At 72.7% G+C, this 112722-nt stretch carries 102 protein-coding genes, 3 pseudogenes and 1 riboswitch (2 of these 106 running past the window's edge); of the genes and pseudogenes, 56 read left to right on the forward strand and 49 right to left on the reverse strand.

The window, feature by feature from the left end:
- The 4 genes from STRBO_RS0126265 to STRBO_RS0126280 all read right to left on the reverse strand — a co-directional run.
- Window positions 1-235 carry the 5' end (the start) of an MDR family MFS transporter gene (locus STRBO_RS0126265; protein ID WP_005484014.1) on the reverse strand. Its footprint begins 1106 nt before the window's first position, so the window shows 235 of its 1341 coding nt (coding positions 1-235); the start codon lies at window positions 233-235; its stop codon lies beyond the left edge, outside the window.
- Window positions 232-1701, reverse strand: coding sequence for an ABC transporter permease subunit (locus STRBO_RS0126270; protein WP_005484015.1), 1470 nt, complete (start codon window positions 1699-1701; stop codon window positions 232-234). Before STRBO_RS0126270 ends, STRBO_RS0126265 begins: the two co-directional genes overlap by 4 nt.
- Window positions 1702-2000: 299 nt before the next feature.
- Window positions 2001-3494 (reverse strand): ABC transporter substrate-binding protein, encoded by a 1494-nt coding sequence (locus tag STRBO_RS0126275; protein ID WP_005484016.1) that lies wholly within the window; start codon window positions 3492-3494, stop codon window positions 2001-2003.
- Between the two features lie 70 nt (window positions 3495-3564).
- Window positions 3565-4119 (reverse strand): GNAT family N-acetyltransferase, encoded by a 555-nt coding sequence (locus STRBO_RS0126280; protein WP_020115097.1) that lies wholly within the window; start codon window positions 4117-4119, stop codon window positions 3565-3567.
- A gap of 214 nt (window positions 4120-4333) precedes the next feature.
- On the opposite strand from STRBO_RS0126280, the gene STRBO_RS0126285 reads away from it, so the two are divergent.
- The 4 genes from STRBO_RS0126285 (at window position 4334) to STRBO_RS0126300 (ending at window position 6554) form a co-directional block, all read left to right on the forward strand.
- On the forward strand, window positions 4334-5356 hold the full coding sequence (locus STRBO_RS0126285; RefSeq protein WP_020115098.1) for a Ppx/GppA family phosphatase: 1023 nt from the start codon (window positions 4334-4336) through the stop codon (window positions 5354-5356).
- Between the two features lie 27 nt (window positions 5357-5383).
- Complete coding sequence (locus STRBO_RS0126290) at window positions 5384-5563, forward strand: hypothetical protein (RefSeq protein ID WP_005484021.1); 180 nt, start codon at window positions 5384-5386, stop codon at window positions 5561-5563.
- 209 nt (window positions 5564-5772) lie between these two features.
- A complete protein-coding gene (locus STRBO_RS0126295; RefSeq protein WP_005484022.1) occupies window positions 5773-6252 on the forward strand; it encodes an anti-sigma factor antagonist in 480 nt (159 codons plus the stop codon).
- A 110-nt stretch (window positions 6253-6362) separates the two neighbouring features.
- Window positions 6363-6554 (forward strand): hypothetical protein, encoded by a 192-nt coding sequence (locus STRBO_RS0126300; RefSeq protein WP_005484023.1) that lies wholly within the window; start codon window positions 6363-6365, stop codon window positions 6552-6554.
- 199 nt (window positions 6555-6753) lie between these two features.
- Here the strand turns inward: STRBO_RS0126300 and STRBO_RS0126305 are convergent, their stop codons facing one another.
- Entirely contained in the window at window positions 6754-7188 is a 435-nt protein-coding gene (locus STRBO_RS0126305; protein ID WP_020115099.1) for a protease inhibitor, read from the reverse strand.
- Between the two features lie 504 nt (window positions 7189-7692).
- Here STRBO_RS0126305 and STRBO_RS0126310 point away from each other — a divergent pair.
- Window positions 7693-8862, forward strand: a complete 1170-nt coding sequence (locus STRBO_RS0126310) for a lactate 2-monooxygenase (RefSeq protein WP_020115100.1) — start codon at window positions 7693-7695, stop codon at window positions 8860-8862.
- 46 nt (window positions 8863-8908) lie between these two features.
- Here the strand turns inward: STRBO_RS0126310 and STRBO_RS0126315 are convergent, their stop codons facing one another.
- The 4 genes from STRBO_RS0126315 to STRBO_RS0126330 form a co-directional block, all read right to left on the reverse strand.
- Window positions 8909-10801, reverse strand: coding sequence for a ricin-type beta-trefoil lectin domain protein (locus STRBO_RS0126315; RefSeq protein ID WP_020115101.1), 1893 nt, complete (start codon window positions 10799-10801; stop codon window positions 8909-8911).
- Between the two features lie 544 nt (window positions 10802-11345).
- Entirely contained in the window at window positions 11346-11723 is a 378-nt protein-coding gene (locus tag STRBO_RS0126320; RefSeq protein ID WP_005484030.1) for a hypothetical protein, read from the reverse strand.
- Window positions 11724-11726: 3 nt separating this feature from the next.
- Window positions 11727-11972 (reverse strand): hypothetical protein, encoded by a 246-nt coding sequence (locus STRBO_RS0126325; protein ID WP_028796856.1) that lies wholly within the window; start codon window positions 11970-11972, stop codon window positions 11727-11729.
- 125 nt (window positions 11973-12097) lie between these two features.
- Window positions 12098-14341 carry a glycoside hydrolase family 9 protein gene (locus STRBO_RS0126330; RefSeq protein ID WP_005484033.1) on the reverse strand — a complete coding sequence of 748 codons (2244 nt, stop codon included), beginning with the start codon at window positions 14339-14341 and terminating at the stop codon, window positions 12098-12100.
- 867 nt (window positions 14342-15208) lie between these two features.
- Between STRBO_RS0126330 and STRBO_RS0126335 the strand changes: the two genes are divergently transcribed.
- Together STRBO_RS0126335 and STRBO_RS0126340 are read left to right on the forward strand one after the other, a co-directional pair.
- Entirely contained in the window at window positions 15209-17623 is a 2415-nt protein-coding gene (locus STRBO_RS0126335; RefSeq protein WP_078531608.1) for a SpoIIE family protein phosphatase, read from the forward strand.
- Between the two features lie 119 nt (window positions 17624-17742).
- Window positions 17743-19002: an SLC13 family permease gene (locus STRBO_RS0126340; protein WP_005484036.1), complete on the forward strand. Its 1260-nt coding sequence runs from the start codon at window positions 17743-17745 to the stop codon at window positions 19000-19002.
- A gap of 28 nt (window positions 19003-19030) precedes the next feature.
- Here the strand turns inward: STRBO_RS0126340 and STRBO_RS0126345 are convergent, their stop codons facing one another.
- A complete protein-coding gene (locus STRBO_RS0126345) occupies window positions 19031-19951 on the reverse strand; it encodes a helix-turn-helix domain-containing protein (protein ID WP_005484037.1) in 921 nt (306 codons plus the stop codon).
- A 63-nt stretch (window positions 19952-20014) separates the two neighbouring features.
- Here STRBO_RS0126345 and STRBO_RS0126350 point away from each other — a divergent pair, with 63 nt between their 5' ends.
- The gene (locus tag STRBO_RS0126350) at window positions 20015-20809 is read left to right on the forward strand and encodes a phytanoyl-CoA dioxygenase family protein (RefSeq protein ID WP_005484040.1); all 795 of its coding nucleotides are present in this window, start codon (window positions 20015-20017) and stop codon (window positions 20807-20809) included.
- A gap of 13 nt (window positions 20810-20822) precedes the next feature.
- Here STRBO_RS0126350 and STRBO_RS0126355 read toward each other — a convergent pair whose 3' ends face one another.
- The 3 genes and pseudogenes from STRBO_RS0126355 to STRBO_RS42250 form a co-directional block, all read right to left on the reverse strand.
- Window positions 20823-21488 (reverse strand): response regulator, encoded by a 666-nt coding sequence (locus tag STRBO_RS0126355; RefSeq protein WP_005484043.1) that lies wholly within the window; start codon window positions 21486-21488, stop codon window positions 20823-20825.
- Entirely contained in the window at window positions 21485-22690 is a 1206-nt protein-coding gene (locus STRBO_RS0126360) for a sensor histidine kinase (protein ID WP_020115104.1), read from the reverse strand. The genes STRBO_RS0126355 and STRBO_RS0126360 overlap by 4 nt, the downstream gene beginning before the upstream one ends.
- 145 nt (window positions 22691-22835) lie before the next feature.
- Window positions 22836-23993, reverse strand: a pseudogene (locus STRBO_RS42250) (ABC transporter substrate-binding protein); the annotation flags it as partial.
- A 360-nt stretch (window positions 23994-24353) separates the two neighbouring features.
- Between STRBO_RS42250 and STRBO_RS0126380 the strand changes: the two are divergent.
- Window positions 24354-25145, forward strand: coding sequence for an MBL fold metallo-hydrolase (locus STRBO_RS0126380; RefSeq protein WP_020115107.1), 792 nt, complete (start codon window positions 24354-24356; stop codon window positions 25143-25145).
- Here STRBO_RS0126380 and STRBO_RS0126385 read toward each other — a convergent pair.
- Window positions 25135-25722, reverse strand: a complete 588-nt coding sequence (locus STRBO_RS0126385) for a flavoprotein (protein ID WP_005484051.1) — start codon at window positions 25720-25722, stop codon at window positions 25135-25137. The two genes, STRBO_RS0126380 and STRBO_RS0126385, sit on opposite strands and share 11 nt — an antisense overlap.
- Before the next feature lie 23 nt (window positions 25723-25745).
- Window positions 25746-25994 carry a helix-turn-helix domain-containing protein gene (locus STRBO_RS0126390; protein WP_005484052.1) on the reverse strand — a complete coding sequence of 83 codons (249 nt, stop codon included), beginning with the start codon at window positions 25992-25994 and terminating at the stop codon, window positions 25746-25748.
- 11 nt (window positions 25995-26005) lie between these two features.
- On the opposite strand from STRBO_RS0126390, the gene STRBO_RS0126395 reads away from it, so the two are divergent.
- A complete protein-coding gene (locus tag STRBO_RS0126395) occupies window positions 26006-26326 on the forward strand; it encodes an amidohydrolase family protein (RefSeq protein WP_005484055.1) in 321 nt (106 codons plus the stop codon).
- 59 nt (window positions 26327-26385) lie between these two features.
- Here STRBO_RS0126395 and STRBO_RS0126400 read toward each other — a convergent pair whose 3' ends face one another.
- Window positions 26386-27327 (reverse strand): LLM class flavin-dependent oxidoreductase, encoded by a 942-nt coding sequence (locus tag STRBO_RS0126400; protein ID WP_020115108.1) that lies wholly within the window; start codon window positions 27325-27327, stop codon window positions 26386-26388.
- Between the two features lie 83 nt (window positions 27328-27410).
- Between STRBO_RS0126400 and STRBO_RS0126405 the strand changes: the two genes are divergently transcribed.
- The 3 genes from STRBO_RS0126405 to STRBO_RS0126415 all read left to right on the forward strand — a co-directional run bounded on the left by STRBO_RS0126405 (window position 27411) and on the right by STRBO_RS0126415 (window position 29448).
- Window positions 27411-27983, forward strand: coding sequence for a MarR family winged helix-turn-helix transcriptional regulator (locus tag STRBO_RS0126405; protein ID WP_020115109.1), 573 nt, complete (start codon window positions 27411-27413; stop codon window positions 27981-27983).
- Between the two features lie 263 nt (window positions 27984-28246).
- On the forward strand, window positions 28247-28885 hold the full coding sequence (locus STRBO_RS0126410) for a LysE family transporter (RefSeq protein ID WP_028796858.1): 639 nt from the start codon (window positions 28247-28249) through the stop codon (window positions 28883-28885).
- Window positions 28886-29001: 116 nt separating this feature from the next.
- A complete protein-coding gene (locus STRBO_RS0126415; RefSeq protein ID WP_005484060.1) occupies window positions 29002-29448 on the forward strand; it encodes a nitroreductase family deazaflavin-dependent oxidoreductase in 447 nt (148 codons plus the stop codon).
- 118 nt (window positions 29449-29566) lie between these two features.
- On the opposite strand, the gene STRBO_RS0126420 is transcribed toward STRBO_RS0126415, so the two are convergent.
- Window positions 29567-30607, reverse strand: a complete 1041-nt coding sequence (locus STRBO_RS0126420; RefSeq protein WP_005484061.1) for a cation diffusion facilitator family transporter — start codon at window positions 30605-30607, stop codon at window positions 29567-29569.
- Window positions 30608-30713: 106 nt separating this feature from the next.
- On the opposite strand from STRBO_RS0126420, the gene STRBO_RS0126425 reads away from it, so the two are divergent.
- On the forward strand, window positions 30714-31730 hold the full coding sequence (locus STRBO_RS0126425; protein ID WP_005484062.1) for a glutathione S-transferase family protein: 1017 nt from the start codon (window positions 30714-30716) through the stop codon (window positions 31728-31730).
- A 34-nt stretch (window positions 31731-31764) separates the two neighbouring features.
- Window positions 31765-32061: a DUF4235 domain-containing protein gene (locus tag STRBO_RS0126430; RefSeq protein ID WP_005484063.1), complete on the forward strand. Its 297-nt coding sequence runs from the start codon at window positions 31765-31767 to the stop codon at window positions 32059-32061.
- A 105-nt stretch (window positions 32062-32166) separates the two neighbouring features.
- On the opposite strand, the gene STRBO_RS0126435 is transcribed toward STRBO_RS0126430, so the two are convergent.
- Window positions 32167-32559, reverse strand: a complete 393-nt coding sequence (locus STRBO_RS0126435; RefSeq protein ID WP_020115111.1) for a VOC family protein — start codon at window positions 32557-32559, stop codon at window positions 32167-32169.
- Window positions 32560-33059: 500 nt separating this feature from the next.
- On the opposite strand from STRBO_RS0126435, the gene STRBO_RS0126445 reads away from it, so the two are divergent.
- A complete protein-coding gene (locus STRBO_RS0126445) occupies window positions 33060-33422 on the forward strand; it encodes a DUF1304 domain-containing protein (protein ID WP_005484066.1) in 363 nt (120 codons plus the stop codon).
- Window positions 33419-33991 carry a TetR/AcrR family transcriptional regulator gene (locus STRBO_RS0126450; protein WP_005484067.1) on the forward strand — a complete coding sequence of 191 codons (573 nt, stop codon included), beginning with the start codon at window positions 33419-33421 and terminating at the stop codon, window positions 33989-33991. Before STRBO_RS0126445 ends, STRBO_RS0126450 begins: the two co-directional genes overlap by 4 nt.
- A gap of 137 nt (window positions 33992-34128) precedes the next feature.
- Here STRBO_RS0126450 and STRBO_RS0126455 read toward each other — a convergent pair whose 3' ends face one another.
- Both STRBO_RS0126455 and STRBO_RS0126460 read right to left on the reverse strand, forming a co-directional pair.
- Complete coding sequence (locus STRBO_RS0126455; RefSeq protein WP_020115112.1) at window positions 34129-35238, reverse strand: NAD(P)-dependent alcohol dehydrogenase; 1110 nt, start codon at window positions 35236-35238, stop codon at window positions 34129-34131.
- A gap of 32 nt (window positions 35239-35270) precedes the next feature.
- Window positions 35271-36728, reverse strand: a complete 1458-nt coding sequence (locus tag STRBO_RS0126460) for an aldehyde dehydrogenase family protein (RefSeq protein ID WP_020115113.1) — start codon at window positions 36726-36728, stop codon at window positions 35271-35273.
- Window positions 36729-36854: 126 nt separating this feature from the next.
- On the opposite strand from STRBO_RS0126460, the gene STRBO_RS0126465 reads away from it, so the two are divergent.
- Window positions 36855-37283: a MarR family winged helix-turn-helix transcriptional regulator gene (locus tag STRBO_RS0126465; RefSeq protein WP_005484070.1), complete on the forward strand. Its 429-nt coding sequence runs from the start codon at window positions 36855-36857 to the stop codon at window positions 37281-37283.
- Window positions 37284-37454: 171 nt separating this feature from the next.
- On the forward strand, window positions 37455-37838 hold the full coding sequence (locus STRBO_RS0126470) for an anti-sigma factor antagonist (RefSeq protein WP_005484071.1): 384 nt from the start codon (window positions 37455-37457) through the stop codon (window positions 37836-37838).
- Between the two features lie 75 nt (window positions 37839-37913).
- On the opposite strand, the gene STRBO_RS0126475 is transcribed toward STRBO_RS0126470, so the two are convergent.
- Window positions 37914-38867 carry a ribose-phosphate diphosphokinase gene (locus STRBO_RS0126475; protein WP_005484072.1) on the reverse strand — a complete coding sequence of 318 codons (954 nt, stop codon included), beginning with the start codon at window positions 38865-38867 and terminating at the stop codon, window positions 37914-37916.
- A 197-nt stretch (window positions 38868-39064) separates the two neighbouring features.
- Here STRBO_RS0126475 and STRBO_RS0126480 point away from each other — a divergent pair, with 197 nt between their 5' ends.
- Both STRBO_RS0126480 and STRBO_RS0126485 read left to right on the forward strand, forming a co-directional pair.
- On the forward strand, window positions 39065-39721 hold the full coding sequence (locus tag STRBO_RS0126480; RefSeq protein ID WP_005484075.1) for a DUF4230 domain-containing protein: 657 nt from the start codon (window positions 39065-39067) through the stop codon (window positions 39719-39721).
- A 301-nt stretch (window positions 39722-40022) separates the two neighbouring features.
- Window positions 40023-40697 carry a VanZ family protein gene (locus STRBO_RS0126485; RefSeq protein ID WP_005484076.1) on the forward strand — a complete coding sequence of 225 codons (675 nt, stop codon included), beginning with the start codon at window positions 40023-40025 and terminating at the stop codon, window positions 40695-40697.
- Here the strand turns inward: STRBO_RS0126485 and STRBO_RS0126490 are convergent.
- Complete coding sequence (locus tag STRBO_RS0126490) at window positions 40678-40914, reverse strand: hypothetical protein (protein ID WP_020115114.1); 237 nt, start codon at window positions 40912-40914, stop codon at window positions 40678-40680. The genes STRBO_RS0126485 and STRBO_RS0126490 overlap by 20 nt on opposite strands.
- A 112-nt stretch (window positions 40915-41026) precedes the next feature.
- On the opposite strand from STRBO_RS0126490, the gene STRBO_RS0126495 reads away from it, so the two are divergent.
- The 3 genes from STRBO_RS0126495 to STRBO_RS0126505 all read left to right on the forward strand — a co-directional run bounded on the left by STRBO_RS0126495 (window position 41027) and on the right by STRBO_RS0126505 (window position 44411).
- Window positions 41027-42076 carry a PHP domain-containing protein gene (locus STRBO_RS0126495; RefSeq protein WP_005484078.1) on the forward strand — a complete coding sequence of 350 codons (1050 nt, stop codon included), beginning with the start codon at window positions 41027-41029 and terminating at the stop codon, window positions 42074-42076.
- A gap of 108 nt (window positions 42077-42184) precedes the next feature.
- Window positions 42185-42850 carry an HAD family hydrolase gene (locus STRBO_RS0126500; RefSeq protein WP_005484079.1) on the forward strand — a complete coding sequence of 222 codons (666 nt, stop codon included), beginning with the start codon at window positions 42185-42187 and terminating at the stop codon, window positions 42848-42850.
- Window positions 42851-43382: 532 nt separating this feature from the next.
- Window positions 43383-44411: an SDR family oxidoreductase gene (locus STRBO_RS0126505; protein WP_005484081.1), complete on the forward strand. Its 1029-nt coding sequence runs from the start codon at window positions 43383-43385 to the stop codon at window positions 44409-44411.
- A 104-nt stretch (window positions 44412-44515) separates the two neighbouring features.
- Here STRBO_RS0126505 and STRBO_RS0126510 read toward each other — a convergent pair whose 3' ends face one another.
- Entirely contained in the window at window positions 44516-44776 is a 261-nt protein-coding gene (locus STRBO_RS0126510) for a hypothetical protein (protein ID WP_005484083.1), read from the reverse strand.
- 108 nt (window positions 44777-44884) lie between these two features.
- Complete coding sequence (locus tag STRBO_RS0126515; protein WP_005484084.1) at window positions 44885-45859, reverse strand: phosphotransferase family protein; 975 nt, start codon at window positions 45857-45859, stop codon at window positions 44885-44887.
- Between the two features lie 221 nt (window positions 45860-46080).
- On the opposite strand from STRBO_RS0126515, the gene STRBO_RS0126520 reads away from it, so the two are divergent.
- From STRBO_RS0126520 to STRBO_RS0126535, 4 genes are all read left to right on the forward strand, one after another.
- Window positions 46081-46575, forward strand: coding sequence for an FBP domain-containing protein (locus tag STRBO_RS0126520; protein ID WP_005484085.1), 495 nt, complete (start codon window positions 46081-46083; stop codon window positions 46573-46575).
- A gap of 195 nt (window positions 46576-46770) precedes the next feature.
- Entirely contained in the window at window positions 46771-48039 is a 1269-nt protein-coding gene (locus tag STRBO_RS0126525) for an FUSC family protein (RefSeq protein ID WP_005484087.1), read from the forward strand.
- A 50-nt stretch (window positions 48040-48089) separates the two neighbouring features.
- A complete protein-coding gene (locus tag STRBO_RS0126530) occupies window positions 48090-49241 on the forward strand; it encodes a hypothetical protein (protein ID WP_020115117.1) in 1152 nt (383 codons plus the stop codon).
- 133 nt (window positions 49242-49374) lie between these two features.
- The gene (locus STRBO_RS0126535; protein ID WP_005484089.1) at window positions 49375-50631 is read left to right on the forward strand and encodes a lactonase family protein; all 1257 of its coding nucleotides are present in this window, start codon (window positions 49375-49377) and stop codon (window positions 50629-50631) included.
- Here the strand turns inward: STRBO_RS0126535 and STRBO_RS0126540 are convergent.
- Entirely contained in the window at window positions 50599-51324 is a 726-nt protein-coding gene (locus STRBO_RS0126540; protein ID WP_005484090.1) for a DUF2470 domain-containing protein, read from the reverse strand. The two genes, STRBO_RS0126535 and STRBO_RS0126540, sit on opposite strands and share 33 nt — an antisense overlap.
- 129 nt (window positions 51325-51453) lie before the next feature.
- Window positions 51454-52062 (reverse strand): TetR/AcrR family transcriptional regulator, encoded by a 609-nt coding sequence (locus STRBO_RS0126545; protein ID WP_020115118.1) that lies wholly within the window; start codon window positions 52060-52062, stop codon window positions 51454-51456.
- A 119-nt stretch (window positions 52063-52181) separates the two neighbouring features.
- Between STRBO_RS0126545 and STRBO_RS0126550 the strand changes: the two genes are divergently transcribed.
- The gene (locus STRBO_RS0126550; RefSeq protein ID WP_020115119.1) at window positions 52182-53720 is read left to right on the forward strand and encodes a cytochrome P450; all 1539 of its coding nucleotides are present in this window, start codon (window positions 52182-52184) and stop codon (window positions 53718-53720) included.
- Here STRBO_RS0126550 and STRBO_RS0126555 read toward each other — a convergent pair.
- From STRBO_RS0126555 to STRBO_RS0126600, 10 genes are all read right to left on the reverse strand, one after another.
- Window positions 53688-54557, reverse strand: coding sequence for a pentapeptide repeat-containing protein (locus STRBO_RS0126555; protein ID WP_005484093.1), 870 nt, complete (start codon window positions 54555-54557; stop codon window positions 53688-53690). The genes STRBO_RS0126550 and STRBO_RS0126555 overlap by 33 nt on opposite strands.
- Before the next feature lie 47 nt (window positions 54558-54604).
- Entirely contained in the window at window positions 54605-55357 is a 753-nt protein-coding gene (locus tag STRBO_RS0126560) for a PIG-L deacetylase family protein (protein ID WP_005484094.1), read from the reverse strand.
- A 22-nt stretch (window positions 55358-55379) separates the two neighbouring features.
- On the reverse strand, window positions 55380-56681 hold the full coding sequence (locus STRBO_RS0126565; protein WP_028796859.1) for an alpha/beta fold hydrolase: 1302 nt from the start codon (window positions 56679-56681) through the stop codon (window positions 55380-55382).
- A 144-nt stretch (window positions 56682-56825) separates the two neighbouring features.
- Window positions 56826-57851 carry a LacI family DNA-binding transcriptional regulator gene (locus tag STRBO_RS0126570; RefSeq protein ID WP_005484096.1) on the reverse strand — a complete coding sequence of 342 codons (1026 nt, stop codon included), beginning with the start codon at window positions 57849-57851 and terminating at the stop codon, window positions 56826-56828.
- A 112-nt stretch (window positions 57852-57963) separates the two neighbouring features.
- Entirely contained in the window at window positions 57964-59388 is a 1425-nt protein-coding gene (locus STRBO_RS0126575; RefSeq protein ID WP_005484097.1) for a BNR repeat-containing protein, read from the reverse strand.
- 58 nt (window positions 59389-59446) lie between these two features.
- Complete coding sequence (locus tag STRBO_RS0126580) at window positions 59447-59767, reverse strand: L-rhamnose mutarotase (RefSeq protein WP_005484098.1); 321 nt, start codon at window positions 59765-59767, stop codon at window positions 59447-59449.
- 46 nt (window positions 59768-59813) lie between these two features.
- Window positions 59814-60896: a rhamnose ABC transporter substrate-binding protein gene (gene rhaS, locus STRBO_RS0126585; protein ID WP_005484099.1), complete on the reverse strand. Its 1083-nt coding sequence runs from the start codon at window positions 60894-60896 to the stop codon at window positions 59814-59816.
- A 117-nt stretch (window positions 60897-61013) separates the two neighbouring features.
- Entirely contained in the window at window positions 61014-62048 is a 1035-nt protein-coding gene (locus STRBO_RS0126590) for an ABC transporter permease (protein WP_005484101.1), read from the reverse strand.
- A complete protein-coding gene (locus tag STRBO_RS0126595; RefSeq protein WP_005484103.1) occupies window positions 62041-63081 on the reverse strand; it encodes an ABC transporter permease in 1041 nt (346 codons plus the stop codon). The genes STRBO_RS0126590 and STRBO_RS0126595 overlap by 8 nt, the downstream gene beginning before the upstream one ends.
- Window positions 63078-64595 carry a sugar ABC transporter ATP-binding protein gene (locus STRBO_RS0126600; RefSeq protein WP_005484105.1) on the reverse strand — a complete coding sequence of 506 codons (1518 nt, stop codon included), beginning with the start codon at window positions 64593-64595 and terminating at the stop codon, window positions 63078-63080. Before STRBO_RS0126600 ends, STRBO_RS0126595 begins: the two co-directional genes overlap by 4 nt.
- 258 nt (window positions 64596-64853) lie before the next feature.
- On the opposite strand from STRBO_RS0126600, the gene rhaI reads away from it, so the two are divergent.
- The 7 genes from rhaI to STRBO_RS0126635 all read left to right on the forward strand — a co-directional run bounded on the left by rhaI (window position 64854) and on the right by STRBO_RS0126635 (window position 73716).
- Window positions 64854-66023, forward strand: coding sequence for an L-rhamnose isomerase (gene rhaI, locus STRBO_RS0126605; protein ID WP_005484106.1), 1170 nt, complete (start codon window positions 64854-64856; stop codon window positions 66021-66023).
- A 221-nt stretch (window positions 66024-66244) separates the two neighbouring features.
- Window positions 66245-68284 (forward strand): bifunctional rhamnulose-1-phosphate aldolase/short-chain dehydrogenase, encoded by a 2040-nt coding sequence (locus STRBO_RS0126610; protein WP_005484108.1) that lies wholly within the window; start codon window positions 66245-66247, stop codon window positions 68282-68284.
- Window positions 68285-68304: 20 nt separating this feature from the next.
- The gene (locus STRBO_RS0126615; RefSeq protein WP_005484110.1) at window positions 68305-69741 is read left to right on the forward strand and encodes a rhamnulokinase; all 1437 of its coding nucleotides are present in this window, start codon (window positions 68305-68307) and stop codon (window positions 69739-69741) included.
- A gap of 147 nt (window positions 69742-69888) precedes the next feature.
- Window positions 69889-70644 carry a (Fe-S)-binding protein gene (locus STRBO_RS0126620; protein ID WP_020115121.1) on the forward strand — a complete coding sequence of 252 codons (756 nt, stop codon included), beginning with the start codon at window positions 69889-69891 and terminating at the stop codon, window positions 70642-70644.
- The gene (locus STRBO_RS0126625; protein WP_028796860.1) at window positions 70641-72119 is read left to right on the forward strand and encodes a LutB/LldF family L-lactate oxidation iron-sulfur protein; all 1479 of its coding nucleotides are present in this window, start codon (window positions 70641-70643) and stop codon (window positions 72117-72119) included. The genes STRBO_RS0126620 and STRBO_RS0126625 overlap by 4 nt, the downstream gene beginning before the upstream one ends.
- The gene (locus STRBO_RS0126630) at window positions 72116-72769 is read left to right on the forward strand and encodes a LutC/YkgG family protein (RefSeq protein ID WP_005484114.1); all 654 of its coding nucleotides are present in this window, start codon (window positions 72116-72118) and stop codon (window positions 72767-72769) included. Before STRBO_RS0126625 ends, STRBO_RS0126630 begins: the two co-directional genes overlap by 4 nt.
- Before the next feature lie 146 nt (window positions 72770-72915).
- Window positions 72916-73716, forward strand: coding sequence for an SAM-dependent methyltransferase (locus STRBO_RS0126635; RefSeq protein ID WP_028796861.1), 801 nt, complete (start codon window positions 72916-72918; stop codon window positions 73714-73716).
- Between the two features lie 70 nt (window positions 73717-73786).
- Here STRBO_RS0126635 and STRBO_RS0126640 read toward each other — a convergent pair whose 3' ends face one another.
- The gene (locus STRBO_RS0126640) at window positions 73787-74473 is read right to left on the reverse strand and encodes a UdgX family uracil-DNA binding protein (RefSeq protein WP_005484123.1); all 687 of its coding nucleotides are present in this window, start codon (window positions 74471-74473) and stop codon (window positions 73787-73789) included.
- A 181-nt stretch (window positions 74474-74654) separates the two neighbouring features.
- On the opposite strand from STRBO_RS0126640, the gene STRBO_RS0126645 reads away from it, so the two are divergent.
- Entirely contained in the window at window positions 74655-75098 is a 444-nt protein-coding gene (locus tag STRBO_RS0126645) for a Fur family transcriptional regulator (protein ID WP_005484126.1), read from the forward strand.
- A 24-nt stretch (window positions 75099-75122) separates the two neighbouring features.
- A complete protein-coding gene (katG, locus tag STRBO_RS0126650; RefSeq protein WP_005484128.1) occupies window positions 75123-77339 on the forward strand; it encodes a catalase/peroxidase HPI in 2217 nt (738 codons plus the stop codon).
- A 183-nt stretch (window positions 77340-77522) separates the two neighbouring features.
- Here katG and STRBO_RS0126655 read toward each other — a convergent pair whose 3' ends face one another.
- Window positions 77523-78779, reverse strand: a complete 1257-nt coding sequence (locus STRBO_RS0126655) for an SDR family NAD(P)-dependent oxidoreductase (protein ID WP_245170623.1) — start codon at window positions 78777-78779, stop codon at window positions 77523-77525.
- 20 nt (window positions 78780-78799) lie between these two features.
- Here STRBO_RS0126655 and STRBO_RS0126660 point away from each other — a divergent pair.
- Window positions 78800-79078, forward strand: a pseudogene (locus tag STRBO_RS0126660) (SDR family oxidoreductase); the annotation flags it as partial.
- A 26-nt stretch (window positions 79079-79104) separates the two neighbouring features.
- Window positions 79105-80145 carry an L-idonate 5-dehydrogenase gene (locus tag STRBO_RS0126665; protein ID WP_005484134.1) on the forward strand — a complete coding sequence of 347 codons (1041 nt, stop codon included), beginning with the start codon at window positions 79105-79107 and terminating at the stop codon, window positions 80143-80145.
- Between the two features lie 6 nt (window positions 80146-80151).
- Here the strand turns inward: STRBO_RS0126665 and STRBO_RS0126670 are convergent, their stop codons facing one another.
- Together STRBO_RS0126670 and STRBO_RS0126675 are read right to left on the reverse strand one after the other, a co-directional pair.
- A complete protein-coding gene (locus STRBO_RS0126670; RefSeq protein WP_028796862.1) occupies window positions 80152-82368 on the reverse strand; it encodes an alpha-L-fucosidase in 2217 nt (738 codons plus the stop codon).
- 166 nt (window positions 82369-82534) lie between these two features.
- Window positions 82535-83596: a Gfo/Idh/MocA family protein gene (locus tag STRBO_RS0126675; RefSeq protein ID WP_005484136.1), complete on the reverse strand. Its 1062-nt coding sequence runs from the start codon at window positions 83594-83596 to the stop codon at window positions 82535-82537.
- Between the two features lie 208 nt (window positions 83597-83804).
- Between STRBO_RS0126675 and STRBO_RS0126680 the strand changes: the two genes are divergently transcribed.
- Window positions 83805-84470 (forward strand): DUF6215 domain-containing protein, encoded by a 666-nt coding sequence (locus tag STRBO_RS0126680; RefSeq protein ID WP_020115122.1) that lies wholly within the window; start codon window positions 83805-83807, stop codon window positions 84468-84470.
- Window positions 84471-84493: 23 nt separating this feature from the next.
- On the opposite strand, the gene STRBO_RS0126685 is transcribed toward STRBO_RS0126680, so the two are convergent.
- Entirely contained in the window at window positions 84494-85669 is a 1176-nt protein-coding gene (locus STRBO_RS0126685; protein WP_005484138.1) for an FAD-dependent monooxygenase, read from the reverse strand.
- Between the two features lie 92 nt (window positions 85670-85761).
- Window positions 85762-86628 (reverse strand): AraC family transcriptional regulator, encoded by an 867-nt coding sequence (locus tag STRBO_RS0126690; RefSeq protein WP_020115123.1) that lies wholly within the window; start codon window positions 86626-86628, stop codon window positions 85762-85764.
- Window positions 86629-86798: 170 nt separating this feature from the next.
- On the opposite strand from STRBO_RS0126690, the pseudogene STRBO_RS0126695 reads away from it, so the two are divergent.
- Window positions 86799-87125 (forward strand): annotated as a pseudogene (locus STRBO_RS0126695) (RNA polymerase subunit sigma-24); the annotation flags it as partial.
- A gap of 90 nt (window positions 87126-87215) precedes the next feature.
- On the opposite strand, the gene STRBO_RS0126700 reads toward STRBO_RS0126695, so the two are convergent.
- Window positions 87216-88520 (reverse strand): cytochrome P450, encoded by a 1305-nt coding sequence (locus STRBO_RS0126700; protein WP_005484145.1) that lies wholly within the window; start codon window positions 88518-88520, stop codon window positions 87216-87218.
- Between the two features lie 20 nt (window positions 88521-88540).
- The gene (locus STRBO_RS0126705; protein WP_005484146.1) at window positions 88541-89896 is read right to left on the reverse strand and encodes a glutamine synthetase family protein; all 1356 of its coding nucleotides are present in this window, start codon (window positions 89894-89896) and stop codon (window positions 88541-88543) included.
- Between the two features lie 210 nt (window positions 89897-90106).
- On the opposite strand from STRBO_RS0126705, the gene STRBO_RS0126710 reads away from it, so the two are divergent.
- From STRBO_RS0126710 to STRBO_RS0126755, 10 genes are all read left to right on the forward strand, one after another.
- The gene (locus STRBO_RS0126710; protein ID WP_005484148.1) at window positions 90107-90295 is read left to right on the forward strand and encodes a ferredoxin; all 189 of its coding nucleotides are present in this window, start codon (window positions 90107-90109) and stop codon (window positions 90293-90295) included.
- A 5-nt stretch (window positions 90296-90300) separates the two neighbouring features.
- Window positions 90301-91491, forward strand: a complete 1191-nt coding sequence (locus STRBO_RS0126715; RefSeq protein WP_028796863.1) for an NAD(P)/FAD-dependent oxidoreductase — start codon at window positions 90301-90303, stop codon at window positions 91489-91491.
- A 14-nt stretch (window positions 91492-91505) separates the two neighbouring features.
- Complete coding sequence (locus STRBO_RS0126720) at window positions 91506-92318, forward strand: acetoacetate decarboxylase family protein (protein WP_005484152.1); 813 nt, start codon at window positions 91506-91508, stop codon at window positions 92316-92318.
- 146 nt (window positions 92319-92464) lie between these two features.
- Window positions 92465-93925 (forward strand): aldehyde dehydrogenase, encoded by a 1461-nt coding sequence (locus STRBO_RS0126725; protein ID WP_005484153.1) that lies wholly within the window; start codon window positions 92465-92467, stop codon window positions 93923-93925.
- Window positions 93918-94862 carry a 3,4-dihydroxyphenylacetate 2,3-dioxygenase gene (locus tag STRBO_RS0126730; protein ID WP_005484155.1) on the forward strand — a complete coding sequence of 315 codons (945 nt, stop codon included), beginning with the start codon at window positions 93918-93920 and terminating at the stop codon, window positions 94860-94862. The genes STRBO_RS0126725 and STRBO_RS0126730 overlap by 8 nt, the downstream gene beginning before the upstream one ends.
- 19 nt (window positions 94863-94881) lie before the next feature.
- A complete protein-coding gene (locus STRBO_RS0126735; protein ID WP_005484156.1) occupies window positions 94882-95727 on the forward strand; it encodes a fumarylacetoacetate hydrolase family protein in 846 nt (281 codons plus the stop codon).
- Window positions 95728-95784: 57 nt separating this feature from the next.
- Entirely contained in the window at window positions 95785-96471 is a 687-nt protein-coding gene (locus STRBO_RS0126740) for a TetR/AcrR family transcriptional regulator (RefSeq protein WP_005484157.1), read from the forward strand.
- A gap of 193 nt (window positions 96472-96664) precedes the next feature.
- Window positions 96665-98122, forward strand: a complete 1458-nt coding sequence (locus tag STRBO_RS0126745) for an APC family permease (protein WP_020115124.1) — start codon at window positions 96665-96667, stop codon at window positions 98120-98122.
- Window positions 98123-98194: 72 nt separating this feature from the next.
- The gene (locus STRBO_RS0126750) at window positions 98195-99688 is read left to right on the forward strand and encodes an aldehyde dehydrogenase (RefSeq protein WP_005484159.1); all 1494 of its coding nucleotides are present in this window, start codon (window positions 98195-98197) and stop codon (window positions 99686-99688) included.
- Window positions 99685-100425: a gamma-glutamyl-gamma-aminobutyrate hydrolase family protein gene (locus STRBO_RS0126755; RefSeq protein ID WP_005484160.1), complete on the forward strand. Its 741-nt coding sequence runs from the start codon at window positions 99685-99687 to the stop codon at window positions 100423-100425. The genes STRBO_RS0126750 and STRBO_RS0126755 overlap by 4 nt, the downstream gene beginning before the upstream one ends.
- On the opposite strand, the gene cobN is transcribed toward STRBO_RS0126755, so the two are convergent.
- Window positions 100383-104009, reverse strand: a complete 3627-nt coding sequence (cobN, locus tag STRBO_RS0126760) for a cobaltochelatase subunit CobN (RefSeq protein WP_005484161.1) — start codon at window positions 104007-104009, stop codon at window positions 100383-100385. The two genes, STRBO_RS0126755 and cobN, sit on opposite strands and share 43 nt — an antisense overlap.
- Window positions 104010-104099: 90 nt before the next feature.
- Window positions 104100-104175, reverse strand: a riboswitch (cobalamin riboswitch).
- 264 nt (window positions 104176-104439) lie between these two features.
- Here cobN and cobG point away from each other — a divergent pair.
- From cobG to STRBO_RS0126775, 3 genes are all read left to right on the forward strand, one after another.
- Window positions 104440-105768 carry a precorrin-3B synthase gene (gene cobG, locus STRBO_RS0126765; RefSeq protein ID WP_005484163.1) on the forward strand — a complete coding sequence of 443 codons (1329 nt, stop codon included), beginning with the start codon at window positions 104440-104442 and terminating at the stop codon, window positions 105766-105768.
- Between the two features lie 67 nt (window positions 105769-105835).
- On the forward strand, window positions 105836-106468 hold the full coding sequence (locus STRBO_RS0126770) for a precorrin-8X methylmutase (RefSeq protein WP_005484164.1): 633 nt from the start codon (window positions 105836-105838) through the stop codon (window positions 106466-106468).
- The gene (locus STRBO_RS0126775) at window positions 106465-107955 is read left to right on the forward strand and encodes a precorrin-2 C(20)-methyltransferase (RefSeq protein ID WP_005484166.1); all 1491 of its coding nucleotides are present in this window, start codon (window positions 106465-106467) and stop codon (window positions 107953-107955) included. The genes STRBO_RS0126770 and STRBO_RS0126775 overlap by 4 nt, the downstream gene beginning before the upstream one ends.
- 54 nt (window positions 107956-108009) lie before the next feature.
- On the opposite strand, the gene STRBO_RS0126780 is transcribed toward STRBO_RS0126775, so the two are convergent.
- Entirely contained in the window at window positions 108010-108756 is a 747-nt protein-coding gene (locus STRBO_RS0126780) for a cobalt-precorrin-6A reductase (RefSeq protein ID WP_005484167.1), read from the reverse strand.
- A gap of 18 nt (window positions 108757-108774) precedes the next feature.
- Between STRBO_RS0126780 and STRBO_RS0126785 the strand changes: the two genes are divergently transcribed.
- Window positions 108775-109926, forward strand: coding sequence for a cobalt-precorrin-5B (C(1))-methyltransferase (locus STRBO_RS0126785; protein WP_005484172.1), 1152 nt, complete (start codon window positions 108775-108777; stop codon window positions 109924-109926).
- A 239-nt stretch (window positions 109927-110165) separates the two neighbouring features.
- Here the strand turns inward: STRBO_RS0126785 and cobM are convergent, their stop codons facing one another.
- The 3 genes from cobM to STRBO_RS0126800 all read right to left on the reverse strand — a co-directional run.
- On the reverse strand, window positions 110166-110915 hold the full coding sequence (gene cobM, locus STRBO_RS0126790; protein WP_005484173.1) for a precorrin-4 C(11)-methyltransferase: 750 nt from the start codon (window positions 110913-110915) through the stop codon (window positions 110166-110168).
- The gene (locus STRBO_RS0126795; RefSeq protein WP_005484174.1) at window positions 110912-112198 is read right to left on the reverse strand and encodes a bifunctional cobalt-precorrin-7 (C(5))-methyltransferase/cobalt-precorrin-6B (C(15))-methyltransferase; all 1287 of its coding nucleotides are present in this window, start codon (window positions 112196-112198) and stop codon (window positions 110912-110914) included. The genes cobM and STRBO_RS0126795 overlap by 4 nt, the downstream gene beginning before the upstream one ends.
- Window positions 112199-112327: 129 nt before the next feature.
- Window positions 112328-112722, reverse strand: the 3' portion of a protein-coding gene (locus STRBO_RS0126800; RefSeq protein ID WP_005484175.1) for a polysaccharide lyase family 7 protein. It continues 343 nt past the right edge of the window; only the last 395 of its 738 coding nucleotides appear in the window; the start codon falls outside the window, past its right edge — the gene reads right to left on this strand; its stop codon occupies window positions 112328-112330.

A 112722-nucleotide genomic window follows, 5' to 3' on the forward strand; every position in this document is an offset into this window, starting at 1 on the left:
CGACCATCCAGCCCGCCATGCCGATCGCCGTGCCGAGGTGCTCGGCGAGGAACGGCAGCACGGCGTAGAAGCCGACGTTGAAGGCGAGCTGGGTGAGGATCAGCAGCCTCAGCAGGGGGTCGAGCTTCGCCCAGGTGCCGCGCCGGGAGGGCTTGGCCGTGTCCAAGGGCGTCCCGCCGGTCGTCCGGGGGGTCGGGACGTCGGTCACCGTTCGCTGCTCCTCGGGCCCGGTCATCCGGTCTCGCCGGCGGTCGTGGCGGCGGCCGGACGCGGTTGACGTGCCGCCCGGGCGAGCGGGCGGCGCGGCAGGCGCACCCCGCCCGCCGCCGTGACCGCGAGCGCGCCGAGGAGGGCGAGGGCGGTGGCGGGGGCGAGGACGGCCCAGGGGGCGCGTTCGGCGTAGGGCTGGTTCTCGGCGAGGAGGAGGCCCCATTCCGGGTCGGGCGGCTGTGCGCCGAGGCCGAGGAAGCCGAGGGAGGTCAGGGCGAGGGCCACGCCGGGCAGCCGGAGGAGGGCGTGGCGGGCGACGGGCGGCAGGACGGCGGGCAGCAGTTCGCGGCGGAGCAGATAGCCGTCCCCCGCGCCGAGCCCCTTGGTGGCCGTGATGTGCGTCGTGGCCCGTTCCTGTTCGAGCAGGGCCGTGGTGTGCGCGGCCAGGGGCACCCAGGCGACGGCGGCGACGGCCAGCGCGGGCGTCGTCGCCCCACTGCCGGCGACACCGGCGACGAGCAGGCCCGCGAGGACCGCCGGTATCGCGTTGACGGTGTCGACGAGGGGCCCGGAGAGCCGGGGCAGCAGCCCGAGCAGAAGGCCCGTCAGCAGTGCGGCCGCGCTGATCGTGACCGCCAGGGCGAGAGTCGTGAACGCCCCGTGGCCGATACGGGCGAGCAGGTCCCGGCCGAGTGCGTCGGTGCCCAACGGGTGTGCCCAGGACGGGGGTCGGAGCCGGGCGCCGGTGTCGAGGGCGAGCGGGTCGCGGGTCAGGCCGAGCCCGACGACCGTGAGCAGGACGGTGCCGTGGACGAGGGGGGAGCGGCGTGGCGCCGGCGGGTTCGGGCGGTGCAGAGAGTGCAGCGCGCCGTCGCGGAGGGCCGGGCCGATGAGGAGGCGGGCGGCGAGGCGGGCGAGGGCTCCGGCGAGGGCGGCCAGCAGGACGAGGGCGAGGGTGCCGGCCTGGAGGACGGGGAGGTCCTGGGCGATGGCGGCCTGGAGGGCGGTACGGCCGAGGCCGGGTATGTCGAAGATCTGCTCCACGGTGACGGCACCGCCGGTGAGCCCGACCACGAACAGGCCGATGTTGGGCAGGAGTCCGGGTATGCAGCGGCGTACGGCCTGGCGGGCGGTGGCCCGCCCGGGTATGCCGCGGGCGGCGGCGGCCAGCGCCCAGGGTTCGGCGAAGGCGCCGGGGAGCAGGTCGTCGAGCATCCGGCCGAGCAGCGCGCCGGCGGGCAGACCGAGGGCGAGGGCGGGCAGCACCGTCCACCGCGGCCCGTACCAGCCGAGCGCGGGCAGCCAGCCGAGGTGCACCCCGACGGCGACGGCGAGCACGGAGCCGGTGAGGAACTCGGGCAGCGCGGCGAGCATCGCGGCCGCGCTGCCGCCGCCGCGTCGGTCGTCGAGGCGGCGGTGCGCGCCGAGCCAGAGGGTGCGGGCGCAGACCGCCGCGGCCGTGGCCGCCGCGACGAGGAGCGCGGTGGCCATCAGCAGCAGGGAGGCGCCGAGGGCCTGGACGACGGCGGGGGTGACCTCCGCGCCGGAGATCCACGAGCGGCCCGCGTCACCGCGCAGCAGCCCGCCGCACCACTGGACCAGGAGCTTCGACGGGCCCGCGTCGAGGCCGATCTCCTCGCGTACGGCCGCCAGGACCTCCGGCGTCGGGTCGCGTTCGGCCGAGCGCGCCTTGAGGACGGTGAGCGCCGGGTCCGTGTGCGACAGCCACGGCAGCAGACCGATGCCGCACAGCAGCGTGACGGCGAGCAGGGCCCGCCAGAGTATCCGTCTCAGCGCCGGGTCCCCGTTCCGACCAGGGTGCGCTCGTACGGGTCGAGGATCACGCCCCGGACCGAGGTGCCGACGCCGGTGATGATCTTCTGGTGGACGAGCGGGACGGTGGCGTCCGTGCCGAGGATCGCGGCCTCGGCGTTCATCGCCGCCTGCTGCCGCTTCGCGGTGTCGGACTCCTTCGCGGCGGCGGCGACGGCCCGGTCGACCTTCTTGTCGCAGAGCAGGGCGAGGTTGTAACTGCCGTCGCAGGTGAAGTCGCTGGCGAGGATGGAGACGGGGTCGCCGGTGTCGAGCAGGGAGTTGCGGGCGCCGACGAGGGCGTCGAACTTGCCCGCGAGGGCGTCGCTCTCCAGCCGGGAGTACTCGCGGACCTCCAGTTTCACCTTGAACCCGGCCTTCTGGAGCTGCTGTTGCAGCACCTGGGCGACCTCGGGCAGTTCGGGGCGGTTGTCGTAGGTGGCGATGGTCACGGAAGTGCCGTCCGGGGCGGCGGCCTTCGCGCGGCCGGCCGGTGCGACGCGCTTGCCGGCGGCCCAGGTCACGGCGGGTCCGAAGATGCCGGCTCCGGCGTCGGCGTAGCCCTCGTAGACGTCCTTGGCGAGGACGGAGCCGTCGACGGCCTCGCGGGCGGCGGCCCGGAGCTTCGGGTCCTTGAAAGCGCCGGACTCTGTGTTGAGGAGGAGGCTGGCCGTGCGGGTGGTGGCCGTCTCGCGCCGGGTGCCCTTGTCCAGGGTGGACGCCTGGGCCACGGGGACGGACTCGGCCACGTCGACCTGGCCGGTGCGCAGGGCGTTGGTGCGGGCGGAGCCGTCGGCTATGAAGCGGGCGTCGATGCCGCTCGACTGGGCACGGCCGCCCCAGTAGGCGTCGTAGCGGTCCAGGGTGGCGGCGGTGGTGCCGGTGACCTTGGTCAGCTCGAAGGGGCCGGTGGCCGTGCCGACCGGGTTCACGCGCTTCGCGCCGTATGCCTTGGCGGACAGGATCGCGAGGCCGGGGCTGGTGAGCCTGAGCGGCAGGGCGGGGTCCGGGTCCGCGGTGGTGACCCTCACCTGCCGGTCGCCGTCGGCCTCGGCGGTGAGGGTGATGCCGGAGAGCGCGGCGGTGACCGGCTCGGCCTCGGTGGCGTGGACGAGGGCGGCGGCGACGCCGGCCGGGGTGACCTCGGTGCCGTCCTGGAAGGTGGCCTCCCGCAGGGTGAAAAGCCAGTTCCGGTCGTTCTCACGGGTCCAGGACTCGGCGAGCGCGGGGGCGGGGGTGCCGTTGGTGTCGAGCTTGGTGAGGCCCTCGGTGACCCCGAGCCGGCTGAGGAGGGTGGCGTCGGCTCCGTACGGGGAGAGGTTCTCGGCGGGCGGGAAGGCCAGGGCCACCCGCAGCCGGGAGCCGTCGGAGGAGGCGCCGTCGGCGGTGTCACCGCCCGAGGCGAAGCAGCCGGTCAGCACGGGGGTGAGGAGCAGGCCGGCGACGACGCGACGGCGGCGGGGAGTGCGCATGGTCCTTGGTTCTCTGTGAGGACAGCGGGGGTGGCGGTGGTGCGCGAGGCAGCCTACATGAGAATGATTTTCATCCCGCGATGAGGGGGCCGGCCGTCTCGGACACCGGGATCTCGAAGTGCACGACCCGCTCCCCCGTCACCTCGCGCTCGTCACACACGGCCACGCCCTGCGACCGCCAGAAGGCCTCGGCGCCGGGCACCCCGGGGTCGGTGTGCAGATACACCGAGCGGTAACCGCCGTCGGCCGCCGCGAAGTCCAGCAGCGCGGCGACCAGGCGCCGGGCCAGGCCGCGCCGCCGGTGCTCGGCGCGCACGTACACACGGCGCAGCTGGGCGGTCTCACCGGACGGGTAACGCTCGGCCAGCCAGCGGGGGTTGGGCGGATGGGCGGGCCCCCGGGAGTCCAGCGCCCCGGTGGCGACGACCGCGCCGTCCCGCCGGTCGACCGCCACCAGCAGCACATGCCGGCCGGGAGCGACGTACGCGCCGAGCGGATCGATGATGTCCCCGTGCCAGCGCGGCACATAGCCGGTGCCGAAGTCGCGGTAGACGGTGTCGAGCATCACCGTTCGGGCGCTGTCGAGGTCACCCGGTCCCGCCACTCTGATGTCGTAGTTCTGCACCTGCGCATCATAGGCAATAAGGCTGATCATTCCGATCGGGAGTGCGCACGTCCACCCTCCGGCCGGCGTGACCCGCCGGGCGGCCCGGGTACCGCGCGATCCGCCCTCCGCCGGGCGTGCGCGACGGCGCCCGGGCGGCCGGTATGCGACCGCGTGCCACCGCCCGCCGAACGGGGGACGCGTGGGCGGACGGCTTACGGGTACGTCGTCGGTCATGCGGATGAGCGTGGTGGATGTCGGATCGAACACCGTACGGCTGGTCGTGGCGGACGCGGAGGGCGGTGTGCCGTTGCCGGTGCACACCGCGAAGTGGCGCCTGCGGCTGTCCGAGCAGGTGACGCCCGGGGGTGAGGTGCCCGACGAGGCCGTACGGCAGTTGTGTGTCGCGGTCGCGGCCGCGGCGCAGACGGCGCAGAGATGGGGGGCGTCGACGCCGCTCGCCTTCGCGACCGCCGTGGTGCGCTCCGCGCCGAACTGCCAGGACGTGCTGCGGGCCGTGCGCGCGGCGACCGGGGTAGCGATCTGTACCCTGCCCGGCGAGGTGGAGGCCGAGCTGACCTTCCTCGGGGCGCGACGCTGGATGGGCTGGCGGTCGGGGCCGCTCGCCCTGCTGGACATCGGCGGCGGCTCGCTGGAGGTGGCCTTCGGACGCGGCCGACTGCCGGACTTCGTGGCCTCGCTGCCGCTGGGCGCGAACCGGCTGACCCACGAGTTCTTCCTCGATCAGGACCCTCCGTCGCCGGAGAGCGTCAAGGCACTGCGGCGCAAGGTCCGTCATCAGTTGCGGGACGTCTCCGCGCGCATCCGCTGGGAGGGTCCGCGCACCGCCGTGGCCACCTCGCGCACCTTCCAGCAGCTCTCCCGGCTGTGCGGGTCTGCGCCGGGCCGGCACGGGCCCTTCGTGGAACGGGAGTTGCGGTGCGCGGACCTGGAGATCGCCATCGCGCGGCTCGCCCGCCTCCCCTCGGCCGAGCGGTCGGTGCTCCCGGGCATCTCGGCGCCCCGGGCGAAGCAGAGCCTCGCCGGGGCGCTGGTCGGGCACACGACGATGAAGCTCGCGGGCCTGAAGTCCGTGACGATCTGCCCGTGGGCGATCCGTGAGGGCGTGCTGCTGCGACACATCGAGGACGGCCCGGCGTGGTGGTCGGAGGTGACGCGGGACGTCGAGGCCACCGGGTCGGCCGTGTCGAGCAGAGCGGGCGCGGTGCCCCTGCGCATCGCCGCGCCGGCCCGCTGACCCCTCCCCCACCGAAAGGCACACACGATGACCCACCACGACGAGCGGAACGCCGACGAGACACCCGACACCGCCCTGGAGGAGGTCCTGCACGAGGCGGAGGAGGCGCAGACCCGCGTCACCGACCCCGAGAAGCGGCGCCGGGGCGAGGCGGGCGACGCGATCACGCCCAACGAACAGGCGCAGGAGGAGTCCCACCACGACTGACGCCCCCGCCGCCGACGGGACGACAGCCCGGCGCACTCCGGGACGACACTCTCCGGATCAGCAGACTTTGCCACCGTCAATACATAAAAGGGGAATTCACCTTTTCGAGTGCTGTAGATCTTGCGCACGGCTCGGAAGGGATGACCGGCTCCGCGCCGGGGTAGCTAACGGGATCTACCGCGCCCTACCCCTGACAAGGTGGAGCCGCCATGACTCCGGATGCCCACGACCGCGCCGCCCCCCGGCCCGAGGACGCGGCCGCCGGGCCCGGACCCGGTCCGGCCACGGAATCCGCCGACTCCCCGCCTGCCGCCCCGCCCGCGAACCCGTACGCGAGCACCCGCCGGATCGGCCCCTACACCGTGATCGTGGTCGCGGGCGAGATCGACGTCGCGTCGGCGGATCTCGTGGCCGCGCACCTGACGGCCGCCGCCACGGGCCCCGGCGAGCCGGACGTGCTCGTCGACCTGCGCGAGGTCGCCTTCTTCGACTGCTCGGGCCTGCGCGTGCTGTGCCGGGCCGAGGCCACGGCCACGGCACGCGGCGGACGGCTCCGGCTCGTCTGCGACCAGCCCCTGATGCACCGGCTGTTGCGCGCCGCCCGGCTGCTCGGCCGCTTCCCGCCGCTCGCGGAGCTGCCTCCCGTTCCCCCCGCGCCGCCCCCGCCGGAGCGGCCAAGTCTCAAGTAGCAGTTCAATGAAACGATTGAAGGACCGCGCCAGGCACACCCTCCGTTCCGGCGGACGCCGGCACGGAATCCGAGCGACACAGAAGTGACACGGAAGCGGGGACACGCGCAGTGAAATTTCTTCTCGAAGTCGACCTGGACGGCACGGACTGGGACGAGGGCACCACCGTGCAGGAACTGGAGCGCATCCTGCGCTACTGGGGCGGCAACCTCCGGCACTGCGAGATCAAACCCGGTGACGGCCAGCCCCTGTACGACTCCGGGCACCAGGAGGTCGGACGCTGGAGCATCGCTCCCGAGTGACCGGCCCCAGGCTCCCCGGCAGAGGTGATGCCGGGGGCCGGCCGCGGCCCCACTCCGCTTCGGCCGGCCCCCGGGCGGGATCATGTGGCACACCGCGACAGGGCTCGCGCTCCCCAGCCACGGGCCCTAGCTCATCACTCGCGGAACCACACGACCCCGGTCTGTCGGCCGCGCGAGGCGGCCTGGTCGTCGGGGATGCTCAGAAGGCGTACAGGACGCTCGCGGCGGCGTCCTTCAGACACGGGTTGGCGAAGACGCGCTCGTATGCGACGCGCTTGCCCTGCCAGACACCGTCCACGGTGACGACCACCGGGTCGTACTGCTTGTTGCACATCGCGTGGGCACGGCCCACCAGGGCGTCGAAGTCGCCGCCGCTGCGGCGGATCTCGGCGCAGGCGTCGACGGGTGCCGGGTGCGTGCCGGAGGCTTTCGGCGCGCAGGTCAGGGTGACCGCGCGCTCGGGGGTGACGGCCGCCGCGGTCTCGCCGTGGCCCGTGGTCAGCACCAGGGCCGAGGGGGCGTAGAGCCCGGCGGCGGCGGGCTCGGGGGCGGCGAGCGCGGAGCCCGTGAGGGGACCGCAGACGGCGGTGGCCGTCAGGGTGAGAGTCGCTGCCCAACGCGCGGTCTTCCGCATGATGTGCATCCTTCCGCTCTGCAGGAGTTCCCGGGCGGCCCCGTCACATCGGTCGTGTGTACGAAGCCGGCCCGGCCGGTGCCGGATCGGCGAGCGCGAGTCTGCCGGGTCCGGGACCGGAACACACATCGACCCCACGCGTTTCAGTAACTTTGAGTATTGAATCAGTGGCTCGAAGTCACGGAATCCGACCATGCGAACCCCGATTCTGAGCGGCTCCCGATCGCCCCGTGATCATGAATGGCCGGATCCACACGGCTGTGCAATAGGCCTGAAACATTCCGCTTCCGCTCACGACAACCGCCCGAACGGCCCCCGCACTGCCACCGCACGGCACCCGCACGGCACCCGCACGGCCGGGAACGCTGGACGATTCATCCATTTCGGCCCCGCGGAAGAGACGAAGCGCCCTCCCCCATGCGCGACGCTGGACGGCACCCGCCCCGCTCGTCAGGATCGTCGGCGACGCGGGGTGTTCTCGACGGCGAGGGGCAGGGCGGACGGATGGCGAAGCACTGGGCGGACTTCCAGTACGAGATCTACCTGGGCGGGATGAGCGGGTCCGTGCCGCGGCTGCCCACCGATCTGCGCCGGCTGGAGGAGCTGGCCGAGCACCGGCTCGGCGCGGGCCCCGTCGGCTACGTGGCGGGCAGCGCGGGCGACGGCGGCACGGCCCGCGCCAACCGGGCGGCGCTGGAGCGGCGGCGGATCGTGCCACGGCTGCTGCGGGACGTGAGCGACCGTGATCTGTCCGTCGAGGTGCTGGGCCGCACGCTGCCCGCGCCCCTGGCCCTGGCCCCGGTGGGCGTGCTGTCGATCGTGCACCCGGAGGCGGAGGTGGCGGCCGCGCGGGCCGCCGCCGCGCAGGGCGTGCCCTACATCCTGTCCTCGGCGTCCAGCACGCCCCTGGAGCAGGTCGCGGAGGTGCTGGGCGACGCGGAGCGCTGGTTCCAGCTGTACTGGGCGAAGGACCGTGAGGTCACCCGGAGCTTCCTGGACCGGGCGAGGGCCTCGGGGTACTCCGTGCTCGTCGTCACCCTGGACACCCCGCTGCTCGGCTGGCGGCCGCGTGATTTGGAGCGGGCGTACCTGCCGTTCCTGCACGGCGTCGGCACCGCCAACTACTTCTCCGACCCGGCGTTCCGTGCGGGCCTCGCCAAGCCGGTCCACGAGGACCCGAACGCGGCCGTGCTGCACTTCGCGGGCATGTTCGGGGATCCCGCCAAGACATGGCCCGACCTGGCGTTCCTGCGCGAACACTGGGACGGGCCGATCGTGTTGAAGGGCGTTCTGCACCCCGACGACGCCCGGCTCGCCGCGGACGCCGGGATGGACGGGGTGGTGGTGTCCAACCACGGCGGCCGGCAGGTGGCGGGCGGGGTCGCGGCGGCCGACGCGCTGCCGGGCGTGGCCCGGGCGGTCGGCGACCGCGTGAGCGTGCTGTTCGACAGCGGGATCCGCGGCGGCGACGACGTCTTCAAGGCGCTGGCCCTCGGCGCGCGGGCCGTGCTTCTCGGGCGCCCCTACGTCTACGGTCTCGCCCTCGACGGGCAGCCCGGTGTGGAACACGTCATCCGGTGTCTGCTCGCCGAGTTCGACCTCACGCTCGCGTTGTCCGGGCACCGTACGCCGACCTCGGTCGGCCCCGACAGCCTCGTCGGCGCGGACGCCTGACCGCGCCGCCGGTCCTCGCGCCCCCGCGCGCGAGGACCGCTCCGCCTCACCAGCTGAACCCTGTGAGGGGTTGCGGAATGTGGAGGGACGTCAGGGGACGTACCGGCACTGGGCCGAAGCCGGTGCCGAAACCGGTGCCCGAGCCGAAGCCGGTGCCCGAGCCGAAGCCGGTGCCGGGCCCGGTCTCCGTCGTCGTGGCGTCGGCCACCGACCGGACCGAACCGCTCTGTTCGGCCTCCGCCTCGGGGGACGGGCCCGGCTCCGGGGAGCCGGACCTCTCCGGTCCCGGCGCCGGGGAGGCGTCCGTCTCGGGCTCGCGGGTGACCGGCTCGGCCTCGGGCGTGGCGGCCTCGGAGCCGGAGACGGAGAGCGAGTCGGGGCCGGCGGCCACGCCGTCGGTGAGCCAGTGCTGACGGCCGGAGTGGTCCCGGACCTTGATGACGATGTCGGCCCGGGGGTCGCTGCCGATGGGGGCGAGGGCGAGCCCCTCGCCCCAGCGGGGCAGCAACTCGCCCTGCACGGTCAAGTCGTAGCGCACGTCGTCACCGCGCTCGGAGTCCTCGTCGGCGCACTTGCCGAGGACGACGACTCCGGCGTCGACCTGGGAGTCCAGGCACAGTTCGGGATCGGCGACACTGCGCAGCAGACCGTCCTCCTCGTAGGACCACTTCTGGGTCCAGTCGGAGTCGCACGCCGCGAGTTCGGTGGAGGCACCCTTTTCGGCCTTGCCTCCCTTGATGTCGAGGCACAGGTCGGCGGCCTGGTTGCGCAGCCGTGTCTGCTGGGGTCCCGTGGGCCGTCCGGCCGAGGCCGGAGGGGTCGGCGAGGCCGTGTCGTTGGTGGTCTCGTTGCCCGTGTCCGGCGCCGTGGCGACGCCTCCGGTGGCGCTGGTGGAGGCGGCCGGATCGGCCGCGCCGCCGTCGTCCGAGAGGAACGCCGCGCCGAGGACGGCCGCGAGCAGCGCGCCGGAGGAGACCCCGACGGTGATCAGGGCCCGGGGGTTGCGCGCGCCGGAGGTGAGCTTGCGGCGCTGCGCGGGGATCTGGGAGAGCAGGCGGTGCCGGCCACCGCTCCCCGGACGTCTGGAGGCACCCTTCAGCGGCATGCGGCCGGGCCGGGAGTCGAGATAGCGCCGGGCCCCCCAGCCGAGTACGGCCTCGGCGATCACACCGCCGAGTCCGCCCTCGAAATGGCTGAGTTGCTCGGCGGCGTAACGGCAGTAACGGCACTCCAGCAGATGCTGCTGGACATCCGGCAGCAGGGCTCCGCCGCGGCGAATGGGCACGTCCAGCAGCCGGTTGTAGAAGCGGCAGTCCTTGGACGGCGCGAGTTCCCGGTGGGCGCGGACGCAGCCCTCCCGGAATTTCTCGCGCGCCTGTTCCAGCGTGGCCACCGCGCTGTCGGCGTCCAGCCCCAGCAGACCAGTGGGTATGGTTATCGTTTCGGCTTCCACTTCGGTGTGCCACAACAGGCACTGGGAGACCGCCGGAAGAGCCTGGAAAGAGCGCTCGATGAGCTTGCGATTTTCGGGCGTCATGGACTTCGCCGCCCGCATACCACGCCCGCCGGCGGGCTTCCTCAGGTCGGACAGCACCTGGGAGACACCCTCGTCCGCGGACCACTCCTTGACGGTGTCGCGTGCGGCCACCAGCAGCCGGGGCCGCAGCGCGACGCCCGACTCGCCCCGCATCAGCCCGTCGAGCACCCGGTGGAACGCGGAGGCGGTCACCATCGAGGCGACACCGGACTGCGTGGCGAGACAGATCGCGGCGTAGTCGTAGGTCGACTGCCAGTGCCGTGCCATCAGCAGGGCGACGGGGTCGCCGGTGCCGCCCTCCGGCCAGCCTCTCAGTCGGGCGGCGAGAGTCTCGTCGGACTCCCCGGGCACCGGGCCGGGAGCGGGCGCGTAGGTGGGGCGGGGAGGGAGGGGGGTGTGCACAGAGCGGGTTTCCTTCCAAGGCACAAGATGGCACACGGAGTTGTGGCCGCCGAAAAGGGCCCTGGATTGGTGCGTACCTTTTTGGCGGGCGCCGGGAAAGCGGCCGGGGACCGGGCCGCGCAACGGCCGTCTCCCCAGAGCCTTTTGGGCCCTTCGGCGACCGGAAAGGCCAAATAGCCTTTCCAGCCGGGCCATTGCCCATGCGCAGGAAGTTCACCCTTGCACAAGTTACTCATGGCTAACAAGGCGCTAGAGCAACATCTGCATCACTAAAAGCAGGTCAGATGACCGGTACGAAAGCTTCCGCTTCGCAGAATGAAGCCTTCCGGTTCTTGAGAACTCAAGGACGCGAGCGCCCCGTGTGAACCGTGCGCACACCCCGACGGCACGCGCACGTTCCCCCGAGCAGGTCGTTGGTAGTTCAATCGAGGCGGCCCCCTCGGAAGGCCCCGCGCGGAACGGCGGCTCTCCCGCGCGAAACGGCCGCCGGCCTTGATCCTCCCGCCCTCGGCCGGCGGCCCCGGGGGCCGCGTCCGTCTCCCGCTCAGATCTGCCAGGACCGCAGCCGGTCCGCCGCCCCGTAGACGTCCGTCGCCCCGGAGAGCAGATCGCGCGCCAGATCCACGAGGGATCCGTACGGCGGGTCGATGCCGACACCGCTGACGAGCATGTACGACACGGCCGTCGCGCAGGCGAACCGGGCGTTGGCGGCCGGCAGGGGCTTGAGCACCGCGAGGGTGTGCAGCAGGGCGGCGGCCCGCCAGGCGGGGTCGGAGTCGACACCGAGCCGCGGGGGATCGACGCGGTGCCGGGCCACGGCGGCGACGAGTGCGGAGAAGTCGTTGATGCTGGGCTGCTCGGGCATGACCTCTTCGTGCCGCTGGAGCAGCCAGGGCACGTCGATGTGGATGACGGAGGCCATCGGTCAGACGGCCCGTCCTCGCAACCGCGCGGCGGGCTCGTCGTCCGGGAAGGCGGCGGCGAATTCGTCGGCGTGCGCGGTGAAGAACCGGCGGAAGGCCTCCGCGCCCTCCTTGAGCGCCCGGTGTCGCACTATGTCGGCCGCGGCCGCCTCACGCACGAGCGCCTTCATCGACGTACCGCGTTCCTTGGCGATCTGCCGCAGGTCCTCTAGCTCGCGGTCGCTGAACTCCACATTCAGAGCTGGCATGCGCCCACGGTACCTCGCGGGTACTTACCCGTAAATAGTCGCAGGTCAGCTGGCATGACCAGCGGTACCGACGAAGGCGGCCGACGCCCGGTCGGGGCGCCGGCCGCACACTCCGTCACAGGTGCTCAGGTCTGGTCCGCCACGAACGACGCCATGCGGGCCAGCGCCGCGTTCCAGTTGATCGTGTGTTCGTTGGTCGACCAGGACTGGATGTCGTCGATGTAGCAGAACTGACCGACGCAGCCCTGGAGTTTGCTCTGTGCGTAGGGATCCTGGATGCCCGAGTTCGGGCCGCCCGCGAGGGTGCCGGCCGGCGGGTTGGGCTGGTCCGGGTCGAGCTGGTGGGCGTACCAGCGGCTGTGCTGGTTGCGGGCGTCGACCTCGCCGTAGCCGGTGACGTAGGAGATGTTGAGGGCGTTGCGGCCGAAGAGGTAGTCCATGCTCTGCAGCGCGCCCTCGCGGTACTTGGACGCTCCGCCGATGTCGTACGCCGTGGCCACGACGACCGCGTTGTTCAGGATCTGGTGGTTGGAGCCCCAGTCGTAGACGTTTCCGTCCGGCGCGTACGGCATGCCGTACGGCTGGGACTCCAGCGCGGCCAGATAGCGGTCGGCGCCCTCGATCACGGACTTGCGGACCTTGTCGCGGCCGGGCAGCCTGCTCGGCACGGTCGCGAGGTCGAGCCGTCCTGCGGCGGCCGTACGGGCCCAGTCGAAGCCGATGGGGCCGAAGATGTCGGCGGTGTGCACCGGCGACGCGAGGACGTAGTCCTGGAACGCCTTCTCACCGGTGGTCAGGTACAGCTGTGCGGCCGCCCAGTAGAACTCGTCGGTGACGGTGTTGTCGGCGTAAGTGCCGCCGCCGACGCCGTCGCTCTCGGAGGCGTACATCGCGGGGTGCTCGACGGCCGCCGCCCAGGCCGTGCGGGCCGCCGCGAGCGCCTTGGTGGCGAAGGCGCGGTCGTAGGGGCGGTAGAGACGGGCCGCCTGGGCGGCGGTGGCGGCCAGGTTCAGGGTCGCGGCGGTGCTCGGCGGGTGCAGTTCGCGCTTCTGCGGATCGGCGGCGGGCATCAGGGGCAGACCCGTCCACTGCTCGTCGTGGATCTTGTGGTGGGCCATGCCGGCGAGCGGCCGGCCCTTCGGAACCTGCATCTTGAGCATGAAGTCCAGCTCCCAGCGGACCTCGTCCAGCAGGTCGGGCACCTTGTTGCCGCTCTCCGGGATGTCCAGCGAGCCGTCGCCGAGCTTCCCCGCCTTCCCGGTACGGGCGTGCAGCGCGCGCTCGTAGGTGCTCAGCACCTCCCAGGTGGAGATGCCGCCGTTGACCACGTACTTGCCGTGGTCGCCGGCGTCGTACCAGCCGCCGGTGACGTCGAGCCGGTAGTCGCAGACACCGGGCTGGCAGGGCACGTTCCCGTCGCCCTGGTTGGGCGCGACGTCGACATGGCCGGCCGCGCGGCCGTAGCCGGGGCGCAGCGCGTCGCTGATCGGGGTGCCGCTGCGCTGGGTGTAGTAGTACTTCAGCGAGTCGAGGCGCAGGCGTTCGTAGGCGCGCGGGTCGATGTCGAAGGGGCGGCTGGTCTCGCCGTCGACGACCAGCGTGAAGCCGGTACCGCGCTTCCTGTACGCGCCGAAGTCGATCGAGTGGACGTTCTGCCCGGAGGAGGCGTCGAGCCCGCGCGGGGTGGTCCGCCCGTGGGCGACGACGGTGCCCGAGGCGTTCCTCAGCTTCCAGGGCAGCTTCGCCGGGGCGTCGGTGACCAGGGTGGCGTTCTTCGGCCCGGCCGGCAGATAGGCGACCTGGTTGACGCGCACCCGGGGGCCGGTGTCGGGCTCGTACACCTCCGGCGGTACTCCGCCGAGCAGCGACACGTCGTCCATGCAGAAGGTGAACGGATTCGCGTTGCCGCCCACCTGGAAGCCGACCTGGGCCTGGGTGGTGTCGACGGGCGAGGTGAAGGTGTAGGTGTAGGAGTCGCCCGAGACGTTCAGCTGCGGGCTCACCTCGAAGTACGTGTCGTACGGGGCCACCGACAGGCCGACGATCGCCCGCGCGATGTTGCCCTGGGGGGTGCCGGACGCGGAGAAGGCGAACCGGTACGACTCGCCCTTGACGAGGGTGATGTCGTTCTGGCCGACGGCGGCGTCCCAGCGGTTGGTGGTGCCGCCGGGGATGTCGGCGCACAGACGGCCCTCGGTGAGACCGGCGGTGACGTTGCCGGTCGTCCACCAGGGGGCGGTGGTGGTGTCGAAGGTGCCGTTCTTGACCTGTTCGACCTCCTCGGCCTGGGCCGGCCCGGCGGGCAGCGCGGTGAGCGCGGCCGCCACGAGGGCCGTCAGGGCGAGCAGGCTGGTTCTGCGTCGTTTCACGTCTGGGCTCCTCGGGGGAGGTGGGGGCGCACAGCGGTGACGGGCGAACGGTGGTGCAGGAGACGACTTGAGCGTGGGAGCGCTCCCAGATGCGGACCTTGGCCATGCTGTTAGAGACATGACAGCCCGTCAACGGTCAGGACGGGACTGGTTTGCCTCCGGCTCTCCCGTACCTACGCGGCGTCGCCCTCCGAAGGGAGCGGACGGTCGGCCGATCCGTGCCGCATCGCGCCGCATCGCAGCGAGCCGGGCGCACCGCGCGACTCGCCCCGATGACGACTCGTCAGCGTGAGGTGGATGCGGCTGCCGCGCGGCGGGGCTCCGGTCATGGGGGACGGCGGCCCGGCACGGGCCGAGTCGTCGCAGCCGGGGCTCGCGGCGTCGGTGTAATCGCCGGCCAGGTCGAGGCCACCGGGTCGAGGCCCCCGGGGTCGGGGCCCCGGATCGGCGAGGGCGAGGCGCCGGTCTTCGCGGAGTGGGACGTCCGGTCCGGCCCGGGTCAGTCGGCGGAGGTTCACCCGGGGCGCCGCGGCCGTGCCGTCGGCCCAGGCGCCCGCGGCGAGCGAGGACCTGCGGGTGGCGGGCGGTCCGTGGTGGGCCCTTGTCGCACGGGCGGGGGGGCAGATGCGCGGAGCCAGGCGGCGCGACACCCCCTGCGCAGCACCCCCTGTGCGGTCACCGGCGAGCGTGACCCACGGGATCGGACGGCGGCACCTCCGGGATGGCAGGAGTCCCGCATGCCACTCGGCGAACACCGGCACGGCAGGACGCACGGGCATGCGGTTTCCGGTCCGCTTTCCCGGCGGAGCGCATAGGCTGGATTTCACCCGTAAGCCCGTTCGGTCCGGCGAAATGGAACTCGCGACGATGAGGAGCCGCAAGGTAACGCACGGTGACACTCCTGCGTATGCCCTGGACGGTGCCGCCACGGCACGGGCGGCCATGGACGGCGAGGGCACGATCGTCGAGTGGAACGAAGGCGCGAGACGCCTGTTGGGCTGGCCCGCGGCGGAGGTCGTGGGACGCCCCGCCGAGGAGCTGCTGGCCCCGGGCGACCCTCTCCTGCCACCCCCGCCGGGCAGTCGCAGCTGGAGCGGAACGCTCACCTTGCGTCACCGTGACGGCCGCGCGGTGACCGCGTGGCTGCTCGCCCACCAACAGGGCTCGAAGAACGGCGACGGCGACGGCAACTGGCTGGTTCTGTGTCCGCTGGACGATCCCGGCCCGCTGGGGCGGGACGATCCGCTCGCGGCGGCCGTCATGTTCCAGTCACCGTGCGCCATGGCCGTCTTCGACGACCGGCTGAGGCTGCGCGGCATCAACGAAGTGATGGCGGACGCGGTGGGGATGCCCGAGGACAACCTCCGGGGCCTGCACATGTCCGAGATCATCGGCGGGCGCCAGGGCGAGAAACTGGAGGGCCACCTGCGCGAGGTGCTCGCCGGCGGCCGGCGCAAGGACGTGCAGACCTTCCTGCGGGCCGCCGACGAGAACCGCGCCCACGCCTGGTCGGCCGCCATCGCCCCGCTCCTGGACGACGCCGGCGTACCCATCGGGGTCTGTGTCACCGGGCACGACATCACCGAGCAGTACCTGGCACGACAGCGGCTGCAGCTGGTGAACGAGGCGAGCATCCGCATCGGCACCACCCTCGACGTGGCGCGCACCGCCCAGGAGCTGGCCGACGTCTGTGTCCCGGTCCTCGCCGACTTCGTGAGCGTCGACCTCATGCAGTCCCTCGACCACGGCGACGAACCGCACGAGGGCCCGCTCTCCGCACCCTTCACGCTGCGCCGCGCCGCCCACCGGTCGGTCACTCCGGGCTGCCCCGAGGCGGTGGTCGAGGTGGGCCGCACCGACGTCTACCCGGCCACCTCACCACAGGCGGCCTCCCTGTCCGTCGGCCACACCGTCGTGGCGGCCGACCCGGCGAACACCCTGGCGGACTGGCTCGCCTGGGACCCCCTGCGCAGCGCGCGGGTCAAGGAGCTGGGCGTCCACACCACCATGTCGGTACCGATCCGGGCCCGCGGCACGACCCTCGGCGTCGCCGTGCTGACCCGCTTCAAGCGACTCGACCCCTACACCGCCGACGACGAACTGCTCGCCGAGGAGGTGACGGCCCGGGCCGCCGTCTGCATCGACAACGCCCGCCGCTACTCCCGCGAGCGCGAGACCGCCCTCGCCCTCCAGCGCAGCCTCCTCCCCCAGACGCTCCCCCGCATGCCCGCCCTGGAGGCGGCCTCCCGGTACCTCCCGGCGGCCCAGGCCGGGGTCGGCGGCGACTGGTTCGACGTCATCCCGCTGTCCGGGATGCGGGTCGCCATGGTCGTCGGTGACGTCGTCGGCCACGGCGTGCAGGCCTCCGCCACCATGGGCCGCCTGCGCACGGCCGTCCGCACCCTCGCCGACGTCGACCTCGCCCCCGACGAACTCCTCACCCACCTCGACGACCTCGTCGTACGGCTCTCCGCGGAGGCCGGCAGCGAGGGGGTGACCGGCGAGGTGGGGGCCACCTGCCTGTACGCCGTCTACGACCCGGTGACCCGCCGCTGCACCTTCGCCCGCGCCGGGCACCCGCCGCCGGTCGTGCTCGACCCGGACGGCCGCCCGATGGAGGTGGAAGTGCCGTCGGGACAGCCCCTGGGCCTCGGCGGACTGCCCTTCGAGTCCGCCGAACTCGAACTGCCCGAGGGAACCGTCATCGCCCTCTACACCGACGGGCTGATCGAGACCCGCGACCGGGACATCGACGCCGGTCAGGAGCTGCTGGCCGAGGCGCTCTCCGGCCGCACGGGCTCGCTGGACGACATCTGCCAGGGTGTCGTGCACTCCCTGCTGCCCGCGAACGGCGCCCCCGACGACGTGGCCCTGCTGCTGGCCCGTACGCGCGGACTGCAGGCGGCACAGGTCGCGACCTGGTCGATACCCGCCGACCCCGCGTTCGTCGCCCGCACCCGCCAGTACGTGCTGACGCAGATGGCACTGTGGGGCATCAGCGAGTCGGCGTTCACGGCGGAACTGGTGGTGAGCGAGCTGGTCACCAACGCCATCCGGCACGGCGTCCCGCCCATCCAGCTGCGCCTGATCCACGACGACACCACCCTGATCTGCGAGGTGTCGGACGGCAGCGGCACCGCCCCGCACCTGCGCCGCGCCAAGACCTTCGACGAGGGCGGGCGCGGTCTGCTGCTGGTGGCCCAGCTGACCCAGCGCTGGGGCAACCGGCACACCGAGGACGGAAAGACGATCTGGGCGGAGCTGACCCTTTCCGAGGAGTGAGACAGGCGCCCCGGGCCGCGTGAGAAGGGCCTCACCACAGGGCCGCGCGGCGCCCCGCCCGGCCGGGCGACTGTAGGGTGCTCAGGTCTCCGCGCCACTTACCGCCCGAAAGCCCTGCTGTGAACGCCGCCCTCGCCGAGGTCCTGTCCGTCGTCCTGCTCGTCGTCGTCCTCGGCAGCGCGGTCGCCCGCCCGTTCGGGCTGCCGGAGGCCGTGGTCGCGGTCCCGGCCGCCGGTCTCGTCGTCGCCGTGGGGGCCGTCTCCCTCGACCACGCCCGCGCCGAGGCCGAACTGCTGGGCCCGGTGCTCGGCTTCCTGGCCGCCGTGCTCGTGCTCGCCAAGCTCTGCGACGACGAGGGACTCTTCCAGGCGTGCGGAGCGTGGATGGCACGCGCCTCGGCGGGCCGGCCCCGGCGGCTGCTGGGCTCGACGTTCGTGCTGGCCTCCGGCATCACGGCGGTGCTCAGCCTGGACGCCACGGTCGTGCTGCTCACCCCGGTGGTGTTCGCGACGGTCGCCCGGCTCGGCGCCCGCCCCAAACCCCATGTGTACGCCACCGCGCATCTGTCGAACACGGCCTCGCTGCTGCTGCCCGTCTCCAACCTCACCAACCTGCTGGCGTTCACGGCGAGCGGGCTGACCTTCACCCGGTTCGCGCTGCTGATGGCGGCGCCGTGGGCGGTGGCCGTGGCCGCCGAGTACGTGATCTTCCGCAGGTTCTTCGCGGCCGACCTGGATGTCGTGGCGCCCGCGCCCCAGAAGCCGGTCGAGGCGCCCCAGCTGCCGATGTTCGCGCTGGTCACCGTCCTGTGCACGCTCGCCGGGTTCGTGCTGACGTCCGTGCTCGGGATCGAGCCCGTGTGGGCGGCGCTGGCCGGGGCCGTGGTGCTGTCGGTCCGCGCGCTCGTGCGCCGCACCACCGGCCCCATCGCGCTGCTGCGGTCCGTCTCGCTGCCCTTCCTCGCGTTCGTGCTGGCGCTCGGCATCGTGGTGCGCGCGGTGGTCGACAACGGCCTCGCCGACGCGCTCGGCCGCGTGATGCCGTCCGGCGGCGGTCTGCTCGCCCTCCTCGGCGTCGCCGCCCTCGCCGCCCTGCTCTCCAACGTGATCAACAATCTGCCGGCGGTCCTGGTCCTGGTCCCCCTCGCCGCCCCGCTCGGCACGGGCGCCGTCCTCGCCGTGCTCCTCGGCGTCAACATCGGCCCGAACCTGACCTACGCCGGTTCCCTGGCGACCCTGCTGTGGCGTCGCATCGTCCACCAGCACGAGCACGACGTGGACCTCGGCGAGTTCACCCGCCTGGGCCTGCTCACCGTCCCGGCCGCACTGCTCTCCTCGGTGGTGGCGCTGTGGCTGTCGCTGCTCGCCTTCGGAGGCTGAGCGCGCACGCCGCCGAAGCGTGTGGTCGTCAGCGGCCGTCACGCAGCTGCTGCCGGTACTCCCCCGGCGGCACCCCGTAGCGCCGGCGGAACACCCTGCTGAAGTGGAACGGGCTGCCGAACCCGGAGGCGGCGGCCACGCGCTCCACGGTCAGTTCGGTGGCCTCCAGGAGACGGGCGGCGTGGCGCAGACGGGCGTGGCCCAGGGCGCGCATCGGGGAGTGCCCCAGCTGCTCGGTGAACAGGTGCGCGAACCGGGACGGGGAGAGGGCGACGCTCTCGGCGAGGGAACGGACGGTGTGCGGCGCTCCGGGGTCGGCGGCGATCAGGTCCTCCGCCCGGCGGATCCGCGGATCCGCCCCCGACGGGCGGGACTCGGACCGGGCGGCGGTGAGCAGCACCACCTCCTCCAGGGAGCACAGGGCGAGTTCGCGGGCCGCCGTGCCGTGCGCCACCGCGACGTCGGTGTGCTCGTCGCCCGGGGGTGCGGGTGCGGGCGGTGCGCCGTCGCCGGTCCAGCGGGCGTCGGCGAGCATCCGGCGGAAGGCCGCCTCCACACGTTCACGGATGCCGTCGGGGGCCGACGGCATCGCGTACAGCCGGTCGCCGGACTCGTACGGCCGCAGCCAGGCCGTCCAGGACGCTCGCGGCTGGCAGTGGACCCACCAGAACGCCCAGTGCCCGGCGCCGGGCCCGACCGCGTAGCGCTGGGGCACTCCCGGGCCGAGGACCACCAGGTCGCCCGGCGTCGCACACGTCCGTGCGGTGCCCTGCCGCAGCAGTCCCGCGCCCCCCGTGGTCCAGGTGAACAGCCAGCTGTCCGCGCCGCGCGGCCGGTGCACCGCGTACGGCGGCCGCTGGTCGAAGCGGCCGACGATCATCTGGCCCGGCGGAGGCGACGGGTCGGCGGGCGCAGCAGTTCCAGACAGGTCCTCAGCACGCACAGGCATCCTCCCGAAAGGCGCTCGGACCTAGCGTGGGACACGGTCGACGACAGGGAAAGGGGCACGCCGATGGCAGCCACGGGCAGGGCGGAGTTCGAGGAGAACGGCTTTCTGGTGGCGCGGGGGCTGTTCTCGTCCGCCGAGATCGAGGAGCTGTGCGACCGGTTCACGGCCCTGCGGGAGGGCGGGCCGATCCCGGGGCACTTCCGGCCGAGGACGCCCGCGGCGGACGGCCCGGCCGACCCGCTGGACACCCACCCCCGGGTGATGCACCCGCACCGCATCGACGAGCTGTCGCTGCGGGTGCTCCTGGACGCACGGCTGCGGGTCATTCTCGAAGGGCTGCTGGGGGAAGAGGTCCTGGCGGCGCAGAGCATGTTCTATTTCAAGCCGCCGGGGGCCCGGGGGCAGGCGCTGCACCAGGACAACTTCTATCTGCGGGTCGAGCCGGGGACCTGTGTGGCGGCCTGGATCGCCTGCGATGTGATCGACCGGGCCAACGGCGGTCTGGAGGTCGTGCCGGGGACGCACCGCATGGATCTGTTCTGCCCCGAGGTGGCGGACGCGGAGGTCTCGTTCGTCCGCGAGTACGTCCCGCCGCCGCCCGGTCTGTCCGCCGTGCCGGTCGACATGGCCCCGGGCGACGTCCTCTTCTTCAACGGAAGCCTCGTCCACGGCTCCCAGCCCAATCGCACCACCGACCGCTTCCGGCGCTCCTTCATCGGCCACTACGTGGGCCGCTCCACCGAACGCATCGGCCGCTACTACGACGTGCTGACGATGACGGGTGCCCCGGTGCCGCTGGCGGAGAGCGAGGGGGCGGGCCCGTGCGGCACGGAGTTCGCGCCGATGGGCGCCCACTGAACCGGGCCCGGTCTCAGCCCAGTTCGAGCAGCCCCCGCCGGACCGCCTCGGACACCGTGCTCGCCCGGTTCTCGGTGCCGAGCTTGCGGTAGACACGGACCAGATGGGTCTTGATCGTGGCCTCGGTGAGGTGGAGGGCGGCGGCGATGGCCCGGTTGCTGCGGCCCAGCGCCAGCAGCCGTACGACCTCGATCTCCCGGTCGCTCAGGGCGGCGCCCGGATCGGCCAGGTGCCCGGCGAGGTGTCCGGCGGCCTCGGGAGCGAGTCCCATGCCGCCGGCCGCCGCGGCGCGCACGGCCCGGAACAGTTCCTCGGGCGGGCCCGCCTTGAGGACGTAGCCGCGGGCGCCGGCCTCCATGGCCCGTACGACATCGCCCTGGGTGCCGGAGCCGGTGAGGACGACGACCCTGCTGCCGGGGGCCTCGGCGGTGATGCGCCGGGTCGCGTCCAGCCCGTCGAGCCGGCGGCCGGGGGTCCTGTCGCCGGTCAGGCGGAGGTCCATCAGCACCACGTCGGGGCCGAGCCGCACGGCCAGCCGTACGCCCTCCTCGCCGTCGCCGGTCTCACCGACGACGTCGAAGCCGGGCTCACCGCCGAGAAGGGCGCGCAGGCCCGCCCGTACGACCCTGTGGTCGTCCACGATCAGGACGCGCAGCGGGGTGCCGTCCGGGGCGGTCACCGGTCGCCCGCCGGGCCGGCCAGGGCGAGGGAGCCCATGGGGAGACTGGCACGGGCCAGGGTGCCGCGGCCGGGTGCGCTGCGGACGGTGAGCGAGCCGCCGAGGGCGCCCAGGCGCTCCCGGCCGCCGGTCAGGCCGAGGCCCCGGTCGCACCGCTTCGCCGTCGTCGCCCTCGTGTCGAAGCCCACGCCGTCGTCCCGTACCTCGACGGTGACGGTCGTGTCGTCGCGGTGGTCGAGGGTGACCCAGACGTGCTGGGCGCGGGCGTGCTCACAGGCGTTGGCGAGCAGGCCCTGGGCGACGCGGAGCAGGGCGGCGGCCCGGTCGTGCGGCAGGTCGCCCGGCTCGCCCTCGGTGCGGAACACCACCCGTGACGGCGTGGCCGTGGTGCGGGTGCAGAGAGTGCGCAGCGCGGTGGAGAGGTCGTCGTGCTCCAGGGCGGGCGGGGTGAGGTCGCTGATGATGGTGCGGGTCTCGGCGAGGTTGGTGTCCAGTGCGTCGACGACCGTGCGGACCTGGGCCCTGGCGAGGTCGGGGCGGCGGTCCCAGTCGCGGTCGGCGGCCTGGAGGAGCATACGGCTGCCGGCGAGTTCCTGGGCGAGGGTGTCGTGCAGGTCGCGGGCGATCCGGGCGCGCTCGGCGAGCCGGCCGGCCTCGCGCTGGCCCCGTGCCAACTCGGCGCGGGTGCTCCGCAGTTCGCCGAGGAGTCGCTGCTGGGCCCGGTAGAGGGCGACCGTTGCCCACAGCGCGGCGGTCGGCGGGAGGAGCTGTTCGGGATGGACGGTTCCGGTGGTCCGGGCGATCAGCACGACGAGCGGCACGGTGAGCACGCCGACGACGGCGAGTGCCGCAGGGCCCGTGAACATGCGCAGGGCGAGGATCGCGAGCGGGAGCGCCAGCCAGGTGTAGGCGGTGGCGGCCGGGGTCGGCATCTCCCAGGAGACCAGGCACCACAGCGCCAGCAGCGCGCCGAACCACACAGGCCTGCCCCACCGGCCGAGCCGGTCCCGCAGAGCGGGCCCGGCCACGTACCCGGCCGCCAACAGCACGATGAGCGGGACCAGTTCCCAGCACAGCGCGGAGTTCAGGTCGACGAGGCGGACGACTCCGCCGACGACCACGGTCAGGAACAGCAGGTCCGGCAGCCGTCGAACCGGCAGTGGACCTCGGTGCGGGACGGCGGGGGCGGCGATGGCGGGCACGGCGGCGATTCCCTCTACGACGGTCCGGACGGGCACGGGGCTGACGGGCACGAGGCTGGCGGGACCAGCCGAGTGTAGACAGCGACACGTGTGTCCGGGGTAAAGGAAAGCGCCGTACCCGCCGTGACCGGCGGGGGGGTTGCCGCCCGGGGTGCAGGCCCAGGACTCCCGGGGTCGGGTCGCCCTTGACCTCGCCGAAGTAGAGAGCGAAGGTCTGCTTCCACCGCTCGACCTGGGCACGGTCCTCCATGAACCGGGGGAAGCCGTCGAGGTGCGCGTTGCGGTAGGTCCAGACGGGCTTCAGGCCGCCGGCGGGCGTGATGTCGGTGCGGACGGACCAGCCGTTGAAGGAGCCCTGCTGGCGTTCGGCGGACAGCGCCCAGTTGAGGTACAGCTTGGCGGCGGTGGGGTGGGCGGCCTTCCTGAGGATCGCGGCGCGCTGGCCCCAGGCCATGAAGGGGTGTCCGTCGGCCACGGCGAAGCGGGTCGCGGCGGTGGAGGGGGCGGCCAGCGAGCCGGACCCGCCGACGCCGATGGCCTTCTTCTTGCCGTTGACCGCGACACCCGGGGTGTGCGAACCGCGGTTGAACTGCGGCTGCTGGGCGGCGAACTGCGCGATCCAGTCCCAGCCGTAGGCCTCCTGGTAGAGGGAGTAGAGGTAGAGCACCGCGTCGTCGTCGTGCGGGTAGGAGGAGGCGATGGCGTCCTTCCAGCGCGGGTCGACCAGCTCCTGCGGCGACTTGGGGGCGTTCCCGGCGACGGCGTCGACGCCGTACATGTAGCTGAAGGCGATGACGGCGACGGCTGTCCACGCGCCCTGCGGGTCGCGGAAGTCCTTGTACAGCTTGGAGAAACCGGCGGGCCTGTACGGCAGCAGCTTGCCCTGGCTCTTCCAGCGGGTGAAGTCCTGCAGGGTCTGGAGCTGGACGAGGTCGGGGACCAGGGTGTCGGTCGCGAGCTGGTTGTCGACCCGGACGTCGTGGTACTTGCTGTAGTCCACGACCATCGTCAGGTCGATGTCCGGGAAGCGCGTGCGGAACGCCTGGGCCGTGAAGTCCTGCTGGGTGGCGGTGTCGCCGCCCGCGTAGATCACGAGCCTGCCGCCCTCGGCGACGGCGTCGCGGTACAGCTCGTCGAGGGAGCGGGTCTCCTCCGGGCCCGGCGCCGCCGTACGGGAGCCGGCCGCCGACGCGGTGGCGGCCTGGGCGGTGGCGGCCTGGGCGGTGCCGGTCGCGGCGAGACCGCCGAGCGCGGCGCCCGCTCCGGTGGTGAGAATGCGTCGCCTGCTGAAGCTGCTGGCCATGGGGGGAAAGGTCCTTTCAGGGCTTGACTCGACGGCGATGCCGCTGCGGCGGCACCGTAAGTCTGTGATCGACGGCGTCCGCGCCGCGTCCCCCGGAAGCCGAGACCCTGTTCAACCGTTCGGTTGAACAGGGTCTCGGGGCGGGACACGCACCCGGTCCTCGCGCCCCACGCGCCTCAGGCCGATCCCTCGTACCGCCCTGACCCGATGTCCTCGTACGACGGGCGGCCCGCTGGTTGAATGAGGCGGCTCCACCGCGTCCCCCGCGCGGGACTCCGCTCCTCTCCCTCAGCGGTGGTCTCAACTCCCGATCGCTCAGGCCCTGTTCACCTCGTTCCAGTTGCTGGAAGGGAACTCCGGATGACCGGCGTCCGCGTCACGCACATAGGCGGCCCGACCACCCTGATCGAGATCGGCGGGCTGCGCCTGCTCACCGACCCGACGTTCGACCCGCCGGGCCGCCGCTACGCCTTCGGCTGGGGCACGTCGTCCCGCAAGACCGCCGGGCCCGCCCTGCCGGCCGCTCAACTGCCCCCGGTGCACGCGGTGCTGCTCACCCACGACCATCACGGCGACAATCTCGACGACGCGGGCCGCGCCCTGCTGCCGGGCGCCGAGACCGTGCTCACCACCCCGTCCGGGGCGCGGCGGCTCGGCGGCAACGCACGCGGGCTCGCCCCCTGGGACACCTGGCAGCTGTCCGCCCCCGACGGCACGGCCGTCGAGGTGACCGCCACCCCCGCCCGGCACGGCCCGCCGCTGTCCCGCCCGATCGTCGGCGAGGTCACCGGCTTCGCCCTCGGCTGGCCGGGCCAGCGGCACGGGGTGCTGTGGATCTCCGGCGACACGGTCGTCTTCGAGGGCGTACGGGAGGTCGGCCGCCGCCTGACCGTGGGCACCGCGCTGCTCCACCTCGGCGGCGTCGGATTCCCCGTCACGGGGCCGCTCCGCTACACGATGACCGCCGCCGGGGCCGTCGAGGTCTGCCGGCTGCTCCGTCCCCGTACCGTCGTGCCCGTGCACTACGAAGGGTGGAGCCACTTCCGCGAGCCCCGGGCGGCGGCCGAGCGGACGCTGGCCGGGGCCCCGGCCGAGGTGCGCGACGCCTTCCGCTGGCTGCCGCCGGGGACGGCGACGGCCATCAGCGTGTGAGGGATGCGCCCGCGCCGCCCGCCTCCAGCAGGTCCAGCGCGCGTTCCCAGTGGAACTCCCGACGCCCGTCGCCCTCCTCGGCCCCGCCCGCGTACGGATCGCCGAACCGGACGCCCATGCCGCGCAGCCGGTCCAGGCTCGCGCGGTACGCCGGGTGGGCCGCGAGCGCGTCGGCCACGCAGGGCAGGACGGCGATCGGGACCCCGAGGCCGGACGCCTCGCACAGGGTGCCGACCGCGAGGGTGTCGGCCAGGCCGGCGGCCCATTTGTTGACGGTGTTGAAGGTGGCGGGCGCGACGACGACGGCGTCCGGCGGCGGGAAGGGACGCGGATCGCCCGGCCGGCGCCAGGCGGAGCGGATCGGGCGGCCGGTCCGTGCCTCGACCGCCGCCGCGTCGAAGAAGCCGTCCAGGGCGAGGGGTGTCGCGATGACCCCGACCTCCCAGTCGCGCTCCTGTGCGACGGTGATCAGCTTGCCGACCTCCACCGCGATGCCCGCGGCGCAGACGACGACGTAGAGGAAGGGTTTTCCGCCCTGTCCGGACCGGGCCTCGGCCGTGTTCGCGGTGGCAGTCACCCCTCGACCCTACTCAACCCCGCTCACCCGCCGGACGGTCCCTCGGCGAAGCGTTCGACGTCCTCGGCGGTCGGCCGGAGCACTCCGTCGCGGACGGCGAGAGCCGTGGCCTCGGCGCGGGTGGCGGCGCCGGTCCTGCGCGACAGATGCTCGGCGTGGGTGTGCACGGTACGCGGGGCGAGGCTGTCGGCGCCGACGAAGCCGCCGTGGACGACGTAGTGCCGGGCGTCGGCGCGCGGCACGGCCTCCTGGGCCGCCACGAACGCGTCCATCAGGTTTCGCGGTGTGCGCCGGTTCGGACGCGCCGATCACCGAGCCCGACTGGCGGCAGGGCGTCGCCGGGATGCCGCTGCGCGAGTCGAAGGCCGGCGGCCGGGTCAGCGGTCCCGAACAGCGCGTGGAACTCACCGAGGCGCTGCGGGCGTACACCATCCACCCGGCGCGGCAGGACTTCGCCGAGGAGGGGAAGGCGCCCGTGGAGGTGGGCAGGGTGGCCGACCTGTGCGTCCCGGACCGGCCGCCGGCGGACCTCGATCCGCACGTGATCACCGAGGTCGGCGTGGACATGACGGTGTTCGACGGCGGGGTCGTCTTCGAGCGCTGAGCGGCGGGGTGCGTGCGTGGGACCGGTATCGCGAGCGCCAGCGGCCCCACGCCGTGTTCTCATCCCGTCAGCGCCCCCACCCGGCGCATGACCTCCTTGCAGAAGGCGCCCACGCCGTCGGGGTCGTCGATGAACTGGTTCGGCTTGACGCAGAAGGTCGTGAAGCCCTGGGCCAGCTGTTCCGGTATCGAGGCGAGGGCCGCGCCGAGGTCCGCCGGGGCGTGGTCGTCGGGGAAGACCGCCCGGGCGCCGCCGATCATCTCCAGGTCGGCGGCGTTCCGTCCGGCGGCGGTCATCGCCTCGTCGAGCGCGTCGAGGTCGTCCGGGGTGGGCCGTCCGAGCGGGTGGAAGCCGTGGCCGTACCGGACGAGCCGGCGCAGTACGGGGCCGTGCAGGCGCTGCCCGCCGAACCACAGCCTCGGGCCCTCGGGGCGGTACGCCTTGGGCTCGAAGTAGACGTCCCGGAAGGGGTGGTGCTCGCTGACGTGGGAGATCGGGGACGGTCCCCAGGCCTTCGCCCAGACCTCCAGGTGCTCGTCGAGCAGCCGGCCGCGCCTGCCGAAGGGCACGCCGAGGGCGTCGTACTCGTCCTTGCTCCAGCTGACCGTGGGCTGCACCAGCAGCCGTCCCTCACTGAGCAGATCGAGGGTGCCCAGCTCCCGGGCCATCAGCAGGGGGTGGCGCAGCGGGGCGAGGACGGCCGCGGCGGCCAGGCGCAGGCGCTCGGTGACGGAGGCGATGGAGGCGAGGAGGAGAAGGGAGTTGGGCCAGGGGGTGTAGGGGTCCTGGTTGCCGGGGAGGGCGTAGTCGCGGGGGTTGCCCATGATCCCGTCGGCGGCGGCGTCGGGTCCGAGCACGATGTGTTCGCTGACCATGACGGAGTCGAACCCGGCGTCCTCGGCCTCACGGGCCCACCGTACGGCGGCGGGCAGGTCGGCCCGACCGCCCGTCAGGGTCCAGTTCTCGCTGAGGACCAGCAGCATGCGGGGGGTGGTGCTCATGGCGGTTTCCCTCTCCTCCGTACAATTTGATGCCGAATGACCGACCCATCGACCCGTCCGCACCATCGATTCGAGGAGCCCTCGTGCCCGGCCAGCGATCCATCACCGAAGCCGAGAAGCTCGCCGCGGCGAAACTGGGGGACTTCTCCGTCCGCCGGGACCAGATGGCGGCGGTGGCGAACATCTACCGGGCCGCCTCCGCGGTGCGGCAGCACCTGGAGAACTCCGTGCTGCGCGGCTCCGACCTGACGTGGACGGCCTTCGTGGTGCTGTGGGTCGTGTGGGTGTGGGGCGAGTCCGAGACCCGGCACGTGGCCGAGGAGGCGGGCATCTCCAAGGGCACGCTGACGGGGGTGGCCCGCACGCTGGAGTCCCGGGGGCTGGTGCGGCGGACGGCCCACCCGACGGACGGGCGGCTGGTGCTGCTGGCCCTCACCGACCAGGGCGAGGAGCTGATGCGCCGGGTGTTCCCCGCCTTCAACGAGGAGGAGGCCTTCGTCACCGGGCAGCTCAGCGACACGGAGTGCCGGAGCCTCGCGGAGGGACTGCGCAGTGTCGTGCTGCAGGTCGAGGAGCACGGCGAGGAGCGCCGTCGCACGCTGCTGAACGGCGCCGAGCCCGCGCCCCGTCGCAGCGGACGGCGACCGAAGGCCTGAGGCCCGCGCGGCGGGCACGCTCGCGCCTCCACGCGCCCACCCCCCTCACACAGCCCTGAATCGTTTGGATGCAAACAAACTAGGCAGACGAGGAACCCCGGTCAAGAGTCCCCGGTAATTCGATTGCGGGGACCAAGCCCGCGACCCCAGGATCTGCCCATGCTCATCATCGACGCCTCCCTGCCCCTGACCTCCGCCACCGCCTCGCCGGTGCGGGGACAGCAGCAGTCCGGCCGACCGTGGGGACCGACACCGCCCCGTTCATGACGGCCGCGCTCGTCGCGGGACTCCTCGCCGGCTATGGCATCGCCATCCCGGTCGGAGCGGTCGCGACGTACCTCGTCTCCCTCACCGCCCGTACGTCGCTGCGGACCGGAGCCTGCGCCGCGCTCGGCGTGGCGACGGCCGACGGACTGTACGCGCTGCTCGCCGCACTCGGCGGTACGGCCCTCGCGGCCGCCCTCCAGCCGGTGCTCACGCCCCTGCGCTGGGTCTCCGCCCTGGTGCTCCTCGCCCTGGCGGCGCGCGGCGCGGTCACGGCCCTGCGCCGGTACCGCGCCGGACGGCTCACCACCCGCCCGCAGCGGGACCCCGTGAGCCCGGCCCGCGCCTACGTCGCCCTCCTGGGCATCACCCTCCTCAACCCCACCACCGTCGTCTACTTCGCCGCGCTGGTGCTCGGCAGCCGCGCCACCGACGCCGTCAGCCCCCTGGAACAGGGGGTGTTCGTCCTCGCCGCGTTCCTCGCCTCCGCGAGCTGGCAACTGCTGCTCGCGGGCGGCGGCGCACTGCTCGGGCGGGCCCTGACCGGACACCGGGGACGCCTGGTGACGGGCCTGCTGTCCAGTGCCGTGATCGCGGTACTGGCGGTGCTGATGCTGGTGCCGTCGCACGGTGGGTGACGCGCGTGGGGAAGGCGGGCAGGTCCCGTGCCCGTTCGCCGGGACGAGGATGAAACCGGGAGGGGCGCGTGTTGAATGCGAGGAACAGCCGAACACGACTACCAGGGACGGTTGCCATGCCACTTGAGGGAGAGTACGAGCCCAGCCCGGCGCAGTGGGTGCGCGAGCAGGTCGAGTTGTACGAGAGCTCGGGCGGCACGCGCGGGACGACGTTGCGGGACACGGGGCTGCCGGTCATCGTGCTCACCACGCGCGGCGCGAAGAGCGGGAAGCTCCGCAAGACACCGCTGATGCGGGTGGAGCACGACGGACGGTACGCGGTCGTGGCCTCGCAGGGCGGCGCGCCCAAGCACCCGGTCTGGTACCACAACCTGAAGTCCGACCCGCTGGTGGAACTCCAGGACGGACCCGCGCGGCAGGAACTGACCGCGCGGGAGGTCACCGGGGACGAGAAGGCCGAGTGGTGGGAGCGCGCTGTGGCCGCGTACCCGCCGTACGCGGACTACCAGACCAAGACCGACCGGGAGATTCCCGTCTTCGTGCTGGAGCCGGCGGCGGAATGAGGACCCTCCCGTCGGCCCGCCACCGGTGAGAGGGGGTGCGAGGGAGAGCGCCGGGGAGCACGGACCGAAATTCCTTCGACGCCCCCGCATGACCCCTCGCGCACCGGGCACCCGAGACTCAGGCCCCGCCGCGTTCCCCCGTCGCGGCGGGGTTTTCCCATGCCCGCTTCCCCGCACCCGTCTTCTCCGTCACGTCGAGGAAGATCTGGTCGGCCTCGGGGACGATGTGGGCGATGGAGCCCTTGATACGGACGGCGACCTGTTCGACCTCCTCGCTGTCGAGGCCGGGGACGAGGTCGACGCGGGCGGCCACGAGGGTGGAGTCCAGGCCCAGTTGCATGGTCAGCAGAGCCTCGACGCTGTCGATCTCCGGCTGCGCCGCCAGCAGGGAGCGGATCTTCCGGCTGGGTTCGGCGGCGGCGGCGACCCCGATGAGCTGTTCGCGGGCGTCCCGGCCGAGCCAGTAGGCGACGTACACGAGCAGCGCCCCGATCGCGAACGAGGCGGAGGCCTCCCAGACGACCTGGCCGGTGATCATGTGCAGGACCATCCCGGCGATCGCGAGGGTCACGCCGAGGACCGCCGTGCCGTCCTCGGCGACGACCGTGCGCAGCGCCGGGTCCCGGAGCCCCTCGACACCGCCCTGGCTCCGCACCTGGTGCAGGGCGCGGAGCAGTGAGGCGCCCTCGGAGAGGAGGGCCACACCGAGGACGGCGATGCCGGCGACATAGCCGTCGTAGGACTCGGCGCTCTCGGCCGTCAGGGCGTGGAACGCCTGGTAGAAGGAGAAGCAGCCGCCCATCACGAAGATGCCGACGGCGGCCAGCAGGGACCAGAAGAAGCGCTCCTTGCCGTAGCCGAAGGGGTGCCGGCTGTCGGCGGGGCGGCGGCTGCGGCGCAGCGCGGCGAGGAGGAAGACCTCGTTCAGACTGTCGGCGACCGAGTGCGCCGCCTCCGACATCAGGGCCGGCGATCCGGCGAGGAGCCCGCCGACGGTCTTGGCCGCGGCGATCACGAGGTTGGCGCCGAGGGCGACCAGGACGGTGATCCGCGTCCTGTGGTCCTCCCGCGCCTTGCTCTCGTCGTGGGTCCCCGGCCCTTCGAGCACCGCCCCGCCCCGGTCGTCCGTCGTCTCCGTGTCTGCTGGTGTCCGCGTCACGTTCGCCGCTTGCCCCGACCCGTCGCGCTCACACCGTGGGTGTCGCCGAAATCGGGGAACTCTCATCAGGGCATACGTATCCGGACGGACCGGGAGGTCGGACGGCATGAGTGTCGGCGAGGGCAATGAGGCGTACGGGAGGAAGCCGTTCAAGCGGTCCGGGAGCCACTTCGCGGACCGGGTCACCGCCGACGGCCGGGACGGCTGGCCCGTGGAGGCGGGCCGCTACCGGCTGGTGGTCAGCCGGGCCTGCCCCTGGGCGAGCCGGGCGGTGATCTCCCGGCGGCTGCTGGGCCTGGAGGACGCCCTGTCGATGGCCGTCGCCGACCCCGTGCAGGACGACCGCAGCTGGCGCTTCACGCTGGACCCCGACGGCCGCGACCCGGTCCTCGGCATCCGGTTCCTGAAGGAGGCGTACGACGCGCGGGAGAGCGGCTACCCCGGCGGGGTCAGCGTCCCCGCGCTCGTGGACGTGCCGAGTGGAAAGCTGGTCACCAACGACTACCAGCGACTCACCCTCGACCTCGCCACCGAGTGGACGGCCCTGCACCGCGAGGGCGCGCCCGACCTGTACCCGCGGGCCCTGCGCGACGAGATCGACACCGTCATGGCCGAGGTGTACGAGGACGTCAACAACGGGGTGTACCGGGCGGGCTTCGCCACCGGGCAGGAGGAGTACGAGGAGGCCTGTGCCGGTGTGTTCCGGCGGCTGGAGGCGCTGTCGGAGCGGCTGGCACGGCAGCGGTACCTCGTCGGGGAGACGATCACGGAGGCGGACATCCGGCTCTTCACGACCTTGGTGCGTTTCGACCCCGTCTACCACGGTCACTTCAAGTGCAACCGCTGGAAGCTGACGGAGGACCGGGTGCTGTGGGCCTACGCCCGTGATCTCTTCCAGACCCCCGGATTCGGCGACACCGTCGACTTCGACCACATCAAGCGGCACTACTACCAGGTGCACACGGGCATCAACCCGACCGCCGTGGTGCCGCTGGGACCCGATCTGGCGGGCTGGCTCACGCCGCACGGCCGCGAGGACCTGGGCGGCAGCCCGTTCGGGGACGGGACGGCGCCGGGGTCGGTGCCCACCGCCGAGGCCGTGGCCCCGCAGGGTCGCCCCTGACCGGCGACATCGCTACACGTAGGAGGAGGACCAGATGTCCAAGAAGAAGAAGCTCCCGCTCGCCTACCAGCCGTTGGGCTTCGCCCTGGGCTGGGGAGGCGGTGCGCTGGCCTCGCTGGCGTTCCAGAAGACCTGGAAGCTGATCCGGCACGAGGACGACGCGCCCGACGCGCTGGACCGGGACCGCGGCTGGGGCGAGGTGCTGTTCGCCGCGGCCGTGCAGGGCGCGATCTTCGCGGTCGTGCGCAGTGCGGTGGACCGCGCGGGCGCGAAGGCCATCGAGCGGTCCACCGGGGTGTGGCCGGCCACCGAGAAGGGCGGCAGGGACTGACGTCCGGGGCCGGTCCGGTGACCCGCGGCGCGGATCACCGGACCGGCCCCGGCCGCGTCGGGCCCTGGTCGTCGTCGGCCCTGGTCGTCGTCGGCCCTGTCGTCGTCAGCCCTGTTTCGGGGCCGTGGACGTTTCGCGGCGCAGGGTGAAGGAGTGACCGGCCGGGTCGGAGTAGCCGCGCTCCTCGAACGGCCCGGCCGCGTCCTTGCTGTCCACCGGGCGGCCGCCGAGCGAGACGATGCGCCGCTCGGCCTCGTCCAGGTCGTCGACGTAGAAGTCCAGATGAGCCTGGAGGGAGTTCTCGGGGCGGGGCCAGCTCGGCGGGGTGGCGTTGACGTCCCGGCGGAAGGCCAGCCGGGCGCCGCAGGCGCCCTTGATCTCGACACGGTTGGCCGTCGCGTCGGTCTCCTCCCCCTCCAGCAGCTCCTTGTAGAACACCGCGAGTTTCTCCGGCTCGGCGCAGTCCAGCACCACGAGGCCCGCCTGTACCAGTGCCATGTCTCCTCCGTACGGGATCCCGGGCGCGGGGGACGGTCCGCCGCCGCCCATACGCTCCCCGGGTACCCGCCGGCTACGGATTCAGCCGCAGCGTGAGCGCCCGGGACCGGAACAACTCCCGTTCGTGGAACCGGATCCCGTCCACGTTCCCCGCCGAGGCGGTCACCTTCGCGTACGCGGCGCCCCGCTCCCGCGCCCACGCGAGGAAGTCACCGACCGACCATCCGCGCCCCGACCCGCCCACGCCGGTGCCCGGGCCGGACGTGGAGCGCCATGAGGCCGGCCGAGGTGACGGGCCGCCCGGCGGAGGGGGCCGGACAACGAGCCCGGGAGAGAACGCTTCGGCGCCGTAGCGGCACCGTAACCCGGCGCCAGGGTCCGACCACGCGTGGTCGTGGTCACAGCCGCCTCCGCTGGACTTCATGGACAGTCGTCCAGGTATAGTGGACACCTGTCCAAGAAGTTCGGAAGCTCGAAGTGAACGACGGAGACTGTTGACCATGGAGATCCTGGCGAACGTGCTGGTCGCGCTGGTGGCCGTGCTGCACGCGTACATCCTGGTGATGGAGATGTTCCTGTGGCAGAAGAAGCCGGGGATGAACTTCCATGGCCTGGACGCGGAGATGGCGAAGCGGACGGCGGCGATGGCCGCCAACCAGGGGCTCTACAACGGCTTCCTCGCCGCCGGTCTGGTGTGGGGCCTGATCGCCGGTGACCCGACCGGATACCGGGTCCAGATCTTCTTCCTGGCCTGCGTGATCGTCGCCGGTGTGTACGGCGCCGCCACCGCCAACCGCCGCATCCTCGTCGCCCAGGCGCTCCCCGGCGCGCTCGCCCTGGCCGCCGTCCTCGTCGCGGGATGACCCCGGAGGAACCCCGGGCCACGGAGGACCCCCGGGCCGCCCGCACCCGGGCCAGGCTGCGTCAGGCCCTCCTCGACGAGTGCGCCACCCACCCCCTGCACGAGGTCAGCGTGGCCGCGCTGGTCCGCCGGGCGGGGGTGGGCCGGGCCACGTTCTACGTGCACTACCCGGACCTGGAGGCGCTGGCCGTCGACGCCTGCGCCGATGTCGTACGGGAGGCCGTGGAGGCGCTGCACGCCTGGCGGGGGCGCCCCGACCCGGTGCGGGCTCCGGCGGCGCTGCCGGAGTTCTTCGCCGGACTCGCCCCGCACGCGGCCCTGTACCGGGCCCTGCTGGCACCCGGCGGCGGCGGGCCGCTCGGCCGGGTCCTGCACCGCGACCTGCGCGCCTACAGCCTGCGCGAACGCGAGCTGGTGGGGGCCGCGGACGCCCCGCTGGTGGCCTCCGCCGTGGCCGCCACCTTCGCCGGAGTCCTCGCCGACTGGCTGCACGGCCTCCTCGACGGCACCCCCCAGGAGATCGCCGACCAGGCGTGGCAGCTGCTGATCGCCCTGCACCGCAGCCGGTGAACCGCACCACCCCGCCCCGGGTCCAGGACGTGCGACGGCCCTGTGGATGACCCGGTGTACGGGTCACCCCCAGGGCCGGGGTCACGCGGGGAGTACGTGCCCCGGCGGGAGATGGCTCCTCGGGACGTCGAAACCCGTCAGAACGTCAGCACGGGCTTGATGCTCCTGCCGCCGCTCATGTCGGCGACCGCCTGGCCGATGTCCTCGAACTTGTAGCGGCTGATCAGCCGGTCGAGCGGGAGCTTGCCCTCCTTCACCAGCTGGACCAGGACCGGGATGGCGGTCTGGATCTCGTTGTCGCCGAGGGTGAGGCCGACGACGCGCTTGCCGCCGAGCATGCCGTTGACGTCGAGGGAGACCTCGGTGCCGAACGGCGGGGCACCCACGATGACGAGCGTGCCCCGCGCGGCGAGGGCGTCGACGCCCTTGCGGAGCACGAAGACGCTGCCGGTGGTCTCGACGACGCCGTCGGCGCCCCGGCCGCCGGTGATCTCCATGACCGCCTCGGTGATGTCGGCGGCCTCGCTCGCGTTCACCGTGTGGGTGGCGCCCAGTTCCTTGGCCAGGTCCAGCCGCTCGCCGACCTTGTCGACGGCGATGACCGTCGTCGCGGGGGTGAGGGCCGCCGCCATCACGGCGGACAGACCGACGGCTCCGGCGCCGAGGACGACGAGGGTGCTGCCCGCGCGAGGCTCCAGCACGTTCCAGACGGCGCCGACACCGGTCTGGACGCCGCAGCCGAGCGGGGCGATGGAGTCCAGCGGTACGTCCGGGTCGACCTTGACCAGACCGCGCTCGTCGACCAGGGCGCGCTCGGCGAAGGAGGACTGACCGAAGAAGTGCCCGCCGAGGTCCTGGCCGTCGCGGCTGATGGTGCTGCTGCCGTCGGCCCGGCGTCCGCCGAGCAGGTTCAGCGGCAGCCAGGTGGCGCAGTACGCCGGGTGCCCGTCCCGGCAGTTCGGGCAGGTGCCGCAGGAGGTGAAGGACAGCACGACGTGGTCGCCGGGCACGACGGAGGTGACGCCCGGGCCGACGGCCTCGACGACACCGGCGCCCTCGTGGCCCAGCACGCCGGGCAGCGGGAAGGGCAGCCCGCCGCTCGCGACCCCCAGGTCGGTGTGGCACAACCCGGCGGCGACCATGCGGACCAGGACCTCGCCCTGCGCCGGCTGGTCGAGGACGACCTCGGAGAGGGTGAAGGGCGCGCCCCCGGACTCGACCACGGCGGCGCGTGTGGTGGTGGACATGCTCATGAACTCCTTGGTTTCCGGGGAGGCGCTCAGTCGAGCGAGACGACGACGGACTTGACCTGGGTGTAGGACTCCAGGGCCTCGGGACCGTACTCGCGGCCGAAGCCGGAGGCCTTCACACCGCCGAAGGGCACGGCCGGGTCGAGCATCGGCCAGTCGTTGACCCAGACGATGCCGGCCTGGAGGCGGTCGGCGACGCGGTGGGCACGGGCGAGATCCGTGGTCTGGATGCCGGAGGCGAGGCCGTACGGCGTGGAGTTGGCCAGCTCGACGGCCTCGTCCTCGGAGTCGAAGGGCTGCACGGTGAGGACCGGCCCGAAGACCTCCTCCTGCACGACGCGGGAGTCGTTGGCGAGGTCGGCGATGACGGTGGGCTTGTAGTAGTAGCCGCCGTCCAGGTCGAGGCGCTCGCCGCCGCAGACGATGCGGCCACCCTCCTTGCGGGCCAGCTCGACGTACTCCTCGACCTTCTTCAGGTGCCGCTCGCCCGCCATCGGGCCGATGACCGTCTCGGGCCGACGGGGGTCGCCGAGGGGCACGCCGGGCACGGCCTCGGCGAGGATGCCGAGGACGGTGTCGTGGACCGAGCGGGCGACCAGCAGGCGGGGGCCGCCCATGCAGAACTGGCCGGTGTTGAAGACGAAGCCCTTGATGATGGCGCCGATGGCCTTCTCGATGTCGGCGTCCTCGAAGACGAGGTGTGCGGCGTTGCCGCCCAGTTCCATGGTGACCTGCTTCAGGCCCTCCCCGGCGACGCTCGCCGCGTGCCGGCCGGTGGCGGTGGAGCCGGTGAAGGCGATCTTGTCGACGCCGGGGTTGCGCAGCAGCGCCTCACCCGCGACCGGGCCCGTGCCGGTGACCACGTTGTAGACACCGTCCGGGACGCCGGCCCTCTGCAGCAGGCCCGCCATGTAGAGGGCGCTGAGCGGGGTCTCCTCGGCGGGCTTGTGCACGACCGTGTTGCCGGCCGCCAGGGCGGGGGCGATCTTGCTGCCGGCGAGGATCAGCGGGAAGTTGAACGGGGTGATCGCGCCGACCACACCGATCGGGCCGCGCCTGGTGTACGCGAGGCGGTTGTTCGGGACGTCGCGGGCGGAGCCGTCCAGGGACCAGGCCAGGGAGGCGTAGTACTCGTAGTCGTTGGCCGCGTTCGTCACGTCGACGGCGTGGGCCAGGGTGATGGGCTTGCCCACGTCACGGCTCTCCAGGGCCGCGATCTCGTCGGCGTTCTCCCGGATCGACTCGGCCACGCGGTGCAGGATCCGGCCGCGCTCACGGCCGCTCAGCCCGGACCACGTACCGCTGTCGAACGCCTCGCGCGCGGCGCGCACGGCGGCGTCCACATCGGCGGCGCCCGCCTCCGCGACCGTCGTGACCACCTGGCCCGTCGACGGGTCGATCACGTCGGCACGTGCTCCGTCGGTCGCGTCGAGCCACTGTCCACCGATGAACAGCCGCCCGGGCCCGCTCTCGAAGGTGGTCGTCATTGCCCACTCCTCAGCCTTGATCAAGCTTGCTTCGGCATTGATCGCCAAATCTTCAACCAACAGGAATCCTGTTGGTTCGCAGTCTCATTACACACAGGTTTCCTGTCAATGCCCTAGGCTGACCCCATGGTCGGCACCAAGGCACCACCCTCCCTCCTCTACATGGTCAAGCAGGTCGAGCTGGTTGTCCGCTCGCACCTGGACGAGCTGGTCAGGCCGGCCGGGATCACGGCCCTGCAGTACACGTCCCTGACCGTGCTGGAGCGGCACGACGGGCTCTCGGCCGCCCAGCTGGCCCGCGACTCCTTCGTCACGGCCCAATCCATCGCCGACCTCGTGCGGAGTCTGGAGAACCGGGGACTCGTGCGCCGGGAGCGCAATCCGCGCAACCGGCGCGAGCTGCTGATCCTGCTGACCGACGAGGGGCGCGAGCTGCTCGCGCGCTTCGCCGAACCCATGCGTGACCTGGAGGAACGCATGCTCAGCGGCCTCACCCCACACCAGGCCGACCAGTTCCGGCAGGCACTGTCCAGGGCCTGGCACGCCCTGTCGTAGAGCGCTCTGCGCAAAACTCCGGACGCATTGCCGGAGAAATCAAAGACATATGTCAATCGAACATGCTGAAATTCACCCTGACGGGGGTAACTTGCAGGGCAGGGACGGGTGTTGCTCTCCTGCGTGCCCTCATGCCCGTCCTCACTCAGTCCGGTTGGAGGCGATGCCGTCGTGTCGAGCGACCCCACACCGCCCACGACCGGGTACCTGCGCGTCCGCGCGGACCGCGGCCGTACCGTGCTCGAACTCCACGGCGAGATCGACATCGCGGCGGCCGTGGAGATCATCCCGCACCTCGACGCGGTGACGAGCGGCCCCGGCGCCCGGATCGTGATCGACCTGCGGCATGTCGAGTTCTTCGACTGCTCGGGTCTGCGGCTGCTCTACCGGGCCCGGCAGCGGGTGCTCGACCGCGACGGCGAACTGCGGCTGGTCTGCACCCACCCGCTCACCCTGCGCGTCCTCAAGGTCACCGGACTGGCCCGGCTGCTGCCGCCCGCCCCCTCGCTGGAGGCGGCTTTGGAACAGTCCGAGGCCGCGACCGGCACGTTATGACCCTGCCGTCCGGCCCTCGCCGTCCCCTCCCCCGAGCCCCTCACCCTCCGGCCCCCGCCCCCTTCGCCGCCTCCGCTACTCCCTCGACGGCGCGTCGAACAGAGCACTGACCGACTCGCCGTTGTGGATGCGGCGTACGGCCTCCGCGAGCGCCGGCGCGATGGAGAGGATCCGGAGCTTCTCGGTACGCTCCTCGACCGGCACGGGCACGGTGTTGGTGCAGACGATCTCCAGGATGTCGGGCTGCGCGCTCAGCCGCTTGAGGGCACCCGCCGCGAACAGCCCGTGCGTGCACGCCACCCGGATCGATCGCGGCCCCAACTCCCGCAGCCGCTCCAGTAGTTCGAGAACCGTACTGCCCTTGGCGATCTCGTCGTCGAGAACGATCACATCCCGCCCGGCGACCTCGCCGATCACCGAGTTGATGCTCACCCGGTCGTCCGCGAACCGCTGTTTGGCACCCGCCGCGACCTGCGCCCCGATCATCCGTGCGAACGCCGCCGCCTCCTTGGCGTTGCCCAGGTCCGGCGAGACGACCGTCGTACGCGACAGGTCGTACTGCCGGAAGTGCGCCGCCAGCTCGCGCAACGCGTGCAGATGGTCGACCGGCACCGAGAAGAAGCCGTGCACCTGCGGTGAGTGCAGCGTCATGGCGAGGACGCGGCCGGCGCCCGCCGCCACCATCAGGTCGGCCACCAGCCGGCCGCCGAGCGAGATCCGCGGCGCGTCCTTCTTGTCGGAGCGGGCGTACGAGTAGTGCGGCATGACCACGGTGATCCGGCCGGCCGAGGCACCGCGTGCCGCGTCGCACATCAGCAGCAGCTCGACCAGGTGCTCCTGGACGGGCGCGACGAGCGGCTGCACCAGGAACACGTCCTTCTCCCGGCAGTTGGCCTGGAGCTGCACCTCCAGGCAGTCGTTGGCGAAACGGCTCACCCGGGACGGGCTCAGCGGCACCCCCAGGTGCGCGCACACCTCGTCCGCCAGCTCGGGGTGGGCGCTGCCGGTGAAGACGGCGATGTCACGCACGGTCGGCTCCTCGCATGAACATGATCATTACGGGTTGCGCGGCTCATGCTACTGGCCGCCCCGCGTACGCCGATCGATCGCGGCCGTCCGGACGCGACCCACCCCACCTTCTACGGCCGATTGCGGACAATCACCGGCTCGGCGTTCCCCCAAGGTGTTTGCGGGCAATCGTTGAAGCAGGAAGGAGGACCGTCGACATGACGACGTCCATCAAGCGCACGCGGCTGCCCGGCTGGGCCAAGCTGCTCATCGGCGTGGTCATCCTCATCGTGGTGCTGCTGGCCGCGCTGCGGATGCTGGTCTTCGGGGGACTGAAGGACGTGTTCGGCACCGAGGAGCACGACCGCTCGGGGCCCACACTCCTGAAGTCCATCCAGGACATGAGCCGTTACGACGCCGCCTCGGGCAACTTCCAGGTGGTCGTCGACCTGGAGAAGGACGCCAAGTACCTGCCGGACGCGATCCGCGGCACCCGCACGCTGTACGTCGGCGCGGGCACCGTCGACGCCTACGTCGACCTCGGCAAGGTCGGCGACGACGACGTGAAGGTCGACGAGGACCGCACGTCGGCCACCATCAACCTCCCGCACGCGCGACTGGGCAAGCCCGCCCTCGACACCGAGCACTCCTACGCGGTCTCCAAGCAGCGCGGGCTGCTCGACCGGCTCGGCGACATATTCTCCGACAACCCCAACGGCGAACAGGCCGTACAGCGCCTGGCCGTCAAGCACATCGGCGACGCCGCGAAGGACAGCAAGCTCACGGACCGCGCCGAGGCCAACACCACCGACATGCTCGAAGGACTCCTGACGTCCCTCGGCTTCAAGGAGGTGAAGGTGACCTACGGGTCCTGACGTCCTCCGCCGCGGGTCCGCGCCCTTCCCTGGTTCGGGGAGGGCGCGCCGTATGCCGGCTCGACCGCCGCCGGCGCACGAACGCGCCCTCCCACGCCCTCCCACTCCCGGGTGCCTCCCCAGCACCCCTCGAACGGGAGCGGGTCCCTGTCACTCCCGTCCCGGAGTGCCCAGGGCGGGCGAGGGGAAACCTGCGAGGTTCCGCGGACGACTTTCCCGTCCGGTGCTCCGGGTGGGAGTCGTGGACCGCTTCAGGGGTAACAGCTTGGGGACAGAGGGCAGTTGACATCGGGAGGGTCGCATGGCCGGCACCACGGCACGTTCCGGTTCCACGACGTCCGGCCGCCGCCCCCCGGCGTCCCCGCACGATCGACGGCCACTCCCGCTGCCGCTGCGGCTGCTGGCGATGGCACTGGCCTTCCTGGCCATGGTGGCGTTCGGCGCGGTCCTGGCCGGGCTCACCCTCCAGCCGTCCCCGGCGTCGGAGACGCTCACCCACAGCAACCTCACTCCGGGCAGCTCGCTGGAGCTCTACTGGCATCACCCCGACCCGCGCGACGCGCTGAAGCAGGTCGGCGGGAACATCCTGCTGGGCGTGCCGTTCGGCTTCCTGCTGCCGGTGCTGGCGCCCGGGGCGCGCGGCCTGCTGCGCGTGCCCGCGCTGACGGCGGTGGTGATGCTGCTGGTCGAGCTGGTGCAGGGCGCGCTCGTCACCGGTCGCGCGTTCGACATCGACGACGTCATCCTCAACACGACGGGTGCGCTGCTGGGCTATCTGCTGCTGGGCCGGCGGCTCGGCCGGGCCGTGCACGCCCGCGCCCCGCGCGAGCCGAAGACCGCGCCGGCCCCGCGCAGGGCCCCCGCCCGCAAGGCTCCCGCACGCACAACACCCGCGCGGAGGACACCGCGCGCCGCCTGGGCACAGCGCCTGCGGATGAACCGCCGCCGCGGGAGTGCTAGCGCGGCCTCCAAGTGAGTTTGTCGCCGCCGACCCAGCGGACCTGGTCGGGGTCGTCGAGATCGTGGACGACGACCCCGTAGGCCGCCGCGGCCTGGAGGACGTCCGTCATCGTCTTCGCCTCGCCGACCACCTGGCCGTCGATCTCCACGATCCGGAACGGCGGTGTACCGGGCTGTACCCCGAGCACCATGACCCGGGGGTGGGAAATGTAGGGGCTCGCGCTTTCGGTCATGTCTAGAGCGTAGAGCGGTTCCGGCCGCCGTGCGGGTGGCCGGGGACGGGGTCGGCCGCCGTGCGGGTACCCGGGGACGGGGTGACGCTGGAAGCGGAAGGCTGGAGGTGGCATGGATCCCGTCGAGGCCCTGGACCGGATCGCTTTCCTGCTGGAGCGGGACCGGGCCCCCACCTATCGCGTACGCGCGTTCCGTACGGCCTCGGCCGTGCTCGGGGCGCTGTCGGCCGACGAGCTGGCCGAGCGGGCGGCGGCGGACTCGCTGGAGTCGCTGAAGGGGGTCGGGCCCAAGACAGCGCAGGTGGCGCGCGAGGCGCTGGCCGGGAAGGTGCCCACCTACCTGCGGAAGCTGGAACAGGGGGCCGAGGCCCCGCTCACGGAGGGTGGCGCGGGCGCGGAGCTGAGAGAGCTGATGCGGGGAGACTGCCATGTGCACTCGGACTGGTCGGACGGCGGCAGCCCGATCGAGGAGATGGGCCGGACCGCCGCGCGCCTCGGCCACGAGTGGACGGTGCTCACGGACCACTCCCCCCGGCTGACCGTCGCCCGGGGCCTGTCCCCGGAGCGGCTGCGGGAGCAGCTCGACGTGGTGGCCGCGCTGAACGAGACCTGGGCGCCGTTCCGGCTGCTCACCGGTATCGAGTGCGACATCCTCGACGACGGTTCGCTGGACCAGGAACCCGAGCTGCTGGGGCGGCTCGACGTGGTGGTGGTGTCCGTGCACTCCAAGCTGCGGATGGACGCGCGCGCGATGACCCGGCGGATGGTCGCGGCCGTCCGCGACCCGCACTCCGACGTCCTGGGGCACTGCACGGGGCGGCTGGTCACCGGGCGGGGGCGGCCCGAGTCGGAGTTCGACGCGGAGGCGGTGTTCGCGGCGTGCGCGGAGACGGGGACGGCGGTGGAGATCAACTCCCGGCCCGAGCGGCTGGATCCGCCCCGGCGCCTGCTGCGGACCGCCGTGGAGGCGGGGACGCTGTTCTCCGTCGACACGGACGCGCACGCGCCGGGGCAGTTGACGTGGCAGGTGCACGGATGTGCTCGGGCGGAGGAGTGCGGGGTACCCGCGGAGCGGGTGGTGACCACCTGGGGGGTGGAGGAGGTTCTGGGATGGGCCCGGGACCGGGAGATTCCCGGTCGGGTGGGGGCGGCGGGTGCCTGAGGGCCGCGGGTTCGGCGGCCGGGCGGGTACGGGGCCCTCGCGGCCGGTCGCGCGGTTCCCCGCGCCCGTCCGGGCGCGGACACGGGAGTTGTCGAGGAAGGTGAGCCGATGAGCAGGGCTGCTGTTTTCGATGTCGACGGGACTCTTGTCGACACCAATCATCTGCATGTCGTCGCCTGGTGGGAGGCGTTTCGGCAGGCTGGGCACCAGGTGTCCATGCACGACGTGCACCGGGCGGTGGGGCTGCCGTCCGGGGATCTGATCACGCATCTGCTGGGTGAGGAGCGCGATCCGCAGGAGAAGGACGCGCTGAGCGCCGCGCACAAGGCGTTGTACGGGACGTACTTCGAGCGCCTGCCCGCGCTGCCGGACGCGGGGCGGCTGCTGCGGCGGCTCGACGGGGCGGGCTGGAGCGTGGTGCTGGCTACCTCGGCGGGCGGGACGGAGCTGGCGGCGCTGCAGCGGGCGATCGGGGCCGACGACGCCATCACCGCGACCACGAACGCCGATGACGTGGCCGAGGGGAAGCCCGCGCCGGATCCGGTCGAGCGGGCCCTGGAGCTGGCGGGCGCGCGGGCCGAGCGGTCGGTGTTCGTCGGGGACACCGTCTGGGACATGCGGGCGGGCGCCCGGGCGGGAGTGCGCTGTGTGGCGGTGCTCAGCGGCGGCATCCCGAGGATCGAACTGGAGGCGGCCGGCGCGGAGGCGGTGTTCCGCAATCCCGCCCATCTGCTGGCCGCGCTGGAGGAGAGTCCGCTCGGGCGGGAGGAATGACCTGGTGACGGCCGCTCCGGGCGACCGTGCGGGACGTGACGCAGATCACCGGCAATGTCCGGATACGTAAGGAACACCCCCTGGTACTTTCCCGTTGAACCAACCGTGGGTGTGGATGGGACAGTGTCCCCGGGCCTCACCTTTTGCCCACAGGGACGATCGTTCGGCTGAAGCCCTGTGGAGCCTTTCGCCGAGAGGCGACCGCCATCCGCACCCACACACAGACCGCCCCGACCGCGATTCCCCCGTCCCGGTCGGGGCTTCCCCCTTTTCCGGCCCGTGCAGGCGCCGGGTTCCGTCGGCCCGTACAGCGCCGAGGGCACGCCCGTCGTCAAGGCCGGTAGCGGTCGCCGGACGACCAGTGGCACCCCTCGGTGGGGTGGCCGGACAGGCCGGCCGCCGTGGCGGATGCGGGCAGGAGCGCGGACGGAAGCCGCGGCGGGCGGTGTGTCCGGTTATGACCGCGTGCATGGGTGGGGTCCGGGTACTCGTGGGCGGCTCGGAGTGACGAAACGCGCGAGAGGAGTCAGCGGTGAACGGAGAATCCGGCGGCAGGATCGTGGTCACTGGCGCCACCGGCAATGTGGGGACGAGTCTGGTGCGTCTGCTCGCGGAGGACGAGCGGGTCGAGGAGGTACGGGGGCTGGCCCGTCGGGTGCCCGAATGGACACCCCCGAAGACGCACTGGTCGGCCGTGGACGTGGGGTCCGAGCAGGCCGATCTGGTCAAGGAGTTCGAGGGGGCGGACGCGGTCGTCCATCTCGCCTGGGCGTTCCAGCCGACCCACGACCCGGCCTCGACCTGGCGGACCAATGTGCTGGGCGGTATGCGGGTCTTCGAGGCGGTGGCGGCGGCCGAGGTCCCCACCCTGGTGCACGCCTCGTCGGTGGGTGCCTACTCGCCGGGGCCGAAGGACCGCGCGGTCGACGAGTCGTGGCCCACGCACGGCTGGCCGGACGCCGCGTACTGCCGGGAGAAGGCGTATCTGGAGCGCGCCCTGGACTCCTTCGAGCACGAACATCCCGGGGTCCGGGTGGTGCGGATGAGGCCCGCGTTCCTCTTCAAGCGGGAGTCGGCGAGCGAGCAGCGCCGAATCTTCGGCGGGCGCTTCCTGCCGGGGTCGCTGGCCCGGCCGGAACTGCTGCCGTTCCTGCCCGACATTCCCGGGCTGAAGGTGCAGACGCTGCACACCGACGACGCCGCCCGGGCCTACCGGCTGGCGCTGCACAGCGACGCCCGCGGGGCCTTCAACCTCGCGGCGGAGTCCCCCGTGGACGCCGAACTGCTCAGCGAGGTGCTGGGGTCCCGTCCGGTGAAGCTGCCCCGGGCGGCGGTCCGCTCGGCGGTCGCGGCCGCGTGGAACCTGCGGCTGCTGCCCGCCTCACCGCATCTCTTCGACGCCGTGCTGCGGCTGCCGCTGATGGACTGCTCCAAGGCCCGCGACGAGCTGCGCTGGCATCCGGAGCATACGGCGGTGGAGGTGCTGGAGGAGTTCCTGGAGGGGCTGCGGCAGGGCGCCGGAGCGGACACCGAACCGCTGCGGGGGCGGAAGGTCGGCTGAACACGCCGGCCACGTCCCGGACCTCCGCACATGACGGCGCCTCCCCGGGTCCCACCGGGGAGGCGCCGAGTCCTGCCGCGTCGCCGGCGACGACGGGGAGCCGGTCAGCCGGACGGCTCGTCGGGCACGGGCTGCTCGGGGTCGACGGCGCCCGACCGGGCCGCGCCCTGGCGGCCGGTACCCGCCTCGTCCGTGTCGGGCACGTCGGCGTCGTCCCGCGACGCGTCCTCGTCCCGCGCGTCGCCGGTGGCACGCGCCGGCGCCACCTCCCACGGGTCCTCGCCCTCTCTCGCCTGCTGATCGGGCAGGTCCCTCGGTACGGGGTCCGGGTGCTCGCCGGGACCCTCCAGCCGGTGATCGGTCACGGCGCGCTCCTTCCTGTTCGAGTGGTGCGCCCCCCTGTCCCCGGGGTGCGCCGCACGCGGGTACCGCGATGTGATCGGCACAAACCTGGAGTTCCGAGGGCCGTTCCGTCAGGAAAGGGCGCGCAGCTCCTCCAGGGCCCCCGTCAGCTGGGGCGCCACCGCCTCCCGTCGCCATGCGAGGTGCCCGTCGTCCAGAGCGCGCGGCACCGCCTCGACCAGCATGATCAGGTACAGGTAGCTGCGGTACAGGGCGTAGCGGCGGCGGACCGACGGCGTGAACGCGATCTCGCCGCCCGCCTCCTGATAGCCCGTCAGGAAGTCGGAGTCCTGGCGGATGTCGCCGAGCAGCGCGAGCGAGACGAAGTCCGCGACCGGGTCGCCCCAGAACATGCGCTCGCCGTCGATCAGACCGCCGACGCGCGGCGTTCCCCCGCGCTCGACCAGGATGTTGCCCGGCCACAGGTCGAAGTGGACCAGTCGCGGCACGGTCACGTCGTCGAGGGCGTCGTGGGCGGCCCGCGCCGTGCGGGCCACCTCGTCCACGGGGAGGGGCAGCCAGGCCCCGTAGCGGCGGGCGTCGGCGAGGATGCCGTCATAGAGGGCCGCGAAGGCGGTGCGCCAGTCGGCGGTGAGGGGTCCGAACGCGCCGGACGGGTAGCCGAAACCGGGGCCGGTCACCCGGTGGAGGCGGGCGACCATGCCGCCCAACTCCCGCCGCACCGGCCCCTCTTCGGCGGGTTCCAAGTCCTCCCAGCCGCCGCCCGGGCAGTGGGTGAGCAGGAGGTGACGGCCGGTGGGGGCGGATGCGTCGAGGGCGGCCGCGACGACCCGAGGGGCGGGGACGCCGACGGTCTCGGCGGCCCGGCAGAACTCGGCCTCGGCGCCGAGGAGTTCACTCTCGTAGGTCAGGCCGGGGGTGGTGGACGGCGGGGGGATCTTGAGGATCAGCCGGGTGCCGTCGGTGAGGCGCAGCTCCTCGACCGTGTTGTACGTGCCGCCGCCGAGCGGCAGCCGCTCGGCGAGAGCACCTGGCGCCAGCCCCGCCGCCGCCAGGACGAGCCGCGCCCGCTCCTCGTCGTCCACTCCGGTCCCCCTGTCTCCGGTCGGCGATCCGCCTCGTCGCGTCCGCGCACAGCCCTGCGGGATCACTCTGTCAGGCGGGTCCGCGCGACTGAAGCCCACGACGAGCCCTCGGGAGGGGGTGCGCGGAAATCCATTGGCCACCCGCCCATGTGCCGATTAGCTTAGGTAGAAACCTAGTGACCCTAGGTTGGACCGACGATCACTCCCCTGGAGGAACCCTCATGAAGCCCCTCACCGAGCAGGACATCCGCGGCTCGTTCGTGAACTGTTCCAAGGGCGAGGCGAAGCGGATCTCCCTGCCCCGTGATCTGGAGCGGCGGCCCTGGGACGATCTGGACTTCCTCGGCTGGCGGGACCCGGGCGCGCCCGATCGGAGCTATCTCGTGACCGAGCGGGCGGGGCGGCCTGCGGGTGTCACGCTGCGTTTCCCGGCGGCGCGGCGGGGCTTCCTTCATCGGAGCATGTGTTCGTTGTGTCTGACGACCCACCGGGGTGGCGGGGTCTCGCTGATGACGGCGCGGAAGGCCGGCACGGCCGGGCGCGAGGGGAACTCCGTGGGGCTGTACATGTGCGCCGACCTGGCGTGTTCGCTGTACGTGCGGGGCAGGAAGGCGCTCGACACGGGGAGCCGCTTCGAGGAGAGCCTCACCGTGGAGGAGCAGATCGCCCGGACGGTGGGCAATCTGTCAACGTTCCTGGACAAGCTGTACGACTGAGGCCGCCGCAGGTGCCCCGCCCCGCCGCCGTCCGCGCCGGACAGCACACCGCCACGGCCGCCGTCTCCCGGCCGTCCGCCTCCCGGCCCTTCGGCCTCCTGCGCCCTCCCCTCCCGGCCCTTCCGCCGATCACCCAGGTGACTACTGTCCTCGGTCAGGAGTTCGGCGGAGCGACGAAGCGGGAACAGCGCAAGGATGCGAGACGTACGTGATGTGTGGGACCTGATCGGCACGAGGGTCGCCCAATGGCGGCAGGACCCGGTGGTCGTGCAGTCGGTGCGGTCGGCGGCGGCCGCCTCGGTGGCCTATGTGGTGGCCTTGCAGCTCACCTCGGAGCCGGCGCCCCTGACGGCTCCGCTCACCGCCCTCCTCGTCGTACAGGTGACCCTCTACTCCACCCTCACCACGGGCATCCGGCGGGTGAACTCGGTGGTCGCCGGCGTCGTCATCGCCATCGGCTTCAGCATCCTGGTGGGCCTCACCTGGTGGAGCCTCGCCCTGATCATCCTGGCCTCGCTCGCGGTGGGGCATCTGGTGCGGGTCAGCGAGTTCGTCCCCGAGGTGGCGATCAGCGCCATGCTGGTGCTCGGGGTGACCAGGGTCGGCGACACGGCGTGGGCGCGGGTCATGGAGACACTGATCGGCGCGGTCGTCGGCCTCGCCTTCAACCTCCTGCTCGCTCCCCCGGTGTGGGTGGAGGCGGCCGGAGAGTCCATCGAGGACCTGGCCCGGCGGATGCGGCAGCTGATGATCCGCGTCGGCGAGGAGGCCGCGGGCCGCACCCCGGCGGAGGCCGCGGCGGCCCGGCTCCACGAGGCACGGGAACTCGACTTCGACATCGTCGAGGTCGACGCGGCGCTCCAGCAGGCCGAGGACAGCCTGAAGCTCAATCCGCGCGTACGGGAGGGCCTGCTGCACCGGGTCGTGCTGCGCACGGGTCTGGACACGCTGGAGATCTGCACGGTGGTCCTGCGGGTGCTGGCCCGCACCCTGACCGACCTCGCCAAGGAACGGGAGCCCGAACCGCTGTTCGTCCCCCAGGTGGGGGCGGCCGTCGAGCGGCTGCTGGCCGAGATCGGTGACGCCGTGGTCAGCTTCGCGGTGCTGGTGACGACCGATGTCAGCCGCAGCGCCGAGTCCGCGGAGGACAGGCTCACCGCCGAGCTGTCGGCGGCCGCCGCGACCCGCGACAAGCTGGCCCAGCTCCTCCTCGAAGAGGTCCAGCGGGACGCCGCCCAGTGGCAGCTGCACGGTGCCGTGCTGACGGAGGTCAACCGCATCCTCGACGAGCTGGACACCGAGCACCGCTCCAAGAGGCTCCTGGAGGAGCTCGACCGCTGCACCCGTGAACAGCGCGAGCGCTCCCCCCGGCTCACGCGCCTGCGCGACCGCGTGCGCATCCCGCGCCCCCTCCGGCGGAACCGGTCCGGCCTCGCCGGACGTACTACCGGACGTACCGGGTGACGTCGTACCGAGCGACGAGGCACCGGGCGAGATCGAGGGGAGCGTACGGAATGGCCGAAGGCACCGTACGGATCGACGGGAGCACACTGTGTCTGCCGGGGGGTGTGCGGGTGCGCTTCCAGCGCACCCTGCGGCTGCCGGAGACGGGCACGCACCAGCTTCCGCCCGGTCTGGGCGACTTCCCTATCCGGCGGGTCGAGGACTATCCGCACACCGCCTCGCAGGAGATGCGGGCGCGTGGCGGGGTGATGCTTCCCGTGTATCTGCGTGAGGCGATGTGGATGCACTTCGGCGGTTCCACGGAACCGGCCGCGCTCCAGGTGGGCGTCGGCAAGGTGTGCGCGGTGTCGGGCACGCCCTGGAGCGGCACGCTCGCGCGCGACCCGCAGAACTACGTGGTGCTGCCGCGCCAGCCGTGGCTCGACGGCATCAACTCCGGCAAGGGCACGGTCAGGCAGTTCGTGGCCGTCCCGCTCGGGCTCGGGGCCACGGTCGAGGGCCAGGTCACCGGCGAGGAGGTGTTCGGTGGGGTCCAGCTTCAATCGTTCCCGCTGAACGACGAGCAGCTCGCCCTGTGGCGGAAGGAGGAGCGGCGGCGCGCCGAACGCGAGACGGCCATCGGTCTGGTGGGCGGCGGGGGCGTCTTCGCCGGCACGGGCCCGGTCCCGATGCCGCCCCCGGGTGCGCCTCCGCTGCCGCCCCAGTCCACCGGGTTCACGGCGCCCGCGCCGGGTGGCGCGCCTCCCCCGGCGCCCTACGGGGCGCCCGCTCCCGCCGCGGCGCCCATGCGCGGCGCGCCCGCCGCAGCGCCCCGGGCGCAGGCGGCGATGGGGCTCGGTGTCGGCGGCTCGATGCGCCAGGAGGTCTACCGGGACACCTGGCCGCGCGGCAGCTGGGCCGAGACGGCGGCCGGGCGGGTCTTCGTCCATCTGGTCACTCCGCCCGAGTGGCGCCGGATCACCGGGGAGGCCCCACCGCCGTCGCCCGTGGACCGGGCGGCGTACACGCGGGCCGGGCTGCCCTGGTTCGACTACTACGACGAGGACGCGCACGATCTCGACGCGGCCGACGCCCTCGGCACGGTGAAGCCCGTCGGCGACTGGCTCGGCGACGACCTCGACCCGTGGCAGGCGCCCGCCCCCGGCCAGGTCAAGCCGCTCGGTGACGCACCGGGCAAGCCGGTCCAGGACGGCGACTGGTAGCCGGTCCGACGGCCGACGCGAGGGCGACGGCGGGCGGCGCGCACCAGCGCCGCCCGCCGTCGCCTTTGCGCGCAGGCGCTCGTACCCGTCAAGGTGGTGACGGACCGGACGAGCGACACCCGAGGTGCGACGCATGACGAATGAGGCGGCAGGGGATCAGGACGGCAGGAGCAGGCGCCATGTCCTCGGGCTGCTGGCGGGAGCGGCCGTACCGGCCGGCCTGGCCGGGTGCGCGGGCTCCGACGGGACGGCCGGACCCACGTCCTCCTCCCCCGCGCGGGACACTCCGACGGCTCCCTCGCGGGAGGCGGAGGCCGGGGCGGCCACCGGTTCCGCGACCACCTCGCCCTCCCCGACGCGCACCGGCCCCCGGCCGCTCTACATCGGCACGTACACCTCGGCCGAGGGCGGCGGCACCGGCATCGGGGTGGCGACGTACGACGTCCCGAGCGGCCGGGTCACGGGCGGGGGGACGATCACCGGTGTCGCGGACCCGTCGTATCTCGCGGTGCACCCGGACGGCCGGACCCTGTACGCAGTGAACGAGCGCACGCGGGGCGGGGTGAGCGCCGTACGGCTGTCCGACCGCCGGGTGCTCGGCACCCGGAGCAGCGGCGGCGAGGCGCCCTGCCAGCTGTCGGTGCACCCGGGCGGGCGGTGGCTGCTGAGCGCCAACTACGGCTCGGGCAGTGTCGCCGTGCACCCCGTCGAGGACTCGGGAGCCCTGGGCGAGCGCACGGATCTGGTGGTGCACAGCAGTCCGGCGCCGGGTCCCGGGCAGGACAGGCCGCACGCGCACCAGGTCCTCACGAGCCCGGACGGCGGTCATGTGCTCGCCGTCGACCTGGGCACCGACACGGTCTACACCTACCGTCTGGACCAGTCCCGGGGCACGCTCACCGAGGTCTCCCGGGCGCGCACCCGGCCGGGCGCCGGGCCCCGGCACCTCACCTTCCATCCCGGGGGCCGGTACGCCTATCTGGCCAACGAGGTCGACAACACGGTCGTGGTCTGCGCCTACGATCCCGGCAGCGGGCGGCTCGCACCGGGGGACCCGCAGCCCACGGGCACGGGCTCGGGCACGAACTATCCCGCGCAGCTGGTCGTGACGCCGGACGGCGCGTACGCCTATCTCGCCAACCGGGGGCACGACAGCCTCACCCGCTACGCCGTGGAGGCGGACGGCGCGCGGCTGCGGCTGCTCGACACCGTGCCGGTCGGCGGGGACTTCCCGCGCCAGATCGCGCTGTCGCCGGACGGGGGCCTGCTGTTCGCCGCGCTGCAGCGGTCGAGCGCGGTCAGCGTCTTCCGGGTCGGGAGCGATGGCGGACTGCGGCGCGCGGGCGGCCCGTTCGCGTCACCCGTCGCGGTCTGTGCGCTGCCGCTGTAGGGCCCGGGGACAGGACGCGGCGCTCGCCTGGGAGAGCAGGATGTGCATGCGCTCGGTGAGCTGCGCCATGTCGTCGGCCGGCTTGTGGAACGTCAGGCGTACGTCGCCGTCGCCGCGGGCCCGCTCGATGCGCAGGGTCAGGCCGTGCCGGTCGACGGCGAGGGGCTGGACGCGTACGGCGCCGTGCAGGCTGTCGTGCGGGACGAGCCGGGTGAGGCGCTCGACGGCGTCGGGGTGGGCGTCGGCGAGGTGGGTCAGCAGCCGGGACTCGGCGGTGACCAGCGGATCGGGCTCGGCGGCGGCGAAGTCGTCGAGGTCGACCACGACCGCGCCGGACGGCTCGCGCAGCACGATGCGGGTGGGCCGGAACTCCAGGTCGCCGTCCTCGGGTGTGAACCAGCCGGCGATCCACAGCCGGGCCCGGATGCGGCCTCGCACCGGGACGGGCGCGACGTCGGCGAACTCCAGCACGGCGGACGGCTCGCCCCGCGGCGCGCAGATCGCGGCGGCGACGAGCGTACTGTCCTCGGGGACGCGCAGGATGACACGGCCGTCCTCCGTGACGGTGTGCGCGCCGACGAACTCCTCGCGGCCGCCGTCGGCGGTCACCGCGCAGGACCACGCCGCGGCGAGCACCGAGCGGGCGCGCTCGGCCGCGGCGGGCGCGGCCGTCCAGCTGTGACGGTCACCCATCCCAAACCTCCATTAGGTAAGCCTTGCCTAACCTATCGAAGATCGGGGCGTACGCCAACCACCGGCGGCCGGTCCACGGAATCTCCCCCGCCTCCGCGCACCGGAGGCGGTCGGAACGAAAGGCCCGGCTCAGGGCGTGAGCACGCCGAACAGGGCCCGCGCGCACAGGTCACGCACCTGCTCGCGGGACAGCTCCGCGCCCCGCAGCCACTCCAGACAGACGGCCGTCGTGAACGACAGCCACCCGCGCACGGCGAGCCGCATCTCCGGCCGCCCCTCCAGGGCGGCCGCGAACTCGGCGTCCGAGGCCAGCGCCGCCAGGATCTGCGCCTCCTGCACGGCCAGCGCCCGCTGGTAGACCTTGCGCACGGCCTGGTCGCCGGTGGCGTCGGCACGGTGGAAGGCCCGGAAGCCGTGGGCGTGCTCCTCGACATGGGCGAGGAAGGCGTCGAGCCCGTTGCCGAGCCGCTCGCGCGCCGACGCGCCCGGGGCGGGCGTCATGATCCGCAGCATCCGCTCGCTCTCGCGCTCCACGACGGCCGCGAAGAAGTCCCGCTTGTTCGGGAAGTAGTGGTAGAGCAGACCGCGGGAGACACCGGCGATCTCGGCCACCTGCTCGATCCACACGTCGTCGTACGGGCTCTCCGAGAAGAGCCGGGCGCCGACCGCGAGGAGCTGCTCCCGCCGTTCCCCGGTGCTGAGCCGACGCCGCGGGCGCTCCTGCTGCCTGGCTGCCATGCCGGTCACCTTACTTGACGTGGGTTCAACAACGGGACGAGACTGGGCCCGCTATTGAACCCGAGTACAACACCGCGCACCGGGTCCGGCCACGGCGTGCGGGCGAGGGAGATGTGGTCATGACGGCGACGACAGGGGCCACGGCTGTCAGGGGCTTCCGCAGCGCGGAGCTGGGCTGGCCCGAACTGCACCGGATACCGCACCCGCCGTACCGCATCCCCCTCCTCGGTGACGTGCTCGGCACGAACGTGCGCACGCCGGTCCAGGAATCGGTGCGGCTCGGGCAGCGGCTCGGGCCGATCTTCCGGCGCAAGGCGTTCGGCAAGGAGATCGTGTTCGTCGGGGGCGCGGGGCTCGCGGCCGAGATGGCGGAGGAGTCCCGGTTCGCCAAGCACGTGGGCGTCGGCGTCGCCAATCTGCGGCCGGTGGCCGGGGACGGCCTCTTCACCGCGTACAACCACGAGCCGAACTGGCAGCTGGCGCACGACGTCCTCGCCCCGGGCTTCGGCCGGGAGGCGATGGCCGGCTACCACCCGATGATGCTCGACGTCGCCGAGCGGCTGACGGAGCACTGGGACCGGGCGGAGGCGGCGGGCTCCAGCGTGGACGTGCCCGGCGACATGACCAAGCTGACCCTGGAGACGATCGCCCGCACCGGCTTCGGCCACGACTTCGGCTCCTTCGAGCGCACCCGCCCGCACCCCTTCGTCGCCGCCATGGTCGGCACCCTGACCTACGCCCAGCGCCGCAATGTCGTGCCCGACCGGCTGGTCCCGCTGCTGCTGCGCGGTGCCGCCCGGCAGAACGGGGCGGACATGGCGTACCTCGACGAGACGGTCGACGCGGTGGTGCGGGCACGGCGGTCCTCCGGCGGCGGCCGCGGTGGCGGTGACGGCGACCTGCTCGACCGGATGCTGGAGACCTCGCACCCCGAGAGCGGCGAGCGGCTGTCCGCCGAGAACGTCCGGCGGCAGGTCATCACCTTCCTGGTCGCCGGGCACGAGACCACCTCGGGCGCCCTGTCCTTCGCCCTGCACTACCTCGCCCGGTACCCGGACCTGGCCGCCCGCGCCCGCGCCGAGGTGGACCGGGTGTGGGGCGCCGCCGCGCGGCCGGGCTACGAGCAGGTGGCCAAGCTGCGGTACGTGCGCCGGGTGCTCGACGAGGCGCTGCGGCTGTGGCCGACGGCGCCCGCCTTCTCGCGGGAGGCCCGCGAGGACACCGTGCTGGGCGGGGTCCACCCCATGCGGCGGGGCGCCTGGGCGCTGGTGCTGACGTCGATGCTGCACCGGGACCCGGAGGTCTGGGGCGCGGACGCCGAGCGGTTCGACCCGGACCGCTTCGACGCGGCGGCCGTACGCGGCCGGGCCCCGCACACGTTCAAACCCTTCGGCACGGGTGCGCGGGCCTGCATCGGCCGCCAGTTCGCGCTGCACGAGGCCACCCTGGTGCTGGGGCTGTTGCTGCGCCGGTACGAGCTGGTGGCGGAGCCCGCGTACCGGCTGCGGGTGGTGGAGCGACTGACGCTGATGCCGGACGGGCTACGGCTGCGCGTACAGCGGCGGGTGGGCGCGGTGCCGGGCGCCCCCCAGGAGCCGGCGTCACCTCCGTCGCCCTCGTCGCCGTCAGGCTGTCCAGTGGCCGGGGCGGGTGACTGACGCCGGCAGCCGGGTCCCGGCGCTGCCACGTGCCGCCTGGAGCTGGGGCTGGGTCAGGAAGAAGGCGCCGGTCAGGTCCGCGTCGCGGAGGTCGGCGTCGCGGAGGTCGGCGCCGATCAGATCCGCGCCCCGCAGATCGGCCCCGGTGAGGTCGGCCGCTATCAGGTAGGCGCCGCGCAGGTCGGCCTTGCGCAGGTCGGCGCCCTTGAGGCGGGCGCCCATGAGGTCGGCGCCGCGCCGGTTCCGCTTGCGTCCTTCGGCCCCCGCGCGCATGAGTTCGCTGACCCGCAGCAGCAGCACGTTGACGCGCTGCCGGTGCGCGGCGACGTCCAGCTCGCCCAGTTCCTCGGGCGTTCCGCCGGCCAGCCGCTCGGTCTCCGCGCGGACCCGGCGGAGGTCGGCGTGCACCGGGCGGGCGGCGGGGAGGGTCAGCGCCTCGGTCACGTACCAGAGCAGCTCGTGGAGTTGGCGTACGACCGGGAAGACGTCGAACATCCGCCGGGCGTGCCCGGGGCCGCCCGTACGCCAGCTCTCGCCCCCGAAGGTGACCTGCGAGACCCGCTGTCCGGCACCGAAGCAGTCGTAGACCGTGCAGCCGTTGAAGCCCTCGGCACGCAGCCGGGTGTGGATCCCGCACCGGAAGTCGTCCCCGAGGTTGCCGCACGCCGTGCCCGCGGCCTTGTCGACGGCGAAGTCGGCCGAGGCGGAGAAGGGCAGGGCGACACAGCACAGGCCGAAGCATCTGCCGCAGTCCGCGCGCAGCACGCGCAGGGCCCGCCGGTCGCGCTGGTCGTGCTGGTCGAGCTGGTCGAGGGCCTCGCCGGATCCGTGTTCCATACGGTTCACCCTAACGAGGGTCCGACAGGACCGGGCGGCCCCGCTCCTCAGCGGGGGAACACCTCGAAGGCCACGGCCGGTCTGCCGCCGAACCTCTCCCCCGTGGTCCGGGCATGTCCCGTGAGGAAGTCGCGGACATAGGACTCGGGGTCCTCCTTCGTGAGCACCTCGAGGTAGGTGCGGTGTTCCAGGAGGGAGGCGACGGCCCGGTCGAGGCCGGGGCCGGCGTCCACCGCGTGGGTGGGGGTGGCCGAACCGGCGACGGCGACCCAGCGGACGCCGTCCCAGGGCTGGAGCCCCTGTGCGAGGAGTTCGGGGAAGATCCAGCGGTTCCCCGCGTCCCCGGCGGCGTCCAGGGTGGCCCGGCCCACCGCCACGTGGTCGGGGGTGTTCCAGGCGACCCCGCCCCAGGTGTCGCGGTGGTTGAGGGTGATGACCAGTTCGGGGCGGTGCCGCCGGACGGCCGCCGCGATGTCCCGGCGCAGGGCGGGCCCGTACTGGACGACGCCGTCCTCGTGGTCGAGGAACTCGACCTCCGTGACGCCCACGACGGCCGCGCTCGCACGCTGTTCCCTCTCCCGCAGGGGGCCGCACCGGGCGGGCTCCAGGGTGTCGATGCCGGCCTCGCCGCGCGTCGCGAGCACATAGGCGACCTCGCGGCCCTCGTCGGTCCACGCGGCGATCGCCGCCGAGCAGCCGTACTCCAGGTCGTCCGGGTGGGCCACGACGGCGAGGGCGCGCCGCCAGTCGTCGGGCATGGGGGCGAGCTGCTCCGGCTGGTGTTTCCGCGGGTCGGTCATGGACGCACCGTAGCCCCGCCGCTCACACCTCGTCCCTCGCCAGCGCCAGCAACCGGTCCAGCACGCGCGGTCCCCCGGCCCGTACGCCGTCGTGTTCGAACTCGTCCGTGACCCAGGTGCGCAGACCCCGGACGGCACGGGCGGTCCGCAGGGAGTGGGCCGTGTCGACGTACATGTCGTCGTGGTAGACCGCGGCGGCGACCGGGACCTCGTTGCGGGCGAGGCGCTCCGGATCGTAGAGCGGCAGCCAGCCCCGGTCCTCGGCCAGGCTCCGCGCGGTCTCGCGCAGCGGGCGCAGGGCGGGGTCGTTGTCGAACATCCAGGGGTGGACGGACTCGCCCGTGAAGAGCACCGGGCCGTCGCCCGTCAGCGCCTTGGCGGCGTCGAACTGCGGCAGGCGCCGGCGCACCCGTTCGGCCGCCCAGTCGGTGGGGCCCGCGTCCTGGCCGTAGATCGCCTCGTGGAGGAGCGCGTACAGCGGGTGGCCCGCGTAGGACAGCAGGCCTTGGACCTCCTCCTGGAAGGCGTCGGAGAGTTCGGGGCCCCGGGGGGTGGTGACGAAGGCGTCCTCCAGCAGGAAGTGCAGGCGGTGGCTGCCGTCGCCGCGGCCGAGGAGGATGCCGAGGGACTGGAACGCCTCGACGGTGAACCGGTAGCCGCCGGGGAGGACGATGTCGTGCCCGAGCAGGTGCTCGGCGATCCGCCGGGCCCGCTCGACGTCCTGCGGGTAACGGGCGTAGTGCGCGGCGACCTTGCGCTCGATGCGCGGGAAGGCGGCCTCGTAGACGTCGTCGGCGGTGCCGTCGAGGGAGGGCAGCCCGCCGGTGACGAGGACCGTGCTCAGTCCCTCGGGCGCCTCGGAGAGATAGGTGACCGCGCAGAAGCCGCCGAAGCTCTGGCCGAGGACGGCCCAGGGGGCGCCACCGGTGACCTCGGGGCGGATGGTCTCGCAGTCGCGGACGATGGAGTCGGAGCGGAAGTGGGCGAGGTAGTCGGCCTGTTCGACGGGGCCGCCGCGCAGCGGGAGGGTCTGGCGGTTGGCGGGGGTGGAGGCGCCCGTGCCGCGCTGGTCCAGGAGGAGGACCCGGTACTCCTCAAGGGCCCGGCCGAGCCAGGCCTCCCGGCCGACGAAGCGGTTCGCGCCGAAGCCGGGGCCGCCCTGCAGGTAGACCAGCCAGGGCAGTTGGGCGTCCGCCTTGTCGCTCGCGACGACCTCGCGCGCGTAGAGCTCGATCCGCTCCCCCGCCGGGCGGTCGTGGTCGAGGGGGACGGTGAAGCGGCGGTCGGTGAGGACGACACCGGGCTGCCGGTAGCTGACGGACAACGGGGCTCCCTGAGCGGACGGATTCCAGGCCGTGGTCCAGTCCAGCACAGATTCTCCGCCCGGCCGACCCGTGGATCTAGAAATTCTCGCTGACCCGTGGGTCAGTACGGGGGCGGCCTTCGGCGGGGGCCACCGAACGGGCGCTCAGCGTGCCGAGAGGCTGGAGCGCCGCACCACCAGTTCCGGCTGGAGGACGACCCGCCGGTGCTCGTGCCGGACGGGCGCGGTCTCGGCCTCGGTCTCCTCCAGCAGGAGTTCGGCGGCGAGGGCGCCCATGGTGACGGCGGGCTGCCGTACGGAGGTGAGGGGGACGGCGGCCGCGGCGGCGAACTCGATGTCGTCGTAGCCGACGATGGCGAGGTCGTCGGGGACGCTCACGCCGGCCGCGTACATGGCCTGGAGCACGCCGAGGGCGAGCAGGTCGTTGGCGCAGAAGACGGCGGTGGGACGGTCGACCAGGCCGAGGAGACGGGCGCCCGCGTCCCGGCCGGCGGCCACGTCGAGGCGCTCGGTGGGCAGCTCGCGCAGGGCGTCGGCGCCGAGGCCCGCCTCGCGCAGGGCGCCCAGGGCGCCCGTGCGGCGGTCGCGGACCTGGTTGAAACCCGCCGGTCCGCTGACGTAGGCGAGGGAGCGGTGACCCGCGTCGATCAGATGCCGGACGGCGAGGGCGCCGCCCGCGACGTCGTCGACGGAGACCGAGCACTCGGTGGTGCCCTCGGCGACCCGGTCGACGAGGACGAAGGGGATGCCGTGACGGCGGAACGCGGCGATGTTGCGGCCCGTCGCGTCGGCGGGGGTGAGCAGCACGCCGCGCACCCGTTGTTCGGCGAACAGCGAGAGGTACTCGGACTCCTCGCTCGCGCTCTGCGCGCTGTTGCAGACCATCACGCCGAGTCCGGCGTCGCGCGCGGCCCTCTCGGCACCGCGCGCGACGTCGACGAAGAAGGGGTTGCCCATGTCGAGCACGAGCAGCCCCATGATCCGGCTCCGCCCCGCCCGCAGCTGGCGCGCCGACTCGCTGCGGACGTAGCCGAGGCGGTCGATCGCGGCCAGCACGCGGGCCCGGGTTCCGGAGGCCACCGAGTCGGGCCGGTTGATGACGTTGGAGACCGTGCCGACGGAGACTCCGGCGGCTGCGGCGACGTCCTTGATACCCACCGGCTGCGACATCGGACGGGGACCTCCAGGAAGGTACGGAGCGGCGGGCATACGTTCACATTACCGTCGGAGCCGCCCATGGAACGGCCCGGTCAGGCGGGGAAACGTCGCCCTGGCAGGGGGATCAGGCGGGCAGGGCGAAGTCGACGACACGCAGTGCCGAGGGGGTCGTCCCGCTCGACTTCACCTGGTACATCACGGACAGCACATTGTCCTGGGCGATCCGGCTCTCGTCGAACACGACCTCGCCGAAGGCGTTGAGGCCCGAGCCGTCGTACAGGATCCTCCAGTCGGTGTGGCCGGAGGCCGCCGAGGCACCGGCGATCCGGCCGAACGGGAAGATCGCGTAGGCGTTGTTGTACTTGTCCATGACCAGTTTGGTGCGCTGGCTGGAGTTGAGCGGCACCGGTATCTCGGTCTTCGCCCAGGCGCCGGAGGCGCTCTTGCGGACGAGGAAGGCGCGGCCGTTGGCCGTGCGGTTGGCGACGTAGTTCGTGGTGCACTGGCCGAAGCGGCCGGGGACGTAGCTGATGATGGCGTGCGGGCGGCCGGCGGAGTCGGTCCACTGGCTCTCCTGGTTCATCAGGGAGTGGTCCGGGTTCAGCGGGTCCACGACGAGGCCGCTGTCGGTGACGGAGACCTTGTCGGAGCCGCCGGTGGTGCCGACGACGGTGCCCGCGTTGTTGCGCCAGGTGCGGCCGCGGTCGTCGGAGTAGACGTAGCCGGTGTCGTGGTTGGTGATGCCGCCGCTGTTGCACATCACGGCGCCGTTCTGCTCGCGCCAGGTGAACAGGGCGTGCAGGCGCCCGTTGCGGTCGTAGTCGATGCCGTGCAGGTACATGTTGCGGGCGGTGCTGGAGCCGTGCTCGCTGGTGTACGTGCCGGTGGAGCTGGTCCACTCGCCGAGGTTGGTCCAGGAGGTGCCGTCGTACTCGGCGATGGCGTTGCGGCCGTTGCCGGAGACGCCGGCGCGGTAGCTCAGCTGGAGCTTGCCGTCGGGCATCGAGACGAACTGCGGGTAGGTGAACTGCGAGGTGAGGGCCAGCCCGTCGAGGGTGGACTGCGGGGCGCCGAAGCGGCTCGTGGTCCAGCTCAGCCCGGCCGGGTTGTCCGCGAGGCCGGCGACCGACTTGACGTAGGTGAAGCCGTCGCTGTGCGAGTCCATGTTGAGGTGGAGGCGGCCGTCGACCTTGGACAGGCCCATGGAGATGACGTTGTGGGAGTCGTTGTAGCGCAGCGTGTGGCCGACCTTGACGGTGGACCAGGTGCCGGAGCCGAGGACGCGGCGGCCGACGACGGCGTTGCGGTCGGCGGTGTACCAGACGGCGTACTGGTAGCCCTTGTAGGTCAACAGGGCGTTCTTCTGGAAGGCGTTGTTGTTGACCAGGCCGTTGTAGGAGACGAAGTAGATGGCCTGACTGTCGAGGAGGGTGTTACCGGTCTGGGTGACCGAGGGGCCGGGGTCGGCGGCACGGGCGGTCGTGGCGCCGAGGGCGGGGGTCACCACGGCACCGGCGAGTGCGGCGGTGAGCAGCGTGCGTCTCTTCATCTCGGGGACTCCGTTGTCGAGCGAAATGGGGAGGGGGAGGGTGCTGCGACGTGGGGGGTCAGGCGAGGTGGAAGACCTCGGTGAGGGGCTTCATGGCCTCGTCGGGCCGGGCGCCGTCGAGGGACTCGAAGAACGGCGCCATCTCCTTCTGCCAGCGGGCGTTGACCTCGGCGGCCTCCATGCCGGCGAGTGCGCGGGGGAAGTCCTCGGTCTCCAGGTAGCCGACGAGCAGGCCGTCGTCGCGCAGGAAGAGGGAGTAGTTGTGCCAGCCGGTGGCCGAGAGAGCCTGAAGCATCTCCGGCCACACGGCGGCGTGCCGCTCGCGGTACTCGTCGATCCGCTCCGCACGGACCTTGAGGAGGAAGCAGACGCGCTGCATGAGAACCGCTCCTGGGGTGAGGGGGGTGGTAACGCCGGTTCGCGGATCAGAAGTTGAACTTGTCGATGTTGTCCTTGGTGAAGACGGTCGGCTTGCCGAGGCTGATCACGCCGTCCTTGCCGATGGTGTACTCGCCCATGTCACCGGCGGTGAAGGTCTCGCCCTCCTTGCCGGTGATCTGGCCGGAGACCAGCGCCACCGCGGTACGGGCGGCCAGCTCGCCGAGCTTCGCCGGGTCCCACAGCTCGAAGCCCTCGACCGTGCCGTCCTTGACGTACTTGCGCATGTCGTTGGGGGTGCCGAGGCCGGTCAGCTTGACCTTGCCCTTGTACTTGGAGCCCGACAGGTACTGGGCGGCGGCCTTGATGCCGACCGTGGTCGGGGAGATGATCCCCTTCAGGTTCGGGTACTCCTGGAGCAGGCCCTGGGTCTGCTGGAAGGACTTCTGGGCGTCGTCGTCACCGTAGGCGACCTTGACCAGCTTGATGTCCTTGTACTTGGGGTCCTCCAGCTCCTTCTTCATGAAGTCGATCCAGACGTTCTGGTTCGTCGCGGTCTGCGCGGCCGACAGGACGGCGATCTCGCCCTTGTAGTCGATCTGCTCGGCGAGCAGCTGGACCTCGGTGCGGCCCAGGTCCTCGGCGCTGGCCTGCGAGACGAAGGCGTTGCGGCACTCCGGCTTGGTGTCGGAGTCGTAGGTGACGACCTTGATGTCGTTGCTCATGGCCTGCTTGAGCGCGGTGCACAGGGCGCCCGGGTCCTGGGCGGAGACGGCCATGGCGTCGACCTGCTGCTGGGTGAGCGTGTTGACGTAGTTGACCTGGCCGGAGGTGTCCGTCGCGCTGGACGGGCCGACCTCCTTGTAGCTGGAGCCCAGCTCCTTCAGGGCCGCCTCGCCGCCCTTGTCGGCGGAGGTGAAGTAGGGGTTGTTGACCTGCTTGGGCAGGAAGCCGACGGTCAGGCCCTTCTTCAGCGCGGCGTTCGGGTCGGCCTTGCCGGTGGCCGCCGCGGAGGCGTTGTCGTCCTTGACGTCGCTCTTGGTGGTGCCGCCGCAGGCGGTGACGGCGAGCGCGAAGGAGGTGACGGCGGCGAGGGCCGCACAGGAACGACGGAGGGTGGCTCTGCGCATGACGGTGGAGTCCTTTACGACGAGGGATGGTGTCGCGCCCCGAAGAGGGCACGGTGAGGTCTTCGCTGTGCGGCTGGCGCCGCGTGTGCGCGACCGGCCATGAACGGCCGGCAGCGCTCAGACGGCCGTCTTGCGAACGGCCTCGCCGGCGGAACCGCCGGCGGATCGTCGGCCGGCCCGGGCGAGAGCGACCTGCCTCGCCACCCGGGGGCCGAGCACGGACAGCACGAGCAGGACGCCGGTGACGACGATCTGCGACTGTGCCGAGACGTCCTGCAGGCTCATCACGTTCTGCAGGGTGCCGAGCAGGAACACACCGGCGATCGCGCCGCCGAGTGTGCCCTTGCCTCCGTCGAAGTCGATGCCGCCGAGCAACACGGCGGCGATGACGGACAGTTCGAGCCCGGTGGCGTTGTCGTAGCGGGCGCTGGCGTAGTGCAGCGCCCAGAAGACGCCGGTGAGGGAGGCCATGAGGCCGGTCACCGTGAAGAGGATCAGCTTCTGGCGCTTGACGCGGATGCCGGTGAAGCGCGCGGCCTCCTCACTGGCGCCGATCGCGAACAGGGAGCGCCCGAACGGGGTGGCGTGCAGGGCGATCACGGCGATGACGAGCAGCACCAGGAAGGGGATGAAGGCCTGGGGGACGAAGCTGTCGCCGATCCGGCCGGCCGCGAAGTCCAGGTACTGCGTGGGGAAGTCGGTCACCGCGTCGGAGCCGAGCACGATCTGCGCGATGCCCCGGTAGGCGGCGAGCGTACCGATGGTGACGGCGAGGGAGGACAGACCGAGCCGGGTCACGAGCAGTCCGTTGATCAGTCCGCAGACGACGCCGAGGAGCAGGCAGATCGGGATGATCACCTCGATGGTCAGGCCCTGGTTCCACAGGGCGCCCATCACCGCGCCGGACAGTCCGGCGGTGGAGGCGACCGACAGGTCGATCTCGCCGGAGACCACCAGGAGGGTCATCGGCAGGGCGACCAGCGCGATCGGCAGGGTGTTGCCGATGAGGAAGGACAGGTTGAGGGCGTTGCCGAAGCCGTCGACGGTGGAGAAGGACAGCAGGAGCACCACGACGAACGTGGCACCGACCGCCGAGTCCCACCGCTTCAAGGAGGACCAGCCGCTCGTACGCGACAGGGACGGGTCAGCCATGGCGGGCGTTCCTCTTCTTCAGGGCGGCCGCCACCCGCAGCGCGACCACACGGTCGACCGCGATGGCGAGGATGAGCAGGATGCCGTTGATGGCCAGCACCCACACCGAGCTGACGCCGAGGGCGGGGAGCACGCTGTTGATGGAGGTCAGCAGCAGGGCGCCGAGCGCCGCGCCGTAGACGCTGCCGGAGCCGCCGGTGAAGACCACGCCGCCGACCACGACCGCGCTGACGACGGTGAGTTCGTAGCCGTTGCCGGTGCTGGAGTCGACGTTGCCGAAGCGGGCCAGGTACAGGGCTCCGGCGAGGCCGGCGAGGGCGCCGCAGAAGGTGTAGGCGATCAGGATCCGCTTGCGGACCGGGATGCCGGCGAGGCGGGCGGCCTCCGGGTTGGAGCCGAGGGCGTACAGCTCGCGGCCGCTGCCGAAGTGCTTCATGTAGTACGCCGTCGCGACCAGGACCGCGACCGCGATCAGGGCCAGGTACGGCACCGCGGAGATGCCGCCGGAGCCGAAGTCGACGAACCCGTCGGGCAGCGCGGACGCGGTGATCTGGCGGGAGCCGACCCAGATCGAGTCGATGCCCCGGATGATGTAGAGCGTGCCGAGGGTGACGACGAGGGCGGGCACCTGGCCGAGGCTGACGAGCAGACCGTTCAGCAGGCCGAAGCCGATGCCCATCAGGACCGCCAGCGCCACGGCCACGACCGGGTTGCCGCCGCCCTGGAGATAGGTGCCGGCGGCGAAGGCGCTGATGCCGAGGATGGAGCCGACCGACAGGTCGACGTTGCGGGTGATGACGACCAGCGACTGGCCGACGGCGACCAGCACCAGGATGGTCGCGTTGAGCAGGAGGTCCTTGATGCCCTGCTCGGTGAGGAACTCGCTGTTGCCCAGCTGGGTGACGACGATCATCACCAGGAAGACGGCCAGGATGGCGAGTTCGCGCATCTTGAAGACGCGGTCCACGAGCCGGGTGCCGCTGGACTTCGGCACATCGGCGACGGGGGTGTTCTCGGGGGCGGTCACCGTCATGCGGCGGCCCTCCCAGTGGCTGCGGCCATCACGGATTCCTCGGTGGCTTCGGAGCGAGGGATCTCGGCGGTGAGCCGGCCCTCGTGCATCACGAGCACGCGGTCGGCCATGCCGAGGATCTCGGGCAGGTCGGAGGAGATCATCAGTACGGCCACACCGTCGGCGGCGAGCTGACTGAGGAGGCGGTGCACCTCGGCCTTCGTACCGACGTCGATGCCGCGGGTGGGCTCGTCGACGATCAGTACCTTCGGCCCCGTGGCGAGCCACTTGGCGAGGACGACCTTCTGCTGGTTGCCGCCGGACAGCGTGTTCACGGTGTCGGCGATCCTGGCGTACTTGACCTGGAGCTTGACGGCCCAGTCGAGGGCGCGGTCGCGTTCGGCGCCGCGGTCGACGAGGCCTGCCTTCACGGTCTTGCGGAGTCCGGTGAGGCCGATGTTCCGTTCGATGGACATGTCCATCACCAGGCCCTGGGCGCGGCGGTCCTCGGGGACCAGGGCGAGCCCGGCGGCCATCGCGGTGGAGGGGGCGCCGTTGGTGAGCGCGCGGCCGTCGAGGTCGACCTCGCCCGCGTCCCAGCGGTCGATGCCGAAGACGGCCCGCGCCACCTCCGTGCGGCCGGCGCCGACGAGGCCGGCCAGGCCGACGATCTCGCCGCGGCGGACGTCGAAGGAGACGTCGGTGAAGACGCCCTCGCGAGTCAGCCGGCGCACGCTCAGCGCGACCTCGCCCGGCTCGACCTCCTGCTTGGGGTACAGCTCCTCCAGGTCGCGGCCGACCATGCGGCGGACCAGGTCGTCCTCGGTCATGCCCTCGACCGGCTCGCTGGAGATCCAGGCGCCGTCGCGCAGGGTGGTGACCCGCCGGCAGATCTGGAAGATCTCCTCCAGGCGGTGGGAGATGAACAGGACGGCGGAGCCCTGCTCGCGCAGGGTGCGGACGACGCCGAAGAGGCGGGCCACCTCACTGCCGGTGAGGGCCGCGGTCGGCTCGTCCATGATCAGGACGCGGGCGTCGAAGGACAGCGCCTTGGCGATCTCCACGATCTGCTGGTCGGCGATGGACAGGCCGCGCGCCGGGCGGTCGGGGTCGAGTTCGACTCCGAGCCGCCGCATCAGGGCGAGGGTGGCCGCGTGGGTGGCCCTGTGGTCGATACGGCCGAGGGCGCGCCGCGGCTGGCGGCCCATGAAGATGTTCTCGGCGATCGAAAGATCGGGAAAGAGAGTGGGCTCCTGGTAGATCACGGCGATGCCCGCGTCCCGGGCGTCGGCCGGGCCGTGGAAGACCGTGGGCTCGCCGTCGAGGAGCACCTGACCGGAGTCCGGTCGGTGCACCCCGGCGAGGCTCTTGATCAGGGTCGACTTGCCCGCGCCGTTCTCCCCGGCGAGTGCGTGCACCTCGCCCGGGAACAGTTCGAGGGACACGTCCCGCAGGGCGCGTACGGCGCCGAAGGACTTGGAGACGCCCTTCAACGCGAGAACGGGGGCCGGACCCGTGTCGGACGGGTGGGTCATGGGGGCTCCTCGACGACGGCCGGTGGCTAGCGGAGAAGCTGCCTCACTGCGTCGTGAAAGGTTTCAACTGGATTGCCGGGACGTTAGGCATCAGTCGCATGTCGCGTCAATGGGTTCCGGTCGAAATTCTTTCGATAGAAGTGGTCACAACCGGGTCACGGAGAACGGTATGGAGCAGAGGGGTTGACAGCCCGGCGAGCCGCTCATAGTTTCCGGTGCTGAATCGTTTCAGACATCGAAGCCGGTAGGAGCCCTGACGTGACCGAGCTCGCCGCGGTGAAGGCCGCCCTCAAGACCCAGGCCGTCGAGACGCCGTCGTGGGCGTACGGAAACTCCGGAACGCGCTTCAAGGTGTTCGCCCAACAGGGTGTCCCGCGCGATCCCTGGGAGAAGCTGGACGACGCCGGCAAGGTCCACGAGTTCACCGGCGTGGCGCCGACGGTCGCCCTGCACATCCCCTGGGACAAGGTCGAGGGCTCCGATGGATACGCGGCGCTCGCCAAGCACGCCGAGGAGCGTGGCGTGAAGCTGGGCGCCATCAACTCCAACACCTTCCAGGACGACGACTACAAGCTGGGCAGCGTCTGCCACCCGGACGCGTCGGTGCGGCGCAAGGCCGTCGATCACCTGCTGGAGTGCGTCGACATCATGGACGCGACCGGGTCGCGGGACCTGAAGCTGTGGTTCGCCGACGGTACGAACTATCCCGGCCAGGACGACATCCGTGAGCGTCAGGACCGGCTGGCGCAGGCCCTCGCCGAGGTCTACGGGCGGCTCGGCGACGACCAGCGGATGCTGCTGGAGTACAAGTTCTTCGAGCCGGCCTTCTACGCGACCGACGTGCCGGACTGGGGCACCGCCTACGCCCACTGTCTGAAGCTCGGCCCGAAGGCGCAGGTCGTGGTCGACACCGGGCACCACGCGCCGGGCACCAACATCGAGTTCATCGTGGCGACGCTGCTGCGCGAGGGGAAGCTCGGCGCGTTCGACTTCAACTCCCGGTTCTACGCGGACGACGACCTGATGGTGGGCTCCGCGGACCCCTTCCAGCTGTTCCGGATCATGTACGAGGTCGTGCGCGGCGGCGGGTTCACCCCCGAGGTCGCGTTCATGCTCGACCAGTGCCACAACATCGAGGCGAAGATCCCGGCGATCATCCGGTCGGTGATGAACGTGCAGGAGGCCACGGCGAAGGCGCTGCTGGTGGACCGGGAAGCCCTTGCCGCCGCGCAGCGGGACGGGGACGTGCTCGAAGCGAACGCGGTCGTGATGGACGCCTACAACACGGACGTGCGGCCGTTGCTGCGCGAGGTGCGGGAGGAGATGGGGCTGGACCCCGAGCCCCTGCAGGCGTACCGCCGCTCCGGGTGGGCCTCGAAGATCGTCGAGGAGCGGGTGGGAGGAGAGCAGGCGGGGTGGGGAGCCTGATCTCCGGGTTCCGCCTGCCTGTTCTTGTTCGTCCTGTTCTTGTTCGTCGCGGACCGCGGGCCGTGCGTGGCTGGTCGCGCGGCGTGCCCCCGAAAAGCAGGGGCCGGGCTTTCGCAGGCACGGGGAACCGCGCGAGAAGCCCCGCGCACCCGCTCCCGGCGACGCACCCCCTGACCCCGAGCTGAACCCCGTACCCGTCCCACCGTAAGGATTGATCTCGCATGGCAACCCATCCCGAAGCCGCAGCCCTGCTCGCCCGGTCCCGTCGGCTCGGTGCCGATCCCCGGAACACCAACTACGCCGGCGGCAACACGTCCGCCAAGGGGAGCGACACCGATCCCGTCACCGGGGGCGAGGTGGAGCTGATGTGGGTGAAGGGGTCCGGCGGTGACCTCGGGACGCTCACCGAGGCGGGGCTGGCCGTGCTGCGGCTGGACCGGATGCGGGCGCTCGTCGACGTGTACCCGGGGGTGGAGCGCGAGGACGAGATGGTCGCCGCGTTCGACTACTGCCTGCACGGCAAGGGCGGGGCGGCGCCGTCCATCGACACCGCCATGCACGGGCTGGTGGACGCCGCCCACGTCGACCATCTGCACCCCGACTCCGGGATCGCGCTCGCCTGCGCGGCCGACGGGGAGAAGCTGACCGCCGAGTGTTTCGGGGACAGTGTGGTGTGGGTGCCGTGGCGCCGGCCGGGCTTCCAGCTCGGGCTGGACATCGCGGCGGTCAAGCGGGAGAACCCGGGGGCGATCGGGTGCGTGCTGGGCGGGCACGGGATCACGGCCTGGGGCGACACCGCCGAGGAGTGCGAGAAGAACTCGCTGCACATCATCCGTACCGCCGAGCGCTTCCTCGCCGAGCGGGGCAGGGCCGAGCCGTTCGGGCCCGTCCTGGAGGGCTACACGGCGCTCGCCGCCGCGGAGCGCCGGGAGCGCGCCGCCGCCCTGGCACCGCACATCCGGGCCATCGCCTCGAAGGACAGGCCGCAGGTCGGGCACTTCACCGACACGGACGTCGTCCTCGACTTCCTGGCGAGCGCCGAACACCCGCGGCTCGCCGCCCTGGGCACCTCCTGTCCGGACCACTTCCTGCGCACGAAGGTCCGCCCGCTCGTGCTGGACCTCCCGCCGACCGCCGATCTCGACTCCGCGATCGCCCGGCTGAAGGAACTGCACGCCGGGTACCGGGACGAGTACGCCGCCTACTACCAGCGGCACGCCGAGCCCGACTCCCCCGCGATGCGCGGCGCCGACCCGGCGATCGTGCTGATCCCGGGCGTGGGCATGTTCAGCTTCGGCAAGGACAAGCAGACCGCGCGCGTGGCCGGCGAGTTCTACGTCAACGCGATCAACGTGATGCGGGGCGCCGAGGCCGTGTCGACGTACGCGCCGATCGAGGAGTCGGAGAAGTTCCGCATCGAGTACTGGGCGCTGGAGGAGGCCAAGCTCCAGCGGATGCCGAAGCCGAAGCCCCTCGCGACGCGGGTGGCGCTCGTGACGGGTGCGGGCAGCGGGATCGGCAAGGCGATCGCGCACCGGCTGGTCGCCGAGGGTGCCTGTGTCGTCGTCGCCGATCTGAACGGCGAGAACGCCGCCGCCGTGGCCGAGGAGCTGGGCGGGGCCGACAAGGCCGTCGCCGTGACCGTCGACGTGACGGACGAGGAGCAGATCGGTGCGGCCTTCAAGGCCGCCGCGCTGGCCTTCGGCGGGGTCGACCTCGTCGTCAACAACGCGGGCATCTCGATCTCCAAACCGCTCCTGGAGACCTCCGCGAGGGACTGGGACCTCCAGCACGACATCATGGCGCGCGGGTCCTTCCTGGTGTCGCGGGAGGCGGCCCGCGTGATGATCGCGCAGGGGCTGGGCGGCGACATCGTCTACATCGCCTCGAAGAACGCCGTCTTCGCCGGGCCCAACAACATCGCCTACTCCGCCACCAAGGCCGACCAGGCCCACCAGGTGCGGCTGCTGGCCGCCGAGCTGGGCGAGCACGGCATCCGCGTCAACGGGGTCAACCCCGACGGGGTGGTGCGCGGCTCCGGGATCTTCGCGGCCGGCTGGGGCGCCCAGCGCGCGGCGACCTACGGGATCGAGGAGGAGAAGCTGGGCGAGTTCTACGCGCAGCGGACCATCCTCAAGCGCGAGGTGCTCCCCGATCACGTGGCGAACGCGGTGTTCGCGCTGACGGGCGGGGAGCTGACGCACACCACCGGTCTGCACGTCCCGGTCGACGCCGGCGTGGCCGCCGCCTTCCTGCGATGAGTGCGCACGGGAGCGGGTCCGTGAAGTCGTACGCGGCGGTCGACCTCGGCGCGTCCAGCGGGCGGGTCATGGTCGGCCGCGCGGGGCGGGACTCGCTGGAGCTGGTCGAGGCCCACCGCTTCCCCAACCGTCCGGTGCGCACGCCCGAGGGCCTGCGCTGGGACGTTCTCTCGCTCTACGCGGGGGTCCTGGACGGGCTGAGGGCGGCCGGGCAGGTCGACTCCGTCGGCATCGACAGCTGGGCCGTCGACTACGGGCTGCTGGACGCCGACGGCGCGCTGCTGGGCAACCCGGTGCACTACCGGGACGCCCGTACGGAGGGGGTCGCGGAGAAGGTGTGGGCCACCGTGCCCGCCGCCGAGCTGTACGCGGCGACCGGCTTGCAGTACGCGCCCTTCAACACCCTCTACCAGCTGGTCGCCGCCCGGTCCTCCGCTCAACTGGCCTACGCCGAGCGGTTGTTGCTCATCCCTGATCTGCTGACGTACTGGCTGACGGGTGAGCTGGGCACCGAGCTGACCAATGCCTCGACGACCCAGCTGATCGACCCCCGGACGCGCGACTGGTCCCGCGACGTGGCCGAGCGGCTCGGTGTCGACCTGAGGCTGTTCGCGCCGCTGCGGCGGCCCGGGGACCCGGCGGGGCTGCTGCGGGCGCGGGTGCTGGAGGAGACCGGGCTGACCGGGCCGGTCCCGGTGACGACGGTCGGGTCGCACGACACCGCCTCGGCGGTGGCCGCCGTCCCGGCGACCGGGGAGCGGTTCGCGTACATCTGCACCGGCACCTGGTCGCTGGCCGGCCTGGAGCTGGCCGCCCCGGTGCTGACCGAGGCGAGCCGGGCGGCCAACTTCACCAATGAGCTGGGGCTCGACGGCACGGTCCGATACCTGCGGAACATCATGGGGCTGTGGCTGCTCCAGGAGTGCGTACGGGAGTGGGGGGAGTCCGATCTCGGCGAGCTGCTGCGGGCCGCCGCGACCGTGCCCGCGCTGCGGTCGGTCGTGGACGCCGGGGACGCGGCGTTCCTCGCGCCCGGCCGGATGCCCGAGCGGATCGCCGAGGCGTGCCGGGAGTCGGGGCAGCCCGTCCCGAAGACGCCCGCCGAGATCACCCGCTGCATCCTCGACTCGCTGGCCCTCGCCCACCGGCGGGCCGTGACCGAGGCGCAGGCGCTAGCCGACCACCCCGTGGACGTCGTCCACATCGTCGGCGGCGGCACCCGCAACGCCCTGCTCTGCCAGCTCACCGCCGACGCCTGCGGGCTGCCGGTGGTGGCGGGACCGGCGGAGGCGGCGGCCCTGGGCAACGTCCTCGTACAGGCCCGCACCCACGGTCTGGTGGGCGACCGGGCCTCGATGCGGCAACTCCTCGCCCGCACCCAGCCGCTGGTGCGGTACGAGCCGCAGGGCGACCCGGCGGCCTGGCGCGCGGCGGAGGCCCGGCTCACCGGACGGTGAGCCGGACGGCCCCCACGTGTCCGTTCCCGGCACCGGTCGGCACGCGGTTCCACCCGTCTCCGCCGATCGGCGCGGGGGGCCTCTCGCCCTGCGCGTATTGACGCCGTACTCTGCACTCATCCGATGACCGACCCCCAAGGAGCCGCGATGCGTGTCGCCCTGTTCCTGACCTGTGTCAACGACACGCTCTATCCGGACACCGGCCGTGCCGTGGTGAAACTGCTGACCAGGCTGGGCGTCGACGTCGATTTCCCGAGCGGGCAGACCTGCTGCGGACAGGCCCACTACAACAGCGGGTACCGCCACGAGGCCGAGCCGCTGGCCCGGAAGTTCTCCGATGTATTCCGGGACTACGAGGCGATCGTGACACCGTCCGGCTCCTGTGGGGCGATGGTGCGCGAGCTGTATCCGCGGATGGGCGAGCGGGCGCGGGCGGAGGGGCGCGGGGACACCCTGGCGCGGACGCTGGCTCCCGTGGTGCCGAAGACGTACGAGCTGACCGAGTTCCTGGTGGACGTGCTGGGGGTGACCGACGTCGGCGCGTACTACCCGCACAAGGTGACGTACCACCCCACCTGCCACGGGCTGCGAAGCCTCGGTCTCGGTGAGCGGCCCCGGCGGCTGCTCCAGGCCGTGAAGGGGCTGGAGCTGGTGGAGCTGCCCGGCGCGGACGAGTGCTGCGGCTTCGGCGGCACCTTCGCCGTGAAGAACTCCGATGTCTCGGCGGCCATGGGCACGGACAAGGTGCGCAACGCCGAATCGACGGGGGCCGAGGTGCTGTGCGCGGCCGACAACTCCTGTCTCATGCACATCGGCGGCACGATGACCCGGCTGCGCACGGCCGTCCGGCCCGTGCACATCGCGGAGATCCTGGCGAGCACGGAAGAGGAGCCTCTCGCATGAGTGGGACGTATCTCGGTATGCCGGCCTTCCCGAAGGCCGCGCACGAAGCCGTCCACAACACGACGCTGCGCGGCAATCTGCGCCACGCCACGCACACCATCCGCGCCAAACGCGCCGCCGCGGTCGCGGAGGTGTCCGACTGGGCCGCGCTGCGCGAGGCCGGCAAGCAGATCAAGGATCACACGCTCCGTCATCTGGACCGGTATCTGGTGCGGCTGGAGGAGTCGGTCACGGCGGCCGGCGGCACGGTCCACTGGGCCGCCGACGCGGACGAGGCCAACCGGATCGTCACGTATCTCGTCAAGGCGACCGGCCAGAGCGAGGTCGTCAAGGTCAAGTCGATGGCCACGCAGGAGATCGGGCTGAACGAGGCCCTCGAAGCCGAGGGGATCCACGCCTACGAGACCGATCTCGCCGAACTCATCGTGCAGCTGGGCAAGGACCGGCCCTCGCACATCCTCGTCCCGGCGATCCACCGCAACCGGGGCGAGATCCGGGACATCTTCGCGCGCGAGATGAGCGAGTGGGGCCGTCCGGCCCCGGAGGGACTCACCGACACGCCGGCCGAGCTGGCGGAGGCCGCACGGCTGCATCTGCGGGAGAAGTTCCTGCGCGCCAAGGTCGGTGTCTCCGGCGCCAACTTCATGGTCGCCGAGACCGGCACGCTGGTGGTCGTGGAGTCCGAGGGCAACGGCCGGATGTGCCTCACCCTGCCCGAGACGCTGATCTCCGTCGTCGGCATCGAGAAGATCGTCCCGACCTGGCAGGACCTGGAGGTGTTCCTGCAGACCCTCCCCCGCTCCTCGACGGCCGAGCGCATGAACCCGTACACCTCCACCTGGACCGGCACGACGGACGAGGACGGACCGCGGACCTTCCATCTGGTCCTCCTCGACAACGGCCGCACCGACACGCTCGCCGACGAGGTCGGCCGCCAGGCCCTGCGCTGCATCCGCTGCTCGGCCTGCCTCAACGTCTGTCCCGTCTACGAGCGGGCCGGCGGCCACGCCTACGGCTCGGTCTACCCGGGCCCCATCGGCGCCATCCTCAGCCCCCAGCTCCGGGGCACGCGCAGCGAGATCGACGCCTCCCTGCCGTACGCCTCCTCGCTGTGCGGTGCCTGTTACGAGGTGTGCCCGGTCGCCATCGACATCCCGGAGGTGCTGGTGCATCTGCGGGAGCGCGTCGCGCAGGGCGCCACCGTGACGGAACGGGGGAACAAGGTCGTGCTCAAGCCCGCGAAGGGGCACGCCGCCGAGCGGGCGGCGATGCGCGCGGCCCGCTGGGCGTTCAGCCACCCCGGCGCGCTGCGCGCCGGGCAGCGGCTCGCGTCGCGCACCCGCCGCTTCCATCCCCGGACCCTGCCGGGCCCCGGCAGGGCGTGGAGCGCCAGTCGCGATCTTCCCGTGCTGCCGCCCGAGCCGTTCCGGGACTGGTGGCGGCGTACGAACGGCGGAAAGGAGACGGGCAAGTGAGCAGCAGGGATCTGATCCTGGGCCGGGTGCGGCGGGCGCTGGCCGACGTGCCCCGCCACGACACGCCGTACGAGCACGCGGTCGAGCGGGGGTATCTGCGGGAGCACGGCGGGCTGGACGTCGGGCGGACGGTGGAGCTGCTGGCGGAGAACCTGGCGGACTACCGGGCGATCGTGCACCGGACGGACGCGGACGGCCTTCCCGGAGTCCTCGCCGGGCTGCTGCGCGAGCACGGCTCGACATCGGTGCTGACTCCCCCGGGGCTGCCCGCTCCCTGGCTGGCGGCGACCGGGGTGACGCGGGTGCCCGACCGCGGCGAGAGCACCGCGGACGAGCTGGACCGGGTCGACAGCGTCGTCACCGCCTGCGCCCTGGCCATCGCCGAGACCGGGACGATCGTCCTCGACGGCTCCCCCGACCAGGGCCGCCGCCGGATCACCCTGGTGCCCGACCACCACATCTGCGTCGTCCGCGTACCGGAGCAGGTCGTGTCGTCGGTGCCGCAGGCCCTCGAACGCCTCGACCCGGTCCGCCCGTTGACCTGGATCTCCGGCCCGTCCGCCACGAGTGACATCGAGCTGGACCGGGTGGAGGGCGTGCACGGTCCGCGCACCCTGGAGGTGGTGCTGGTGACCGGGAGCGACGACTAGGGCGACCAGGGCCCTTCGGAGGGCTCCAGGGAGCGTTCGGCCGGATCTCGACGGTGGGCGGTCGTTCCGGTGGCTGTCCACCGGTCACGTACATGGCGATCTTGCTAGGTTGTCGGCGGCTACAGGCGCCAACACGGGGAGCATCCATGCCACTTGACCGTCCGGTGATCAACAGCGGCGTTCCGCACTCGGCGCGGATCTGGAACTACTGGCTCGGCGGCAAGGACTGCTACGAGATCGATCGGCAGGTCGGTGACGAGATACGTGGGGTCAACCCGCAGATCGTCGACATCGCCCGCGCCCAGCGGGCGTTCCTGCGCCGAGCGGTCACCCACCTGACCGAGGAGGCCGGCTTACGCCAGTTCCTCGACATCGGCACCGGGCTGCCCACCGCGGACAACACCCACGAGGTCGCCCAGCGCTCGGCACCGGACGCGCGGATCGTCTACGCCGACCACGACCCCACCGTCCTCGTCCATGCCCACGCCCTGCTCACCAGCACCCCCGAGGGCGCCACCGCCTTCGTCGCCGCCGACCTGCGCGACCCGGACACCATCCTGGAGCGCGCGGCCGACACCCTGGACCTCACCCGCCCCGTGGGCCTGGTGCTGCTCGGGATCACCGCCCATGTGCCCGACGAGAGCGTGTACGGCATCGTCGCCCGGCTCCTGGACGCCCTGCCCTCCGGCAGCCACCTCGTGCTCGCCGACAGCACGGAGGTCCACCGGCCGGAGGCGATGCGCGCGATGGTCGCGCACTGGAACGCGGCGAGCGACAACCCGCGGGTCAACCGCTCCCCCGAGCAGCTCACCCGCTTCTTCGACGGGCTGGAGCCGCTGGCACCCGGGCTGGTCTCCGTGGCCCGGTGGCGGTCCGGGCCGGGCGGCGCGGACGAGCCGTCGGCGTCGGAGGTGGACTGTTTCGGCGGCGTGGCCCGCAAGCCCTGAAGGGTGTGGCACCGCGATGAGGACACAGGAACCCCGGCGACCACGGCGACCACGGCACCCACGGCGGCACCTACGGCTCAGTCTTGGCCAAAGCTTCGGCGGCCACCTTCAGGTCGGACACCAGCCCCGCGAACGCGCCCTCGCGGTCGTCCGCGCGCAGGACGGCGGACGGGTGGAGCGTGGCCACGACCTGGGGACCCGGCTCTCCGTCCGGGGGCAGGGGCAGCAGCGCGCCGCGGTCCCTGGTGACCCGGAAGGAGGCGCCGAGCAGCGCCTTGCCCGCCGTCGCGCCGAGGGCCACCACGACCTCGGGCCGCACCAGCCGCAGTTCGGCGAGGAGCCAGGGACGGCAGGCGGCGACCTCGCGCAGGTCGGGCGCCTTGTGAATACGCCGTTTGCCGCCACCCGGGGGCCGGGTGAACTTGAAGTGCTTGACCGCGTTGGTCACATAGGCCGTGTCCATGTCGATGCCGGCCTCCTCCAGCGCCCGCCGCAGCAGCCGCCCGGCGGGACCGACGAACGGCTCGCCCTGCCGGTCCTCCTGATCGCCCGGCTGCTCGCCGACGAGGAAAAGCCGCGCCGAGTCGTCGCCCTTGCCGAAGACCGTCCCGGTGGTGTCCTCCCACAGGGGGCAGCCCCGGCAGTCGGCCGCGGCCCGGCGATGGGCGGGGAGACCGCCGCGGCCCGGGAGGTACGGCCCGGCGTCGTACGTCCTCGCGTCCGTCCTGATGTCACGTGTGTGGGTGGTGGGGCTCATCGGCTGCCGCCTCCTTCACCGGAAGCGCCGGAACAGGGTTCGCCGCACGTGCCCGGGTACCCCCTGTGTGGCGGATCATCATGGCGGCCCCGGCAGTCACGCACGGTGGCCGAAACGGCATCATAAACTTGGGTTATTCGTTTTCTTGAACTCTTCGTGTTTATGAGGGTAGGTTGGTCCCATGACCGCATCCCAGCCTCCGAACACCGCCGTGGAGCTGCGCGGTGCCGGCCTGCGGGTGACGGCCGCGCGCGTGGCGCTGCTGGAGACCGTCCGGGACGGCGACCACCTCGGCGTCGAAGCGATCGCCGCAGGGGTGCGCGATCGTGTGGGCCACATATCGCTCCAGGCCGTGTACGAAGCACTCAACGCACTGGCCGGCGCGGGGCTCGTGCGCCGCCTCGAACCACCCGGCAGCCCCGCCCTGTACGAGGGCCGTGTCGGGGACAACCACCACCACCTCGTGTGCCGCAGTTGCGGTGCCGTGGTCGACGTCGACTGCGCGGTCGGGCACGCCCCGTGCCTGACCGCCTCCGACGACCGCGGCTTCGCGATCGACGAGGCCGAGGTCATCTACTGGGGCCTGTGTCCCCCCTGTTCCGCAGCCAGTACTTCAGCACCGTGATCCACCAGTTCCGGAAGGACTCCCATGACTGAGAACCACGACGCGATCGTCACGGACGCGAAGCCCGAGGAGACGGGCGGCTGCCCGGTCGCCCACGGGCGTGCCGCGCACCCGACCCAGGGCGGCGGGAACCGTCAGTGGTGGCCGGAGCGCCTCAACCTGAAGATCCTCGCCAAGGACCCCGTGGTGGCGAACCCCCTCGGCGGGGAGTTCGACTACGCCGAGGCGTTCAACAACCTCGACCTCGCCGCCGTGAAGCAGGACATCGCCGAGGTGCTGACCACCTCGCAGGACTGGTGGCCGGCCGACTTCGGCAACTACGGCCCGCTGATGATCCGTATGGCCTGGCACAGCGCCGGTACCTACCGCATCAGCGACGGCCGCGGCGGTGGCGGCCGCGGTCAGCAGCGCTTCGCGCCGCTGAACAGCTGGCCGGACAACGGCAACCTGGACAAGGCCCGCCGTCTGCTGTGGCCGGTCAAGAAGAAGTACGGCCAGTCGATCTCCTGGGCCGACCTCATGATCCTCACCGGTAACGTCGCCCTGGAGCAGATGGGCTTCGAGACCTTCGGCTTCGCCGGCGGCCGTGCCGACGTCTGGGAGGCCGACGAGGACGTGTACTGGGGTCCCGAGACCACCTGGCTGGACGACCAGCGTTACACCGGCGACCGCGAGCTGGAGAACCCGCTCGGCGCCGTCCAGATGGGTCTGATCTACGTCAACCCCGAGGGCCCCAACGGCAACCCGGACCCGCTCGCCGCGGCCCGCGACATCCGTGAGACCTTCCGCCGCATGGCGATGAACGACGAGGAGACCGTCGCCCTCATCGCCGGTGGTCACACCTTCGGCAAGACCCACGGCGCCGGCCCCGCGGACAACGTGGGCGACGACCCCGAGGCCGCCTCCATGGAGGAGCAGGGCCTCGGCTGGAAGTCCACCTACGGCACCGGCAAGGGCGGCGACGCCATCACCTCCGGCCTGGAGGTGACGTGGACGGAGACGCCCACGCAGTGGAGCAACAACTTCTTCAAGAACCTCTTCGAGTACGAGTACGAGCTCACCCAGAGCCCGGCCGGCGCGAACCAGTGGGTGGCGAAGAACGCCGAGGCGATCATCCCCGACGCCCACGACGCGTCGAAGACGAAGCTCCCGACGATGCTCACCACCGACCTGTCGCTCCGTTTCGACCCGATCTACGCGGAGATCTCGCGTCGCTTCTACGAGCACCCCGACCAGTTCGCGGACGCCTTCGCCCGCGCCTGGTTCAAGCTGACCCACCGTGACATGGGCCCGAAGTCGCTGTACCTCGGCCCGGAGGTCCCGGCGGAGACCCTGCTGTGGCAGGACCCGCTGCCGCAGGCCGAGGGCCCGGTCATCGACGCCGCCGACATCGCGGCGCTCAAGACCAAGCTCCTCGCCTCCGGTCTGACCGTCTCGCAGCTGGTGTCCACCGCGTGGGCGTCGGCCTCCACCTTCCGTGCCAGCGACAAGCGCGGCGGCGCCAACGGTGCCCGTATCCGCCTGGAGCCCCAGCGCGGCTGGGAGGTCAACAACCCGGAGGACCTGCGTCACGTCCTGAGCGTCCTGGAGGGCGTGCAGGCGGAGTTCAACGCCGGCGCCAAGAAGGTCTCCCTGGCCGACCTGATCGTCCTCGGCGGTGCCGCCGCGGTCGAGAAGGCCGCCAAGGACGCCGGTTTCGACGTCGTGGTGCCCTTCACCCCCGGCCGTGTGGACGCGACCGAGGAGCACACGGACGCCGAGTCGTTCGCCGCGCTGGAGCCGGCGGCCGACGGTTTCCGCAACTACCAGGGCAAGGGCAACCGCCTCCCCGCCGAGTACCTGCTGCTCGACAGGGCGAACCTGCTCTCGCTGAGCGCCCCCGAGCTGACGGTCCTCGTCGGTGGTCTGCGGGTCCTGGGCGCCAACCACGCCGGGTCCACGCACGGTGTCTTCACCGGCACCCCGGGCGTGCTCACCAACGACTTCTTCGTCAACCTGCTCGACCTGGGCACGACGTGGAAGTCCACCTCCGCCGACCAGACCCTCTTCGAGGGCCGTGACGCGGACACCGGCGAGGTCAAGTGGACCGGCACCCGTGCCGACCTCGTGTTCGGCTCGAACTCCGAACTGCGCGCCCTCGCCGAGGTCTACGCGAGCGACGACGCCAAGGAGAAGTTCGTGAAGGACTTCGTCGCGGCGTGGGCCAAGGTCGCCGACCTGGACCGCTTCGACCTGGTCTGATCCTCCCCATCACGGCGTCCGGGCCGGCCCCTCGCGAGGGGCCGGCCCGGACGTTCGTCGTGGACACCGGCCTTCGTCGTCCGCCGACGCGCGCGGGTACCCGGCATCCTCACGGAGCGCACGGTTCCACACAGCCCCTGTTCCAGACGGCCGCCGCGGCCGTGGCACCGGTCGCCTCCGGGGTCACGGACCACCCGGACGGGGCGGGGCACTCACGGTGGGCGCGATGACCAGTTCCTCGACGACCGTGCGCGCCGGAAGCGTGGCGCACAGCAGGACGGCCCGTGCCACGTCCTCCGGTCGCACCATGGCGGCCCGCCGCTCCGCGCTCGGCGGGGCGGGGCGGCTGTCGTGGGCGGGGGTGTCGACCGCGCCGGGCAGGATGCAGGTCGCCCGGATGTGTCGGTCGCGGAACGAGTTGCGCAGATAGGCCATGAAGTTGCGCACGCCCGCCTTCGCCGCGCCGTACGGGGCGCCACCGAGCGGGGTGGGGCGCAGTGCGGCGAGCGAGGAGATCGCGATGACCGAGCCGCCGCCGCGCTCCAGCATGTCCGGGAGGAGCGCCTGGGTGAGGAGGTAGACCCCGGTGAGGTTGACCCCCAGGACGGCGTTCCACTCGTCCTCGCCGAGCCCGCGGACGTCGCCGACCGGGCCGGCGCCGCCCGCGTTGTGGACGAGGATGTCCACGGGACCGACGAACTCCCGGGTCCGGTCGGCCAGCTCCCGCACCTCGTCGGCGTTCTCCACGTGCGCGGGGTGGGTGAACGCCGCGCCTCCGGCGTCCGTGACGGCGGCGGCGACCTCGTCGAGGACCTGCCTCCGCCGCCCGACGAGGACCACCGTCGCGCCCGCCTCGGCGAGCATCAGGGCCGTCTCCCGGCCGATTCCGGTGCCCGCCCCGGTGACCAGCGCGGTCTTCCCGTCGAGCGGTTTCGCGCGCTTCCCGTCCGGGTCGTCCATGTCGTCAGCCCTCTCCGCCGTGAACTCGCCTTCGCTGCGGGGCAGTTCACCGCGAACGGGAGCACGGGTCAACGGGACGGCGGCCGGACCCCCAGCTCGTCCGCCGCCGACCGCAGCAGCGGGACCAGGGCGACGAGATCGTCCATGCTGCGGCGGAAGGCGGGGCGCGGCGGTGGAGAAGGCGGCGAAGACGGTGCCGTCGGGGCGCAGGATCGGGACCGCCACGGCGCGCAGGCCGGGGTGGTGCTCCTCGTCGGCCGTGGCGTAGCCGAGTTCGGCGGCGCGGGCCACGTGGGCGCACAGGACGTCGCGGTCGGTGACGCTGTTCGGTCCGTGCGGGGTCAGCTCGACGTGGTCCAGGAGGTCGGCGCGGACGTCGTCGGGCGCGAAGGCCGTCAGGACCTTGCCCATCGAGGTGCAGTGCAGCGGCCCGTGGCGGCCCGGCTCGCTGCGGACGCCGACCGGGAGGGGGCCCTCCACGTAGTGCACGTACAGGTGAGGGCGGCCTGAAGATGCTCGCCAAGGGCATGTGCGCCGACCTCGGGCCGCACGGCATCCAGGTCAACGGTATCGGCCCCGGCTACTTCGACACCGAACTGACCGCCGCGCTGGTCGCGGACGAGGAGTTCAGCGCCTGGGTACGGGGGCGGACACCCGCCGGCCGCTGGGGCAGGGTGGAGGATCTGGTCGGCGCCCTGCTCTACCTCGCCTCCCCCGCCTCCGACTTCGTGAACGGGCAGCTGCTGTACGTCGACGGCGGCATGCTGTCTGTCCTGTGAACCGGCCGACGCCTCAAGGAGCACCCATGCACGCGTGTGTTGTCCACGGAGCCGGCGATCTCCGCGTCGAGGAGCGGCCGTACGACGGCCCCGCGCCCGGTGAGATCGCGGTCGCCGTCGCCCTCGGCGGCATCTGTGGTTCGGATCTGCACTACTACCACCGGGGCCGGGTCGGGGACTTCGCCGTGAGCGAGCCCATGGTGCTGGGCCACGAGGTGGTGGGCCGGGTCGCCGCGCTCGGGGCCGGCGTCGAGGGACCGGACGCTCCGGCGGTGGGCACGGCCGTCGCGATCCACCCCGCCACGCCGTGCGGGGTCTGCCCCGAGTGCGCGCGCGGCACCCGCAACGTCTGCGCCCACACCCGCTATCTGGGCAGCGCGGCCCACACCCCGCATGTGCAGGGCGGGTTCGCGCAGCGGATCACCGTGCCGGCCGGCCAGGTGCGGGAGCTGCCGCCGGGGCTCGGTCTGCGGCGTGCCGTGCTCGCCGAGCCGCTGGCGGTGGCGCTGCACGCGGTGCGCCGGGCGGGTGAGGTCAGCGGCAGGCGGGTGCTGGTCACCGGGGCCGGTCCGATCGGTCTGCTGGTCGTGGCCGCGCTGCGGCACGCGGGCGCCGGCGAGGTCGTCGTCAGCGACCTCCACGAGGAGCCGCTGCGGCTCGCCGGCGAGGTCGGCGCCACCGCCGTCGTGCGGGCGGACCGGCCCGCCGATCCCGCCTGGGCCGGCGTCTTCGACCTCGCCGTGGAGGCGTCCGGGGCACCGGCCGGGCTGCGCAGCTGTGTGGAGCGGGTACGGCGCGGTGGCGTCGTGGTCATGCTCGGGCTGCTGCCGCCCGGGGAGATCGGGCTGCTCGGCAATGTCGCGGTCACCCGTGAGCTGGAACTGCGCGGGTCCTTCCGCTTCGACACCGAGTTCGACGAGGCCCTGTCCCTGTTGGCCCAGGGCCTCCCGGTCGACTCGGTTGTCACGCACACCTTCCCGTTGGAGCGGTCCGTCGCCGCGTTCGACACGGCTCAGGACCGCACGGTCGCCTCCAAGGTGCTGCTGGAGCTGTCCGGGGAGGCGTGAGGGGCGTCAGACCTCGGTGAAGGTCCACAACAGGTTGGTGCTGTTGCCCCAGGTCCGCTGTTGGGCGGGCGAGCCGGAGGGGACGTCGCCGCCGCCGTCGAGGACGAGTCCCGTGGTCCGGTTGGCGAGGGAGTAGCGGCCGTCGCCGCGGTGGGTGATCAGCCACTGCTGGTCGGTGCCGTTGTTCCAGGCCGCCTGCCGCAGGGCGGAGCCGTCGCCGGTGGCGCCCCACCCGTCGACGACCATGCCGCTCGCCCGGCTCTCCAGCTTGTAGTAGCCGTTGCCGAGGGCGACGGCGTACCACTGCAGGTGGGTGGAGCCGTCCCACGTCAGCTGCTTGACGGGGGAGCCGCTCGGCACGTCTCCGCCGTTGTCCAGGGCGAGCCCGTTGGTGACGTTGGTGATCCGGAAGCGCGCGGTGGGATCGAACACGACCCGCAGCGAGGCGATCTTGTCCCGGACCCGGGGAGTGTCGGCGGTGTAGGTCCACTCGGTGCCGGTGAGGTCGTCGCCGGAGAAGCCGATCAGCCGGTGGGCCGGGGCGAGCTTCAGCGAGGAGAGCCTGCGCGGCTCCAGGCCGGCCAGGGTGAGCTGTTCGGCGTCGTGGTCGCCGAGGGCGAGTACGGTGCCGTCGCCTCTGAACCGCGGGTCCGCGAAGGCCAGCGCCCCGGCGTGGGGCCGGAGCACGGGGATCCGGCCGGAGAAACGGAACTTGAGGACGTAGGCGGGGGCGTCGAACGGCTTCGTCGCCGGGAGCGTCACCCTCAGCCCGGTCGCGCTCTGGGCCGGGGTGCCGAGGTCGTGGTAGGTGCCGGCCTCGGAACCGAGGAGTTCCAGTGAGGTGAGCGAGTCCAGGTCGATCCGGGCGGAGTCGAGCGTCGTCAGGGTCAGCGAGTCGCCGGGCCAGCCGAGGACGGTCGCGTAGAGGACGGTGCCCTCCTTGTCGCGGGTGAACCGGATGTCCCGGGCGGTGCCGGCGGTGGGCCGGGTGAAGGACCCGCCGCCCATCTTCGTCGGTCCTTCGCCGTACACGGTCCAGGCGCGGGTGCCGTAGACCGACTCGCCGAAGCGCTTCAGGTAGTCGCCGATGCCGAGCAGGATGTCCTTCTGGCCCTGCGGAACGGTGCCGTCGGCCTTCGGCGCGATGTTGAGCAGCACGCTGCCGTTCTTGCTGATCCGGTCGACGAACGAGTGCAGCATCTGCGCGAGGGAGTAGTAGCCGATGCCCTCGGTGTAGCACCAACTGGTGTTGGAGATGCTGTCGTCGGTGAGCCAGTAGGGCGCGGTGAGATCGGCGGGGCCGCCGCGCTCGTAGTCGAAGACCGAACTGTGGCTGTCGAACCCGTCCTTGTAGGTGGCGACGACCTCCTTGCCCCACGTGCCGGCCTGGTTGAAGTAGTACGACAGGAAGTTCAGCCGCTGCTTCTCGTCGACGTGGTCGAGCCGCCAGTCCTGCCAGAGGATGTCGGGCCGGGACCGGTCGACGACCTCCTTGAGTTTGTCGTACCAGAGCTGGTTCTCGGCCTGCGGACTCAGCTGTCCGTACAGCTTCTTGAGGCTGGGGTCCGACTGGGCGGGCGCGCCCTCGAAGAAGCCGGTGTAGTTGTACGCGTGGTGCATCGCCACCAGGAGCTTCAGGTCCCTGGCCCGGATGGCGTCGGTGAACAGCTCCAGCAGGTCCAGTCCCGGGCCCTTGTCGACGGAGTTCCACTCGTTGACCCGGCTGTCCCACATCGAGTAGCCGTCGTGGTGCTCGGCGACCGGCCCGGCGAACCGTGCGCCCGCGTCGACGAACAGCTGGGCCCATTCCTCGGGGTCGAACCTCCCGCCGGCCGACTTGAGCTTCGGCGCGAACTGCGTGTGGTGGCCCGCGAGATCGTCGGCCCCGTCGATGAACCAGTGGTACGGCCAGTCGGCCGGGTCGCCGTACGTGTCGATGTGGTGCCTGTTCGCCTTCTGGCCGGGCAGGTACATGTTGCGCGGATACCACTCGCTGTCGTACGCCGGGACGCTGAAGGCACCCCAGTGGAAGTAGATGCCGAACTTGGCGTCCCGGAACCACTCGGGGGCGGCGGGGTGTCTGTTCACGGAGTCCCAGGTCGGTTCGTAGGTTCTCGGCGTGGCGGCCGAGGCACCACCGGCCGCGAACACGTCGGTGGCGGTGGCCGCCACGACGGCTGTGGCGCCCATCAGAAGCCCGCGCCTGCTGATCGATTGCGACATACGTACGAACGTCAGGCATGCGGGCCGCCCGTGTCAACGACTGTACAGGGATGAATGCGGCTGGAGTGAAGAGTGATTAACCCCTTTGTCCGGAAGTACGGCCACATTGACCGATGGATACATCACATGTATTTGTCTCCTACGGTGCCGAGCCGGTCGTCGTAGGTCAGTGAGGGAGAGCGGGGCGCGCGACGAGATCGACCGCGACGCGGACGCCCTCCCGCTGGGCGCGGACGCCCGCCTCGGAGATCGCGGCGACGGCGTATCCGTCCCAGATGCCGGGTCCGGTGACCTCGCCCCGGCGGGTGGCGTCCACCCAGGCCTGGACCTGACGGTCGTAGGCGTCCTCGAAGCGTTCGAGGTAGCCCGGCGTGACGGTGCCGCCCCAGCGTCCGGCCGTGTTGACGAGCATGTCGTGTCCGTCGCCGATGCGGGCCGTGCCGTTCTCGCAGACCGCCTCGGCCTGGACCTGGTAGCCGTAGCGGGCGGTGAGGAAGATCTCGACGTCGGCGACGACGCCGCCGTCGGTCTCGAACACCACGAACTGCGGGTCGCTCAGACCCTGCGGGGCGTAGGCCGACGGCCGGGGCCGCAGCACGGTGACGGCGGTGATCTCCTGGCCGAGCAGCCAGCGGGTGACGTCCATCTCGTGGGCGACGGAGTCGTTGATCGCCATCGCGTCGGTGAACCCGGGCGGCGCCTCGGCGTTGCGGTGCCGGTGGTGCAGCAGCAGCGGCCGGCCCAGCTCGCCGCCGTCCAGCAGGGACTTGAGCCTGACGTACTCGCGGTCGTAGCGGCGCATGAACCCGACCTGCACCCGGCGGTGCCCCAGCCGCCGTTCGGCCTCCAGCAGGCGCAGTGCGGAGGCGGGGTCCGGGGTGAGGGGCTTCTCGCACAGGACGGGCAGGTCGTACTCGAACGCGGTGAGCAGGGCCGCCTCGTGGGCGGGGCCCGGGGAGGCGACGAGGACGGCGTCGACGCCCGGTGCGGCCAGCGCCTGCGCGGTGTCGGCGTAGGCGGCGCAGCCCTCGACGCCGGCGGCGACCGCCTCGGCGCGCTCGGTGTCGAGGTCGACCACGGCGGCCACATGGGCACCGCTGATCACGTCGGTGAGCCGGCGCACATGGTCGGCGCCCATCCGGCCGGTACCGATGACGGCGACGCCGAGCGACGCGGACCGCGCACCGGGTGAGCCCTGCCGAGAACCGGGTGAGCCCTGCGGGGACATGACGTTCCTGCCTCTCGTGACCGCACGGATCCCCTACGGGGAATCGTGTTTTGCCGCACTCCGCTCACAGGTTAGGCTCCCCCGGCACACGGGGGGCGTGTGCACATCAAAGTGGGGGCACGGGGGCATGACCGACGACGTCGCGGATTCCGGAACGGGTGCGGGGGCGGGTCCCGCAGCGGGCGCGAGAGCGGGCTCCGGCAAGGAGATGAGCACGGCGGCCCAGGTGATCTCGGCGGTGGCGACCGTCGGAGTGCTCCTGGGTGGCCTGTGGGCACTGGGAGACCTCCTCGACCAGACGCCCCAGACCCTGGGACCGGCCGCGTGCTCGTCCTCCGACGACGCCTCGCCCGCTCCGCGGGGCAGGGTCTCCGGGGCGCGGCTGTGCACCGCCCTGAACCGCGCCGACCTGCCCGCGCTCCTCGGCACCCCGACCGAGCAGGCGGTGAGCGCGTCGGGCAGCGAGAGCGAGTCGAAGTGGGCCGACGGCACCAAAACGGTCACCCCCGAGGCGAAGGTCGAGCTGGACACCTACGCGGTGGAGCTGTCGGCGTCCTACGAGGACCTCCCGGTCGGCGAGTCGGTCGGCTACCTGGGCGCCGACGCCACGAGCAGGACCGTCCTGGGACACCGGGCGGTCCTGTACTCGGGACAGACCATCGCCATCTCCTTCAGGCTCGACGGCAGCGACGCCGAGTCCGGCCCCGGCGGCGTCGCCCGCCGGCTGCTGGTCGCGACCGACCCGAAGGACAGCGGCAGCACCTACGAAATCGTCATCTGGCGCCAGGACTCCCAACGGCCCGACGACCAGGCCCTGTTCCGGATCGCCGAGAAGGTCCTGCCGACACTCCCGGGCTGGAAACCGGCCGGCTGACCCCTCGTCGTGGCCCGTGACTCCTACGACACGGGCCCGTCGAAGGTGTCGAGCGCCCAGGCACCCGCATGGGGGCCGAACCCGTTCGGCCCCGCCTGCGCGGTCAGTCGGGCGTCGCGGGCACGGGACTCCGGTCCGTCGGGCAGGTGGTAGTCCTCGCCCGCCCGCGCGGATCCGGCCTGCACCCGGGTGGCGGTGGCGAGCCGTCGGCGCACGTACCGGTCCAGCGCGTCGGGAACGTCGGCCGGTGCCGCGCCCGCGAGGCAGTCGCCGAGCACCGCCGCGTCGACCAGGGCCTGGGCCGCGCCCTGCGCGTGGAACGGCACCATCGCGTGGGCGCTGTCGCCGAGCAGGGCGACGCGTCCGACGTTCCAGCGGGCGAGTGGGGCGCGGGTGTGGATGCCGTACCGGAGCACCTCCCCCGCCCGTCCCAGGACCTCGCGCACCCGGGGGTCCCATCCGTCGAACGCGCGCAGGTACTCGCCCGGCTCGGCCCGGGCGGTCCACGACTCCCGCGCCGCCCCGGTACCGACGACGCCGACGACGTTGAGCAGTTCACCGCGCCGCACCCAGTAGTGCACGAAGTGCCGTCCGGGCCCGAGCCAGAGCGCGTACTCCGGGAGGTCCAGTCCGGCCACCTCGGCGGCCGGCAGCAGCGCCCGGTAGGCGGCGGTCCCCGAGTACAGGGCCTCGTCGGCGCCGAACAGCCACCGGCGGGCCCGGGAGCGTACCCCGTCCGCGGCGACGACCAGGTCGGCGGACAGGCGTTCGCCGTCGGCCGTCGTCAGCCACACGGACCTGTCGTCCTGCTCGACGCCGACGGCCACGGTGTCCGGACGCACCGACCCCGGCGGCACGGCGGCGGCCAGAATCCGGTGCAGATCGGCCCGGTGGGTCTGCAGGTACGGCGCCCCGAACGCGTCCTCCACCTCGCGTCCCAGCGGGTAGCCGCAGATCTCACCACCGTCGGACCAGGTGCGAAAGCTCAGCCGGGACGGCCGGTGGGAGCGGGCGGCGACCGCGTCGAGCAGTCCGAGCCGGCGCAGGACGCGGGTGGCGTTGGGCGCGAGCTGGATGCCCGCGCCGATCTCGGTGAACCGCGGCGCCTGCTCGACGAGCGTCACCTCGCACCCGGCGCGCCGCAGACTCAGCGCCGCGGCCAGTCCCCCGATGCCCGCCCCCACGACGATCGCCCGCATGCCCCCACCTCAGGTCGACGTCGTCCCACGCTACCGGCGGGCGAGGACGGGAGGCAGGCGCGCGACGACGGGAAGTCGCCGCGCGCCGGCGCTCAGAGCGGAGTCCGCTCCACCGGGATCCACAGCTCCGCGTCCGCCCGCGCCGCGTCCTCGGACAGCCGGGTCCGCAGGATCTCGGGGCCCGGCCGGCTGCGGTACGGATTGGACGGGAACCACTGGGTGAAGACGTCCCGCCACAGATACTGCAGCGCCTGCGGGAACGGTCCGGAGTTCTCGAACACGGCCCAGGTCCCGGCCGGGACGGTCAGCTCCTCCAGGCCCTCGGGTGCGGCGACGCGGGTCACCGCCCCGTGGAAGTAGTCGAGTTCGGTGCCCTCCGCCCGGCTGTCGTCGAGGTTGTCGCTGACGGAGACGATGCCCCGCGGTTCCTGGTCCGACAGGCTCTCGATGCGCCGCAGCGTCTCCTGGCCGATGCCCCGGATGAAGTCGGCGATCGCCGGGTTCACCCCCTCGTGCACCAGCGGGACCCTCGTCCCCCTCCCGACCACCCGGAACTCCTCCCTGTCCACGACTCGGTATCGCATGCTTCCGCTCCCTTCGACGACGAGGCGGAAGGACATCCGGGGCTGGGACCGCAGAGCCGCCCCGGTCCGCCGGGCCTCCCCGGGGCCGACGCCGTGCAGGGCGCGGAACGCCCGCGCGAACGCCTCCCCCGAGCCGTAGCCGTAGCGCACCGCGATCTCCAGCAGGGTCCGCTCGCCGGACAGCACCTCGGCGCCGGCGACGGTGAGCCGTCGGCGCCGGACGTACTCCGACAGCGGCATGCCCGCGAGCGCGGAGAACATCCGCCGCAGGTGGTACTCCGACGTCACCGCGATCCGCGCCAGGTCGGCGACCTCGATCGGCTGATCGAGACGGTCCTCGATGTGCTCCATGGCCTGGTTGAGCCGTTCCAGCACCCCGGCCTCCTTCCTTTCACCCACCACGCTAGGAAGGAGCCACCCTGCCGCACCCGACATCCTGTGCCCGCTCCGGTCGGGCACGGCGGTGGAGGGGAGCCGCGGGACGGCTCACGGCTCAGCGCCTGGCCAGGGCCAGCAGGCTCAGGCCGAACATCAGCACGCCCAGGGAGGCGAAGGACATCGCGGCCCTCGTCGCCCTCCTCGACCCGTCGGCCGTGCTGACCGCCGACGGAGGCGGCGCGGTCGGCGCCGTCCTGCGCCCGGTCGAGGGCGGTGCGCGCATCGCCCGGTACCTGGTCGCCATCGCCGACATGGCCCCTGGGCTCGAACTCCTGGAGCGGTCGGTCAACGGTGTGCCGGGCCTGGTGGCCCGGCGGGCCGGCATCGTGACGACCGTGGCCGCGTTCGGTGTCTCCGAAGGCCAGGTCACCCGGATCTGGGCGGTCCGCAACCCCGCGAAGCTGCGGCCGTGGGCGCGGGAGGGCGGGCTGTAGGGCACGTGTCCCTCCCCGGCTCCCGCCTCTCGGAGGGGCGCACGACTCGGGCACCGGCGGGCATCTCCCCCACCGGTGCCCGAGGGTGTGTCAGGCGAGGGTGACCTCGACCGGCAGCTTCTTGATGCCGTTGACGAAGTTGGAGCGCACGCGCGGCACGTCGCCGACGAGGCGGATGTCGGCGAGGCGCGGGATCAGCTCCTCGAACATGATGCGGATCTCCGTGCGGGCCAGCAGATTGCCCAGGCACAGGTGCGGGCTGCCCTTGCCGAAGGTGACGTGGTCGTTGTCGGCGCGGGCGACGTCGAAGTCGTACGGGTTGCCGAAGACCGCCTCGTCACGGTTGCCGGAGGCGTACCACATGACGACCTTGTCGCCCTCCTTGACCTGCTTGCCGCCGAGTTCGACGTCACGGGTCGCGGTGCGGCGGAAGTGGTAGACGGGGGACGCCCAGCGCAGGAACTCCTCGGTGGCCGCCGGGATCAGTGACGGGTCCTCCTGGAGGCGGGCCAGCTGCTCCGGGTGCTGGAGCAGGGCCAGCATGGAGTGGGTGATGGTGTGGCGGGTGGTCTCGTTGCCGGCCACGACGAGGAGCAGGAAGTAGTTGTCGAAGTCCTGGGCGGAGAGCGGGACCCCGTCGCGCGGGGTGGTGTTGATCAGCTTGGACACCAGGTCGGTGCCGTCGCCGCCGCGCCGCTGCCGGGCCAGTTCGCGGCCGTACTCGAAGACTTCGAGGGAGGCGGGCGAGCGGAAGGGCAGGTCGCGGTAGCGCTCGCTCTCCGCGCTGTGCAGCAGGACGTCCGCGTAGTCGGGGTCGGTGTTGCCGATGATGCGGTTGCCCCAGTCGATGAGGCGCTGGTTGTCCTCCGGCGGCACGTCCAGGAGCCGGGCGAGGACGTTGATGGGGAAGTCGGCGGAGACGTCGGCGACGAAGTCGAAGGTGCCCTTGGCGAGGGCCGTGTCGAGGGTGCGGGCGGTCAGGCCGCGCAGGAAGTCGGTGTAGCTGTTGATGACGTTCGCGCCGAACTGCCGCTGGATCACGCTGCGCAGCGCGCGGTGGCGGACGCCGTCCAGCTCCAGGATGGAGGCGCGGATCTTGATCTGGTCGTCGTCGACCTCCTCCAGGTTGACGAACCGGGTGGAGGTGAAGGTCTCGGCGTCCCGGTCGACGCGGGCGATGTCGGCGTGCCGGGTCACCGCCCAGAAACCGGAGTTGGGGGCCTCCTCCGGCTGCCAGTGGACCGGGTCCTCGTGGCGCAGGGTGTGGAACATGCGCCACGGGGTGACGCCGTCGGTGAACTTGTCGAGGTCGGCGAGGTCCACGTCGTCCAGCGGCATGGGTTCCTGGACGGCCTCGCGTACGAGGGCGGAGGGAAGGTGGGCGGATGTGGTCATGGCAGTGGTTCTCCCGGGCTTCACAGGTGGTAGGCGTACTCGGTGAACTCCCAGTCGGTGACGTGCCGTTGGAAGCGTTCGACCTCATCGCGCTTGTAGGTGAGGTACGAGGTGGTGAAGTCCTTGCCGAGGATCTCGGTGAGGGCGGTGTCCGCCTCCAGCGCGTCCAGGGCGGCGGGCAGGCTGGTCGGCAGCACGGCCGAGCGGGCGGTGTCGTAGCCGTAGCCCTCCAGCGGGGCGGGGGGTTCCCCACCCGCGCGGACGCCGAGCAGCGCGGCGGCGATCGTGCCGGCGATGAGCAGGTACGGGTTGGCGCCGGCGTCGCCGAGCCGCAGTTCGAGACGGGCTCCGGAGCCGCGCTCGGGCGGGATGCGGACCATGGCGCTGCGGTTGTCCAGGCCCCAGTCGATCAGCCAGGGCGCGAGGGTGTCGGGGCCGAACCGCTTGTAGGAGTTGATCGTGGGGTTGGCGAGGGCGGCGAGGGCCGGGGCGTGGGCGAGGACTCCGGCGACGGCGTGGCGGGCGGTGTCGGAGAGCCCGTACCGGCCCGCGGGGTCGTCGAAGGCGTTGTGGCCCCGCTCGTCGTCGCAGGACAGGTGGAGGTGGAAGCCGGAGCCGCCCGCGTCGTTGAAGGGCTTGGCCATGAAGGTGGCGAGGCGGCCCTCCTTTCGCGCGAGTTCCTTGACGGCGGCCTTGAAGCGGAAGGAGCGGTCGGCGGCCGAGAGGGCCTCTGAATGCGTCAGGTTGATCTCGAACTGGCCGCCGTCGAACTCGTGGTTGCCGTTGGTGACACCGATGCGCAGGTCACGGAGGTGGCGCAGGGTGCGCAGCAGGTGGTTGTCCGGGTCGGCGCGCAGGCCGGCCGTGTAGACGGCTCCGGTGGTGCCCGAGTAGCGCTTGAAGCCGCTCGGGGACGCGGGGTCCTCGTCGCAGAGGAAGTACTCCAGTTCGGGGCCGACGACCGGGCGCAGGCCCTGCTCGGCCGAGCGGGCCAGCACCGAGCGCAGCAGGTCGCGCGGGGACTCGGGGGCGGGTGCCCCGGTGGCCGGGTCGATGGTCTCGCCGAGGCAGGTGGCGACGCCCGGCTCCCACGGCAGGGCGATCAGGGTGTCGAGGTCGGGGCGCACATGGATGTCGGGCAGACCGGCGTCCAGGCCCCCGGCGACGGGGACGACATCGCCCTGCGGGGAGGTGTGGTAGACGGCCCGGCAGAAGGTGAGCCCGTGCTCGCACGCCGTCGGCAGCTGGTCGAGCAGTACGTCGCGGGCACGGTCGGTGCCGATGAGGTCGGGGTAGATCACCCGGACCACGTCGATGCCCTCTGCGGCCAGCCGCTCCTGGTGATGTCCGACGGCCGGCGTTTCAGATGCGCTCACCGTTGTCTCCTAGACGACTGGGGCCGATTGTTTGATGCCAAACGATAAGAACGTCTTCCTCGGCCCGCAAGGGGTCGGCCACAAAAAATTATCCACCTGGACAGGTATTGACCAGGGGGTGGCGGCTTCCTATGTTGTTTGAAGCCAAACGAGATGCTTCGTCATCGGCTTCCACCCCGCCCGACGCCCTGAATCCCAGGAGGACCGGCCATGAAGGTCGTCGTCGACATGAACAAGTGCCAGGACCACGGACAGTGCGTCTTCGCCGCCCCCGACGTCTTCCAGCTCGACGAGAACGGGCGCCTGGCCTACGTCAGCGACCCCGACGACGCGCTCCTCGACGAGGTCGAGGAAGCCGCCGACGTCTGTCCGCTCCAGGCCATCCGGATCGAGGGCTGAGCGCCATGACAGCACGCGTGGTCGTCGCGGGCGCCTCCCTGGCCGGTCTGCGCGCCGCCGAACAGCTGCGGGCCGCGGGATGGACGGGGCCGGTCACCGTCGTCGGCGACGAGCCGCACATGCCCTACAACCGGCCCCCGCTCTCCAAGGAGGTGCTGGCCGGAAAGGCGCCCTTCGAGTCGCTCGCCCTCCGTCCCCGCGCGAGCGTGGCCGACGTGGAGTGGCGGCTCGGCACCAAGGTCGTCGCCGCGCGCCTCGACGAGCGGACCGTCGCACTGGACGACGGCTCGTCGCTGTCCTACGACGCCCTGGTCGTCGCCACCGGCGTGCGGCCCCGCCGCCTGGACTGCCCCGGCCCGCTCGCCGGGCGCCACACGGTCCGTACGCCGGCCGACGCGCAGGGCCTGCGCGAGGAGCTGACCCGGCCCGGTGCCCGGGTGGTCGTGGTCGGCGCCGGGTTCATCGGCTGCGAGGTCGCCGCCACGGCCGTGGGTCTCGGGGTCGCCGAGGTGACCGTGGTCGATCCGCTGCCGCTGCCCATGGTCGGTCCGCTCGGTGACCTACTCGGACGCGCGCTGCTGCGGCGGCACGAGGAGCGCGGGGTGCGGTTCGCGCTCGGCACGGGTGTCGCCGGTTTCGAGGGCGAGGACCGGGTCACGGGTGTGGTGCTCGGCGACGGGACCGTCCTGCCCGCCGACGTGGTGGTGGAGTCGGTCGGCTCTCTCGCCAACGTCGAGTGGCTGGAGGGCAACGGCCTCGATCTGTCCGACGGCGTGCTCACCTGCGAGCAGCTGCGGGTCGGCGGACGCCCCGAGGTGGTCGCCGTCGGCGATGTGGCCCGCTTCCCCAACGCCCGCTACGACGGCGTGCCCCGCCGCGTCGAGCACTGGTCGATCCCCACGGACACCGCCAAGCACGCGGCGAAGGTCCTCACCGGCGCCGAGTTGCCCCCCTTCGCGCCGCTGCCGACGTTCTGGAGCGACCAGCACGACTTCCGCCTGCAGTCCTTCGGCGCACCGGTCCTCGGCCGGGACGACGTACGGGTCCTGGAGGGCGATCCCGCCGGGGACGTCCTGGCCGGCTACCACCACGGCGGCCGGCTGGTCGGGGTCGTCGCGCTCGGCGGCCCCGCCACCGTGTCCGCCGCCGCCCGCCACCGCGCCGAACTGCTCAAGCAGCCCGCCCTCACCGCGTAAGGATCCCCCTGACCATGACCAGTGTCCGTGGATACTTCCACCCCAAGACCGCGAGCGGTGCCTCGTCGCTGATCCCGTCGCCGCCGTGGCGCTACTCGGGCGATCTGCTCACCGTCGAGTACCGCACCGATCCCGCGCGGGTGCGTGAACTGCTGCCGGAGCCGCTGGAACTGGCCGAGGAGGACCCCGGCGCGGTCGCGCTGATCTGGGCCGACTGGCAGTCCTGCTCGGCTTCGGGCGCGGAACTGCTCGACCCGGTGCTCTCCCAGTACAAGGAGGCCTTCGCCGTCGTCCGCTGCCGGTACAAGGGGCTGACCTACTCGCGGTGCGTCCACATCTGGGTCGACAAGGACTTCGCGATCGCGCGCGGGCTGCACCAGGGGTATCCGAAGAAGCTGGGGTCCATCCACCAGACGCGGCCGCACCCCTTCGGACCCGCCCCGCGGATCGAGGCGGGGGCGCGCTTCGGGGCGACGCTTGCGGCCGCCGACCGGCGGCTCGCGCAGACCGTGGTGACGCTGCGGGAACCGTCGGAGACGAACGGGTTCGTGAACGCCCACCCCATGGCGCACCACCGCTGGCTGCCGTCGATCGAGAAGGGCAAGGGCCTGGCGCTGGACGAGCTGATCGAGACCGGCGCCGCCTCCTTCGAGGGCGGTCAGCCGTGGGTCGGCGAGGCCGAGCTGGAGCTTTTCGAGGCGCCGACCGAGGAGTTGGCCCGCCTGTCGGTCGAGGAGCCGATCGCCGCGTACTACCGGCAGGTCGGGGTCGTCTGGGACGGCGGGCGGCTGCTGGAGTCCGGGCTGTCGGGCGCGCTCGCCGAGTAGAGCCGCCGGTCGCGCGCGGGTCGAGTACAGCCGTCGGCGCGGGCCGTCCGTGGCCGGTCGCGTCCACGCGGCCCACCGCCCGTCGCGACACTCCCGCGCCCCCAGCCGAGCGGGTCCGCACCTCTCCCGAGAAGGAATCCTCTTTCATGTCTGACAAAATCACCGTCGCCGGCGTCTCCGTCGACACCCGGCACTGGATCGGCGGGCGGCGGGTCGCCTCCGCCGAGACCTTCACCGACGTCTCCCCCATCGACGGCCGGGTCCTCGGCGAGATCGCCCGCGCCGGGACCGCCGAGGTCGAGGCCGCCGTCGCGGCCGCCCGTGCGGCGTTCCCCGGCTGGGCCGCCACCTCCCCCGCCGAACGCGCCCGCGTCCTGCACGCCGTCGCCGACGGGGTCGAGAAGCGGATCGAGGAGCTGGCGATCGTCGAGACCAACGACAACGGGGCGCTGCTGCGCTCGCACCGGCGGGGTGTGATGCCGCGCGTGGCGCACAACTTCCGGTTCTTCGCCGACTGGCTGCTCACACTGGCGCACGAGGACTTCGACACGCGCGGGCACACCAACAAGGTGAGCTGGGACCCGGCCGGCCCGTCCGTGCTGATCACGCCGTGGAACGCGCCGCTGATGCTGGCCACCTGGAAGGTCGCCCCGGCCCTGGCCGCCGGCAACACGGTGATCCTCAAGCCCGCCGAGTGGACCCCGCTGACCGCCTCGCTGCTGGCGGACATCGCCGCCGAGGCGGGACTGCCCGCCGGAGTGCTCAACGTCGTGCAGGGGTACGGCTCGGAGATCGGTGACGCGCTCACCTCGCACCCGGACGTGCGGCGGATCAGCTTCACCGGGTCGGTGCCCACGGCCAGGCGGATCGCCGCCTCGGCGGCGCCGAACCTCACCCCGCTCAGCCTCGAACTGGGCGGCAAATCACCGCTGGTGGTCTTCGCGGACGCCGATCTGGACCTGGCCGTGGACCTCGCGGTGGAGCAGTACGACAACGCCGGGCAGGTCTGCCTCGCGGCCACGCGGTTCCTGGTCGAGGAGTCGGTCGCCGAGGAGTTCACCGGTCGGTTCGTGGCGAAGGCGTCGGCGCTGAAGCAGGGCGACCCGCGCGAGGAGGCCACCGACATCGGGCCCAACATCCACCCCCGGCAGCTGGAGAAGATCGACGGCTTCGTGCGGCGGGCCGTGGCCGACGGGGCCCGGGCGGTCATCGGCGGGCACCCCGGGCAGGGGCGGTACTACGCGCCCACCCTGCTCACCGATGTCGCCCAGGACTCGGAGATCGTGCAGGAGGAGGTCTTCGGGCCGGTGCTGACCCTGCAGACCTTCACGGGCGAGGACGAGGCGGTCCGGCTCGCCAACGACACCCGCTTCGGACTGGCCGCCACCCTCGTCACCGGTGACACCGAGCGCGCCGCCCGGGTGACCGAGCGGCTGGTGGCGGGCACGGTGTGGGTGAACTGCTTCTTCGTCCGCGACCTCCAGGCCCCCTTCGGCGGCTCCCGGCACTCCGGGGTCGGCCGCGAGGGCGGCACCTGGAGCTTCGACTTCTACTGCGACGTGAAGAACACCGTGACCGCGCCGAACGGATGGAACAACCATGGGTGAGATCGTCGGGGCGGGGCTCCTCGCCCACGTCCCCACCATCGTCCTGCCGCAGGCCGACCGGCTGGAGCTGAACGAGGGCAGGGAGATCACCCTCGTCACCGGCCTGCGGCAGCTGCGCGAGGACGTCTTCTCCCGCGACGACTACGACACCGTCGTGGTCCTCGACTCGCACTGGGCGACGACCGTCGAGTTCGTGGTCACCGCGCAAGCGCGCCGGGCCGGCCTCTTCACCTCCGAGGAGTTGCCGCGCGGGATGTGCCGGATGCCCTACGACTTCCCCGGCGACCCCGAACTGGCCCGGAACATCGAGCGGTTCGCGGACCGGCACGGCACCTGGATCACCGCGATCGAGGACGAGTACCTGCCGATCTACTACGCCACGATCAACCTGTGGAAGTTCCTCGGCGAGGGTCTGCCCGACAAGCGCTGGGTGACCATCGGCGTCTGCCAGACCGGCGACATGGAGGACCATCTGCGGCTCGGGCGGGCGCTCGCCGACGGCATCGCCGCCACCCCCGGGCGACGGGTCCTGCTCATCGCCTCCGGCGCCCTCTCGCACACCTTCTGGCCGCTGCGCCAGCTGCGCGACCACGAGTCCAGCGACCCGGCGCACATCTTCACACCCGAGGCGCGCGAGGCCGACCGCGAGCGCATCTCCTGGTTCAAGGAGGGCCGGCACGACAAGGTCCTCGACACCATGGACGAGTTCTGGAAGTACAAGCCCGAGGCCAGGTTCTTCCACTACCTGATGATGGCGGGCGCGCTCGGCGAACAGGCCTGTGTCGCCAGGGCCCGGCAGTACGGGGAGTACGAGAACTCCATCGGCACCGGACAGGTGCACCTGTGGTTCGACCGCCCGGCCCACGGCTGGACCGGCGACGACAGCGGCGCCACGTCCACGGCCGCCGGCCCGCACGACCCTCACACCCGCGACTAGCCCCACCCCTGGAGCCCTCATGCCCGAGTACCGCCGCATCCTCCTCGACGGGGCCACCGTCGAGGTCACCGTCGACGGCGACGAACTGGTCGCCGGGGACGGCCGCCGCGTCAAGATCGAGGAGGCCCACCACCTCCCGCCGGTCGTGCCGTCGAAGGTGATCGCCGTCCACCTCAACCACCGCAGCCGCGTGGACGAGTTCCGGATCGATCTGCCGCAGACGCCCACCTACTTCCACAAGCCGACCTCCTCCCTCAACGGCCACCGGGGCGCGATCGTCCGCCCCGACGGCTGCAAGTGGCTCAACTACGAGGGCGAGGTCGCCATCGTCATCGGCAGGACCGCCCGGAACATCGCGCCCGAGGACGCGGGCGCGTACATCGCCGGCTACACGATCGCCAACGACTACGGCCTGCACGACTTCCGTGACACCGACGCCGGTTCGATGCTGCGGGTGAAGGGCTCCGACACCCTGTGCCCGCTCGGCCCCGGGCTCGTCACCGACTGGGACTTCCGTGGCAAGCGGCTGCGGACGTACGTCAACGGCGAGGTCGTCCAGGACGGCACGACGGACGAGATGAAGTGGGACATGCACTACCTCGTCGCCGACATCGCCCGCACGATCACGCTGTACCCGGGTGACGTCCTGCTCTCCGGCACCCCGGCCAACTCCCGGCCCGTCCGGCCCGGCGACGTCGTCGAGGTGGAGGTGGAGGGCCTCGGCCGGCTCACCAACCACGTCGTCACCGGCCCCACCCCGGTCCGCGCCGACGTCGGCGCACAGCCCACCGAGTCCGAGGAAGTCCTGTCCACGGCGCTCGGCGGCGACTGGGAGTTCCGTGGCGTCCGCCCGCCCCGGCGGTGATCCCGGCGGCGAGAGGGGAGGGCGGCGGGCCGGAGGCAGGCGGGTAGGGTCACGCGCATGACCGACTCCGCCGACGTCCCCAAGAGCCGACGGCCGCGCAAGCGCCTCCACTACGGCGAGGGGCGGGAAGCCCTGCTGAACGCCGCCGTACGCGTGGTGGCGCGGGGCGGGCTGCGCCGGCTCACCTACCGGGCCGTCGCGGAGGAGGCGGGGGTCACCCACGGGCTCGTCGTGCACCACTTCGGCTCGCGCGACGCCCTGATCGAGGAGGCCCTCGCCCACACCATCCGCTCCTCGCTCGACACCAGCTCCCTGGAACCGGGCACCGGCGAGGTCGCCGACTTCTCCGTCGGGCTGTCGGAGATGGTCACGGCCGACCCGGACACCCAGGCGTTCCAGTACGAGCTGCTGCTGGAGTCCCGGCGGCGGCCGGAGCTGCTGCCCCAGATCCGCGAGCTGTACGACGAGTACTTCGACGCCGCCCGGCGCGAGCTGGGCCGGATACTGCCGGCCGGCGCCGACAAGGCGCTCGCCCGGCTGGTCTTCGCCGCGCTGGACGGTCTCGTCCTGCACCAGCTCGTCTTCGACGAGCCGGAGGTCACGGAACGGGCCGTGGAGGAGCTGCGCACGCTCCTGCGGCTGCTCCACGCCGACGGCGACGCCTCCGACGACGGCGAGGCCTCCGACGCCTCCGCCACCTCCGACGACCAGGACGCGTACGACGCCGACGAAGCCCGCGCATAGCCGCTGACCTCACCGGTCATGGCCCCGGACGTGCCGCGTCCGGGGCTTTTCGCCATGCCCGTACGGGGCGTGAGAAGCCTGCGGAAAATCTTCACGAGACCCCTTGCCAAACGGATAGTTCGAGCCCACGATGAGGCAATTCGTTTGGGCCTAAACGAACCCCATCCCTCCCCGTCCCCGACAGGTGATCCGAGTGGACAGTCAGACGGCGGTCGCCCCGCACCCCTCGCACGAACCATCCCCGGCAGACAGGCTCAAGCCCGACTCCCTCGGCGTCCTGGGCATCCTCTTCTTCGTCCTGTCCGCCCAGGCCCCACTGACCGGCATCGCCGGAGCCGTGCCCATCGCCGTGGTCATCGGCAACGGGGCCGGCGTCCCCGCCGCCTACATCGCGGCCGGCGTCGTGATCCTGCTGTTCTCCATCGGCTTCGTCACCATGGGCCGCCACGTCGTGGACGCCGGCGCCTTCTACACGTACATCGGCAAGGGCCTGGGCCGCCCGACCGGCTCCGGCAGCGCCGGCGTCGCGCTCTTCGCCTACTGCGCCATCCAGGCCGCGATGTACGGCCTCTACGGCGCCACGGTCAGCGGCCTCGTCGAGACGTACGCCGACGTGCGGATCGCCTGGTGGGTGTGGGCGCTGGTCACCATGGTGGTGGTCCAGGTCCTCGGCGCCGCCGGGATCGAGATGGGCGCCAAGCTGCTGGCGGTGTTCGTCCTGGCGGAGTTCAGCATCCTGATCGCCTTCGCCCTCGTGACCTTCTTCAAGGGCGGCGGACCCGAGGGGCTCGGCCTCGCCGACAGCTTCTCGCCGGACGCGGCGCTCCAGGGCGCTCCCGGGGTGGCGCTGATGTTCGCCGTGGCGTCGATGTTCGGCTTCGAGGCGACCGCCATCTACGGCGAGGAGGCCAAGGAGCCGAGGAAGACGGTCCCGCGCGCCACCTACCTGTCGGTCGCGGTGGTCACCGGCTTCTTCGCCTTCACCTCCTGGATGCTGGTCTCCGCGCACGGCGCCTCCCGGGCGACGGCGGAGGCGGGCAAGGCCCTGGAGAGCGGCGACGCGGCGGGCTGGGTCTTCGCCCCCATCGCGGCGGAGTTCGGCGCGTGGACCGGCGACGTGCTGCCCGTCCTGCTGGCCACCTCGCTGTTCGCCGGGATCCTGGCGTTCCACAACTCCGCCAACCGCTACCTGTTCTCCCTGGGCCGCGAAGGGCTGCTGCCGCGCGGACTGACCTCCCTCAACCGGCGTCACTCCCCCTGGGCGGCCGGCCTCGTCCAGACCGTGATCGCGGCGGGCCTGGTCGTCCCGTTCGCGCTGCTGGGCAAGGATCCCGTGCTGACGCTGTTCTCCTGGTTCAGCGGGGTGGCCGTCCTCGCGATGATGCTCCTGTACTTCCTGACGTCCGTGTCCGTGGTCGTCTTCTTCCGCCGCTCCCGTGCCGACACCCGGCCCTGGAACACGCTGATCGCACCCGTCCTGGGCGCCCTCGGCATCGCCTGGGCGATCTGGCTGATCATCGAGAACTTCACCACGCTCATCGGCGGCGACCCGACCACCGCCGTGTGGCTGCAGCTGACCGTGCCCGCGGTGCTGGCGCTGGGTCTGGGCGCGGCCTGGGTGACCCGGAACCGGCAGCCGGCCACGGACTGATCTCCGCCCGACTCCACCGATTCGAACCCCGCCCACGGAAACCCCGCACACAGAACAGCAAGAGGAGAGCCGATGCCCGCCGCCCTCGCCCACGACGACCTGCTCCGTCGCGCCAAGGAGCTGGCCCTCCCCAGCCGGCACCACATCGACGGGGTGGACGAGCCGGGCGGGGGCGCCTCCTTCGCCGTCGTGTCACCCCGTGACGGTCAGGTCCTCGTCGAGGTCGCCGACGCGCACAGCGCCGAGGTCGACCTGGCCGTGGCCGCCGCCCGCCGCGCCTTCGACTCGGGCCCCTGGCCCCGCCTGGCACCCGCCGACCGAGGCCGGATCCTGCTCCGCGTCGCCGAACTCCTGGACGAACAGCGGGAGAAGCTCGCCCTGACCATCACCCTGGAGATGGGCAAGCCGTTCACGGAGGCGCACGACATCGAGCTGCGCGCCGCGATCACCACCTTCCGCTGGTACGGGCAGCTGGCCGACAAGCTCACCGACGAGTCGCCCCACACCTCCCCCGACGCCCTGGCCCTGGTCACCCGCGAGCCCGCGGGCGTCGTGGGCGCGGTGGTGCCGTGGAACTTCCCCCTGACCCTCGCGAGCTGGAAGGTCGCCCCGGCGCTGGCGGCCGGCTGCACGGTCGTCCTGAAGCCCTCGGAGAACTCCCCGCTGTCCGCCCTGCTGCTGGGCCGGATCGCCACCGAGGCCGGGCTGCCGCCGGGCGTCCTCAACGTCGTCACCGGGGACGGGCCGACGGCCGGGCGGGCGATCGGCCTGCACCCCGATGTGGACGTGCTGGCCTTCACCGGCTCCACGGCGGTGGGCCGGCACTTCCTGCACTACGCCGCCGACTCCAACCTCAAGCGGGTCTGGCTGGAGCTGGGCGGCAAGTCGCCGAACATCATCCTTCCCGACGCCCCCGACCTGGAGAAGGCCGCCGCCACTGCGGCCTGGGGCATCTTCTTCAACCAGGGCGAGATGTGCACCGCCCCCTCCCGGCTCCTGGTGCACTCCTCCGTCGCCGAACGCGTCACCGACGCGATCGTGACCCGTGCCCGGGAGCTGCGTGTCGGCGACCCGCTGGACCCGGCCACCGAGATGGGCGCCCTGGTCCGCGAGGCCCACCTCGAACGGGTCCTCGGCCACATCCGCGCGGGTGTCGACGACGGCGCCCGCCTGCGGGCCGGCGGCGCACGCACGCTGACCGACACCGGCGGCAGCTATCTGCGGCCCACCGTCTTCGACCGGGTCGACCCCGGTATGCGGCTGGCCCGCGAGGAGATCTTCGGCCCCGTGCTGTCCGTCCTCACCTTCGACGACCTCGACGAGGCCGTGACGCTCGCCAACGGCACCGAGTACGGCCTCGCCGCCGGCCTGTGGACCTCCGACCTGTCCACCGCCCACAAGGTCTCGCGCGCGCTGCGGGCCGGCACGGTCTGGGTCAACTGCTACGAGGAGGGGGACCTGACCGTCCCCTTCGGCGGCATGAAGCAGTCGGGCAACGGCCGCGACAAGTCCGCCCACGCCATCGAGAAGTACACCGAGCTGAAGACCACCTGGATCCAGCTGTGACCCGGCCCCTGATAGCCCTGCCCGCCCGTTTCTCCGCCACGACCTCCGCGCTGCGGTACGCCGCCGAGGTCAACGCGCGCGCCCTGATCGAGGCCGTCTGGCGGGCGGGCGGCGAACCCGCGAGCATCCACCCGGCCGAGGGCGACACGGCAGCCCGCCTGGCCCGCTTCGACGGCGTCCTCCTGCCCGGCGGCGGCGACCTCGCACCGCACCGCTACGGCGCGACGGACACCCACGCCAGCGTGTACGACGTGGACGACGTCCAGGACACCTTCGACCTCCGGGTCGCCCGCGCCGCCCTGGAGTCGGGCATCCCGCTGCTGGCGGTCTGCCGGGGCCTCCAGGTCGTCAACGTCGCCCTCGGCGGCACCCTGGAACAGGACATGGGCGGTCCCGAGCGCGAACACCGCCACCTCGTGCACCCGGTGGCGCTCCGGCGCGGCACGCTGCTGGAGCAGGCGACCGGAGCGCGGAAGGCGGAGGCGTCCTGTTACCACCACCAGCGGGTGGACCGGCTGGGCGAGGGGCTGGAGGTCACCGCCCGCGCCGCCGACGGGACGACGGAAGGACTCGAACTCCCCGGCGCCACCGGCTGGTTCACCGCCGTGCAGTGGCACCCCGAGGACACCGCCGAAGAGGACCCCGTGCAGCAGGCCCTCTTCGACGCCCTCGTCCGGGCCGCCGGCGCCCGGCGTCAGTCCTCGCCGCCCTCCAGGTCGCCCTCGGCCTCCAGGTAGACCTGACGCAGCCCCTCCAGCACCGCCGGGTCGGGCTTCTCCCACATGCCGCGCGACTCCGCCTCCAGCAGCCGCTCGGCGATGCCGTGCAGGGCCCAGGGGTTGGCCTGCTGGAGGAACTCGCGGTTGGTCTCGTCGAGGACATAGGTCTCGGTGAGCTTGTCGTACATCCAGTCGGCGATCACGCCCGTGGTGGCGTCGTAGCCGAACAGGTAGTCGACGGTGGCGGCGAGTTCGAAGGCGCCCTTGTAGCCGTGGCGGCGCATCGCCTCGATCCACTTGGGGTTGACCACCCGGGCGCGGAACACCCGGGACGTCTCCTCGACCAGGGTGCGGGTGCGGACCGTCTCGGGGCGGGTGGAGTCGCCGATGTACGCCTCGGGTGCCGTGCCGCGCAGGGCGCGGACGGTGGCCACCATGCCGCCGTGGTACTGGAAGTAGTCGTCGGAGTCGGCGATGTCGTGCTCGCGGGTGTCGGTGTTCTTCGCGGCCACCTCGATCCGCTTGTACGCGCTCTCCATCTCCTCGCGGGCCGGGCGGCCGTCCAGTTCCCGGCCGTAGGCGTAGCCGCCCCACACCGTGTAGACCTCGGCGAGGTCGGCGTCGGTGCGCCAGTCGCGGGAGTCGATGAGCTGGAGCAGTCCGGCGCCGTACGTGCCGGGCCGGGAGCCGAAGATACGGGTGGTGGCCCGGCGTTCGTCGCCGTGGGAGGCGAGGTCGGCCTGGACGTGGGCGCGGACGTGGTTGGCCTCGGCCGGCTCGTCCAGGGACGCGGCGAGGCGTACGGCGTCGTCGAGCAGCCCGATGGTGTGCGGGAACGCGTCGCGGAAGAAGCCCGAGATGCGCAGGGTGACATCGACGCGCGGACGGCCCAGTTCCTCGGCGGGGACGGCCTCCAGGCCGGTCACGCGGCGGGAGGCGTCGTCCCAGACCGGGCGGACGCCGAGCAGGGCGAGCGCCTCGGCCACGTCGTCGCCGGACGTGCGCATGGCGCTGGTGCCCCACAGGGAGAGGCCGACGGAGGTGGGCCATTCACCGTTGTCGGCGCGGTAGCGCTCCAGCAGGGAGTCCGCGAGCGCCTGGCCGGTCTCCCAGGCGAGGCGGGAGGGGACGGCCTTGGGGTCGACGGAGTAGAAGTTGCGGCCCGTCGGCAGGACGTTGACCAGGCCCCGCAGTGGGGAGCCCGAGGGGCCCGCCGGGACGAAGCCGCCGTTCAGGGCGTGGACGACGTGGTGGAGTTCGGCGGTGGTGGCCTTCAGGCGCGGGACGACCTCGCGGGCGGCGAACTCCAGGATGGCCGTGACCTGTTCGCCGTGCTCGTCGGGCACGGAGTCCGGGTCCCAGCCCAGCTCCTCCATCCGCTCGACCAGGGCGCGGGCCTTGGCCTCCGCCTCGTCGGCGGTCGTGCGGGTGGCGGCGGACTCGTCGAGGCCGAGCGCCTCGCGCAGACCGGGCAGGGCGGTGGTACCGCCCCAGATCTGGCGGGCGCGCAGGATGGCGAGGATCAGGTTGACGCGGTCGGCGTCGGCCGGCGGGGTGCCGAGGACGTGCAGACCGTCGCGGATCTGGGCGTCCTTGACCTCGCAGAGCCAGCCGTCGACGTGCAGGAGGAAGTCGTCGAAGCCGTCGTCCTCCGGGCGGTCGTCGAGGCCGAGGTCGTGGTCGAGGCGGGCGGCCTGGATGAGGGTCCAGATCTGGGCGCGGATCGCGGGCAGCTTCGCCGGGTCCATGGAGGAGATCTGGGCGTACTCGTCGAGGAGTTGCTCCAGGCGCGCGATGTCGCCGTAGGAGTCCGCGCGGGCCATCGGCGGGACCAGGTGGTCGACGAGGGTGGCGTGGACGCGGCGCTTGGCCTGGGTGCCCTCGCCGGGGTCGTTGACCAGGAACGGGTAGATCAGGGGCAGGTCGCCGAGGGCGGCGTCGGGGCCGCAGGCGGCGGACAGGCCCGCGTTCTTGCCGGGCAGCCACTCCAGGTTGCCGTGCTTGCCCAGGTGGATCATCGCGTCGGCGCCGAAGCCGCCGTCGTCGGCGCGGGCCGCGATCCAGCGGTAGGCGGCCAGGTAGTGGTGCGAGGGCGGCAGGTCCGGGTCGTGGTAGATCGCGATCGGGTTCTCGCCGAAGCCGCGCGGCGGCTGGATGAGGATCAGCAGGTTGCCGAAGCGCAGGGCCGCGAGGACGATGTCGCCCTCCGGGTTGGCGCTGCGGTCGACGAACATCTCGCCGGGCGCCGGGCCCCAGTGCTCCTCGACGGCCGTGCGCAGTTCCTCGGGGAGCGTGGCGTACCAGCGGCGGTAGTCGGCCGCCGGGATACGGACCGGGTTGCGGGCCAGCTGCTCCTCGGTGAGCCAGTCCTGGTCGTGGCCGCCGGCCTCGATGAGGGCGCGGATCAGCTCGTCGCCGTCGCCGGAGGCCAGGCCGGGTACGTCGGCGCCCCCGAAGTCGTAGCCCTCCTCGCGCAGGCGGCGCAGCAGGGCGACCGCGCTGGCGGGGGTGTCCAGGCCGACCGCGTTGCCGATGCGGGAGTGCTTGGTCGGGTAGGCGGACAGGACGAGCGCGAGGCGCTTGTCGGCGTTGGGGATGTGCCGAAGCCGCGCGTGGCGTACGGCGATGCCGGCGACGCGGGCGGCGCGCTCGGGGTCGGCGACGTAGGCCGGGAGGCCGTCCTCGTCGATCTCCTTGAAGGAGAACGGGACGGTGATCAGGCGGCCGTCGAACTCGGGGACGGCGATCTGGCTGGCCGCGTCGAGCGGGGAGACGCCCTCGTCGCTCTCCTCCCAGGCGGAGCGCGAGCCGGTCAGGCACAGGGCCTGGAGGATCGGTACGTCGAGGCCGGTGAGGGCGCCCGCGTCCCAGGACTCGTCGTCGCCGCCCGCCGACGCCTCGGCGGGCTTGGTGCCGCCCGCGGCGAGCACCGTGGTCACGATGGCGTCGGCGGCGCGGAGTTCCTCGATCAGCTCGGGCTCGGGGGCGCGCAGGGACGCCACGTACAGCGGGAGCGCGCGGGCGCCCGCGTCCTCGATCGCCTCGCACAGGGCGCCCACGAAGGCGGTGTTGCCGCTCATGTGGTGAGCCCGGTAGTAGAGCACGGCGACGGTCGGACCGTCGGTGTCCGCGGCCTCCCGGGGCAGCGGGCCCCACGAGGGGGCGGGCGCGGGCGCGTCGAAGCCGTGGCCGGTGAGCAGGACGGTGTCGGAGAGGAAGCGGGCCAGCTGCTCCAGGTTGGCGGGGCCTCCGTGGGCGAGATAGGCGTGGGCCTCGGCGGCGATGCCGACCGGGACCGTGGAGGCGGCCATCAGCTGGGCGTCGGGGGCCTGTTCACCGGTGAGGACGACGACCGGGCGGCCGTCGGCGAGCAGCAGGTCGAGGCCGTCCTGCCAGGCCCGGATGCCGCCGAGGAGGCGGACGACGACCAGACCGGCGCCGTCGAGGAGGTCCGGCAGGTCCTCCAGCGCGAGCCGGGAGGGGTTGGCGAAGCGGTACGGGACCGGGCCGACGGCCGCGCGGGCGCTGAGCAGGTCGGTGTCGGAGGTCGACAGGAGCAGGACGTGGGGCTGCGTCGAGCGCTCCCCGGGCGATGGCTGCATGCGGCTGCTGGCCTTCCTCGGGGTCCGCGCCCCGGGCGGTGTCGGATCGGAGTCTCCCCTGCTCGGACGGGCCGAGGGGTACGGGGAAGGGAGTTCCTGACTTGCCCGCCCCTCCTGGGACGGACTCACAGTGGCGGGACCGCGCCGGACTCGCACCGGCTTCCTCCCCTAGGGTCTGTCGTCACGTTCCCGTCTGCCCCGCGACGCCTGGCACGCACTCTCGCCGCACCGGGCGAAAGCCCAAGTACGTCCAGTACGAGGTCTTTCGCCCGGCACGCCGAGAGCACGCACCAGACGCCGCGGGGCCGCCCTTCGGGCGACGACGGGAATGTGACGACAGACCCTAGCGCCGTGGTGGCGTCGGCGGACCGGATGATCCGCCAAGCAGCATAGTAAGGGTCGCCTCAAAAGGGCGGAGAGTACGTCCCCGATGCCGGTGGGTATGCTCGCGGCCATGTCCACGCCTCCCGTCCGATCATCGTCCCAGGCCACGGCGGTCACACGGGACCGTGGCGACGCCTGCCCGGGGACGCTGCGGCTGCACGCGGCGGACGACGGGGCGCTGGCCCGGGTCCGGGTGCCCGGTGGGGTGCTGACCGTCCGCCAGGCCGAGGCGCTCGCGGAGGCGACCCGGCGGCTCGGGGACGGTGATCTTCACCTCACCTCACGCGGCAACGTGCAACTGCGGGGGCTCGCCGACGGCTGCGGGGGCGCGCTGGCCGAGGCACTGGACGCGGCCGGGCTGCTCCCCTCCCCCGCGCACGAACGGGTGCGCAACATCGTCGCCTCCCCGCTGTCCGGTCTCGACGGGCGGGGCCTGCGGGACGTACGGCCCTGGCTGTCGGGCCTCGACGATGCACTGTGTGCGAGCGAGGCGGCACGGGAGTTGTCCGGCCGGTTCCTGTTCGCGCTCGACGACGGGCGGGGGGACGTGAGCGGGCTCGACGCCGACGTGACCCTGCGGGCGGAGGCGGACGGCCGCGCGCGCTTGAGCCTCGGCACGGCCGCCGAGGCCCTGTCGGTCTCCGGCGAGGACGCGCCCCGGGCCGCGCTGACGGCCGCCGAGACCTTCCTGGCGGCGGCGCGGGAGGGCGGGTCCCGCGTCTGGCGCGTGGCCGAACTCCCGCTCCCGGACGGGCTGTTCCCCCTGGTCCGGGACCGTCTGGCCGCCACCGGGATCGAGGCGGTGAGCCGGCCGCGTACGGCCACCGGGCCGGGCCCGGCCGAGGGTCCGCCCCCCGGAGCCGTGGGCGAGGCCCTGTCCGTACACGCCCCCCTCGGCCGCCTCACCGCCCCCCAGTGGCGGGAGTTGACCGCTCTCGCGTCCACGACCGCCCGCCGTGAACTGCGGCTGACGCCCTGGCGCGGAGTCGTGGTCCCGGTTCCGGGCCTGGGCGAGGAGCGGGCGGCCGACGCGCTCGCCCGGCTGTCCGGGACCGGTCTCGTCACCGATCCCGCCTCCCCCTGGCTCCGCGTCGGCGCCTGCATCGGGCGGCCCGGCTGCGCCAAGTCCCTGGCGGACGTACGGGCGGACGCGACCACGCACCTCGACGCGGCACGGCACGGCGGCGGCCTGCCCCTGTACTGGTCCGGCTGCGAGCGCCGCTGCGGACATCCCCGGGGCGAACGCGTCGACGTGGTGGCCGTGCCGGACGGTGGCTACCGGCTCTCCCGCACCGCCCCCGGACACGACCCCCGGACCGCGCCCCTGGAGGATGCCTCCCGACTCGCCACCGCCCTGGAGGAGATCACCTCGTAGGCCGCAGACGAGCACGACCCGCACCGACGACACCCGTACGACGACCGAGAGCAGCGAGAAGACCACCGTGACCACCTACGACTACGAGAAGGACGGCCCGGCGATCTACCGGCAGTCCTTCGCCACCATCCGCGCGGAGGCGGACCTCGCGGCCCTGCCCGCCGACGTCAGCCAGGTCGCGGTACGGATGATCCACGCCTGCGGAATGGTCGACCTCGTACGGGACCTGGCGTACACCCCCGACGTGGTGGCACGCGCCCGCGAGGCCCTGCGTGCCGGGGCACCGATCTTCACCGACGTCAAGATGGTGGCCAGCGGGGTGACCCGCAAGCGGCTGCCCGCCGACAACGACGTGCTGTGCACGCTCTCCGCCCCGGGCGTGCCCGAACTGGCGGCGAAGCTCGGCACCACGCGCAGCGCCGCCGCGCTGGAGCTGTGGCGGGACCGGCTGGAGGGGTCGGTCGTGGCGGTCGGCAACGCGCCCACCGCGCTGTTCCGGCTGCTGGAGATGATCGAGGAGGGCGCGCCCCGGCCCGCCGCCGTCATCGGCGTGCCGGTCGGGTTCGTGGGCGCCGCCGAGTCCAAGGACGCGCTCGCCGCGCACCCCTCGGGCCTGGAGCACATCGTCGTACGCGGCCGGCGGGGCGGAAGCGCCATCGCCGCCGCCGCGCTCAACGCGATCGCGAGTGAGGAAGAGTGAGCGGCAAGCTGTACGGGGTCGGGCTCGGCCCCGGGGACCCGTCCCTGATGACCGTCCGGGCCGTCGAGGTGATCTCCGAGGCGGATGTGATCGCGTATCACAGCGCCCGGCACGGCCGTTCCATCGCGCGCTCGATCGCCGCGAAGCACCTGCGCGCCGACCACATCGAGGAGCGACTGGTCTACCCGCTGACGACGGAGACCACCGACCACCCGGGCGGCTACAAGGGCGCGATGGAGGAGTTCTACGCGCAGGCGTCGGCCCGGCTGGCCGCGCATCTCGACGCGGGCCGCACGGTCGCGGTCCTCGCGGAGGGCGACCCGCTCTTCTACGGCTCCTACATGCACATGCACAAGCGGCTCGTGGACCGCTACGACACCGAGGTCGTCCCCGGTGTCACCTCCGTGTCGGCCGCCGCCGCCCGGCTGGGCACACCGCTCGTCGAGGGCGAGGAGGTGCTGACCATCCTGCCGGGCACCCTGCCCGAGGAGGAGCTGACCGCACGGCTCGCCGCGACCGACGTGGCCGTGGTGATGAAGCTGGGGCGGACCTTCACCAAGGTCCGCGGCGCGCTGGAGAGTTCGGGCCGGCTCGGCGAGGCCCGCTATGTCGAGCGGGCCACCATGCCCGGGGAACGCATCGGCGAACTGGCGGACGTGGACCCGGAGTCGGTGCCGTACTTCTCGGTGGCCGTGCTGCCCAGCCAGGTCGACACCGAGCGGCCCGAGGCCCGGGAGCGGGGCGAGGTCGTCGTGGTCGGCACCGGGCCCGCCGGGCCGCTGTGGCTGACGCCGGAGACGCGGGGCGCGCTCGCCGCCGCCGACGACCTGGTCGGCTACACCACCTACCTGGACCGGGTGCCCCGGCGCGCGGGGCAGGTACGGCACGGCTCGGACAACCGGGTCGAGTCGGAGCGCGCCGAGTTCGCCCTCGATCTGGCCCGGCGCGGGCGGCGGGTCGCGGTCGTCTCCGGGGGCGACCCGGGGGTCTTCGCCATGGCGACGGCCGTGCTGGAGGTCGCCGCGCAGGAGGAGTACGCGGACGTGCCGGTGCGCGTGCTGCCGGGGGTGACCGCCGCCAACGCGGCCGCCGCCCGCGCGGGCGCCCCGCTCGGCCACGACTACGCCACGCTCTCCCTCTCCGACCGGCTCAAGCCCTGGGAGGTCATCGCCGAGCGGCTGCGGGCGGCGGCCTCGGCGGACCTGGTGCTGGCCCTGTACAACCCGGGCTCGCGCAGCCGTACCTGGCAGGTGGGCAAGGCGCGTGAGCTGCTGCTGGAGCACAGGGCTCCGGACACCCCGGTGGTGGTCGCCCGGGACGTGGGCGGCTCCGGCGAGTGCGTACGGATCGTACGGCTGGCCGACCTGGACCCGGCCGAGGTCGACATGCGGACCATTCTGCTGGTCGGCTCCTCGCAGACGCGGATGGTCCGGCGCGGGGACGGAGAGCAGATCGTGTGGACGCCCCGCCGGTACCCGGAGGCGTGAGCGGAGGGGAAGCGCGGGCGTGAGCGGGGCGAAGGCCCGTGCGGCGGTCGGGGGTCAGCGGGCGTGGAGGCGCTCGCCCACCCAGCGGGCCGCGGCCTCCGGGTCCGGCACCACGCTGACGCCCTCGGGCGCGGGGGGCCTGCGCACCACGACCACGGGCACCCCGGCCTCCCGGGCGGCGGTCAGCTTCGGCGCGGTCGCGGCACCTCCGCTGTCCTTCGTCACGACGACGTCGACGCGATGGTGCCGCAGGAGGTCCCGCTCCCCGTCGAGGGTGAAGGGGCCCCGGTCGAGCAGTACCTCCGTCCGGGCCGGGTACGGGGCCTCGGGCGGGTCCACGGACCGGACGAGGAACCACAGGTCGTCCAGGGCGGCGAACGCGGCCAGGCCCATGCGCCCGGTGGTGAGGAACACGCGGCGCCCGAGCGTGGGCAGCAGCCGCGCCGCCTCCGCCAGTGAGCCGACGTCGTGCCAGTCGTCGCCGGTGGCCGGGACCCAGCCGGGCCGGCGCAGCGCGAGCAGGGGAACATGGGTGGTGGCGGCAGCCCGTGCCGCGTGGAAACTCATGGTCCCGGCGAAAGGATGGGTGGCGTCGATGAGCGCGTCCACCCGGTGCTCGCGCAGCCAGGCGGCCAGCCCCTCGGCCCCGCCGAAGCCGCCGACGCGGACCTCGCCCGGGGGCAGCCGGGGGCTCGCCACCCGTCCGGCGAGGGAGCTGGTCAGCCGCAGGCCCGGGGTGCCGTGCAGCAGTTCGGCCAGGCGGCGGGCCTCCGTGGTTCCGCCGAGTATCAGTACGTGCATGGAAGTCCGGGTCCGATCATGAGCAGTGACGAGAAGCAGCGTGCCGACGGGGGCGGGGGTGCGGCGAAGGGCGGTCGCGCGGCCCAACTCAAGCACACCGGTCTGCGGCCCGGCTGGACCACCGGCGCCTGTGCGACGGCCGCCACGACGGCGGCGTACACCGCGCTGCTGACCGGCGAGTTCCCCGACCCGGTGACCATCACCCTGCCGAGGGGGCAGAGGCCGTCGTTCGCGCTGGCCGTGGAGGAGCTGACCGGCGAGAGCGCGACGGCGGGGATCGTGAAGGACGCGGGCGACGACCCGGACGTCACGCACGGCGCGCTGGTCCGGGTCACCGTACGGCGACTGCCCGCCGGGGCGGGGGTGGTCTTCCGGGCCGGTCCCGGGGTCGGGACGGTCACCCGTCCGGGTCTGCCCCTGCCCGTCGGGGAACCGGCCGTGAACCCGGTCCCCCGACAGATGATGCGGGACCACGTCGCCGAGGTCGCGGCCCGGCACGGCGGCACGGGCGACGTCGAGATCACCGTCGGCGTCGACCACGGCGAGGAGATCGCCCGCTCCACCTGGAACCCGCGCCTGGGCATCCTCGGCGGGCTGTCCATCCTGGGGACGACCGGGATCGTCGTCCCGTACTCCTGCTCGGCGTGGATCGACTCCATCCGGCGGGGCGTCGACGTGGCGCGGGCGGCCGGGCGTACGCATCTCGCCGGGTGCACGGGGTCGACGTCGGAGAAGACGGTCGTCGCCGCGTACGCGCTGCCCGAGGACGCTCTGCTGGACATGGGTGACTTCGCGGGCGCGGTCCTCAAGTACGTGCGCCGCCACCCCGTGGAGCGGCTGACGATCTGCGGTGGTTTCGCCAAGCTCTCCAAGCTCGCCGCCGGCCATCTCGACCTGCACTCCGCCCGCTCCCAGGTCGACAAGGGCTTCCTCGCGGACCTCGCCCGACGCGGTGGCGCGGACGAGGCGCTGGCCGCCGAGGTGGCCGGGGCCAACACCGGGCTCGCCGCGCTCCAGCTGTGCGCGGCGGCCGGGGTGCCGCTCGGCGACCTGGTCGCGGTGGCGGCGCGCGACGAGGCCCTGTCCGTGCTGCGGGGCGCGCCCGTCGCGGTCGACGTCATCTGCATCGACCGCGCGGGGGCGATCGTGGGCCGCAGCGAGGTCCGCTGAGTGCGGGGGCCGGCTCGGGTGCGTCGTCGGGTGCGGGTCCGGTGGGGCTTCTCGCGCAGTTCCCCGCGCCCCCGAAAAGCAGGGGCTGCGCCCCATGCTTTTCGAGCCCGAAGGGCCGTCGCTCCCAGGCCCGCAGGGCCGTGTCCTTCAGGCCCGCAGGGCCTGGGCTTCCAGGGGCGCGGGGAACTGCGTGACCAGCCCCCACTCACCCGCACCCGACAACGCACCCACCCCGCCCGTCAACACCCGTGCCGGTCCCGCTCCGGCGAGTACAGGTGGCTGTCCCGGAACTGCTCCGCCCCCAGCGTCCGCCCGACCATGATCACAGCCGTACGCAGCACACCCGCCGCCTTCACCTGCCCGGCGATCTCCTCCAACGTCCCCCGGAGGATCAGCTCGTCGGGCCGCGAGGCATACGCGACGACCGCGACAGGACAGTCCGCCCCGTAGTGCGGCACAAGCTCCTCGACGACCCGGTCCACGTACCGCGCCGCCAGGTGCAGCACGATCAGCGCCCCGCTCCGGCCGAGCGTGGCCAGATCCTCACCCGCCGGCATGGCCGTGGCCCGCTGCGCGATCCGCGTGAGGATGACGGTCTGCCCGACCGTGGGCACGGTCAGCTCCCGCTTCAGCGCCGCCGCCGCCGCGGCGAACGCGGGCACCCCCGGCACCACCTCGTACGGCACTCCCGCCGCGTCCAGCCGCCGCATCTGCTCGGCGACCGCGCTGAACACGGACGGGTCCCCCGAGTGCAGCCGGGCCACGTCGTGACCCTCCTCGTGCGCGCGCACCAGCTCGGCGGTGATCTGGTCCAGGTCCAGCCGGGCGGTGTCCACCAGCCGCGCGTCCGGCGGGCATTGGGCCAGCAGGTCGATCGGGACGAGGCTGCCCGCGTACAGGCAGACCCCGCAGGCGGCGAGCCTGCGGGCGCCCCGGACCGTGATCAGGTCGGCGGCACCGGGGCCGGCGCCGATGAAGTACACGGTCATCTGTCTGCTCCCGAAGTGGTGTCGGCGGTGTCGGCGGTGTCGAGGGGGGGCTTGCGTACGGCCCACTGGGTCACCGGCATCGCCTGCCGCCATCCGGTGAAGCCGCCCACGGGCACGGCGTGCGCCACGGAGAGCCGCACCAGCTCCCCGCCGTGGCGGCGGTGGGCGGCGGCGAGGACGGCCTCGGACTCCAGCGTCACGGTGTTGGCGACCAGCCGCCCGCCCACCGGCAGGGCCTGCCGGCAGGCGTCGAGGAGGCCGGGCGCGGTGAGCCCGCCGCCGATGAACACGGCGTCGGGCGGCGGCAGTTCGGCCAGGGCGGCGGGCGCGGCCCCGGTGACGACCCGCAGGCCGGGCACGCCGAGCCGGTCGGCGTTGCGGGTGATGCGTGCGGCGCGGACCGGGTCGCGTTCGACGGTCAGCGCCCGGCACGAGGGGTGCGTGCGCATCCACTCGATCGCGATCGAGCCCGAGCCGCCGCCGATGTCCCAGAGGAGTTCGCCGGGTGCCGGGGCCAGCGCGGCCAGCGTGGCGGCGCGCACGTACCGCTTGGTGAGCTGCCCGTCGTGCTCGTACGCCTCGTCGGGGAGGCCGGGCCCGGCACCGAGGCGGAGAGCGTCCGGGGCCCGTCGGCATTCGACGGCGACGATGTTGAGGGGGTCGCCGGGCGGGTGCGCGGGCTCCCAGTCGTCGGCGGTGGTCTCCTCGCCCGTCCGTTCCCTCTCGCCGCCGAGCTGTTCCAGGACCCGCATCCGGCTCGGTCCGAAGCCCCGGTCCCGCAGCAGGGCCGCGACCTCGGCGGGTGTGCCGGCGTCCGCGCTGAGCACGAGGAGCCGTCGGCCGTCGTGCAGGGCGGCGGCCAGGCGGGCGGCGGGCCGGCCGACGAGCGTGACGACCTCGGCGTCCTCCAGCGGCCAGCCGAGGCGGGCGGCGGCGTAGGAGACGGAGGAGGGGTGCGGCAGGACGCGCAGCCGGTCGCCGGCCTCCTCGGCGAGGGCGCGGCCGATGCCGTAGAACATGGGGTCGCCGCTGGCCAGTACGGCGATCCGACGGCCGGAGTGCGCGGCGAGCAGGGCGGGGACCGCGGGCCGCAGGGGCGAGGGCCAGGTGATCCGCTCGCCCGCGCACTCCGGCGGCAGCAGGTCGAGCTGCCGGGGGGCACCGATCAGGACCCCGGCCTCGCGCAGCGCCGCTCGGGAGGCGTCGGGGAGGCCGCGCCAGCCGTCGGCGCCGAGCCCGACGACGGTGACGGCGTACGGCGGTCCTGGTCGTGCGGGGGTCACTGCGCGGTACCTCGGGCGGATCGGGGGCGGTTCTCGGTAACGACAGAGGCGCACTCTACTGGGCGGTGACCTGCGCACCCGTGCCCGGGTGCGCGGGAGCCGGCCGCCGCGCTCCCGCGCCGGGCCCGGTCAGCGGGTCCAGTGGGTGATGTCGCGGAAGCGGGCCTCGGCGCGGCCGGAGCCGTGGTGGTAGACGCCGTTCTTGAAGTAGCGGGTGGCGGGGCCGCGGTCGGCGACCGTGAGGACGAGGGAGTTGTCGAGATAGACCTTGATGGTGCCGGTTCCGCTGCCCGCCTCGTGGGCGATCTTCACGTTGAACCAGGTGTCGTAGGCGTCGGTCTTGAGGACCGTGCCGTCGTAGCGGCGCACGGTGCCGCCGCCGGTGTCGTGGACGTTGAGCATGATGTCCGTGGCCGGGGTGCCCGAGGGGCGTCGGGTCCGCAGGATCTGGACGAAGGACGCGCGGTCGGCACCGGCCGGAAGGTAGACGTCGGCGTCCCACATGCGATCGCCGGTGGTGTAGT

Source organism: Streptomyces bottropensis ATCC 25435 (assembly GCF_000383595.1).
Taxonomy (GTDB): Bacteria; Actinomycetota; Actinomycetes; order Streptomycetales; family Streptomycetaceae; genus Streptomyces; species Streptomyces bottropensis.

Excerpts from the sequence above, each read along its gene's own strand:
- STRBO_RS0126270 (WP_005484015.1), bottom strand. The coding sequence starts at position 1,701 with ATGGCCACCGCGCTCCTCGTCGCGGCGGCCACGGCCGCGGCGGTCTGC.
- STRBO_RS0126275 (WP_005484016.1), bottom strand. The coding sequence starts at position 3,494 with ATGCGCACTCCCCGCCGCCGTCGCGTCGTCGCCGGCCTGCTCCTCACC.
- STRBO_RS0126285 (WP_020115098.1), top strand. The coding sequence starts at position 4,334 with ATGCGGATGAGCGTGGTGGATGTCGGATCGAACACCGTACGGCTGGTC.
- STRBO_RS0126290 (WP_005484021.1), top strand. The coding sequence starts at position 5,384 with ATGACCCACCACGACGAGCGGAACGCCGACGAGACACCCGACACCGCC.
- STRBO_RS0126295 (WP_005484022.1), top strand. The coding sequence starts at position 5,773 with ATGACTCCGGATGCCCACGACCGCGCCGCCCCCCGGCCCGAGGACGCG.
- STRBO_RS0126305 (WP_020115099.1), bottom strand. The coding sequence starts at position 7,188 with ATGCGGAAGACCGCGCGTTGGGCAGCGACTCTCACCCTGACGGCCACC.
- STRBO_RS0126310 (WP_020115100.1), top strand. The coding sequence starts at position 7,693 with ATGGCGAAGCACTGGGCGGACTTCCAGTACGAGATCTACCTGGGCGGG.
- STRBO_RS0126320 (WP_005484030.1), bottom strand. The coding sequence starts at position 11,723 with ATGGCCTCCGTCATCCACATCGACGTGCCCTGGCTGCTCCAGCGGCAC.
- STRBO_RS0126325 (WP_028796856.1), bottom strand. The coding sequence starts at position 11,972 with ATGCCAGCTCTGAATGTGGAGTTCAGCGACCGCGAGCTAGAGGACCTG.
- STRBO_RS0126335 (WP_078531608.1), top strand. The coding sequence starts at position 15,209 with ATGAGGAGCCGCAAGGTAACGCACGGTGACACTCCTGCGTATGCCCTG.
- STRBO_RS0126345 (WP_005484037.1), bottom strand. The coding sequence starts at position 19,951 with ATGCCTGTGCGTGCTGAGGACCTGTCTGGAACTGCTGCGCCCGCCGAC.
- STRBO_RS0126350 (WP_005484040.1), top strand. The coding sequence starts at position 20,015 with ATGGCAGCCACGGGCAGGGCGGAGTTCGAGGAGAACGGCTTTCTGGTG.
- STRBO_RS0126380 (WP_020115107.1), top strand. The coding sequence starts at position 24,354 with ATGACCGGCGTCCGCGTCACGCACATAGGCGGCCCGACCACCCTGATC.
- STRBO_RS0126390 (WP_005484052.1), bottom strand. The coding sequence starts at position 25,994 with ATGGACGCGTTCGTGGCGGCCCAGGAGGCCGTGCCGCGCGCCGACGCC.
- STRBO_RS0126400 (WP_020115108.1), bottom strand. The coding sequence starts at position 27,327 with ATGAGCACCACCCCCCGCATGCTGCTGGTCCTCAGCGAGAACTGGACC.
- STRBO_RS0126410 (WP_028796858.1), top strand. The coding sequence starts at position 28,247 with ATGACGGCCGCGCTCGTCGCGGGACTCCTCGCCGGCTATGGCATCGCC.
- STRBO_RS0126415 (WP_005484060.1), top strand. The coding sequence starts at position 29,002 with ATGCCACTTGAGGGAGAGTACGAGCCCAGCCCGGCGCAGTGGGTGCGC.
- STRBO_RS0126425 (WP_005484062.1), top strand. The coding sequence starts at position 30,714 with ATGAGTGTCGGCGAGGGCAATGAGGCGTACGGGAGGAAGCCGTTCAAG.
- STRBO_RS0126430 (WP_005484063.1), top strand. The coding sequence starts at position 31,765 with ATGTCCAAGAAGAAGAAGCTCCCGCTCGCCTACCAGCCGTTGGGCTTC.
- STRBO_RS0126435 (WP_020115111.1), bottom strand. The coding sequence starts at position 32,559 with ATGGCACTGGTACAGGCGGGCCTCGTGGTGCTGGACTGCGCCGAGCCG.
- STRBO_RS0126445 (WP_005484066.1), top strand. The coding sequence starts at position 33,060 with ATGGAGATCCTGGCGAACGTGCTGGTCGCGCTGGTGGCCGTGCTGCAC.
- STRBO_RS0126450 (WP_005484067.1), top strand. The coding sequence starts at position 33,419 with ATGACCCCGGAGGAACCCCGGGCCACGGAGGACCCCCGGGCCGCCCGC.
- STRBO_RS0126455 (WP_020115112.1), bottom strand. The coding sequence starts at position 35,238 with ATGTCCACCACCACACGCGCCGCCGTGGTCGAGTCCGGGGGCGCGCCC.
- STRBO_RS0126460 (WP_020115113.1), bottom strand. The coding sequence starts at position 36,728 with ATGACGACCACCTTCGAGAGCGGGCCCGGGCGGCTGTTCATCGGTGGA.
- STRBO_RS0126465 (WP_005484070.1), top strand. The coding sequence starts at position 36,855 with ATGGTCGGCACCAAGGCACCACCCTCCCTCCTCTACATGGTCAAGCAG.
- STRBO_RS0126480 (WP_005484075.1), top strand. The coding sequence starts at position 39,065 with ATGACGACGTCCATCAAGCGCACGCGGCTGCCCGGCTGGGCCAAGCTG.
- STRBO_RS0126485 (WP_005484076.1), top strand. The coding sequence starts at position 40,023 with ATGGCCGGCACCACGGCACGTTCCGGTTCCACGACGTCCGGCCGCCGC.
- STRBO_RS0126490 (WP_020115114.1), bottom strand. The coding sequence starts at position 40,914 with ATGACCGAAAGCGCGAGCCCCTACATTTCCCACCCCCGGGTCATGGTG.
- STRBO_RS0126495 (WP_005484078.1), top strand. The coding sequence starts at position 41,027 with ATGGATCCCGTCGAGGCCCTGGACCGGATCGCTTTCCTGCTGGAGCGG.
- STRBO_RS0126500 (WP_005484079.1), top strand. The coding sequence starts at position 42,185 with ATGAGCAGGGCTGCTGTTTTCGATGTCGACGGGACTCTTGTCGACACC.
- STRBO_RS0126520 (WP_005484085.1), top strand. The coding sequence starts at position 46,081 with ATGAAGCCCCTCACCGAGCAGGACATCCGCGGCTCGTTCGTGAACTGT.
- STRBO_RS0126525 (WP_005484087.1), top strand. The coding sequence starts at position 46,771 with ATGCGAGACGTACGTGATGTGTGGGACCTGATCGGCACGAGGGTCGCC.
- STRBO_RS0126530 (WP_020115117.1), top strand. The coding sequence starts at position 48,090 with ATGGCCGAAGGCACCGTACGGATCGACGGGAGCACACTGTGTCTGCCG.
- STRBO_RS0126535 (WP_005484089.1), top strand. The coding sequence starts at position 49,375 with ATGACGAATGAGGCGGCAGGGGATCAGGACGGCAGGAGCAGGCGCCAT.
- STRBO_RS0126540 (WP_005484090.1), bottom strand. The coding sequence starts at position 51,324 with ATGGGTGACCGTCACAGCTGGACGGCCGCGCCCGCCGCGGCCGAGCGC.
- STRBO_RS0126545 (WP_020115118.1), bottom strand. The coding sequence starts at position 52,062 with ATGGCAGCCAGGCAGCAGGAGCGCCCGCGGCGTCGGCTCAGCACCGGG.
- STRBO_RS0126550 (WP_020115119.1), top strand. The coding sequence starts at position 52,182 with ATGACGGCGACGACAGGGGCCACGGCTGTCAGGGGCTTCCGCAGCGCG.
- STRBO_RS0126555 (WP_005484093.1), bottom strand. The coding sequence starts at position 54,557 with ATGGAACACGGATCCGGCGAGGCCCTCGACCAGCTCGACCAGCACGAC.
- STRBO_RS0126560 (WP_005484094.1), bottom strand. The coding sequence starts at position 55,357 with ATGACCGACCCGCGGAAACACCAGCCGGAGCAGCTCGCCCCCATGCCC.
- STRBO_RS0126570 (WP_005484096.1), bottom strand. The coding sequence starts at position 57,851 with ATGTCGCAGCCGGTGGGTATCAAGGACGTCGCCGCAGCCGCCGGAGTC.
- STRBO_RS0126575 (WP_005484097.1), bottom strand. The coding sequence starts at position 59,388 with ATGAAGAGACGCACGCTGCTCACCGCCGCACTCGCCGGTGCCGTGGTG.
- STRBO_RS0126580 (WP_005484098.1), bottom strand. The coding sequence starts at position 59,767 with ATGCAGCGCGTCTGCTTCCTCCTCAAGGTCCGTGCGGAGCGGATCGAC.
- rhaS (WP_005484099.1), bottom strand. The coding sequence starts at position 60,896 with ATGCGCAGAGCCACCCTCCGTCGTTCCTGTGCGGCCCTCGCCGCCGTC.
- STRBO_RS0126590 (WP_005484101.1), bottom strand. The coding sequence starts at position 62,048 with ATGGCTGACCCGTCCCTGTCGCGTACGAGCGGCTGGTCCTCCTTGAAG.
- STRBO_RS0126595 (WP_005484103.1), bottom strand. The coding sequence starts at position 63,081 with ATGACGGTGACCGCCCCCGAGAACACCCCCGTCGCCGATGTGCCGAAG.
- STRBO_RS0126600 (WP_005484105.1), bottom strand. The coding sequence starts at position 64,595 with ATGACCCACCCGTCCGACACGGGTCCGGCCCCCGTTCTCGCGTTGAAG.
- STRBO_RS0126610 (WP_005484108.1), top strand. The coding sequence starts at position 66,245 with ATGGCAACCCATCCCGAAGCCGCAGCCCTGCTCGCCCGGTCCCGTCGG.
- STRBO_RS0126620 (WP_020115121.1), top strand. The coding sequence starts at position 69,889 with ATGCGTGTCGCCCTGTTCCTGACCTGTGTCAACGACACGCTCTATCCG.
- STRBO_RS0126625 (WP_028796860.1), top strand. The coding sequence starts at position 70,641 with ATGAGTGGGACGTATCTCGGTATGCCGGCCTTCCCGAAGGCCGCGCAC.
- STRBO_RS0126635 (WP_028796861.1), top strand. The coding sequence starts at position 72,916 with ATGCCACTTGACCGTCCGGTGATCAACAGCGGCGTTCCGCACTCGGCG.
- STRBO_RS0126640 (WP_005484123.1), bottom strand. The coding sequence starts at position 74,473 with ATGAGCCCCACCACCCACACACGTGACATCAGGACGGACGCGAGGACG.
- STRBO_RS0126645 (WP_005484126.1), top strand. The coding sequence starts at position 74,655 with ATGACCGCATCCCAGCCTCCGAACACCGCCGTGGAGCTGCGCGGTGCC.
- katG (WP_005484128.1), top strand. The coding sequence starts at position 75,123 with ATGACTGAGAACCACGACGCGATCGTCACGGACGCGAAGCCCGAGGAG.
- STRBO_RS0126665 (WP_005484134.1), top strand. The coding sequence starts at position 79,105 with ATGCACGCGTGTGTTGTCCACGGAGCCGGCGATCTCCGCGTCGAGGAG.
- STRBO_RS0126670 (WP_028796862.1), bottom strand. The coding sequence starts at position 82,368 with ATGTCGCAATCGATCAGCAGGCGCGGGCTTCTGATGGGCGCCACAGCC.
- STRBO_RS0126675 (WP_005484136.1), bottom strand. The coding sequence starts at position 83,596 with ATGTCCCCGCAGGGCTCACCCGGTTCTCGGCAGGGCTCACCCGGTGCG.
- STRBO_RS0126680 (WP_020115122.1), top strand. The coding sequence starts at position 83,805 with ATGAGCACGGCGGCCCAGGTGATCTCGGCGGTGGCGACCGTCGGAGTG.
- STRBO_RS0126685 (WP_005484138.1), bottom strand. The coding sequence starts at position 85,669 with ATGCGGGCGATCGTCGTGGGGGCGGGCATCGGGGGACTGGCCGCGGCG.
- STRBO_RS0126700 (WP_005484145.1), bottom strand. The coding sequence starts at position 88,520 with ATGACCACATCCGCCCACCTTCCCTCCGCCCTCGTACGCGAGGCCGTC.
- STRBO_RS0126710 (WP_005484148.1), top strand. The coding sequence starts at position 90,107 with ATGAAGGTCGTCGTCGACATGAACAAGTGCCAGGACCACGGACAGTGC.
- STRBO_RS0126715 (WP_028796863.1), top strand. The coding sequence starts at position 90,301 with ATGACAGCACGCGTGGTCGTCGCGGGCGCCTCCCTGGCCGGTCTGCGC.
- STRBO_RS0126720 (WP_005484152.1), top strand. The coding sequence starts at position 91,506 with ATGACCAGTGTCCGTGGATACTTCCACCCCAAGACCGCGAGCGGTGCC.
- STRBO_RS0126725 (WP_005484153.1), top strand. The coding sequence starts at position 92,465 with ATGTCTGACAAAATCACCGTCGCCGGCGTCTCCGTCGACACCCGGCAC.
- STRBO_RS0126730 (WP_005484155.1), top strand. The coding sequence starts at position 93,918 with ATGGGTGAGATCGTCGGGGCGGGGCTCCTCGCCCACGTCCCCACCATC.
- STRBO_RS0126735 (WP_005484156.1), top strand. The coding sequence starts at position 94,882 with ATGCCCGAGTACCGCCGCATCCTCCTCGACGGGGCCACCGTCGAGGTC.
- STRBO_RS0126740 (WP_005484157.1), top strand. The coding sequence starts at position 95,785 with ATGACCGACTCCGCCGACGTCCCCAAGAGCCGACGGCCGCGCAAGCGC.
- STRBO_RS0126750 (WP_005484159.1), top strand. The coding sequence starts at position 98,195 with ATGCCCGCCGCCCTCGCCCACGACGACCTGCTCCGTCGCGCCAAGGAG.
- cobN (WP_005484161.1), bottom strand. The coding sequence starts at position 104,009 with ATGCAGCCATCGCCCGGGGAGCGCTCGACGCAGCCCCACGTCCTGCTC.
- cobG (WP_005484163.1), top strand. The coding sequence starts at position 104,440 with ATGCCGGTGGGTATGCTCGCGGCCATGTCCACGCCTCCCGTCCGATCA.
- STRBO_RS0126780 (WP_005484167.1), bottom strand. The coding sequence starts at position 108,756 with ATGCACGTACTGATACTCGGCGGAACCACGGAGGCCCGCCGCCTGGCC.
- STRBO_RS0126785 (WP_005484172.1), top strand. The coding sequence starts at position 108,775 with ATGAGCAGTGACGAGAAGCAGCGTGCCGACGGGGGCGGGGGTGCGGCG.
- cobM (WP_005484173.1), bottom strand. The coding sequence starts at position 110,915 with ATGACCGTGTACTTCATCGGCGCCGGCCCCGGTGCCGCCGACCTGATC.